The 110,521-nt window shown below is 69.3% G+C and carries 116 protein-coding genes, 2 tRNA genes, 1 other RNA gene and 2 pseudogenes (1 of these 121 cut by a window edge); 62 read left to right on the top strand and 59 right to left on the bottom strand.

The features are described 5' to 3' along the window. From C468_RS03480 to C468_RS03470, 3 genes are all read left to right on the top strand, one after another. Positions 1-221 carry the end of a YeeE/YedE family protein gene (locus tag C468_RS03480; protein WP_008847489.1) on the top strand. 304 nt of this gene lie to the left of the window's left edge, so the window shows 221 of its 525 coding nt (coding positions 305-525); its start codon lies beyond the left edge, outside the window; it ends in the stop codon at positions 219-221. A 17-nt stretch (positions 222-238) separates the two neighbouring features. Next, on the top strand, positions 239-673 hold the full coding sequence (locus tag C468_RS03475) for a YeeE/YedE family protein (RefSeq protein WP_008847488.1): 435 nt from the start codon (positions 239-241) through the stop codon (positions 671-673). A 113-nt stretch (positions 674-786) separates the two neighbouring features. Beyond that, on the top strand, positions 787-2,115 hold the full coding sequence (locus C468_RS03470; RefSeq protein ID WP_008847487.1) for a M20 family metallopeptidase: 1,329 nt from the start codon (positions 787-789) through the stop codon (positions 2,113-2,115). A gap of 107 nt (positions 2,116-2,222) precedes the next feature. Here the strand turns inward: C468_RS03470 and secY are convergent, their stop codons facing one another. From secY to C468_RS03340, 26 genes are all read right to left on the bottom strand, one after another. After that, entirely contained in the window at positions 2,223-3,701 is a 1,479-nt protein-coding gene (gene secY, locus C468_RS03465) for a preprotein translocase subunit SecY (RefSeq protein ID WP_008847486.1), read from the bottom strand. A 3-nt stretch (positions 3,702-3,704) separates the two neighbouring features. Continuing rightward, positions 3,705-4,202: an uL15m family ribosomal protein gene (locus C468_RS03460; RefSeq protein WP_008847485.1), complete on the bottom strand. Its 498-nt coding sequence runs from the start codon at positions 4,200-4,202 to the stop codon at positions 3,705-3,707. Next, entirely contained in the window at positions 4,199-4,663 is a 465-nt protein-coding gene (locus C468_RS03455; RefSeq protein WP_008847484.1) for a 50S ribosomal protein L30, read from the bottom strand. The genes C468_RS03460 and C468_RS03455 overlap by 4 nt, the downstream gene beginning before the upstream one ends. Then, positions 4,663-5,310 (bottom strand): 30S ribosomal protein S5, encoded by a 648-nt coding sequence (locus tag C468_RS03450; RefSeq protein ID WP_008847483.1) that lies wholly within the window; start codon positions 5,308-5,310, stop codon positions 4,663-4,665. Before C468_RS03450 ends, C468_RS03455 begins: the two co-directional genes overlap by 1 nt. After that, positions 5,303-5,860, bottom strand: coding sequence for a 50S ribosomal protein L18 (locus C468_RS03445; RefSeq protein ID WP_008847482.1), 558 nt, complete (start codon positions 5,858-5,860; stop codon positions 5,303-5,305). Before C468_RS03445 ends, C468_RS03450 begins: the two co-directional genes overlap by 8 nt. After that, entirely contained in the window at positions 5,860-6,321 is a 462-nt protein-coding gene (locus tag C468_RS03440; protein ID WP_008847481.1) for a 50S ribosomal protein L19e, read from the bottom strand. Before C468_RS03440 ends, C468_RS03445 begins: the two co-directional genes overlap by 1 nt. Further along, positions 6,314-7,024, bottom strand: coding sequence for a 50S ribosomal protein L32e (locus tag C468_RS03435; RefSeq protein ID WP_008847480.1), 711 nt, complete (start codon positions 7,022-7,024; stop codon positions 6,314-6,316). The genes C468_RS03440 and C468_RS03435 overlap by 8 nt, the downstream gene beginning before the upstream one ends. Positions 7,025-7,027: 3 nt before the next feature. Continuing rightward, positions 7,028-7,561, bottom strand: a complete 534-nt coding sequence (locus tag C468_RS03430; protein ID WP_008847479.1) for a 50S ribosomal protein L6 — start codon at positions 7,559-7,561, stop codon at positions 7,028-7,030. 2 nt (positions 7,562-7,563) lie between these two features. Next, positions 7,564-7,956, bottom strand: a complete 393-nt coding sequence (locus C468_RS03425) for a 30S ribosomal protein S8 (RefSeq protein WP_004047215.1) — start codon at positions 7,954-7,956, stop codon at positions 7,564-7,566. Positions 7,957-7,958: 2 nt separating this feature from the next. Further along, positions 7,959-8,132: a 30S ribosomal protein S14 gene (locus tag C468_RS03420; RefSeq protein WP_004047216.1), complete on the bottom strand. Its 174-nt coding sequence runs from the start codon at positions 8,130-8,132 to the stop codon at positions 7,959-7,961. After that, positions 8,129-8,653: a 50S ribosomal protein L5 gene (locus tag C468_RS03415; RefSeq protein WP_008847478.1), complete on the bottom strand. Its 525-nt coding sequence runs from the start codon at positions 8,651-8,653 to the stop codon at positions 8,129-8,131. The genes C468_RS03420 and C468_RS03415 overlap by 4 nt, the downstream gene beginning before the upstream one ends. Next, a complete protein-coding gene (locus tag C468_RS03410) occupies positions 8,646-9,371 on the bottom strand; it encodes a 30S ribosomal protein S4e (protein ID WP_008847477.1) in 726 nt (241 codons plus the stop codon). The genes C468_RS03415 and C468_RS03410 overlap by 8 nt, the downstream gene beginning before the upstream one ends. Beyond that, a complete protein-coding gene (gene rplX, locus C468_RS03405; protein WP_008847476.1) occupies positions 9,368-9,724 on the bottom strand; it encodes a 50S ribosomal protein L24 in 357 nt (118 codons plus the stop codon). Before rplX ends, C468_RS03410 begins: the two co-directional genes overlap by 4 nt. Positions 9,725-9,726: 2 nt before the next feature. Next, a complete protein-coding gene (locus C468_RS03400; RefSeq protein ID WP_008847475.1) occupies positions 9,727-10,125 on the bottom strand; it encodes a 50S ribosomal protein L14 in 399 nt (132 codons plus the stop codon). After that, positions 10,125-10,469 (bottom strand): 30S ribosomal protein S17, encoded by a 345-nt coding sequence (locus C468_RS03395; protein WP_008001361.1) that lies wholly within the window; start codon positions 10,467-10,469, stop codon positions 10,125-10,127. Before C468_RS03395 ends, C468_RS03400 begins: the two co-directional genes overlap by 1 nt. Next, positions 10,460-10,918 carry a ribonuclease P protein component 1 gene (locus C468_RS03390; protein ID WP_008847474.1) on the bottom strand — a complete coding sequence of 153 codons (459 nt, stop codon included), beginning with the start codon at positions 10,916-10,918 and terminating at the stop codon, positions 10,460-10,462. Before C468_RS03390 ends, C468_RS03395 begins: the two co-directional genes overlap by 10 nt. Position 10,919: 1 nt before the next feature. After that, the gene (gene rpmC / locus C468_RS03385; protein ID WP_008847473.1) at positions 10,920-11,132 is read right to left on the bottom strand and encodes a 50S ribosomal protein L29; all 213 of its coding nucleotides are present in this window, start codon (positions 11,130-11,132) and stop codon (positions 10,920-10,922) included. Further along, positions 11,133-12,071 (bottom strand): 30S ribosomal protein S3, encoded by a 939-nt coding sequence (locus C468_RS03380; RefSeq protein ID WP_008847472.1) that lies wholly within the window; start codon positions 12,069-12,071, stop codon positions 11,133-11,135. Beyond that, positions 12,071-12,535: a 50S ribosomal protein L22 gene (locus C468_RS03375; protein ID WP_004047225.1), complete on the bottom strand. Its 465-nt coding sequence runs from the start codon at positions 12,533-12,535 to the stop codon at positions 12,071-12,073. Before C468_RS03375 ends, C468_RS03380 begins: the two co-directional genes overlap by 1 nt. Positions 12,536-12,538: 3 nt before the next feature. Beyond that, on the bottom strand, positions 12,539-12,964 hold the full coding sequence (locus tag C468_RS03370; protein WP_008847471.1) for a 30S ribosomal protein S19: 426 nt from the start codon (positions 12,962-12,964) through the stop codon (positions 12,539-12,541). Then, a complete protein-coding gene (locus tag C468_RS03365; protein WP_004047227.1) occupies positions 12,961-13,683 on the bottom strand; it encodes a 50S ribosomal protein L2 in 723 nt (240 codons plus the stop codon). The genes C468_RS03370 and C468_RS03365 overlap by 4 nt, the downstream gene beginning before the upstream one ends. 1 nt (position 13,684) lies before the next feature. Then, the gene (locus C468_RS03360; RefSeq protein ID WP_008007910.1) at positions 13,685-13,939 is read right to left on the bottom strand and encodes a 50S ribosomal protein L23; all 255 of its coding nucleotides are present in this window, start codon (positions 13,937-13,939) and stop codon (positions 13,685-13,687) included. Further along, positions 13,936-14,682: a 50S ribosomal protein L4 gene (gene rpl4p, locus C468_RS03355; RefSeq protein ID WP_008847470.1), complete on the bottom strand. Its 747-nt coding sequence runs from the start codon at positions 14,680-14,682 to the stop codon at positions 13,936-13,938. The genes C468_RS03360 and rpl4p overlap by 4 nt, the downstream gene beginning before the upstream one ends. 3 nt (positions 14,683-14,685) lie before the next feature. Continuing rightward, complete coding sequence (locus C468_RS03350) at positions 14,686-15,702, bottom strand: 50S ribosomal protein L3 (RefSeq protein ID WP_008847469.1); 1,017 nt, start codon at positions 15,700-15,702, stop codon at positions 14,686-14,688. Positions 15,703-15,706: 4 nt separating this feature from the next. Beyond that, the gene (locus C468_RS03345; RefSeq protein ID WP_008847468.1) at positions 15,707-16,573 is read right to left on the bottom strand and encodes a putative RNA uridine N3 methyltransferase; all 867 of its coding nucleotides are present in this window, start codon (positions 16,571-16,573) and stop codon (positions 15,707-15,709) included. A 161-nt stretch (positions 16,574-16,734) separates the two neighbouring features. Beyond that, on the bottom strand, positions 16,735-18,012 hold the full coding sequence (locus C468_RS03340; RefSeq protein ID WP_008847467.1) for a PQQ-dependent sugar dehydrogenase: 1,278 nt from the start codon (positions 18,010-18,012) through the stop codon (positions 16,735-16,737). 137 nt (positions 18,013-18,149) lie between these two features. Between C468_RS03340 and C468_RS03335 the strand changes: the two genes are divergently transcribed. Both C468_RS03335 and C468_RS03330 read left to right on the top strand, forming a co-directional pair. Next, a tRNA-Gly gene (locus tag C468_RS03335) sits at positions 18,150-18,220 on the top strand. 100 nt (positions 18,221-18,320) lie between these two features. Beyond that, positions 18,321-19,157, top strand: coding sequence for an aldo/keto reductase (locus tag C468_RS03330; protein ID WP_008847466.1), 837 nt, complete (start codon positions 18,321-18,323; stop codon positions 19,155-19,157). Positions 19,158-19,170: 13 nt separating this feature from the next. On the opposite strand, the gene gfo6 is transcribed toward C468_RS03330, so the two are convergent. Together gfo6 and C468_RS03320 are read right to left on the bottom strand one after the other, a co-directional pair. Continuing rightward, the gene (gfo6, locus tag C468_RS03325; RefSeq protein WP_008847465.1) at positions 19,171-20,271 is read right to left on the bottom strand and encodes a D-xylose 1-dehydrogenase Gfo6; all 1,101 of its coding nucleotides are present in this window, start codon (positions 20,269-20,271) and stop codon (positions 19,171-19,173) included. Positions 20,272-20,355: 84 nt separating this feature from the next. Then, on the bottom strand, positions 20,356-20,883 hold the full coding sequence (locus C468_RS03320; protein WP_008847464.1) for a redoxin domain-containing protein: 528 nt from the start codon (positions 20,881-20,883) through the stop codon (positions 20,356-20,358). A 160-nt stretch (positions 20,884-21,043) separates the two neighbouring features. Between C468_RS03320 and C468_RS03315 the strand changes: the two genes are divergently transcribed. Then, positions 21,044-21,592 (top strand): DedA family protein, encoded by a 549-nt coding sequence (locus C468_RS03315; protein ID WP_008847463.1) that lies wholly within the window; start codon positions 21,044-21,046, stop codon positions 21,590-21,592. A 22-nt stretch (positions 21,593-21,614) separates the two neighbouring features. On the opposite strand, the gene C468_RS03310 is transcribed toward C468_RS03315, so the two are convergent. The 3 genes from C468_RS03310 to C468_RS03300 form a co-directional block, all read right to left on the bottom strand. Beyond that, complete coding sequence (locus tag C468_RS03310) at positions 21,615-23,438, bottom strand: acyl-CoA carboxylase subunit beta (RefSeq protein ID WP_008847462.1); 1,824 nt, start codon at positions 23,436-23,438, stop codon at positions 21,615-21,617. 103 nt (positions 23,439-23,541) lie between these two features. Next, entirely contained in the window at positions 23,542-24,453 is a 912-nt protein-coding gene (locus tag C468_RS03305; protein WP_008847461.1) for a class 1 fructose-bisphosphatase, read from the bottom strand. After that, the gene (locus C468_RS03300; RefSeq protein ID WP_008847460.1) at positions 24,453-25,256 is read right to left on the bottom strand and encodes a class I fructose-bisphosphate aldolase; all 804 of its coding nucleotides are present in this window, start codon (positions 25,254-25,256) and stop codon (positions 24,453-24,455) included. Before C468_RS03300 ends, C468_RS03305 begins: the two co-directional genes overlap by 1 nt. Before the next feature lie 236 nt (positions 25,257-25,492). On the opposite strand from C468_RS03300, the gene C468_RS03295 reads away from it, so the two are divergent. Further along, complete coding sequence (locus C468_RS03295; RefSeq protein ID WP_008847459.1) at positions 25,493-26,350, top strand: 3-hydroxyacyl-CoA dehydrogenase family protein; 858 nt, start codon at positions 25,493-25,495, stop codon at positions 26,348-26,350. Here C468_RS03295 and C468_RS03290 read toward each other — a convergent pair. The 4 genes from C468_RS03290 to C468_RS03275 form a co-directional block, all read right to left on the bottom strand. Beyond that, complete coding sequence (locus C468_RS03290; RefSeq protein ID WP_008847458.1) at positions 26,347-27,024, bottom strand: hypothetical protein; 678 nt, start codon at positions 27,022-27,024, stop codon at positions 26,347-26,349. The two genes, C468_RS03295 and C468_RS03290, sit on opposite strands and share 4 nt — an antisense overlap. A gap of 76 nt (positions 27,025-27,100) precedes the next feature. Then, positions 27,101-27,379, bottom strand: a complete 279-nt coding sequence (locus C468_RS03285; protein ID WP_008847457.1) for a zinc ribbon domain-containing protein — start codon at positions 27,377-27,379, stop codon at positions 27,101-27,103. A gap of 34 nt (positions 27,380-27,413) precedes the next feature. Then, the gene (locus C468_RS03280; protein WP_008847456.1) at positions 27,414-28,727 is read right to left on the bottom strand and encodes an MFS transporter; all 1,314 of its coding nucleotides are present in this window, start codon (positions 28,725-28,727) and stop codon (positions 27,414-27,416) included. Positions 28,728-28,819: 92 nt separating this feature from the next. Then, on the bottom strand, positions 28,820-30,643 hold the full coding sequence (locus C468_RS03275; protein ID WP_008847455.1) for a PAS domain-containing protein: 1,824 nt from the start codon (positions 30,641-30,643) through the stop codon (positions 28,820-28,822). A 171-nt stretch (positions 30,644-30,814) separates the two neighbouring features. Here C468_RS03275 and C468_RS03270 point away from each other — a divergent pair, with 171 nt between their 5' ends. The 3 genes from C468_RS03270 to C468_RS03260 all read left to right on the top strand — a co-directional run bounded on the left by C468_RS03270 (position 30,815) and on the right by C468_RS03260 (position 33,904). Beyond that, on the top strand, positions 30,815-32,227 hold the full coding sequence (locus C468_RS03270; protein ID WP_008847454.1) for a Y-family DNA polymerase: 1,413 nt from the start codon (positions 30,815-30,817) through the stop codon (positions 32,225-32,227). A gap of 79 nt (positions 32,228-32,306) precedes the next feature. Then, positions 32,307-32,864 (top strand): NUDIX hydrolase, encoded by a 558-nt coding sequence (locus tag C468_RS03265; RefSeq protein ID WP_008847453.1) that lies wholly within the window; start codon positions 32,307-32,309, stop codon positions 32,862-32,864. A gap of 104 nt (positions 32,865-32,968) precedes the next feature. Continuing rightward, positions 32,969-33,904, top strand: a complete 936-nt coding sequence (locus C468_RS03260; RefSeq protein WP_008847452.1) for a CPBP family intramembrane glutamic endopeptidase — start codon at positions 32,969-32,971, stop codon at positions 33,902-33,904. A gap of 508 nt (positions 33,905-34,412) precedes the next feature. Here the strand turns inward: C468_RS03260 and rnpB are convergent. Then, positions 34,413-34,725, bottom strand: an RNA gene (gene rnpB, locus C468_RS03780) — RNase P RNA component. Positions 34,726-34,885: 160 nt separating this feature from the next. Between rnpB and C468_RS03255 the strand changes: the two genes are divergently transcribed. Next, entirely contained in the window at positions 34,886-35,488 is a 603-nt protein-coding gene (locus C468_RS03255; protein ID WP_008847451.1) for a TIGR00296 family protein, read from the top strand. A 91-nt stretch (positions 35,489-35,579) separates the two neighbouring features. Here the strand turns inward: C468_RS03255 and C468_RS03250 are convergent, their stop codons facing one another. Continuing rightward, positions 35,580-36,644, bottom strand: coding sequence for a Brp/Blh family beta-carotene 15,15'-dioxygenase (locus tag C468_RS03250; protein WP_008847450.1), 1,065 nt, complete (start codon positions 36,642-36,644; stop codon positions 35,580-35,582). A gap of 103 nt (positions 36,645-36,747) precedes the next feature. Between C468_RS03250 and C468_RS03245 the strand changes: the two genes are divergently transcribed. After that, positions 36,748-38,271 (top strand): phytoene desaturase family protein, encoded by a 1,524-nt coding sequence (locus C468_RS03245; protein WP_008847449.1) that lies wholly within the window; start codon positions 36,748-36,750, stop codon positions 38,269-38,271. Between the two features lie 23 nt (positions 38,272-38,294). Here C468_RS03245 and C468_RS03240 read toward each other — a convergent pair whose 3' ends face one another. Together C468_RS03240 and C468_RS03235 are read right to left on the bottom strand one after the other, a co-directional pair. Continuing rightward, positions 38,295-39,464, bottom strand: coding sequence for a nicotinate phosphoribosyltransferase (locus tag C468_RS03240; protein ID WP_008847448.1), 1,170 nt, complete (start codon positions 39,462-39,464; stop codon positions 38,295-38,297). 76 nt (positions 39,465-39,540) lie between these two features. Further along, on the bottom strand, positions 39,541-41,325 hold the full coding sequence (locus tag C468_RS03235; protein ID WP_008847447.1) for an Hvo_1808 family surface protein: 1,785 nt from the start codon (positions 41,323-41,325) through the stop codon (positions 39,541-39,543). A gap of 233 nt (positions 41,326-41,558) precedes the next feature. On the opposite strand from C468_RS03235, the gene C468_RS03230 reads away from it, so the two are divergent. From C468_RS03230 to C468_RS03180, 12 genes are all read left to right on the top strand, one after another. Then, positions 41,559-42,137 (top strand): cysteine hydrolase family protein, encoded by a 579-nt coding sequence (locus C468_RS03230; RefSeq protein WP_008847446.1) that lies wholly within the window; start codon positions 41,559-41,561, stop codon positions 42,135-42,137. Between the two features lie 96 nt (positions 42,138-42,233). Beyond that, positions 42,234-42,809 (top strand): hypothetical protein, encoded by a 576-nt coding sequence (locus C468_RS03225; protein ID WP_008847445.1) that lies wholly within the window; start codon positions 42,234-42,236, stop codon positions 42,807-42,809. A gap of 174 nt (positions 42,810-42,983) precedes the next feature. Beyond that, positions 42,984-43,073, top strand: coding sequence for an HVO_2523 family zinc finger protein (locus C468_RS19310; RefSeq protein WP_394295468.1), 90 nt, complete (start codon positions 42,984-42,986; stop codon positions 43,071-43,073). A gap of 127 nt (positions 43,074-43,200) precedes the next feature. Beyond that, the gene (locus tag C468_RS03220; RefSeq protein WP_008847443.1) at positions 43,201-44,166 is read left to right on the top strand and encodes a phytoene/squalene synthase family protein; all 966 of its coding nucleotides are present in this window, start codon (positions 43,201-43,203) and stop codon (positions 44,164-44,166) included. A gap of 12 nt (positions 44,167-44,178) precedes the next feature. Continuing rightward, complete coding sequence (locus C468_RS03215; protein WP_008847442.1) at positions 44,179-44,388, top strand: hypothetical protein; 210 nt, start codon at positions 44,179-44,181, stop codon at positions 44,386-44,388. Positions 44,389-45,239: 851 nt separating this feature from the next. Next, entirely contained in the window at positions 45,240-46,517 is a 1,278-nt protein-coding gene (gene hisD, locus C468_RS03210) for a histidinol dehydrogenase (RefSeq protein WP_008847441.1), read from the top strand. A 177-nt stretch (positions 46,518-46,694) separates the two neighbouring features. Beyond that, complete coding sequence (gene phnD / locus C468_RS03205; protein WP_008847440.1) at positions 46,695-47,918, top strand: phosphate/phosphite/phosphonate ABC transporter substrate-binding protein; 1,224 nt, start codon at positions 46,695-46,697, stop codon at positions 47,916-47,918. Positions 47,919-47,920: 2 nt separating this feature from the next. Beyond that, positions 47,921-48,769: a phosphonate ABC transporter ATP-binding protein gene (gene phnC / locus C468_RS03200; protein WP_008847439.1), complete on the top strand. Its 849-nt coding sequence runs from the start codon at positions 47,921-47,923 to the stop codon at positions 48,767-48,769. Between the two features lie 3 nt (positions 48,770-48,772). Then, the gene (gene phnE / locus C468_RS03195) at positions 48,773-49,609 is read left to right on the top strand and encodes a phosphonate ABC transporter, permease protein PhnE (protein WP_008847438.1); all 837 of its coding nucleotides are present in this window, start codon (positions 48,773-48,775) and stop codon (positions 49,607-49,609) included. Beyond that, positions 49,609-50,403 (top strand): phosphonate ABC transporter, permease protein PhnE, encoded by a 795-nt coding sequence (phnE, locus tag C468_RS03190; protein ID WP_008847437.1) that lies wholly within the window; start codon positions 49,609-49,611, stop codon positions 50,401-50,403. Before phnE (C468_RS03195) ends, phnE (C468_RS03190) begins: the two co-directional genes overlap by 1 nt. Before the next feature lie 53 nt (positions 50,404-50,456). After that, a complete protein-coding gene (locus C468_RS03185) occupies positions 50,457-51,167 on the top strand; it encodes an HAD family hydrolase (protein ID WP_049911973.1) in 711 nt (236 codons plus the stop codon). 59 nt (positions 51,168-51,226) lie between these two features. Further along, positions 51,227-52,375, top strand: a complete 1,149-nt coding sequence (locus tag C468_RS03180; protein WP_008847435.1) for a mechanosensitive ion channel family protein — start codon at positions 51,227-51,229, stop codon at positions 52,373-52,375. Between the two features lie 16 nt (positions 52,376-52,391). On the opposite strand, the gene C468_RS03175 is transcribed toward C468_RS03180, so the two are convergent. Next, on the bottom strand, positions 52,392-52,757 hold the full coding sequence (locus C468_RS03175; RefSeq protein ID WP_008847434.1) for a hypothetical protein: 366 nt from the start codon (positions 52,755-52,757) through the stop codon (positions 52,392-52,394). A gap of 1,062 nt (positions 52,758-53,819) precedes the next feature. After that, on the bottom strand, positions 53,820-54,257 hold the full coding sequence (locus tag C468_RS03165; protein ID WP_008847432.1) for a hypothetical protein: 438 nt from the start codon (positions 54,255-54,257) through the stop codon (positions 53,820-53,822). A 200-nt stretch (positions 54,258-54,457) separates the two neighbouring features. Between C468_RS03165 and C468_RS03160 the strand changes: the two genes are divergently transcribed. Genes C468_RS03160 through C468_RS03145 form a run of 4 tightly spaced genes read left to right on the top strand, consistent with a single transcriptional unit; the run spans position 54,458 to position 58,995 of the window. After that, on the top strand, positions 54,458-55,912 hold the full coding sequence (locus C468_RS03160; protein ID WP_080510602.1) for an extracellular solute-binding protein: 1,455 nt from the start codon (positions 54,458-54,460) through the stop codon (positions 55,910-55,912). A 51-nt stretch (positions 55,913-55,963) separates the two neighbouring features. After that, positions 55,964-56,902: a carbohydrate ABC transporter permease gene (locus C468_RS03155; RefSeq protein ID WP_206536736.1), complete on the top strand. Its 939-nt coding sequence runs from the start codon at positions 55,964-55,966 to the stop codon at positions 56,900-56,902. Next, positions 56,899-57,864, top strand: coding sequence for a carbohydrate ABC transporter permease (locus C468_RS03150; RefSeq protein ID WP_008847429.1), 966 nt, complete (start codon positions 56,899-56,901; stop codon positions 57,862-57,864). Before C468_RS03155 ends, C468_RS03150 begins: the two co-directional genes overlap by 4 nt. 3 nt (positions 57,865-57,867) lie before the next feature. Next, the gene (locus C468_RS03145; protein WP_049911960.1) at positions 57,868-58,995 is read left to right on the top strand and encodes an ABC transporter ATP-binding protein; all 1,128 of its coding nucleotides are present in this window, start codon (positions 57,868-57,870) and stop codon (positions 58,993-58,995) included. Between the two features lie 126 nt (positions 58,996-59,121). Here C468_RS03145 and C468_RS03140 read toward each other — a convergent pair whose 3' ends face one another. Next, positions 59,122-60,198 (bottom strand): TrmB family transcriptional regulator, encoded by a 1,077-nt coding sequence (locus C468_RS03140; protein ID WP_008847427.1) that lies wholly within the window; start codon positions 60,196-60,198, stop codon positions 59,122-59,124. A 227-nt stretch (positions 60,199-60,425) separates the two neighbouring features. Between C468_RS03140 and C468_RS03135 the strand changes: the two genes are divergently transcribed. After that, complete coding sequence (locus C468_RS03135) at positions 60,426-61,823, top strand: glycoside hydrolase family 68 protein (RefSeq protein ID WP_008847426.1); 1,398 nt, start codon at positions 60,426-60,428, stop codon at positions 61,821-61,823. A 4-nt stretch (positions 61,824-61,827) separates the two neighbouring features. Here the strand turns inward: C468_RS03135 and C468_RS03130 are convergent, their stop codons facing one another. Continuing rightward, on the bottom strand, positions 61,828-64,158 hold the full coding sequence (locus C468_RS03130; RefSeq protein WP_008847425.1) for a glycoside hydrolase family 32 protein: 2,331 nt from the start codon (positions 64,156-64,158) through the stop codon (positions 61,828-61,830). Between the two features lie 231 nt (positions 64,159-64,389). Here C468_RS03130 and C468_RS03125 point away from each other — a divergent pair, with 231 nt between their 5' ends. From C468_RS03125 to C468_RS03080, 10 genes are all read left to right on the top strand, one after another. Beyond that, a complete protein-coding gene (locus tag C468_RS03125) occupies positions 64,390-64,755 on the top strand; it encodes a HesB/IscA family protein (RefSeq protein ID WP_008847424.1) in 366 nt (121 codons plus the stop codon). Between the two features lie 46 nt (positions 64,756-64,801). After that, positions 64,802-65,047 carry a DUF5816 domain-containing protein gene (locus C468_RS03120; protein WP_008847423.1) on the top strand — a complete coding sequence of 82 codons (246 nt, stop codon included), beginning with the start codon at positions 64,802-64,804 and terminating at the stop codon, positions 65,045-65,047. A gap of 141 nt (positions 65,048-65,188) precedes the next feature. Then, positions 65,189-65,527: a DUF7116 family protein gene (locus tag C468_RS03115; protein ID WP_008847422.1), complete on the top strand. Its 339-nt coding sequence runs from the start codon at positions 65,189-65,191 to the stop codon at positions 65,525-65,527. Between the two features lie 85 nt (positions 65,528-65,612). Beyond that, positions 65,613-67,310, top strand: coding sequence for a glycoside hydrolase family 13 protein (locus C468_RS03110; RefSeq protein ID WP_008847421.1), 1,698 nt, complete (start codon positions 65,613-65,615; stop codon positions 67,308-67,310). 94 nt (positions 67,311-67,404) lie between these two features. Then, positions 67,405-67,602 (top strand): dodecin, encoded by a 198-nt coding sequence (locus C468_RS03105; RefSeq protein ID WP_008847420.1) that lies wholly within the window; start codon positions 67,405-67,407, stop codon positions 67,600-67,602. 186 nt (positions 67,603-67,788) lie between these two features. Continuing rightward, on the top strand, positions 67,789-69,069 hold the full coding sequence (locus tag C468_RS03100; protein WP_008847419.1) for an RNA-guided endonuclease InsQ/TnpB family protein: 1,281 nt from the start codon (positions 67,789-67,791) through the stop codon (positions 69,067-69,069). Positions 69,070-69,532: 463 nt separating this feature from the next. Continuing rightward, positions 69,533-70,825 carry an alanyl-tRNA editing protein gene (locus C468_RS03095; protein WP_008847418.1) on the top strand — a complete coding sequence of 431 codons (1,293 nt, stop codon included), beginning with the start codon at positions 69,533-69,535 and terminating at the stop codon, positions 70,823-70,825. Continuing rightward, positions 70,822-71,844, top strand: coding sequence for an AIR synthase family protein (locus C468_RS03090; RefSeq protein ID WP_008847417.1), 1,023 nt, complete (start codon positions 70,822-70,824; stop codon positions 71,842-71,844). The genes C468_RS03095 and C468_RS03090 overlap by 4 nt, the downstream gene beginning before the upstream one ends. Before the next feature lie 74 nt (positions 71,845-71,918). Continuing rightward, positions 71,919-73,079, top strand: coding sequence for an acyl-CoA dehydrogenase family protein (locus C468_RS03085; RefSeq protein ID WP_008847416.1), 1,161 nt, complete (start codon positions 71,919-71,921; stop codon positions 73,077-73,079). Then, the gene (locus C468_RS03080; RefSeq protein WP_008847415.1) at positions 73,076-73,738 is read left to right on the top strand and encodes an HAD family hydrolase; all 663 of its coding nucleotides are present in this window, start codon (positions 73,076-73,078) and stop codon (positions 73,736-73,738) included. Before C468_RS03085 ends, C468_RS03080 begins: the two co-directional genes overlap by 4 nt. A 79-nt stretch (positions 73,739-73,817) precedes the next feature. Here the strand turns inward: C468_RS03080 and C468_RS03075 are convergent, their stop codons facing one another. Continuing rightward, positions 73,818-74,219: a DUF5822 domain-containing protein gene (locus tag C468_RS03075; RefSeq protein WP_008847414.1), complete on the bottom strand. Its 402-nt coding sequence runs from the start codon at positions 74,217-74,219 to the stop codon at positions 73,818-73,820. A gap of 123 nt (positions 74,220-74,342) precedes the next feature. Between C468_RS03075 and panB the strand changes: the two genes are divergently transcribed. The 3 genes from panB (at position 74,343) to C468_RS03060 (ending at position 78,488) form a co-directional block, all read left to right on the top strand. Beyond that, entirely contained in the window at positions 74,343-75,149 is an 807-nt protein-coding gene (gene panB, locus C468_RS03070; RefSeq protein ID WP_008847413.1) for a 3-methyl-2-oxobutanoate hydroxymethyltransferase, read from the top strand. A 195-nt stretch (positions 75,150-75,344) separates the two neighbouring features. Beyond that, complete coding sequence (locus C468_RS03065; protein WP_008847412.1) at positions 75,345-77,402, top strand: DUF460 domain-containing protein; 2,058 nt, start codon at positions 75,345-75,347, stop codon at positions 77,400-77,402. Between the two features lie 99 nt (positions 77,403-77,501). Further along, complete coding sequence (locus tag C468_RS03060; protein ID WP_008847411.1) at positions 77,502-78,488, top strand: tyrosine--tRNA ligase; 987 nt, start codon at positions 77,502-77,504, stop codon at positions 78,486-78,488. Positions 78,489-78,591: 103 nt separating this feature from the next. Here C468_RS03060 and C468_RS03055 read toward each other — a convergent pair whose 3' ends face one another. Then, positions 78,592-79,344 carry an endonuclease NucS domain-containing protein gene (locus C468_RS03055; RefSeq protein WP_008847410.1) on the bottom strand — a complete coding sequence of 251 codons (753 nt, stop codon included), beginning with the start codon at positions 79,342-79,344 and terminating at the stop codon, positions 78,592-78,594. 128 nt (positions 79,345-79,472) lie between these two features. Here C468_RS03055 and C468_RS03050 point away from each other — a divergent pair, with 128 nt between their 5' ends. Continuing rightward, positions 79,473-80,822: a putative ATP-dependent zinc protease gene (locus tag C468_RS03050; RefSeq protein ID WP_049911953.1), complete on the top strand. Its 1,350-nt coding sequence runs from the start codon at positions 79,473-79,475 to the stop codon at positions 80,820-80,822. Between the two features lie 82 nt (positions 80,823-80,904). On the opposite strand, the gene C468_RS03045 is transcribed toward C468_RS03050, so the two are convergent. Then, positions 80,905-83,247: a DEAD/DEAH box helicase gene (locus C468_RS03045; RefSeq protein WP_008847408.1), complete on the bottom strand. Its 2,343-nt coding sequence runs from the start codon at positions 83,245-83,247 to the stop codon at positions 80,905-80,907. Between the two features lie 165 nt (positions 83,248-83,412). On the opposite strand from C468_RS03045, the gene C468_RS03040 reads away from it, so the two are divergent. From C468_RS03040 to C468_RS03020, 5 genes are all read left to right on the top strand, one after another. Next, a complete protein-coding gene (locus tag C468_RS03040) occupies positions 83,413-83,775 on the top strand; it encodes a TRAM domain-containing protein (protein ID WP_008847407.1) in 363 nt (120 codons plus the stop codon). A 94-nt stretch (positions 83,776-83,869) separates the two neighbouring features. Continuing rightward, positions 83,870-87,925, top strand: coding sequence for an LAGLIDADG family homing endonuclease (locus C468_RS03035; protein WP_008847406.1), 4,056 nt, complete (start codon positions 83,870-83,872; stop codon positions 87,923-87,925). Beyond that, positions 87,926-88,234, top strand: a complete 309-nt coding sequence (locus C468_RS03030; RefSeq protein ID WP_008847405.1) for a DUF7854 family protein — start codon at positions 87,926-87,928, stop codon at positions 88,232-88,234. It begins immediately after the preceding gene. A gap of 51 nt (positions 88,235-88,285) precedes the next feature. Beyond that, positions 88,286-88,624 (top strand): DUF7855 family protein, encoded by a 339-nt coding sequence (locus tag C468_RS03025; RefSeq protein WP_008847404.1) that lies wholly within the window; start codon positions 88,286-88,288, stop codon positions 88,622-88,624. Then, positions 88,621-89,478: a DUF7856 family protein gene (locus C468_RS03020; RefSeq protein WP_008847403.1), complete on the top strand. Its 858-nt coding sequence runs from the start codon at positions 88,621-88,623 to the stop codon at positions 89,476-89,478. Before C468_RS03025 ends, C468_RS03020 begins: the two co-directional genes overlap by 4 nt. Positions 89,479-89,505: 27 nt before the next feature. Here the strand turns inward: C468_RS03020 and C468_RS03015 are convergent, their stop codons facing one another. Then, on the bottom strand, positions 89,506-89,925 hold the full coding sequence (locus C468_RS03015) for a Rieske (2Fe-2S) protein (protein WP_008847402.1): 420 nt from the start codon (positions 89,923-89,925) through the stop codon (positions 89,506-89,508). Positions 89,926-90,046: 121 nt separating this feature from the next. Here C468_RS03015 and C468_RS03010 point away from each other — a divergent pair, with 121 nt between their 5' ends. Further along, the gene (locus tag C468_RS03010; protein ID WP_008847401.1) at positions 90,047-91,027 is read left to right on the top strand and encodes an ArsR/SmtB family transcription factor; all 981 of its coding nucleotides are present in this window, start codon (positions 90,047-90,049) and stop codon (positions 91,025-91,027) included. A 119-nt stretch (positions 91,028-91,146) separates the two neighbouring features. Here C468_RS03010 and sod read toward each other — a convergent pair whose 3' ends face one another. After that, positions 91,147-91,704: a superoxide dismutase gene (gene sod / locus C468_RS03005; protein WP_049911951.1), complete on the bottom strand. Its 558-nt coding sequence runs from the start codon at positions 91,702-91,704 to the stop codon at positions 91,147-91,149. Between the two features lie 70 nt (positions 91,705-91,774). Then, positions 91,775-91,843: pseudogene (locus C468_RS19305) on the bottom strand (superoxide dismutase); the annotation flags it as partial. A gap of 202 nt (positions 91,844-92,045) precedes the next feature. Between C468_RS19305 and C468_RS03000 the strand changes: the two are divergent. Together C468_RS03000 and C468_RS02995 are read left to right on the top strand one after the other, a co-directional pair. Continuing rightward, positions 92,046-92,825, top strand: a complete 780-nt coding sequence (locus C468_RS03000) for a pirin family protein (protein WP_008847399.1) — start codon at positions 92,046-92,048, stop codon at positions 92,823-92,825. A 58-nt stretch (positions 92,826-92,883) separates the two neighbouring features. After that, positions 92,884-93,567 carry a haloacid dehalogenase type II gene (locus C468_RS02995; protein WP_008847398.1) on the top strand — a complete coding sequence of 228 codons (684 nt, stop codon included), beginning with the start codon at positions 92,884-92,886 and terminating at the stop codon, positions 93,565-93,567. 106 nt (positions 93,568-93,673) lie between these two features. On the opposite strand, the gene C468_RS02990 is transcribed toward C468_RS02995, so the two are convergent. Both C468_RS02990 and C468_RS02985 read right to left on the bottom strand, forming a co-directional pair. Then, positions 93,674-94,306 (bottom strand): protein sorting system archaetidylserine decarboxylase, encoded by a 633-nt coding sequence (locus C468_RS02990; RefSeq protein ID WP_008847397.1) that lies wholly within the window; start codon positions 94,304-94,306, stop codon positions 93,674-93,676. Between the two features lie 2 nt (positions 94,307-94,308). Next, entirely contained in the window at positions 94,309-95,358 is a 1,050-nt protein-coding gene (locus C468_RS02985) for an AAA family ATPase (protein WP_008847396.1), read from the bottom strand. 372 nt (positions 95,359-95,730) lie between these two features. Between C468_RS02985 and C468_RS02980 the strand changes: the two genes are divergently transcribed. The 4 genes from C468_RS02980 (at position 95,731) to C468_RS02965 (ending at position 100,146) form a co-directional block, all read left to right on the top strand. Continuing rightward, on the top strand, positions 95,731-96,888 hold the full coding sequence (locus C468_RS02980; protein WP_193788241.1) for an ABC transporter substrate-binding protein: 1,158 nt from the start codon (positions 95,731-95,733) through the stop codon (positions 96,886-96,888). 31 nt (positions 96,889-96,919) lie between these two features. Next, positions 96,920-97,945: a carbohydrate ABC transporter permease gene (locus C468_RS02975; RefSeq protein ID WP_008847394.1), complete on the top strand. Its 1,026-nt coding sequence runs from the start codon at positions 96,920-96,922 to the stop codon at positions 97,943-97,945. After that, positions 97,942-98,883 carry a carbohydrate ABC transporter permease gene (locus tag C468_RS02970; protein ID WP_008847393.1) on the top strand — a complete coding sequence of 314 codons (942 nt, stop codon included), beginning with the start codon at positions 97,942-97,944 and terminating at the stop codon, positions 98,881-98,883. Before C468_RS02975 ends, C468_RS02970 begins: the two co-directional genes overlap by 4 nt. Before the next feature lie 111 nt (positions 98,884-98,994). Continuing rightward, complete coding sequence (locus C468_RS02965) at positions 98,995-100,146, top strand: ABC transporter ATP-binding protein (RefSeq protein WP_008847392.1); 1,152 nt, start codon at positions 98,995-98,997, stop codon at positions 100,144-100,146. Between the two features lie 47 nt (positions 100,147-100,193). Here C468_RS02965 and C468_RS02960 read toward each other — a convergent pair whose 3' ends face one another. From C468_RS02960 to C468_RS02950, 3 genes are all read right to left on the bottom strand, one after another. Next, complete coding sequence (locus C468_RS02960; protein ID WP_008847391.1) at positions 100,194-100,874, bottom strand: hypothetical protein; 681 nt, start codon at positions 100,872-100,874, stop codon at positions 100,194-100,196. A gap of 50 nt (positions 100,875-100,924) precedes the next feature. Further along, the gene (locus C468_RS02955; RefSeq protein ID WP_008847390.1) at positions 100,925-101,344 is read right to left on the bottom strand and encodes an SHOCT domain-containing protein; all 420 of its coding nucleotides are present in this window, start codon (positions 101,342-101,344) and stop codon (positions 100,925-100,927) included. A 168-nt stretch (positions 101,345-101,512) separates the two neighbouring features. Then, the gene (locus C468_RS02950) at positions 101,513-101,986 is read right to left on the bottom strand and encodes a DUF192 domain-containing protein (RefSeq protein ID WP_008847389.1); all 474 of its coding nucleotides are present in this window, start codon (positions 101,984-101,986) and stop codon (positions 101,513-101,515) included. A 61-nt stretch (positions 101,987-102,047) separates the two neighbouring features. Between C468_RS02950 and C468_RS02945 the strand changes: the two genes are divergently transcribed. From C468_RS02945 to C468_RS02930, 4 genes are all read left to right on the top strand, one after another. Then, a tRNA-Val gene (locus C468_RS02945) sits at positions 102,048-102,121 on the top strand. Positions 102,122-102,724: 603 nt separating this feature from the next. Continuing rightward, positions 102,725-103,405: an HVO_2922 family protein gene (locus tag C468_RS02940; RefSeq protein WP_008847388.1), complete on the top strand. Its 681-nt coding sequence runs from the start codon at positions 102,725-102,727 to the stop codon at positions 103,403-103,405. 7 nt (positions 103,406-103,412) lie between these two features. Beyond that, a complete protein-coding gene (locus C468_RS02935; RefSeq protein WP_008847387.1) occupies positions 103,413-103,865 on the top strand; it encodes a DUF5518 domain-containing protein in 453 nt (150 codons plus the stop codon). A 78-nt stretch (positions 103,866-103,943) separates the two neighbouring features. Further along, a complete protein-coding gene (locus C468_RS02930; protein WP_008847386.1) occupies positions 103,944-105,110 on the top strand; it encodes a DNA primase large subunit in 1,167 nt (388 codons plus the stop codon). 5 nt (positions 105,111-105,115) lie between these two features. Here the strand turns inward: C468_RS02930 and C468_RS02925 are convergent, their stop codons facing one another. Continuing rightward, entirely contained in the window at positions 105,116-105,334 is a 219-nt protein-coding gene (locus C468_RS02925; RefSeq protein WP_008847385.1) for a DUF7472 family protein, read from the bottom strand. A gap of 321 nt (positions 105,335-105,655) precedes the next feature. On the opposite strand from C468_RS02925, the gene C468_RS02920 reads away from it, so the two are divergent. After that, complete coding sequence (locus C468_RS02920; protein ID WP_008847384.1) at positions 105,656-106,180, top strand: SWIM zinc finger family protein; 525 nt, start codon at positions 105,656-105,658, stop codon at positions 106,178-106,180. Here the strand turns inward: C468_RS02920 and C468_RS02915 are convergent. The 4 genes from C468_RS02915 to C468_RS02900 form a co-directional block, all read right to left on the bottom strand. Further along, entirely contained in the window at positions 106,161-106,352 is a 192-nt protein-coding gene (locus C468_RS02915) for a hypothetical protein (RefSeq protein WP_008847383.1), read from the bottom strand. The genes C468_RS02920 and C468_RS02915 overlap by 20 nt on opposite strands. A gap of 128 nt (positions 106,353-106,480) precedes the next feature. After that, the gene (gene rpl12p, locus C468_RS02910; protein ID WP_008847382.1) at positions 106,481-106,819 is read right to left on the bottom strand and encodes a 50S ribosomal protein P1; all 339 of its coding nucleotides are present in this window, start codon (positions 106,817-106,819) and stop codon (positions 106,481-106,483) included. Between the two features lie 18 nt (positions 106,820-106,837). Continuing rightward, positions 106,838-107,878: a 50S ribosomal protein L10 gene (locus tag C468_RS02905; RefSeq protein WP_008847381.1), complete on the bottom strand. Its 1,041-nt coding sequence runs from the start codon at positions 107,876-107,878 to the stop codon at positions 106,838-106,840. Continuing rightward, positions 107,875-108,513 carry a 50S ribosomal protein L1 gene (locus tag C468_RS02900; protein WP_008847380.1) on the bottom strand — a complete coding sequence of 213 codons (639 nt, stop codon included), beginning with the start codon at positions 108,511-108,513 and terminating at the stop codon, positions 107,875-107,877. The genes C468_RS02905 and C468_RS02900 overlap by 4 nt, the downstream gene beginning before the upstream one ends. A 271-nt stretch (positions 108,514-108,784) precedes the next feature. On the opposite strand from C468_RS02900, the gene C468_RS02895 reads away from it, so the two are divergent. Both C468_RS02895 and C468_RS18485 read left to right on the top strand, forming a co-directional pair. Continuing rightward, on the top strand, positions 108,785-110,329 hold the full coding sequence (locus C468_RS02895; RefSeq protein ID WP_008847379.1) for an acyl-CoA carboxylase subunit beta: 1,545 nt from the start codon (positions 108,785-108,787) through the stop codon (positions 110,327-110,329). Continuing rightward, positions 110,329-110,521 (top strand): annotated as a pseudogene (locus C468_RS18485) (hypothetical protein); the annotation flags it as partial. The gene C468_RS02895 and the pseudogene C468_RS18485, both read left to right, overlap by 1 nt.

The raw sequence follows: 110,521 nt of genomic DNA, 5'->3' as shown, positions 1-110,521 counted from the left end.
TCGCCGGTAGCGGCTGGACCACCGAGGTGTCCGCGTGGCGCCTGTTCGTCGGCGGGATCCTCGTCGGGATCGGCACCCGCGTCGGGAAGGGGTGTACCTCCGGCCACGGGATCTGCGGCGTCGGCTCGGTGTCCCGCACCTCGCTGGTCGGCGTGGCGACCTTCCTCGTCGTCGCGATCGTGACCGCGAACGCCGTCTCGGCGCTGGGGGTGGGGCTGTGAGCCGACATCCGCTGTTCATGCCGCTGGTGCTCGTCGGCGGACTCGTCTTCGGCTTCGGCCTCGGCTTCAGCCACATGGCCCGCCCGGAGGTCGTTATCGACTTCCTGACGTTCGAGGACTTCGGGCTCTTATTCGTGATGTTCGGCGGCTCGATCGTCGCCGGAATCGCGTTCTGGACCGTCCCGAAGCTGTTCGAGTCCGCACCGCTCACCGGTCGCCCGTACGGCCGTCGACTGAAGTCGTTCGATCGCAACGTCCTGATCGGCGGCTCGGTCTTCGGCGTCGGCTGGGGGCTGTCGGGGATCTGTCCCGGCGCCGCCTACGCCAGCCTCGGCGTCGGGAACTGGCCGATCCTCTACGCGATCGGCGGGATGTTCATCGGCGCCTACGCGCAGGGCGTCTGGCGGAGCCACGACACGGACGAACCCGCGGTGGCCCCCAGCGACGACTAACGAGCGTCCGGACCGCGGACCCACCGCTCCCGACGGACACCAGTTCTCCTACTGAGGCCCATGTTTTCTACTACGACCCGTTCGTCTGCCCGGTACCGGTCGCGTTCCACACCATGACACACGACACAGCAGACACGAACGACCCGACCGACGCGACGGCGGAGGACGCGACGACGGAAGACGACGCTGCCGACGGCGGTCCGTCGATCTCGACCGACCGCGTCGTCGACATCGTGGCCGACCTGCTCGCTATCGACACACAGAATCCGCCGGGCGACGTCCGCGCTGCGATCGATCGCGTCGAGTCGCTGCTCTCGGCCGCCGGCTTCGACACCGAGCGCGTCGCGACCGACCCGGCAAAGCCAAACCTGATCGCCACCCTGCCGGGCGAGGCCGACCGGACCCTGCTGTACAACGGCCACGTGGACACCGTCCCGTTCGACCCCGAGGCGTGGACCCGCGACCCGCTCGGGGAGCTGGACGGTGACCGGGTGTACGGACGCGGTGCGACCGATATGAAGGGGCCGCTCGCCGCGATGCTCGCGGCCGGCGAGGCGCTGGCCGCGGCCGACCGGGACCCACCGGTGGAGGTCGCCTTCGCCGTCGTGAGCGACGAGGAGACCGGCGGCGCCGCCGGCGTCGACACCGTTGTCGAGCGCGGCGCGCTCGAGCGGCTCGCGCCCGACGGGTGCGTCATCGGCGAGACGACCTGTTCGCGCGGGCGACACTCCGTCACCGTGGCGGACCGCGGGAGCATCTGGCTGACGCTCCGAGCGTCGGGCACCGCGGCGCACGGCTCTCGCCCGTCGCTCGGCGACAACGCGATCGACCGGCTCTGGGCGGCGGCCTCGCTGATCCGGTCGCGCCTCTCCGCGCGCGACCTCGACCTCGACGCGACGCTGCGGCCGATTGTCGAGGAGTCCGTCGCGTTCTACGAACCGACGCTCGGGGCGGAGGCCGCCCGCGACCTCTTCGAACACCCGACCGTGAACCTCGGAACGATCGAGGGCGGCGACGCGGTGAACACCGTTCCCGATGCGGCGACGGCCCGTCTCGACGTCCGTCTCACCGCGGGCGTCGACACCGCGGACGTGCTCGCTGACATCCGAGAGTGTCTCGCCGACTTCCCGACAGTTTCCGTCGCCGACGCGAGCTGGTCGGTCGGTAGCTACGAACCGGTCGAGAGTCCGCTCGTCGAGGCCGTGACGCGAACCGCCGAAGCCGTCGTCGACGACCGGATATACCGCCGGAGCGCGACCGGCGGCGGCGACGCGAAGACGTTCCGGCACGCCGGGGTACCGACCGTCGAGTTCGGATTCGGCACCGACACGGTCCACGCCGTCGACGAGTACACGACCGTCGAGGCCCTGCGACGCAACGCGACGGTGTACGCCCGCCTTCCCGCCGCGTGGGACGCACTGTTCTCGGAGCGGAGAGAGTGAACGAAGCGGCGATCGGCCGGACGGTCCGTGAGCCGTAGTCGGGACGCGTCGCTAGGGCGCGTGCGGGTCAGCATAAAAAAACCGCGTCGAGGGAACGGTCGTCGGTCCTACTCGTTTCCGAACATCTGGCGCATCATCGGGTGCATCTCCATCAGCTGCTCCTCGGCGATCTCCTCGTACAGCTTGTACGTGATGGAGACCGCGAGCAGCAGCCCGGTACCGGAGACCTGACCGATGGTGCCGAGCAGGTTCGCCATGACGGCGAGCAGTCCCACGAGGGCGCCACCGATGACGGTCACCTGCGGGATGTACCGCTCCATGACCTTCTCGACGACCTGCGGATTCCGCCGGAACCCGGGGATCTGCATCCCGGAGTTCTGGATCTGTTTCGCCGTCGCCTCCGGACCCATTCCGGTGGTTTCGACCCAGAAGATGGCGAATATCGCACCGCCGACGACCATGAAGGTGAGGTCGATGATCAGTCGAACCGCGATCATCCACGGCTCGACCGACGCCGGGATCTCACCCAAGAACCACATCCAGTCGGTTCGGCGCTGGATTGGGTTCAGGTAGTAGAACAGCCCGGAGATGGGCTGGCCTTGGTCGCTGTAGACGCCGAGCCACCCGGGCATCTCCGCCCACTGCGAGGAGAGGAGCTGTCCGAGGAACTGGATGTTCGCCTGCAGCGCGCGAACGAGGATCATCGGCAGGACGGAGGCGTAGATGAGCTTCACCGGGAAGCGCCCACGGGCCCCTTTCACCCGCGCGTGCGACAGCGGGATCTCGACGCGGACCGACTCCGCGTACACGACGATCCCGAAGATGAACAGCGTGGTGAACAGCGCCAAGATGTTCCCGGGATCGAACAGCAGGTTCTGGAGCCCCTCCGCCGTGAACGGCGACAGCGACACCGGCACGTCGCCGACGATGATGCCGTACCAGCTCGCGAAGAACCCGGACGCGCCGAGCGCCGAGAAGCTGAAGAACCCGCCGACGATCTGCTGGCTCACGGCTGCGATGATGAACAGACCCACGCCGGAGCCGACGCCCCACTTGCTCACGATCTCGTCCATGAACAGAAGGAGGACGCCGCCGATGAAGATCTGTACGAAGATCAGCGCTTCGACGCCGAACGCTCCGATTCCGAGCGCCTGCCCGACTGCCGGGTCTTCGGGGAGGAACTCGCCGGTGAACACCATCGGCGCCGCCGTCAGGGCGGTGACGATGACCACCAGCAGCTTCTGGAGACCCTGGTACAGGACTTGGTCGCGCGGGTCGTCGGTGTCGAGTCCCAGCAGGTTCGCACCGCCCAACAGCTGGAGGACGATGGACGCCGTGACGATCGGTCCGATACCGACCTGTAACAGCGAGCCGGACGAGCCGGCGAGCACCGACCGGAACTGCCCGAAGAAGTCAGACCCCTGACCGGCGGCCAGCCCGAACGGGTTGATGTTGGTCAAGAAGAAGTAGACGACCAAAATGCCGGCCGTCCACATCAGCTTCCGCTTGAACGGAACGTGACCTGTGGGTCGCTCCACGACGGGCATCCGCGTGAGCAACGGTTCAGCGACCTCCTTCCAACTCATTGGTTACGCCTCGTCGTCCTCGTCGTCGGAAGTGTTTTCCGGTTCGTCAGCGGCCTCCTCGGCTCGCTCGGAGAGCGTCGCCTCGCCGCCGGCTTCCTCGATGAGTTCGACCGCACCGGCGGTGAACGCGTCTGCGGTGACGCGGAGCTCACGGCGGACCTGCCCGCCGCCGAGCACCTTCACGACGTCGGCCTCGTGGCCGTCCTCGACGACGTCGCGCGCGTCGACGACGTACGCGTCGCCGTCCTCCTCGGCGAGGTCTTCCGCGGCGTACAGCGCCGCGTCCTCGTCGAGCTTCTGGACTTTCACTTCGAGGACCTCGGTTTGCGTCCCCTCGGGGCGCTTGAAGCCGTACTTACCGAGCGGGCCGTAGTTGTGGAACTCGTGTTTCGCGCGGCCGGCCGCGCCGCGGCCACCGCGGTGACCGGCGCCGCGCCGGTTCTTGTGCGTTCCGCCGCCGTGGGTACGGGACCCGCGCTGTCGACGTTTCTTGCTCGTCATCGCATCGCCTCCAGGAGATTATCGATCTCCTCGGTGGTGTGTTTGCCGAGTTCGCCGCCCTCGATCACCGGGTGCTTGATTCCCTCGTGACCGCCGCGGGGGGCGTGGAGCCGGAGCGTCGGCGAGAGACCCTGCTCGCGCAGCGTCGTCTCCTCGTCGACGAGCGCCTCGGCCAGCGCCTCGAGATCGGCGTAGTCGGTGTTGTCGTCGATCCACTCGTCGTCGATGTCGGCCGAGCCCTCCAGGGGCTCACCGCGTCGCGCGACGGTGGTCGCGACCGTGTCAACGCTCGGTTCCCCGAACGCGACGACGTCGTTCACCTTGGTGATCATGCCGCGGTACGACTCCGTCTCAGGGACGAACGTCGCGTGGTTGACGCGCCCGATGTTCAGCATGTCGAGGGTGTCCTCGACGCCGTACTCCAGGTTCACGTCACCGCGGAGCTGCACGATCGCTTGCATCACTCGCTCACCTCGTCGTAGTGTACCTCACGCGCGTGCTGCGGAGTGCGGGACTGCGCCGCGTTCTCCAGCGCGTTGAACGTCGCCTTCGCGAGGTTCACGGTCGTGCGGGTGTTGCCGTCGGAGTTCGTCCAGGCGTCCTCGACGCCGGCGAGCTCTAGGATGTTCCGTACCGTCTCCGCCGCGGCCAGACCGAGCCCCTGAGGGGCGGGCTGGATCTCGACGGTGACGGAGCCGGCCTTCCCCTCCGCCTTGCGGGTGAGGGAGTTCGTGCCGCCGGGCTGGTCCTCCCAGGACCCGGAGCCGCGGTCAACCTTGATGATGTTCAGCTTCGCGACGTCGATCGCCTTCTGGATCGCGCCGCCGACCTGATCGTCTCGGGCCTGCGCGTAGCCGAGGTAGCCGTCGCGGTTGCCCACGGCGACCACGCAGCGGAACTTCACGCGGCGGCCGGAGTCGGTCATGCGCTGGACCATGTTGATGTCCAGTACTTCGTCTTCCAGCCCCGGGAGGAGCTGGTCGACGATCTCGGCCTCCTTCAGCGGGAGGCCGGAGTCGAGCGCCTGTTCCATCGACGAGATGTCGCCGTTCTGTACCTTGCGGCCGAGTCGCGTCCGCGGTTCCCAGCCGTCGTTGTGTCTACTCATGGTCCTCCTGGATTGTCGCGAGCACGTCGTCGAAGTGCTCGGGTAGGTCGGCCGCGTCGAAATCGCCGCTGTACAGCGGTTCGTCGAGCTGCTCGGCGTACGCGGCGATATGCTCGCCGCGCGTGCGCGACCAGTCGGCCAGCACGTCGTCGCTGTGCGGGATCTCGAGGCCGGCGTCGATCGCTCCTTCCTGTACTGCGAACGTCTTGTTGCCGGGCGTCGCCGTGTTGAGCCCGATGTCGAGGACGGCCTCGTCGAGGCCGGCGTCGACGGCGCGGGCGCCCGCAAGGAACCCGGTCAGGTACGCGCTGGGGAGGTTGCCCGTGGGGGCGTCCCAGCCGTACTCGCCGAGCTCCTCGCTGGAGGCGGCCGCGTGGGTCTCGTCGCCGTCGGATCCGGGGGTCACCAGCTGCGCCCTGACGTGAGCGTTGCTCACCCGGGCGACCAGGCGAGGCTTGCCCGATTTCAGCAGGCGCAACCTCTGATGGTAGTCCGTCCGGACCTCGCGGCGGCGCCGCATCGGCACCTTGTATCGTGGTCCTGTCGCCATTAGTCCGTCACCTCGTAACCGTACTGGGTCTGGATGTACGCCTCCAGCCGCGCGACGTCCTCGAAGTCGCCGCCGCTCGCCTTGTTGTAGAGCGTGCGGTACTCGCTGGCGTCGAGTACGTCCTCCTCGTCTCGAAGCTCCTTCAGGCGGGCGCGCTGTGCGCGGATCCGCGCCTTCCAGTCGTCCTTCGTGTTCTGTCGCGCGCCGGACTTCCCCTTCCGGGTACCGGCGCCCGACTGATGACCGTACGAGCGCTTTTCCGCGCGCTCGCGGGCCCGACCGCGGGAGTTCGTCTTCGCGTCCTTCGCGCGGATGGTGCCCTGTTCGATGAGCTCGCGGACGTCCTCTCGCGTGATGGCGTCCTCGATCTCTTCCTGTGCCTCGGGGTCGAGCCAGACGCGGCCCTTGCCGACGTCGAGCTCGTCCGCTGCGAGCCGTTTCTGCGCCTTCAGGTCACTCATCGTCGACCTCCACTTCGACGTAGGTCGGGTTCAGCACGCGGATCTCGCGCTCCTCCGCCTCGTCTTCGATCAGTTCGCGCTTGCGTCCGCCGACCTTCGAGGCGATGCGCACCGCCTGCGTGTCGCCGTCGACGCCCTCGAGGTCGTCCGTGTTGTGCACGCGGACCTCCTCGAAGCCGCTCGGGTGTAGGTCGCGCGACGCCTTGGGCGACCGGAACCCCGCCTCGACGACAGGGCCCTTCGCCTTCATGCGGCGGCGCTGCTTGGAGAGCCCGCCGCGCGGCTTGCGCCACGACGTCGGGATCCGCTTCTTCTTGTGGTAGTCCTGCCGGTTGAACTGCGGTTTCCCCTCGCGGTGCTTCTGTGCGAGCGCGCGAGCAGTCTCGTCGTCCAGTTCCGGCGTCTTGTCGGCGTGACCGCGGGGGCGAAGCTCCGTCTCGACGTCCTCGTCGGCGTCGGCCTCGTCGGCCTCCTCCTCCTCGTCCGTCTCGTCTTCGATCTCCGCGTCCGCCTCCTCGTCGACCTCCAGCCCGCCAACGTCGGCCTTGATCCGCGCTGCGAGCGCGTTGCCGACGCCGTCGACCTCGGAGAGCTCAGACTGGGAGGCGGCCTTCACGTCCTCGACCGTCTCGTAGCCGGCCTCGCGAAGGGCGTCCGCCTTCGAGGGACCGACACCGCTGATGTCTTCCAGTTCTTCGGCCATTGGTTAGGCACCTCCGGTGGGCTTCTCGACGATGTACACGCCGTCCTGGAAGACGCGCGTGTCCTTGTCGGTCACCTTCGTCAGCTGTTCGATGTCGGCGGCGGTCTGCCCGACGGCCTCCTTGTCGGAGCCCGTAAGCCGTACCGTCTCGCCGTCGATCTGTACGTCCGTGTCCCCGCGGATCGGGGTGCGTCGCTGTGCTCGCTCGCCGAGGAAGTTCTCGATGACGACCTCGTCGCCCTCCACGGTCACCTGCATCGGGAAGTGGGCGTAGTACACTTCCATCGTGTACTCCCATCCGTCGGTGACGCCGTGGATCATGTTGGCGACGTGGCTCTCGAAGGTGCCGACCGTGGCGTTCGTCTTCGCGTCCTCGTTCTCGGAGGCGATCGCGACGACACCGTCCTCGACCGTGACCTCGACGTCGGGGTACCAGAGGCGTCGCGTAACGCTCCCGTTGGGACCCTCGACGGTGAGTTCGAGGTGGTCGGTCTCGGCGGAGACGTCGTCCGGAATGTCGATTTCGACTCTGTTCATTGTTAGTAGACGTATGCGATCACTTGGCCGCCGATGCCCTCTTCGCGGGCCTCGTAGTGGCTCATGACGCCGTGGCTCGTCGTGACGATGAGCGTCCCGTAGTCACGGGCGGGGAGGTATCGCTTCTCCCACTTCTCGAACTCGTCAGCGCCCGCGGAGTAGCGGGGCTTGACGGCGCCACACTCGTTGATGGCACCTTTCAGTTCGACCTCGAACTTCCCGGCTTTCCCGTCGTCGACGTACTCGAAGCCGTCGACGTACCCGCGGTCGTAGAGGACCTCGAGGACGGAGCCGATGATGTTGGAGGCGGGCTCAACCGTGTACGACAGGTGGCCAACGCTCTCGGCGTTGTCCATGCCGGCCAGCGCGTTGGTGAATGGATCGTTTCCCGTCATGATCAGCTGTACTTCTCGAATCCCATGTCTCGGGCGACCTCGCGGAAACACTGCCGGCAGAGGTTGATGTCGTACTTGCCGACGAGCCCCTGCTCGCGGTCGCACCGCCGGCACGTGTGCCGGGAGTCGGTGCGTTTCGACGCGTGCTCGCCCGTGTCGTTGTTCGCTTCGCTCATTCCGTTACCTCAACGTCGAAGTTCGTTTCGAGGAACGCGGCCGCGTCCTCGGCGGTCATCCGGTGTTTTTCCGGGATCGAGGCGGTGGCCTTGTCCCGCTTCGACACGCGGTAGCCGGGACGGACGATCGTCGTCGTCACGTCGAGGCCGTAGATACCGATGTTCGGGTCGTACTCCTGGCTCGGGAAGTCGGTGTGGTCCTCGACCCCGAAGCTCAGGTTCCCCGTGTCGTCGAACTGGCTCTTGGAGACGTCGGCCAGTTCCAGGGCGGTCTCGAGGAACGCGTGCGCGTCCTCGTTCCGCAGCGTCACCTTGACGCCGATCGGGTCGCCCTTGCGGATCCCGAACTCGGCGATGGTGCGCTTCGAAGTGGTCCGGACCGACTGCTGGCCCGTGATCTCCTCGATGATCTCCTCGGCGTCGGCGAGCGGCTCACCGCCCTGTCCGACGCCCATGTGGACGACGACCTTCTCCAGGTACGGTTCGCGCATCTCGTGGGACGCGCTCTCGGATTCACTCATCCGAATCACCCGTCTCGTCCGCGTCGTCGGCGGTGAAGTTCTCGTCGATGACGACGAGGTACTCCTCGACCGTCTCGTAGCCGTCCTCGTCGTCGCCGACGAAGACCGTGTTCGAGCCGGAGCCGAGCGTCACGTCGATGTCGGCCACCTCGCCGATTCGACCGGCGTGCTGGCCGGCGACGGCGGTGACGAGGGCGCCCTCTTCGTACTCGAAGTGGGCGACGACCTCCTTCGACTCGTTGTCGACGACGATCGAGTCCTTCGTGTCGTACTCGGCGTCGGCGTCAACGAGGACGTTCGTCCCGTCGTGGAGCGTCAGCTGGACGTCTCCGCCGGGGACGACGGACTTGTTCGTGATCTTCCCGAGCCGGCTGCCCGCGGCCTCCTCGTCGACGGGGGTCAGCGCGAGCCGACCGCCCTCGTCGGGGAAGACGCGGAAGAACTCCCCGCGCTCGGGGAACGCCAGGATGTCGAACATCCCGATCGGACGCTGCTCGTCCGAAATTGCGTCCCCGTTGACGAGGACCGAGTCGTTGTTCAGCGCGTAGCGCGCCTCCTTCGTCGAGTCGACGTAACCGAGCACGTCCCGCAGCAGGACGACGAGCGGAACGCCCGCCTCACCGTGCGGGCCGGCGCCGGCCTTAACGGTGAACGTGTCGGTCTTTCGCTCGACCGGCCAGGAGTTCGGTACTGCCAGTCGCTTCTGATGTCGCGTCATTCGTTATCCTCCTGGAGCCGCGCCTCCCGGCGCTCGTCTTCCAGGTCCAGTTCGGTCACCCGGACGTTGCTCGCCGGGATGGGACGGGGAACCTCCTCCCCGTCCGCCTTCGCGACGGTGACGTCCTCGACGGTGATCCGTTCCGCGGACAGGTCGACCGAGATGACCTCGGCCTCCGTGCCGGCCGCGTCGCCGCGAAGCACCTCGACGGTGTCGCCGGCGTTGACGCGGACGTTCCGCTGTCCGTACTCCTCGCGGAGATCCTCCGTGAGGGTGGCTCGGACCTGGTTCTGCCGCTCGTGGAGCGGCGCGGTCTCCGACCGTTTTCGCTGTTTGCGTGGCTGTTTCGTCATGATTAGACGATCATCGTCGCGGTGGAGGCGATGCTCCCGAAGCGCTCGGCGACCTCGCGGGCGACGGGGCCTTTGATCTCCGTGCCCCGCGGCTCCTCGAGGTCGTCGATGATGACGGCCGCGTTGTCCTCGAACTTCACGCGCGTGCCGTTCGGACGGCGGATCGGCTTGCGCTGGCGGACGACGACCGCCTCCAGCACCTGCCGCCGCATCTCCGGGGTCCCTTTGGTGACCGAGACGGTCACCTTGTCACCGATACCTGCCTTCGGGTGGCGGTTCTTGGTGCCGGAGTAGCCGGCCACCGAGATCACCTTCAGCTCACGGGCGCCGGTGTTGTCGGCGCACGTGATGAGCGAGCCCTTCGAGAGCCCCTGCGTGACGTCGGCCTTGAGCGCCTCCATCACTGATCACCCGACAGGTTCTCGACGACGACGTGGGACTTCGTCTTCGAGAGCGGTCGCGTCTCCGCGATTTTCACTTCGTCACCGACTTCGAGCGAGTCGAGCACGCCCGGCACGTGGGCCGGGATGCGCGACCGACGCTTCATGTACCGGTCGTATTTCGGTACGAACACGTCGTATTCTCGCTCGACGATGACGGTCTTTTCCATATCCGTCGACACGACCGTTCCCTCACGGGTCTGGCCGCGGACGGAGAGCTGCCCGTAGAACGGGCACTTCTCGTAGTCGTAATCCTCCGGGTTGTCTGGCTCCGGAGGCGTGGGTACGTCGATTCCTATCGCCATTGTGTGACACCTTGTTCGGTGCGTTCGGCGGGTCGATACCGCAGCCGATCGCCATCCACCGTTACGTAGACCGCGTCTTTGCACTCGCCGTGTTGGCTCGCCGGATCCGCGTCGTCACCGGTGACGACGCTTGCGGACCCGGACGGGCCAGACTGACGGGGGCGGACCCCCGTAGTATCCGACCCGAGTTGGGACGCGGACCCCGACGACTGGCCGTCGTCGGCGGCTTCATCTGTGCGAACGGTCGGGACATCGACGACCGCGAACTCCAACGTCGCGCCCGACTTGGGCACGCGTTTGTCCCCCGACTCGGTCCGGACCACGAGGGTGCCGAACGTCTCGGACAGCACGCGACCGGCGATGCCCACGTGGGCGTCGCTGTCGGCGTCGACCACCCGAACCGGGAGGCCGACGAGTTCGTGCCGAACGATGGTGTCGGGGGAGATCATCTTATTCGTCGTCGAAGTCGCCTTCTTCCGCCTGTATCGTCTTGATCCGCGCGATCGTCTTCTTCAGCTCCTTCACGCGACCGGGGCTCTCCGGCATGCCGCCGGCGGCCCGCTGCGCCTTCGAGTTGAGCAGCTCGGTCTCGAGCTCCTCGAGTTCGACCTGTCGCTCGGCCGCGGTCATGTCGCGGATCTCGTCGGTGTAGAGGATTGCCATTTATTCGTCCTCCTCGTCTTCGTCCGCAGCCTCCATCTCCGCGACGAGGTCTGCGGCCTCCTCTTCGATCTCCTCGTCGAGCTCGTCGACGTCGTCCGCGTCGGCGTCGCCGACCGGCTCCTCGGCGGCGACGTCGGTCGCCTCCGTGGCCGTGTCCTGGGTCTCCTCGACGACCTCTTCGACGACCTCCTCGTCGATGAGGTCTGCCGGGTCCTCGTCGGGGACCTCGACGTCCTCGTCGCCGCCGACGTCGGGCACGTCCTCGGGCTCCTCCTCGAGGAGCGACTCGACGCCCTCGTCGGCGTCGGCGCCGACGGCCGCCTGCTCGACCTCCGGGACCTCGGCGTCCTCGCGGATGTCGAAGTCGTCCGGGAGTTTCGCGCCCGGCGGGATGATCTTCACGTTGACGCCGATCGTCCCGAGCTTCATCACCGCGACGCCCTGACCGTGGTCGACGACCTCCTCCGCGGGCTCGCCGTTGTGCTTGATGTAGCCGCGGTTGAACTTCTCGACGCGCGAGCGCGCGCCGGTGACCTTCCCGCTCAGGACGATCTCGGCGCCAAGCGCGCCCGCGTCCATGATCCGGTCGATCGTCGTGTGACCGGCCTTCCGGAAGTACCAGCCGCGCTCTAAGGCGTTCGCGAGACGGTCCGCGACGATCTGCGCGTTCAGGTCGGGCTCGTCGACCTCCTGAACGTCGATCTGCGGGTCGTCCATGTCGAAGCGGTCCTCGAGCTCGGTGGTGATCTTGCGGATGTTCTTCCCGCCCTTCCCGATCACCATGCCGGGCTTTTCGGCCTTCAGGACGATCTGCGTCCCCATCGGCGTCTGAGCGACGTCCATACCGCCGTAGCCGGCGCGGCCGAGCTCGTCTGCGAAGAACTCGTTGATCTGTGAACGGCGCAGGCCGTCCTCGATGAATTGGTGTTCGTCAGCCATTATTCGTCAGCCTCCGGGTCCTCGATGATGAGTTCGACGTCGGCGAGGGTGGTGTTCCACCCGGTGGCGCCCGCGGCTCGCGGGTTCCGCCCCGGTCGTTCGCCGACCTTGTGGGGGGCGACGTGTTTGATGACCATCTCGTCGCCGTCGAACCCCTGTTCGTCCGCGTTGTTCTTGACGTTCTCCAGGAGCTTCAGGAAGTCCTTGGCGGCCTTCTCGGGGTACCGTCCCGCGTCCCAGCCGTCGATGTCGGAGCGGTGGCCCGCGCCGGCGTTGTGCTGGCGCATCGGCACCGAGGTCTCCTCGTCGATGACTTCCTGGAGGAACTCCTCGGCGTCGGCGACCGTCTCGCCTTTGATCTCCCGGGAGATCTCCTTGCTGTCCTTCACGCTGATGGGCCGGTCGCGGAGCATCCCCTTGGCGGTGGTCTCCGGGTCGGCCTCGACGCTGTAGTTGATTCCCATGGGTTACTTGAGGGGCACGAACTTCGAGGACCGGGTCGCGCCGATGCCGGCCTGACCGTGTTCGACGGTGCTTCGAGTCAGGTGGAACTCGCCGAGGAAGTGACCGATCATCTCGGGTTCGACCTGCACGCGCTCGAAGCTGTGTCCGTTGTACACGGAGAAGGTGACGCCGACGAACTCCGGAAGAACCGGCATGTCGCGCAGGTGCGTCCGGATCGGGTCGTCCGCCGTCGTCTCCTTGTCGCGGCTTCGGACCGTCTCCAGCAGCTTCTGCTGTTCGGTTCCGAGTCCGCGAACGATGCTTCGCCGCTGGCGTGCGGGGAGCAGTTCCGCGACTTCGTCTACGTCCATCTCCTGCAGCTCGTCGAGCGAGTGACCGCGGTAGGCGAACTCCTTGCCCTCGCGGCCGGTGCGGTAGTCAGAACTCATTTGTTGCCACCTCGTCCGGTGCGCTTGGATGCGATGTCACCGACCTTGCGTCCCGGCGGGGCGTCCCGCGAGACGGACTTCGGCTGGCCGGGGTGTTGGCGACCGCCCCCGCCGAAGGGGTGGTCGACGGCGTTCATCGCGACGCCGCGTACGCGCGGATACTTGGTCCCGCGCGCTTTCATCTTGTGGTGTTTGTTACCGGCCTTGACGAAGGGCTTCTCCGTCCGACCGCCGCCGGCGACCACGCCGATCGTGGCGCGGCACTGCGGGTCGAGCCGCTTCACTTCACCGCTGGGGAGCTGGACGACCGCGACGTCGCGGTCGTGGGTGAGAAGCGTCGCGGACACGCCGGAGGCGCGCGCGAACTTCCCGCCGTCCCCGCGGTTGCTCTCGACGTTACAGACCGGGACGCCCTCGGGGATCTCCGCCAGCGGGAGCGTGTTCCCGGGCTTGATCTCCGCGGAGACGCCGACCTGAATCGTCTCGCCCACGCGCACGCCTTCCGGCGCGAGCACGAGCCGACGGTCGTCGTCCTCGAACTCGATCTCCGCGAGCGGAGCCGAGCGGGCGGGGTCGTGTTCGATCCCGACGATCTCGCCGGTGATCGTGTCCACGTCTTCGAGCTTCTTGTGCGACAGTTCCGCCTTGTAGCGGTGGGACGGGGCCCGGAACGTCGGGCCGCCGCGTCCACGCCGCTGTCCTTGGATTCGTCGTCCCATCTCAGAACACCCCGATGCGCGATGCGATCTCGGTCGCGTCGTCGTCCTCGGAGAGCGTGACGGTGGCCTTCTTCGCGCCCTGCGGGGTCACCTGCGTGTTCACGTCCACGACGGAGACGTCGTACCGGTCCTGCACTTCCTCGCGGACCTCGGGCTTGGTCGCGTCGACGTCGACGAGGAACAGCAGCTTGTTCTTGAAGTCCATCTCGTTCATCGCCTGCTCGGTGACGATCGGATGCTCGATGATGGAGTTCATCGGTCGGCCACCTCCTCGACGGCGCTCTCGGTCCACAGCGTGAGTCGGCCCGGGTGCGCGCCCGGCGCGAGGTCTTCCGCGTTGACCTCTCGCGCGGTCGCGACGTCGACGCCCGAAAGGTTGCGGGCGGCGCGGGACGGCTCCTCGCTGGTGACGACGAGGACGGACTTCGGTTGGCTGTACTTGCGACCGCGGGTCTTCCCGCGGCCGGCTCGGACCGAGCGGCCCTCCTCGGCGCGCTCGATGTCGGCGTCGACGCCGACGGATTCGAGCACGCCCAGGGCCTCCTGAGTCTTCTCGAGGTCCTCGAACTCGTCGCTCACGATGAGCGGGAGGTCGAGGTCCTCGTCGAACGCGTGACCGCGCTCGGCGACCAGCTCGGCGTCGGCGGTGGCCGCGATGGCCGACCGGATGGCGAGCTGTCGCTCCTTGTCGTTCAGGCTCTTCGTCTGGTCTTTCTCGGCCTTCGGCGGGTGCGCGGCGCGGCCCGACACGGCGTGCGGGACGCGGCGGGCGACGTTCTCGGAGCGCGGGACGTGTGCGAGCCCGCGACCGGAGCCGAACGACTCCGCCGGGGTTCGCAGCCCGGCGAACTCGTCGGCACCGTAGGCCTGTTTCCGGTTAGCCTGTGCGGCGGAGACCGCCCGACCGATGAGGTCCGGTCGGAACGCGGTCTCGAAGATCGCCGGCAGCTCGACGCTGCCCGCGTCCCCGCCGTCCAGGTCGTGTACTGTTGCGTTCATGGATTATCCCTGGTTGGATGCGGTGGATACGTACCGGACCTCGGGGTCGAGGCGCGGCTGGTCGTTCGGCCGGATGGCCGGGCGGAACCGAAGCAGGCGCTTGTCCGGACCGGGCAGCGAGCCCTTGATGAGCGCGTAGTCGCCGTCGACCTCGCCGTAGTTGACGAAGCCGCCGTCGACGGAGGCGTCGTCGCCCTCGCCGAAGTCGATGAGGCGCTTGTTGAGCTCGGTGCGCTGGTGGTAGCCGGTCTGCCCCTGCTGGGGAACGGTGGAGCGAACGCGGGAGGGGTTCCACGGACCGAGGTTGCCGATCCGGCGCCGCCATCCCTGGCGGGCGTGTTTGCCCTTCCGCTTCTGGACGCCCCAACGCTTGACGGGACCCTGTGTCCCCTTCCCCTTCGTGATGCCCGACACGTCGGTGTACTGCCCCGCGCGGAAGACGTCGCCGAACTCGTGGGCGCCGCCCTCCGCGACGAGGTCGAGCCCGAAGTCGACGCGCTCCTCGAGGGAGCCGCCGCCGACTCGGGTCTCCATGACGTCGGGCTTCTTCTTGGGCACGTTCGCGAGCTCCGAGGGGACGGTGTGGGTGATGACGCGGACGTCGTCGACCGCGCCCTCGTCGAGCAGCGCGCGCAGCTCGTCGGCATCCTCCTCGAAGGTGTCCTCCGCCGGGAGGTCGAGCGCGCGGTCGAGCTCCTCGTGGAACTCGGTCGCCCAGACCTCTTCGACCGGCTTCTTTCCGTACGGCGTCTGTTCGTAGGCGCGCAGGGCCACCGCGTACATCGGCGGCGTCTCGACGACGGTGACGGGAACGGACGTTTCCATCCCTTCACGCGGCGAGTTGGCCTCGTCGTTGACCATAACGACGTGCGTCATTCCGGCCTTGTAACCGGCGAACCCCTGCAGTGCGGGGGCTCCATCGTCGTCGGGCCACGAGCGAATGCGCGGGACCTCGCGGTCTGCGCGGGTACGCGGGCCGTAGCCCAGCGAGCCTTTTCGTGGTCGGCTTGGTTGTGGCATGTGTTTACTCCGTGAGTGTGAGCGAGCCGAGAGTCACGAACAGAGCCTCCTCCGTCCGGACGACCTCGCTCGCCTGTGCCGGGATCGTGTTCAGCCAGAGGTCGAACCCCGGATCGGGTTCGACCGAGCGGCCGTCGGCAACGGCCGCCCGAATGCCGTCGGGCGAAAGCCCGAGCATCTCCGGAAGCCCTCGCTCGGGCGAGCCGAAGGCGACGGTGTACCCGCCGGCCTCCCGCGCGTCCGAGACGATGGTGCCGAGCCGCGAGACGGAGAGTTCCTCCCCGTGTCGCGACGTCGCGACGGCCAAACCGTCGCCGGCGAGCGCTTCCGACAGGTCCGCTTCCACGACCTGGAAGCCGTCCTCCGGCTTCCCGGTGATGCGGGCGCGGACCGGTTCTCTCGAAGAGACCCTGATGGTGACGCGCTCCCCCTGCTCGACCTCCATTCCGGAGGGAACGAGCAGGGAGATCGGGTGTTCCCGCAGCGGGGAATTGACCCGGACGCGGCCTTCAGGTCCGACCTCGGTCACGAGTCCCTGTGTTTTCGACTCTCCCCCGCTAGGGGTCGAGCCGGTCCGCCACGGCACGCGGAGCGGCGGGAGCACGCCGGCGTACCGGAGCTCGTCGCGCTCCCCCCAGAGGTCCTTGCGGAGCCCCGGAGGGGTCGCGGCGTACCCCAGCACGGTCCGAACGTACTCGCCGCCCCGTCGCCGCTCGCCTTCCCTGTCGGGGAAGACGACCAGTCGATCCGCCCGGAACACCGCCGCCGCGCGGGCGACGTAGCCGAGTTTGCGAGTCGCCTCGCGATCGTCTTCGGCCTCCCGGACGACCGAAGACGGAACGCAGATCGTGAGTCCGTCTTCGGTACGCATCGTGGCGAGACTGTACCCCTCGATTTCGGACGGCACCGTAAAAGGATAGCGGTCCCGTTTCCGGGCTGTGGAGCGTTCACACGGGGTCTGGCGGGGGATTCGGTCACAGAATCGAGAGAGTCTATCACACGGTCGGCGGAGGAGATCCGACCGGGACCGGATCAGGTCGGGACGATCCGCGCGATCGGCGCGTCGGCGTCGTCGACCGCGAGGTAGAGGTGGCCCGTGGCGGGTTCGACCGCGAGCGTCCGGACGCGCCAGTCGCGGTCGGCGAGCAGTGGGTTGCGCTCGGTGACGTCGGCGCCGTCGGCACCTGCGCCCTCGACCGTGAACCGCCCGAGGTACCGGCCGGCGAGCGTCCCCGCGAACAGGTCGCCGCGCCACGCGGGGAACGCGTCGCCCTGATAAAAGACCGCCCCGCTCGGCGGGAACCCGCCGGAGCCGCACGGCCAGTAGTGGACCGGAGCGACCACGTCGCCGCGCTCGCGGTGGCTCGGCGCGACGCGCTCGTCGGTGCCGTACCGGCACGCCTCGCTCGCCACCGGCCAGCCGTAGTTGCCGCCGCGCTCAACGACGTTGATCTCGTCGCCGTCGCGTTCGCCGTGCTCGCACTGCCAGAGCGCGCCCGTCTCGGGGCGGACCGCCATCGCCTGCGGATTCCGGTGGCCGTAGCTGTATATCGCGTCGGCCGCCTCCGGCTCGTCGACGAACGGGTTGTCGGGGTGCGCGTCGCCGTCGGGCGTCAACCGGAGGGTCGATCCGAGCTCGTTCGAGCGGTCCTGCGAGACGTGGTCGGGCCCGAAGTCGGTGTCGCGACGGTCCCCGACGGTGACGAACAGCGCGCCGTCCGGGCCGAACGTCGCTCGGGAGCCGAAGTGGAGGTCGGAGTCGACGAACGGCCCCGCGACGCGGATCGCCTCGAAGCCGTCGAGCGCGGGCGAGTCGCCGTCGGAACCGGAGAGCCGCCCGCTGCCGACGTGCGTCGTCGACTCGCCGGCGTCGTTCGTCGCGGCGTAGGTGAGGTACACGCGCGCGTCGCCCGGGAACTCCGGGTGGACCGCGACGTCGAGGAGCCCGCCCTGTTCAGCGGCGTGGACGCCCGGGACGCCGTCGACCGTCGCGCGCGTCCCGTCCGCGGGGTCGACGAGCGAGAGCCGCCCCGGGCGCTCCGTGACCAGCAGCCGTCCGTCGTCCGGGAGGAAGGCGAGCCCCCACGGATTCTCGAACCCCTCCGCGACGCGCTCGACCGCGTACTCGACGTCGGCGCCGTCGTCGGGCGGGACGCCGGCGTCGTCGTCCCCGTCCCCGCCCGCGCCGGTCGCTCCGTCGTTGGTTTCGCCCTCACCGAGACACCCCGCGACCGAGATAGCGGCGAGGCCGCCGGTCGCTCGGAGGACGCTACGTCTGTCGGGGGCGAGGTGCGTGGATCGGCGCGTCATAGCGGTGGTCTCGTCTCCGTCTTGGTCGGCAGCCCGATGACGCTTCCGGCGCTCCGCGTCGAGCCGGATCCGGTCCCGCCGGCCGTCGTTCGGAACCCTTATATCTCCGACTCGGGCTATGTGCAGATGCGAAGCACGCACCGGTAGTGTAGTGGTATCACGCAACCTTGCCATGGTTGCAACCCGAGTTCAAATCTCGGCCGGTGCATTTTCTAACTGACTGCTTCAGTTAGCGTTCGCTTCAGTTGCTCGCCCGCGACGTTCCCCGACCGGTAGTTTCAATCGGCGATCCGCTGAACCCGTGACGTATGACCGTTCCGACGAAGACGCTCCCGAGCGGCGCCGAGCTACCGGGGCTCGGGCTGGGCACGTACGACCTCGACGACGACCAGACGGCCGAGAGCGTCCGCGCGGCGCTCGACGCCGGCTACGCGCACGTCGACACCGCCGAGGGGTATCGCAACGAGGAGGTCATCGGCGAGGCGCTCGCGGCGTACGACCACGACGACGTGTTCCTCACCTCGAAGGTGCTCGCGAAGAACCTCAACTACGAGTCGGTGATCGAGTCGTGCGAGGCATCGCTCGATCGACTCGGAACCGACTACCTCGATTTATACCTGATTCACTGGCCGAACCCCGCGATCTCGCTGCGCGAGACGCTCCGAGCGATGGCGGAGCTCCGCGAGCGGGGGCTCGTGCGCGACGTCGGCGTGTCGAACTTCAGCGCCTACCAGCTGAGCTGCGCGCACCACATTTCGGACGTGCCGATCGCGGTCAACCAGATCGAGTTCCACCCGTGGCTCCAGCGCCCCGACCTCGTCGACTACTGCCGCGAGTCCGACACCGTGATCGAGGCGGCGGCGCCGCTCGCGCGGACGGGCGTGTTCGGCGACGAGGTCGTCGCCGAGCTCGCGGAGGCGTACGACAGGAGTCCCGCGCAGGTCGTGCTCCGGTGGGCGGTGGATCGCGACGTGGTCCCGCTGCCGCGGTCGTCGACTCCGGCCCACGTCCGGGCCAACGCCGACCTCGACTGGGAGCTCGACGCGGCCGACCGGCGGCGGCTCGACGAGCGCGACCGCGGCGAGCCGGTGTACGACACCCCGGCCCGCGACTGGACGAGCGACGTGTACGGGATCGAGCGGTGACGACGTCCCGGCCTCAGGCCGCGTCCTCGTCGAGCGTCACCGACCGGCCGGTCTCGGCGGACCGGTAGATTCCGTCGAGCGCGCGCATGTCGGCGAGGGCGTGCTCGCCGTCCGGATGGAACGGCTCGTCCGCCAACAGCTGGTGGCCGAAGTACGCGAACTCCTCTTCGATCTGGTGGACCTGGTCGAAGTCGACGTCGACGCGGGTGCCGTCGCGGACGACGGCGAACCCGCGGTCCTCCCGCTCGTAGAACGCCGGGTCTGAGATCAGTCTCGCCTCCGTCCCGGTGACTTCCAGCCGGCTCGCGTGCTGGGCGTTCTGGCTCACCGTACACAGCGCGTCGACGCCGTCGGGGAACGCCAGCCGGAACGAGGCGTGCTCGTCGACGTCGGCGAACGCCTCGTGGCGCGTGCGGGTCCGGCCGGAGACGCGGACCGGGTCCTCGTCAAGCACGAACCGGGTCGTGTTGAGCGGGTACACGCCGAGATCCATGAGCGCGCAGCCGCCAGACAGCTCCGGGTCGAGCCGCCACTGGTCGGTGTCGCCGCCGAGCTCGCCGAGCATCGTCTGCGACATCGTCGCGTGGACGTGGACCACGTCGCCGGCGACGCCCGCGCGGAGGAGGTCTCGGAGCCGGCGGACGGCGGGGTCGGTCTGCATCCGGTAGCCGACCATCAGGCGGACGTCGGCGTCTCGACACGCGGCCACGAGCCGACGGGCGCGGTCCAGCGTCGCCTCCAGCGGCTTCTCGCAGAGGACCGCCTTCCCCTGCGCCGCGGCGGCCCGAACGTAGTCGAGGTGGGCCGCGTTCGGCGTCGCGACGTACGCCGCGTCGTAGGCGTCGGCGGCGGCGCCCGAGCGGAACTCCTCGGGGGTGACGCCGGTCACGTCGCGCTCGGCCGCGACCGTCTCCACCGCGTCCGGGTCGACGTCGGTTACGACGGTCGCCTCGGTGTACGCCGACCGCGCGATCCCCGGCAGGGCCCACTCGCGGGCGAACCAACCGAGGCCGACGACCGCGACTCGAACGGGGTCGGCGACGGCCTCCGGATCGAGCGTCTCCCAGTCCCGGCGCGTGAACTCGTCGAGGTAGTCCGCGAAGGCGGTCTCCATGCCGGGGACTCCGCGCGGAGGCGTGAAATAACTCCGGCGGCGACGCGGCCTGCCCGACCGGTCGGGTTGCCGGCGACGGCGCCCTCACCACGGGCCGTCGTAGTTCACCCGCGGCCGATCGACGTCGACGCCGAGGTCGCGGAGCGCCGTGGTGGCGTTCTGGACCGGCGACGGCGCCGGGCGGTCGAGCGCGTCCGTCGTCGCCTCGGCGAACCGGACCGTCCAGTCCCCGCCGATCACGACCGTCGCGCGGCGCGGGATCTGAGAGTGTCCCTCCCACGACTCTGCGACCAGGTCGTACGAGTCGGCGACGCCCCCGTGGAAGTCGGAGACGAGGGGGAACGGGAGGTCGAACTGGTCGGCGTACGCGAACCCGGCGTACAGCGAGTCGCCGGTGAGCGCGACGACGGCGAGGTCGTCGCGGTCGTGCCAGCCCGCGTCCCGCACGGCGGCGAACGCGGCGGTGCAGGTCGGGACGAAGTCCGCGGGAGCGAAACAGAGCGCGACGGCCTCGTGGCCGTCGACGAGCCGGAACAGTTCCAGCTTCACCGCCGCCCCGCCCGCGACCGCAGGGGCGATGAAGTCGGGGGCCTTGACGCCGACGTCTATCATGGATGACATCTGTGCGTGCGGCGGATAAATACCCACCTCCGGCGACTCGGTCCCGGCCGGAGGTGCTGAGAACCAAAGTTATCGGAGTAAACACAGCTATGACACCTGCGAGCAGCGCTCACGGTGTAAGAGCTTTAGGTGTGGCCGGCCGAAGGGAGGCGTGTTTGGCCTCGACGCCGCGACCGCGCTCGCCCTCGTCGACAGCTACGGCGCCGTCGCGGTCTTCGTCGTGTTCGCGCTTGAAGGCGCCCTCGTCGGGAAGGTGCTCCCGGCGCGGACGCTGTTCGTCGCCGCGGTCGTCGCGGTCGGCGTCGAGGCGATCGCGGTCCTGCCGGTGTTCGCCGCGGCCGTGATCGGCGCGACGCTCGGGCAGGCGGTCGTCTTCACGGTCGTCCGTCGGTTCGACGCGGATCCGACCTCCCTTCCCCTCGTTCCGGTCGGTGAGAGCCGGCTCGACGGCGCCGGTCGCTGGTTCGACCGGTGGGGGCTCCCGGCGGTGGCGGCCTCGAACGCGGTCCCCGGCACCCGCGGCTGGCTCGCCGTCCCGACCGCGAACGCCTCGTCCGTCTCCGCGCCGCGGTTCGCCGCCGCGTCGCTGGTCGGGTCCGCCGCGTACGTCGGCGCGCTGCTGGCGGTCGGCGTCGCCGTGGCGCTCGGGTTCGGGAGCGCGGCCGAACTGCTCGGTGCCGAGTGGGTCACGGCTTTATAACTGCGACCGTCGGCGAGCCCGCTTACAGAACTGTCCCGTGCTTTTTGTCAGGCAGGTCCTTCTCCACGTCCTCGTAGAACGCGAACCGCGCCGCGAGCTCCTCGCGGAGCGTCGAGGGCGGGACGATCTCGTCGATGACGACCTCGCTCGCCATCCGGTGGACGTCGATGTCCTCGCGGTACTCCTCGCGCAGTTGCGCCTCGGTCTCGGCGCGCTCCTCGGGGGCGTCGATGCCGGCGAGCTTCCGGGCGTACACGGCGTTGATCGCGGCCTCCGGCCCCATGATCCCGATCTCGCCGGAGGGGAGCCCGATCACGCTCTCCGGGTCGTAGGCAGGCCCGCCCATCGCGTAGATCCCCGCGCCGTACGCCTTCCGGGTGACGACGGTCTGTTTCGGGACCGTCGCCGAGGAAGTGGCGTAGATCATCTTCTTCCCCTTCTCCAGGATGGCGTCCTTCTCGACCTGCGAGCCGGCCATGAACCCCGGCGTATCACAGAGGTACAGGAGGGGGACCTCGTAGGCGTCGCAGGTCCAGATGAACTCGGCCGCCTTCTCGGCGGCGTCCGGGAAGATGGCGCCCGACCGCTCCGTCGGCTGGTTGGCGACGACGCCGACAGGGCGCCCGTCGATCCGGCAGAACGCCGTGACGATCTCCGGGCCGTACCCCTCCTTCAGCTCGAAGACGGACTCCGCGTCGGCGATCCGGTCGAGCAGGTCGCGGACGTCGTACGGGCGGTTCGGCGACTCCGGGATCAGCTCGTCGATCCCCTCCGGGGAGAGTTTGGGAGGCTTCGTCTCGCGTTTCGGTGGTTTCTCGCCCGCTCTGTCGGGGAGGTAGCCGATCAGGTCGGCGACGAGCTCGCGGGCGTGCTCCTCGTCGCGGGCGACCAGGTCCGCCGACCCGGACTCCTCGGCGTGGACGCGCGGGCCGCCCAGGTCCGCCATCTCGATCTCCTCGCCGGTGACCATCTTCACCATCCGCGGCGAGGCGATCGCCATCGCGGACATCCCCTCGACCATCACGGTGAAGTCGGCGAAGACGGGAGTGTAGGCGGCACCGGCGATACAGGGGCCGTACAGCACGCAGATCTGCGGGACCGCGCCCGACAGCATCGAGTGGTTGTAGTAGTACTTCCCGATCCCCTCTCGGTTGGCGAAGAAACCGCTCTGCTGGTCGATTCGCCCCCCGGAGGAGTCCATCAGGTAGAGCACGGGCCGGCCGGTCTTCAGGGCGCGCTGCTGCATCCGGAGGAACTTCTCGACGCCCTTCGCCGCCATCGACCCCGCCTTCACCGTGAAGTCGTTGGCCATGAAGTGGACGTCGCGCCCCTCGAACTCGGCCGCGCCGGTGAGCAGGCCGTCGCCGGGGAGGCGGTCGCCGCTGGCATCGTCGGCTTCACCGCCCTCGCCGTCGGCGTCGCGGTTCGGCGCGTTCGGGTGCCAGTCGTCGAACGCGGCGAACTTCCCGTCTTCGAAGTGGAGCCCCGCCGGATCGCCGTCGGTCGCGCTCGCGTCGCCCGCGCCGCGCGTCCCGCCCTCGCCGCCGAACCAGAGGTCGAGCCGGTCGCGGACGAACAGCTTCCCCTGCTCGGGGAGCCGCTCGCGGTACTTCTCCGGCCCGCCCTCGAGGATGTCGTCTATCTCGGCCCGGAGGTCGCGCTCGCGGTCCGTGGGGCCGAGGTCGTCGTCGAGGGGGTACTCGACCGCGGGCGGCGACGCGCTCGCCGCGGGCTCGCCGCTCTCCCCAACGTGGACGTCGACGTCGACGCCGAGGTGCTCCGCGAGCGACTTCGCTATCGCCTCGGCCTCCTCCGGCGTCGCCGCCGCGCCGACGTGGACTTTCATGGGCGCAAGATTTGCGGTGGATCCTAAACAGTTTTCCATGCGGGTTTACCATGCTGGTTTTCCGCGTCCCGCGGGTCGATATTTAAAAGACCGAACCGCCCGGTCAGTCCAGCGCCGCCTTCAGCCGCTCGACCAGCTCCTCGTTGCCGACGTACAGCGGGACGCGGTCATGGACGCCCTCGGGCTCGACGTCGAGGATGTCGACCTCGCCGTCGGTCGCGGCGCCGCCCGCGCGCTCGACGATGTAGGCGATCGGGTTCGCCTCGAAGGAGAGCCGGAGCTTCCCGTCCGGCGCGTCGACGAGCGCGGGGTACGCGAAGATCCCGCCGTAGGTGAGCACCTGGTTCACGTCGCCGACCATGGCGCCGCCGTACCGGAGCTTCAGCTCGTCTTCGATCTCGCGGGCGTAGGCGGTGAACTCGTCGGTCCAGTCCGGGACGCGCCCGCCGAACCCGTAGACGAGCGGGTCGTCGGGGAGGCGCAGGTTGTCCTCGACGACCGACCGGGAGACCGACCCGTCGGCGCCCGCTTCGACGACCTCCTCGCGGACGCCGTCGTCGTCGGCGACGACCATCGTCGTGATCGGCCCGTAGAGCACGTACCCGGCGGCGACGAGGTCGCGCCCGGTGGCGGGGAGCGGGGCGTCGTACACCCCGACGACGGTGCCCATCGCGTTGTTCGACCGGAGGTTCGAGGAGCCGTCGAGGGGGTCGATCGCGACCGCGTACGCGCCCTCGCCGACCGCACCGCCGGCGTCGACGGCGGCCTCGCGCTCCTCGCTGACGAACGAGCCGACGCCGTCGACCGCGGTGATCGCGTCGCCGAGCAGCTCGTCGGCGTACAGGTCGCCGGCCATCACGCTCTCGCCCGAGGCGTTCTCCGTCCCGCTCTTGACGCGGCGACCGGGGAGCGCGGCGCGGATCTCGGGGGCCGTCTCGGCGACCGCGTCGAAGACCGCCTCGACGACCGAACCCGCGTCGGCGGGGTCGCCACCGTCCGCGTCGGGAGCGGTCATCAGTCGTCGCTCTCGGCGATCGCCAGCGCCTCGTCGGGCTCGACCTCCTGGAAGATCACGGCCTCCAGCGCGTCGAGGATGCGCTCGGGCTCTTCGCGCTGGAAGACGTTCCGCCCGACGGCGATGCCGGTCGCGCCCGCGTCGATGGCGTTCGAGACGTTCCGGAGGAACGCCTTGTCGTCGCGCATCGTCCCGCCGGACATCACGACGTCGGCGGGCCCGGCCATCTCGACCGCGTGGCCCATCGCCTCGGCGGAGCCGGGGTACTTCACCTTCACCACGTCGGCGCCGAGCTCCAGGCCGAGCCGCGCACCGTACGAGATCACGTCCGGGCTCCCGTCGTTTCGAAGCCCCTGTCCCCGCGGGTACGACCACATGACGACGGCCATGTCGTGCTCGCGGGCGCCCTCCTGCGCTCTCCGGAACTCCTCGGCCATCTCCACCTCGTGGTTCGAGCCGCCGTAGACGGTGAACCCGATCGCGTCGGCGCCCAGCCCGGCGGCGTACTCGGCCGTGCAGTTGACCGCGCTGTTGGGCTCGCCCATCCAGAGGTTCGAGGTCCCGTTGAGCTTCAACAGGAGGTTCACATCGTCCTCGTAGTCCGGGTAGTACGCCTCGGCGAGCCCCTTCTGGACGGCCAACGAGGTGACCGCCTCGTGGGCGGCGAGCTCGAATATCCGCTCGGGGTCCGCCGTGTCGGGGTTCGGCTCGAAGTCGACCGGTCCGTGTTCGAGTCCGTGGTCGTACGCCAAAATGAGCGACTTACCGTCCCGCTCGATGTTGTCGGCGGCGTGAGGAAGCATCAGTTCATACTCCCGTTACATCGGTAAAAAACACTATGGTCGAATCGATGGACGTAAAGAATTGAATTCGGCCGTATCCGCGCGTATTGCCGGGGTCTAACACACGCCCTCGGTGAATATACTTACTACTCAAATAGTTAATTATCAAGCGAACAGAACGAGCTGCCCGTCCGGGCGCGGCCGCGTCGGTCGGGGGAGTCGCAATACTTACCATCGCCGCCGCGACAGCGTCCCGCATGCGGGAGCTATCCGACATCGACGTCGTCGGCGTGGTCGGGGCCGGGACGATGGGCAACGGGATCGCGCAGGTCGCGGCGGCCGCCGGCTACGAGGTCGTGATGCGCGACCTCGAGCCGGAGTACGTCGAGCGCGGCCTCGAGGGGATCGACGACAGCCTCGCCCGGCTCGACGAGAGAGACCGACTCGACGAGGACCCGGAGGCGATCCGCGACCGGATCGAGGGGACCACCGACCTCGACGCCCTCGCGGCCGCGGACGTGGTCGTCGAGGCCGCCGTCGAGAACCTCGACGTGAAACGGGAGGTCTTCGCCGACCTCGACGCGGTGACCGACGACGACGTGGTCCTCGCGACGAACACCTCGACGCTGTCGATCACGACCATCGCGAGCGCCACGGACCGCGCGAGCGACGTGATCGGCCTCCACTTCATGAACCCGGTGCCGATCATGGACGGCGTAGAGGTCGTCGTCGGGGAGCGCACCGCGGACGCCGTCGTCGACTTCGCGCACGCGTTCGCCGAGGCCCTCGGCAAGGAGACGTGGGAGGCCGACGACAAGCCCGGCTTCGTCACGAATCGCATCCTGATGCCGTGGATCAACGAGGGCGTCCGCGCCTTCGACGAGGGCGTCGCGGACAAAGCGGACATCGACCGCGGGATGACGCTCGGGACCAACGTCCCAATGGGGCCGCTCGAACTCGCCGATCACATCGGGCTCGATGTAGTGTTAGACGCCAGCGAGACGCTCCACGCCGAGCTCGGCGACCGCTACAAGCCGGCGTACCTCGTCAAGCGCAAGGTGGAGGCCGGAGACCTCGGGAAGAAGACGGGGAAGGGGTTCTACGAGTACGATTAGCTGCTTTTGGCGCCGTCCGCGTCGTTGCTCGCCGTCCACCGACGCGCGCCGGGGAGGAGCCCGACGAGCTTCGTCACGTAGCCGAACTTGAAGAGGCCGAGCTGGGAGAGCGCGCCGAGGGCGAAGACGGCGAGGAACGCGGGCGCGGTCACGTCGAACAGCAGGGGCTCGACCGACGTCTGCGCGGTCGCCGCGTCCAGCGTCGCCGGCGTGATCGACCGCGACGCGAACGCCGCGCCGATGAACGCCGTCGAGACGACGAGCGTCGTCCGACTCAGCACGAACCCGAACAGCGCGCCGACCGCGACGCCGGCCAGCGTGGCGCCGACGAGGAGGAGGGTGCCCTCCGCGCCGGCCGCGTCGGCCGCGTACATCGGTCCGACAGCGAACCGCCCGGCGAAGCCCCCGACGAGCCCCCCGATGCCGACGACCGCGAAGGAGAGCCCCGCGTACGCGAGGAAGCCGCCGACCGCGGCGCCGAGCGCGACCCCCCCGCCGGTGAGGACCAGCCCGTCGACCGCGATCAGCCCGGCGAGGTTCGGCGCGGCGACGTAGCCCGCGCCGGCCCCGACGAGGACGCCGGTCAGCGTGACCGCGTAGACGGAGACCGCGGCCCCGACGAACGCGAGGAGCAGTCCCGCGACGACGAGTCCGGCCGAGAGTGGCGTGATCATGGCGTCACGTGGACGCCGGGTCGACTTAAAAGGTCCCGAGACGAGAATGTCAGCCGATCGAAGCGGTCCGCCGCCCTCACCGCCCTCGACGCCCGGCCTGGCGGTCGATGTACCGGGTGTAGCCGCCGACGGCGAGGCCGAACCCAACCGCGATCAGTCCGAGGCCGAGCACGCGGGTCGCCCCTAGCGTCATCAGCGCGAGGACCGCGCCGAAGACGAACGCGAACACCCCGGCGACGACGACGCCGACGTCGAGGAGCGGCGACGGCTGGACCGTCTCGCAGTGGGGGCAGATCCGGGCGTCGCTCGGGATCGGCTCCCGGCAGTCGACGCAGTGGACGCGGTCGCGGGACACGGCCGCCGCTTCGGTTGCCGGGGACTTATACCGATCAGTCCGCCGCGGCCGCGTCCCCGGCGTCGTCCGTCTCGAGCGTCTCCTCGACCTGCGTCACGACGGCCGCGAGCGCGACGACGGCGAGCCCGGCGCCGACGACGAAGGGGACGACGAACCCGAAGGCGTAGAGCCACCCGGACGCCAGCGGCCCGACCGCGACCCCGAAGCCGAACCCCATCGTGAGCACCGACAGCGTCGTGCCGGACTCGCCCTCCCGCGCGAGGTCGCCGGCGAGCGCCAGGGAGGGGGCGAACACGCACGCGACGGCGACGCCCTGCGCCAGCCGGACGAGCGTCATCACCACCGACTGAGTGACGATCCCCTGCAGGAGCGTCGTGGGGACGAGCAGGGCGAACCCGGCGAGCAGGAACGGGCGGCGCCCGATCCGGTCGCTGGCCTGCCCGACGGGCACCTGGAACAGGACGTTCGCGATGGTGACCGCCGCGAACTGGAGGCCGAACCACACCGGGGGCTGGTCGAGCCGGGCGTTCACCTGGGCCTGAAGCGTCGCGAACAGCGCGATGCAGATCCCCATCACGACCGTCGCCAGCCCGAGCGCGAACACTGGGTCGAGCAGGCGCCCCTCGCCGCGGACGCGGATCGAGAGGTCGTCGCTCGCCTCGCTCGACTCCGCGGCGTCGCGCACGAGGAAGAAGACGAGGATGAAGCTGAGGTACGCCCCGGCGCAGGCCGCCGCGAACGCCGCGTCGAACCCGTCGACCACCGGGAGGCCGACCGCGGAGAGGTCGTACGGGCCGCGCTGGACGACGGCGCCGGCGAGGACCGGGCCGAACCCGAACCCGATCAGCCGGAAGGTGTTGTACACGCCGAAGTTGCCGCCGCGGTCGGCGTCGCTCGCGGCGTACTCGTTGACCAGCGCGACCGTCGCCGGGATGATGAGCGCCGCGCCGAACCCCTGCGCCGCGCGGAGCGCGATCAGCTGCCAGTAGGCGTCCGCGACCGTGTAGAGCCCGCTCGCGGTCCCCAGAAGGAGGATCCCGGCCAACACGAAGGGACGGCGCACGCCCATCCGGTCGGAGAGCCGTCCCGTCAGGGGCTGTGAGAAGCTGTTGAGAAACCCGAACAGCGAGAGGACGAGCCCGATGAGCAGCGGCTCGGTCAGCGTCACCGACGCCGCGCCGACGCCGACCGAGGTCTCGAGGAGCGACTCGATGTCGACCAGGTCGCTCGCGATGTACAGCGGCAGGACGACAATGAGAAAGGAGTTGCCGGCGGCGCCGACCATCCGGGCGAGCGCGAGCACGATCACTCGGCGGTCGGTGTCGGCGACGCCCGAGAGCAACCCCATCGGACGCGATTTCGCCCGCGAGCCCAAAGGCGTTTGCGAACGGGGGGGATCGATCCGGTTCCGGCCCGGGGCGGCGGGTTCCGGGGCGAGCGCTACTCCGCCGGCGACGGGCGAGCGACCCCGCGGACCTCGAACCGCGCGCCTCCGTCGGCCGCGTCGAGCGCCTCGACGGTCCACCCGTGGGCGGTGGCGATCTCCTGGACGATCGCCAGCCCGAAGCCGGTGTTCCCGTCGACCGCGCTCCGGCCGGGTTCGAAGAGGTCGTCGCGGACCGCCTCCGGGATCCCGGGCCCGTCGTCCTCGAGGTAGAACCCGTCGGGGAGGTCGCCGACGCGGATCCGGACGCCGTCGCCGGCGCGCTCCACGCCGTCGCCGGGCTCCGCCCGACTGCCGGTGGAACCGTGTTCCACGCTGTTCCGGACGAGGTTCTCGAACAGGTTGCGGAGCCGGTCCGGATCGGCGAGGATCTCGCGGTCCGACTCGACCGACAGCGAGGCCGAGGCGGTGTCGACCGTCTCCCAGCTGTCGGCGGCGACCGCGGCGACGGAGACCGGCTCCGGGTCGCCGACGGTCTCCCCCTCGCGGGCGAGCGTGAGGGTGTGCTCGACGATCGACTCGATCCGGTCGAGGGCGTCGGCCGCGGCGTCGAGGTGCTCCGGGTCGTCCGCCAGCCCCCGCGCCAGATCGACGCGCCCCTGCGCGACGTTGAGCGGGTTCCGGAGGTCGTGCGAGACGATGCCCGCGAACGAGTCGAGTCGCTCGTTCTGGCGTTCGAGCGCCGCCTCACGCCGCTTGAACGCCGTGATGTCCTCTTGGAAGCCGACCCACTCGGAGACCGACCCGTCCTCGCAGATCGGCGCGACGCTGACGCGGTTCCAGAACGGCGCGCCGTCCTTCCGGTAGTTCAACAGCTCGACGCTTGCCGGCTCCTCGGCGTCGATCGCCTCCCGGAGCCGGTCGACTGTCTCCGGGTCGGTGTCCTCCCCCTGCAGGAACCGGCAGTTGACGCCGACGGCGTCCTCGCGGTCGTAGCCGGTCATCTCGACGAACCGGTCGTTGACGTACACCATCGGGTTGTCCGGCAGGCTCGGGTCGGTGATCGTGATACCGACGGGCGCCTCGTCGAGCGCCCGCGTCTTCGTCTGTAACTCCTCGCGCCGCTGGACCTCGTCTGAGACGTCGCGCAGGATGCCGACGCTCCCGTCGAAGGACTCGCCCTCGTACGGCAGCGCCGCCATGTGGTCCCGACACGGGACCGGATCGCCCTCCTTCGGCTCGATATCGACGCGAAACCGTTGGATGTCCGGACCGGTGCTGGAGAGGATGGTACCGAGCCGGTCTTCGGACTCGCTGACCGCGTCGTCGCCCTTTATCAGCCCCGGCTTGCTCCCGACTATCTCCTCGACGTCGTAGCCGGTCAGCGCCGCGAACGACTCGTTGACGAACTCGAACGTCCCCGTCTCGTCGACGACGTACACGGGGTACCCGAGCGCGTCGATGACCGTCGAGTACCGGTCGGCGATCTCGCGGGTCCGGCGCTCGTCGACCGCCTGCTCGACCCGGTTCGCGAGCCGGCGGAGCTGCTCGGGACCGCCCTTCTGGAAGTAGCCGGTGACGCCCGCGTTGAGCGCCCGGCTGGCGATCTCCTCTGACCCCTTGCCGGTGTAGAGGATGAACGGCAGCCGGGGGCGGTCGGCGCTGACGGACTCGAAGAGCTCCAGCCCGTCCGTGCCGGGCATGTCGTAGTCGCTGACCACGCAGTCGAACGCCCCTTCGTCGAGCGCGTCGAGCGCGGCCGACGGCTCCGCGACGCTCGTCACCGAGACGGACCCCAGCTCGCGTTCGAGGTACGCCTCCGCGAGGTCCAGCACGGACGGGTCGTCGTCGACGTGCAACACGTCGATCCGGTCGGGCATGGCGCGCTCTTCGGGCTCTCCCGATAAACGAATGTCGGCTCGGGTATCAGTTCTGAGTATCGCTCGGGGGTGGCGGCCGCAGTCGCCGACGTTTTGGCACCGACGCGTCGGATTTCCACTACCGCCGCGCGTGGCTGATTCTTAAGGCCGCGCGGCGCGGAGCCCCGGGCGATGGCGGGCGGAACGCTCCCCGGGACCGACGCGGACGACGACGCGGAGAGCGACCGCGTCGTGTTCCACGTCGACATGGACTGCTTTTACGCCTCCTGCGAGCGCCTGCGGCGGCCCGAGCTCGACGGTGAGCCCCTCGTCGTCGGGATGGGGTACGAGGCGGGCGAGACGATCGGCGCGGTCGCGACCGCGAGCTACGAGGCCCGCGCGTTCGGCGTCGAGAGCGCGATGCCGATCTCGGAGGCGCTGGAGCTGCTGCCCCGGCGGGCGAACGCCGACCCCGACGACCCGGACGCGCCAGACCCCGGCGAGGCGGGTCGGTACCTCCCCGTCGACCTCGACTTTTATAAAGAGGTCGCGGGCGACGTGAAGGCCGTCCTCCGCGACTGCGCCGACGTGCTTCGCGAGGTGAGCGTCGACGAGGCGTACCTCGACGTCACCGACCGCACGGCGTGGGACGCCGCGGCCGGGGAGAGCGCCGCGGCCGGCCCCGCCGAGGTCCGAACGCTGGCGGAGGGGTACGCCCGGCACGTCAAGGAGCGCATCGAGCGCGAGGCCGGCGTGCCCGCGAGCGTCGGCGTCGCGCCGAACATGTCGACCGCGAAGGTCGCCAGCGACGCCGACAAGCCGGACGGGCTCGTCGTCGTGCCGCCGGGCGAGGTCGAGCCCTTCCTCGCGCCGCTACCGACCGCGGACATCCACGGCGTCGGCCCGGTGACGGAGCGGACGCTGGCGGAGCTGGGGATCGAGACCGCGGGCGACCTCGCCGCCGCCGACCCCGACCGGCTCGCCGACGAGCTGGGCGACCGCGGCCGGGAGCTGTACCGGCGGGCGCGCGGCGAGGACGACCGAGAGGTCACGCCCACGGGGCTGCCCAAGAGCCTCTCGCGGGAGTCGTCGCTGTCGGCGACGGCCGACGAGGAGCGGAAGCGGGAGACGGTGCGCGCGCTGGCCGCCGACGTGGCCCGCCGCGCCCGCGAGCGAGGGTGTCTGTACCGCACTATCGGGATCAAGGCGGTCGAGCCCCCTTACGAGGTGAACACCCGCGCCCGGAGTCTCCCCGGCCCGGTCGACGACCCCGACCTCGTGGAGTCGGTGGCGCTGGACCTCCTCGACGAGTTCGACGGCGACCGGGTCCGCAAGCTCGGAGTGCGCGTCTCGAAGCTCGACTTCGCCGAGAGCGACCAGGCGACGCTCGGCGGGTTCGACGCTGGCGGCGGGAGCGGCGACGCCGGGGACGAGCCCGGCGGCCGCGACCGCGGGACCGAGCCGCGCTCGGCCGCCACCGACGGCGACGGCGGAAAGCTAACCGACTGGGTCGACGGGGAGCCGGACGGCGCCGACGCGGACGGCGAAACGGAGACCGACCGGCGCACCGGCGACGGGCAGGCGTCGCTCGGCGACTGGTCGTGAACGCCCGTCCGGTGCCGGGTCCGGCGCCGACCCGCCGCCGAGTGAGGGGATTTAGGTGCCCGAGCACCGACCCCGACCCATGGACGACTCCGCCGCCGAGCTCGCGTGGGAGACGCTCGACACCGACATCGACTACCGCTGTCCCGGCTTCGACGTGCGCCGCGACGAGGTGCGCTTCCCGAACGGCGACACCGACGGGTACCACTACGTCGACGAGGCGCCGGCGGTCGTGGTGCTCCCCCTGACGCCCGACGGCGACGTCGTCGTCATCGACGAGTGGCGACAGGCGGTCGGTCGGATCAACCGCGGGATCCCCGCGGGGTCGGTGGAGCCGGAGGACGCCGACGACCTCGAACGCGCCGCCGCCCGCGAACTCGCCGAGGAGACCGGGTACGAGGCCGACGACTTCGAGCGCCTGACCTCGGTCGAGCCGACGAACGGGGTCGCAGACTCGGTCCACCACCACTTCCTCGCGACCGGCTGTGAGCCGACCGCCGATCGGGATCTCGACCACAACGAGTCGATCGCGGTCGAGACGGTCCCGTACGACGACCTGCTCGAGGCCGTCGTCGACGAGGGGCTCCGGGACGGCCGGGCCGTGACCGCCGTGCTGTGGTACGAGCTCCTCCACCGGTAAGGGGGAGCCGGGCCCCGGTGTCGAGGTCGTCGACGGGCCATCGAAATCCGACACTCGTGGGAGCGACGGACAGGCCTTTGACCGGTCGGTTCGTACCGGGGGTAATGAGCGATCCCTCCGAGTTCGACGCCGAGTCTGGCGACAGCGGTCAAGAGCGTGACGACCCGGCAGACCCCGCGGCCAGCGACGGGGGTGAACCCGGCGACGCCCGCACGGCGGTCGACGCCGTAGGCCCGTCCGACGAGAAGTACGGAGGCTCCGCGCTCCGAACGGTCGGCGTCGCCTTCGGACTGGGAATCGCGGGCATCCTCGGCCTCCTCGCCGTCACCACGATCGTCGGGGGCGTCGTCTTCGTCGCCGCGACGGTCACCGGGCGGCAACCGTCGCTTCTCGGCTCGTTCGTCCTGCCGTTCGTCGTCGGGCAGGTCGTCGCGTTCGTCGGGGTCAGCCTCGGCTACCTCCGATGGCGAGGGCTGAACCGCGAGGAGATCGCGGCGTACCTCGGGATCCGGCGGCCGAGCATCGTCGAGTCCGTGATCGCCCTGATCGGCCCGATACTCGTGATCGTCACGGTGCTCGTCGTTAGCTCGGTCGTATTACTGGTCGGACCGGAGCCCGCCCAGAACCAGGGCGCTCAGACGACCTTGGAGAACCCGTCGATCATTCCGGTCATGATCGTCGCCATGCTGCTCGTCGTGGGGCCGTGCGAGGAGCTCCTGTTCCGCGGCGTCATCCAGAGCCGCGCGCGGGAAACGCTCTCCGCGGTTCCGGCCATCCTCCTCGCCGCCTCCGTGTTCGCGCCCGCTCACGTCGTCTCGCTGACCGGCGGCGTGAGTGCGATGCTGACGACGATCAGCCTTCTGTTCGTCCCGAGCCTGATCTTCGGCGCGGTGTACGAGTACACGGAGAACCTCGCCGTCGTCGCCGTGATGCACGGGCTGTACAACAGCCTCCTCCTGACGATCGGCTATATCGTCATCACGTACGGCCCCGAGATGGAGGGCGCGGGACAGGCGGGCGCGGCGCTCCTCGGGCTATAGGCGGACGACGGCGGAGGAAACAGACCACAGAAGGTGACGCTGCGATCGGCCTCTACTCTACGTGACTCACGTTATGGACCGGTGAACGAGGCGGTGGCGCGTGCCTCCGAGCACCCGAAGGGTGCGAGGAGCACGCGCGAGGGAGTCGCTGGCGCCGGCGGCGCCAGCGACGAGGTTGGGGAGGCATGAGGCTGTGCGGTGCGGGCGGGACTCAAAGGGGCAGCCGCGAGGACGAAGACGGGCGACGCAAGGACCACAGGAGCGAACGAAGTGAGCGACGAGGACCGCAGCGAGCCCATCGAGTCCTCGCGGCTGGGGCTTTGGTGGTCTTCGCCGTCGGGCAACTGTTCGCGTAGTACCGAGCGGCTGGGGCTTTGGTGGTCTTCGCCGTCGGGCAACTGTTCGCGTAGTACCGAGCGGCTGGGGCTTTGGAGGCCTGCACCGCCGTTCCACGGTTAATCACGTATGAATACCCGATCGAAACACCGCTCGCTAACGAGTAGCGGCGGACTGAGGGGAGTAAGCCCCCTTCGGTTCGTCCCGACATTCGGCTGAGCGTCCGCGCCGTGGCCGGACTACCTTGTGGCGCGGACTTGCACCGGCGAGGATTCGCCGTTCCATCCGTTCCCGTCCGTCGGCTCTCACCGGGTTAACTCCCTTCCCTTGCGGGTCGGTTCGCTCGGATCATCGATCGGGGCGGGGGGTGTCGTTGCTGTTCCAGAGCCAGCCGTCTCCGACTCCGGGCGTGTGCCCGGTCGCCTGTCCGGCCGGTGGGGGGACTTTCCTCATGCCAGAGGCACGGGAGTCGGGCTCCCTCTGTCCATTCGCGTCTAGCCGACGCCCGCGAATAAGGGGTTCGGTCGCCGAGGGTACGGTCGGCCTAAGGATCCGATCACCCCCCAGATCACCCCGTCGAGCGGGGCCGAGCGGCCCGGGTTCGCAAGGGAAGCGTTCAAGTCGTCAGCAACGTAAGGGACTATCATGTCCGAGGCTCAGACCGTTCAGCTGTCGTACGACGACGGTGCACGAGCGGTCGAACTCGCGCGGGAGGCGGTCGAGTCGTTTGTTCGACACGGACAACGTGAACAACCGGGAAGCATGCGTGAGGCGTTCTACGCCCGTACCGGGGCGTTCGTCCGGCTTGAATCCACGAGAGGGCGAGGGCGACTCCGCGGCTGCGCGGGCGCCTGGGAGACGTCCGACCAGCTCGGTCACGCCATCGTCGAGGCCGCCATCAAGGCCGCCTCCGGCGACTCCTGCGGCTCCGAGGTCGAGCCCAAGGAGCTCGACAACATCACCGTCTCCGTGTTTGTCGTCTCGAACACGGTGCTCACCAACGACCCCCTCGCCGACCTCGAGGTCGGCACCCACGGCGTCGCCGTCGACGGCGGCAACTCGCACGGTTGGCTCTACCCGACGGTCCCCGTCGAGAACGGCTGGTCCGGCGCCGAGTTCCTCTCGCGCGCCTGCCGGAAGGCAAAGCTCGCGCCGAACGCGTGGGAGGACGAGGAGACGATGGTGACGCTCATCGAGGGACAGGTGTTCCGAGAGCGCGCCGACGGCGGCGCGGTCGAAGAGCTGTAGCGGGCCGGACTCGCCGGTCGACGACCCTTCTTCCGTATCGAAGAGCCTTCTTCCGTATCGACGAGTCGAACCGACGAGCCTCGCCGCCACGTCACGGGACGTACCAGATCCCCCGGTCACGGTCCAGTAGGTCGCCGATAACGACGTGCGGGAGCGCGATGATGCTGATCGAGACGCTCCAGAACGCCACCGCGCCGGGGAGCAGCCCCGACCCCGCGAACGGGTTCGGGAACGCCCAGTAGAGCGCGGCGACGACGACGAACGTGGCGAGCGCGCCGACCGCCATCAATCCCCACGCCCGCAGCGCGGCCTCGGACACGGAGTCGCCGCCCACGAGGTCCCACTCGTCGTCGCCGGCGGGCTCGGCGTCGACCGTCGCCGTCCGAGCGACCTGTCTGGCGGAGTACCAGAAGGGGAAGTAGAGCCCGACGGCCACGAGCACCGGGACGACCGCGAAGTACGCGGCGAGGAGGACGCTCTCGGCGGCGTCGACGAGCCACGACCGCCCGCCGCCGCGGACGTACCCCAGCGCGATGTGCGCGACGAGCGCGGCGCCGTAGCCGACGATGATCGCCGTTCGGACCGCATCGATTCGGCCCCCGGCGCCGCCGAGCGCCCCGCCGTCCACGAGCCCGACCATGAGCGTGCTGAACGCGTAGAACGTGTCGGTGTGGAACGCCATCGGGACCAGCATGACGGCCCCGCCGCGGACGGCGGCGGCGAGCGCCCGCTGCGGCCGCGTCCGGAGGTGCTCGCTCCCGACGGTCGCGTCGAGGACGCGGACCCCGCCGATCCCGCCCTTCGCCATCGCGACGACGAGCGCGAGTCCGAGCCCGACGACCGGCGCGAGCAGGAACAGCCCGACGAAGCCGGCGATCGCGGCCACGTAGGCGGCGACGTAGCGCCACCGGAACGACGGGCGTCGCCGCCGGAGGTTCTCGAAGTGCTCGTACCCACCGTGAGGGAGGTTCAACGCGATCATCCCCACGAGATAGACGATCATCTGTGCCTCGATCGGGACGGTGAACTCGGCGAGCGCGAGCGCGCCGAACCCGACGATGAGCACCGCGAGCGCCGCCCGCGAGAGCCCGATCGAGGGGTGGACGCTCGCCCCGCCGACCGACCGCCACACGCGCTTCCGAACGGTCAGAGACATCTCACGGGACGTACGGACCCCATGAAAAAACCGACCCGGGGGCGATCCCACACACCGGGAACGGTACCGCTTGACAAGGTTCGGGAGACCATACCGATCGGACATGGCGGACCAGCGACGCGGCGACCAGACTATCACCGTCGTCGGCGGGGGGTTCGGCGGCCTCGCGGCGGCCGCGTACCTCGCCGACGCCGGGGGGGAGGTGGAGCTGCTCGAACGCCACGACCGGGTCGGGGGGCACGCGGGCGTCATCGAACGAGACGGGTTCCGGTTCGACTCCGGCCCGTCGTGGTACCTGATGCCCGACGTGTTCGAGCGCTTCTTCGGGCACTTCGACCGAGAGCCGGAGGACTACTTCGAGCTGGAGCGGCTCGACCCGCAGTACCGGGTGTTCTGGAAAGACGGCGACCGCGCGACGATCGCGCCGAATCGGGAGAACGTCCACGAGGTGTTCGAGTCGTACGAGGTGGGCGCCGGCGACGCCCTCGCGGAGTACCTCGACCGCGCCGAGCGCAACTACGAGCTGGCGATGGACCGCGTGGTGTACGAGGGGCGCGACCGACTGCGCGACTACGTCGACACCGACCTGCTGCCGCTGGCCCCGCGCTACCGCCTGTTCGGGAACATGGACGACTACGTGGGGCGGTACGTCGACCACCCGAAGCTCAAACAGCTGTTGGAGTACACGCTCGTGTTCCTCGGCGGGTCGCCGTACAACACGCCGGCGCTGTACAGCATCATGAGCCACGTCGACCTGAACAACAACGTCTTCTACCCCGAAGGCGGCATCGCCGGAGTCGTCGACGGGCTGACCGAACTCGCCCGCGAGCGGGGGGTCACGATCGAGACCGGCGTCGAAGTGGAGTCGATCGACGGCCGGGCCGGGGCGTTCGAGCTCGCGACCGACGAGGGGACGCGGCGGACGGACCTCGTGGTCAGCAACGCGAACCCGGCGTACGTCGAGCGGGAGCTCCTCGACCCGAGCGACCGCGACCACGACCCGAGCTACTGGAGCGATCGGACGTACGCCCCGTCCGCGTACATGCTGTACCTCGGCGTCGAGGGCGACGTGGACCCCCTCGCGCACCACTCGCTCGTCCTGCCGACCGACTGGTCCGACCACTTCGAGGCCATCTTCGAGGAGCCGCGCTGGCCGGACGACCCCGCGTACTACCTCTCCGTCACCTCCAAGACCGACGACGCGGTCGCGCCGGACGGCCACCACGCCGTCGTCGCGCTGGTGCCCATCGCGCCCGGGCTCGACGACGGGCCCGAAGTACGCGAGCGCTACCGGGAGAAGGTGTTGCGCGACCTCGCCGACCACGCCGGAGTCGACCTCCGGGGGCGGATCGTCTCGGAGACGACCGCCTGCGTCAGCGACTTCGCCGAGCGCTACGGCGACCCCCACGGCACGGCGCTGGGGCTCGCGCACACCCTCTTCCAGACGGGCCCGCTCCGCCCCGGCCACCGCGCGGGTCTCGACGGGCTGTACTACGTCGGCTCGTTCACGGGACCGGGGATCGGGATGCCGATGTGTCTCATCAGCGGCGAACACGTCGCGACGGCCCTCGAGGAGGACTACCCCGACGCCCTCGGCGGCCAGCGGAGAACGACGCCGGACCCCTAACTCGCCCTCCGATCCGTCCAGCGCTACCGCCCGTCCCGGTCCGCGCCGTAACCCACCGCCTCGGCGTCCGCGAGCGCGCGCTCCGCTGCCGCGTCGAGGTCGAACGCGTCGCCGGCGACGACCTCGCCGTCGCGGATCACCGGCTCCATGAGCGACTCGGCCCCGTCGGGGCCCGAGCGGTCCGATAGCCCGACCGCGTGCGCCCCGTCCGCGGTGCGGTACACGTCCTTCGCGCCGGAGAGCTTGCCGCGTTTGGCGGCCGGCGCCCCCTCGACGGCCACCAAGTCGAGCGCGAAGTCGACCGGGTCGGCGTTCGAGACGTAGCCGCCGACGCCGAAGCCGTCGACCGCGTCGCGCAGCTCGCGCAGGTCGGCGGGACCGAGCCCGCCGGAGACGTACACGTCGACGTCGTCGCGGCCGCGGACGTCTAACTCCCACTGCACCTCTCGGACGATGTGTCTGAAGTCGCCGCGCCGCGAGCCGGTGGTGTCGAGCCGCACGCCGTCGAGCCGGTCGCCGAGCGCCGCCGCCGCGCGCAACACCTCGTCGACCTCGTCGGAGTAGGTGTCACACAGGGCGATCCGCGGGACCGACTCGTCGACGGCCTCGTCGAAGGCGCGCCACGCCGCCTCCTGCTCGCCGCGACCGAAGCAGATGGCGAGCGCGTGCGGCATCGTCCCGGACGCCTCTCGGCCGATCAGGTCGCCGGCGGCGACGTGCGAGAACCCGTCGAGCCCGGCCACGAGCGCCGAGCGCTCGACCGCCGCGGTCATCGACGGGTGGACGTGGCGCGCGCCGAAGGAGAGCAGCTGCGAGTCCGGCGCCGCGACCCGGCAGTCGAGCCCCGCGGTCGCGATCCCGGAGGCGTGCGAGAGGAAGCCCAGAAGCGAGGTCTCCAGCCGCGCGAACGCGAGGTACGGCCCCTCGATCCGCATCACCGGGCCGCCGTCGAACAGGCGCCCCTCCGGGATCGCGTCGACGTCGACGTCGCGGTCCTCCAAGAGCGCGACCGCGTCCTTCAGCCCGGCGAACAGCTCGAAGTCGCCGTCGGGGAACTGGTCGGCGGTGACCTCGGCGACGACGCGGGGGTTCCGCCCCGCGTGCTCCAAGGCCGCTTCGGTCCGCTCGAAGTACGCGTCGGTCGCCCGGCCGTCGCGGATCGCGGCCGCGTCGACGATGTCGAACTCTGTCATACCCGTCGGTTCGGCCGCGGGGGAGGAAAAGCCACCCGGGTCGAGCGGGCGCGGGGCGCCGGCCGGTTCCGACCGGTCAGCGCCGGACGCGGCCCGCCAAAAGCGTCATCGCCGCGAGCAGGCCGACGACCGCGGCGAGCGGACCGAACCCGGGCACCCCGTCGTCGGTGGCGGCGTCGGGGCCGGCGGAGCCGTCGGAGTCTGTTCCGCTCTCCCCGTCGGAGTCGTTCCCGTCGCCGGACCCGTCCGCGTCGTCGGAGCCGTTCCCGTCGGTCCCGTCGTCGCCGTCAGTCCCGTTCGCGTCGTCGCCGGCGTCGGCCGAGGGGAGGTCGAGGTCGGCGTCGGGCCGGAGTTCGAGCACGTCGACGGGCTCCGGTCCGTGCGCGATCGTCACCGTGGTCCCGTCCCGCTCGACGCCGTAGGCTCCGCGGAAGTCGCCGTCTTCGACCTCGTACACCTCGCCGGCGGCGTAGTCGTCGCCGCCGTGGGCGGTCAGCATCCGCAGGTACGTCTCGCGGAACTCGGTCGCGTCCGCGGTCGTCTGCCACTCGGTCACCCAGACGTAACCGTCCTCGACCTCGGTCGCGTCGTCGCCGTCTCCGGCCGTGTCGTTCCCGTCCGCGGTGTCGTTCCCGTCGTTCCGGTACGGGTACAGCTCGTCGCCCGCCCAGCCGTCGGTCGACTCGTGGGCGTAGTTGTAGTTCGGACGAGTCCGGAGCTCCTCGTCCGGCTGCGTGTGGATTTGGACGTTCTCCCGGACCGTCGCGTCCGGGTCCAACACGGCGTGGCGGTACTCGTAGCTCTGGTACCAGAACATCACGAACATCGACGCCTCGCCGGCGGTGTCGGCGCCGTCGACGCCCTGGTCCGGGTACGTCTCCCAGCCGTCGGTCGCCGTGTCCTCGAAGGCGACCTCACTCGTCTCGTAGTCGGGGTCGCGGTGGATCACCTCCGAGGTCGCGGTCGGCGGGTCGTTCATCGTCTCGTTGACGGCGCTCCACCCCCCTTCGTCGACGAGCTCCTCGGCGTAGAGCGCGCCGTCGGAGTAGGGCTGAAGCACGGTCTGGAGGATCCCGAAGTTGTAGTCCGGGGCCGACCCGCCGCCGCCGGAGTCGGGCGGGCCGAGGCAGCTCCAGTTGGCTGCGCAGCGCGCGTCGTACCGCTCCTCGACGTGGACCGCCTCTCCTTCGATGATCCCGTCGACCGCCAGGTCGGCGTCCTGCGTGGCGCCGACGTACCGGGGGCTCGTGAGGTCGTGATACTGGTCTTGCATCGCGTGCGTCAGCTCGTGTGCCAGCGTCGACGGGTCGATCTGCGGGTCCTCACCCTCCGGGACGACGAGGACGATCTGTCCCTCGTTCGGCGAGTAGAACCCGGTGACTGCGCCGCCGAAGACGCCGTCGATCGCGTCGGACGCGTTCTCGTCCTCGCCGACGACGAACAGCGCCTTCCACACCTGATCGTTCCAGCGCTGGTACTCCGCGTCCGAGCCGCCCGCGCCCCCGCCCGCGGACCCGTTCGTGAACTCTGAGCGCGTGACGGTCTCGACCGGCACGTCCTCGCGGAAGGGACGCTCCCGGACGTGCTCGACCCGGGCCATCGTCAGGTGGGTCAGCGCTTCCAGCTCCGACTCGGTCAGCCCGTCCGTCTGGTTGAACGGGAGCTCGTCCTCGTAGTGGGTCCCGTTCCAGCAGCCGACGATGTCGGTCCCGGCGCCGGCGTCGCACTCGGCGGCGGTGGCGCTGGCCGGTGCGTCTCCCGGGATCGCGGCCATCGGCCCGACGGCGACGGCTCCGCCGACGCCGATCGACAGGAGAGCGATCGCGGCCGCGACGAACGAGAGGGTGAGAACCCGTCGCATAGGTTCGATTACGGCCGACCCGATAAGTAGTTTGTCGGTGGGTGCTCGGACGGCACGACGACGGTGGTCTGTGCGGACGGCGGAACGACGGTGGTCTGTGCGGACGGCGGAACGACGGTGGTCTGTGCGGACGGCGGAACGACGGTGGTCTGTGCGGACGGCGCGACGACGGCGGCCGGCGCGGCCGCGAGAACCGCCGGTGGTTTTTGAGCCCGCGCGTCCAACGCTCGCGCATGCCGTACGACCCGACCGAGACCGCGGTGATCGTCGTCGACATGCAGAACGGGTTCTGTCACCCCGACGGGAGCCTCTACGCCGAGCCGAGCGAGGCGGCCGTCGAGCCCGTGACGGCGCTGGTCGACCGCGCCCGGGACGCCGGCGCGAGCGTCGTGTACACCCGGGACGTCCACCCGCCGGAGCAGTTCGACGGAGCGCACTACTACGACGAGTTCGACCGGTGGGGCGAACACGTCGTCGAGGGGTCGTGGGACGCCGAGCTCGTCGGCGAGCTCGACGTGCGCGACGAGGACCACGTCGTCGAGAAGCACACGTACGACGCCTTCTATCAGACCGACCTGGAGGGCCACCTCGACGCGCACGGGGTCCGCGACCTCCTGATCTGCGGGACGCTCGCGAACGTCTGCGTGCTCCACACCGCCGGCAGCGCCGGCCTCCGCGACTACCGCCCTGTCGTCGTCGAGGACGCGCTCGGGTACATCACCGAGGAGCACCGCGAGTACGCGGTCGAGCACGCCGACTGGCTGTTCGGCGAGACGGCGACTCGCGAGTCGATCGCGTTCGGAGGCGCGTGAGGGGGGACCGGGAGGCGAGTCGACCTCGCCCGGTGCCGTTATCAACCGCGTGAATCGGCGTGTAACCCTTTTTACCACCGACGGAGACCGTCGCGTATGGAACTCTCTCGACGCGGCATGCTCGGCGGGGTCGGGGCCGCGCTCGCGGTCGGGGGCGTCGGGTTCGTCGGCGCCGCCTCGGTGACCGACGACGACGCCGTCGACGGCGGAGCCGATCCCGACGAGGGCGCGCTCGGCGGGGACGCGCTCGGCGGAGACGCGGCCGGCGATGACGAAGACGATCAGACCGGGTCCGTCCCGGTCGACCCGGACGCCCCGTTCGAGGCGCGGCTGCTCCGCGACGGTGACGACGACCGCAGGCTCTTCGGCGCCGGCGATCTCGACCGCGTGCAGGGCGTGATCGCCGAGGAGGGCGAGCACCTCGTGTACGTGTCGCTCGGCGACGCCGGGATCGACGCGTTACAGACGGGGCTGGCGGACGCCGGCGCGGCGGACGACCCGGAGGGGTTCGCGGTGTCGATGACGCTCGACGGGAGCGAGGTCAGGCGAGTCGAACTGGACGAAGCGACGGTGTCGGCGCTGACCGACGAGGAGTGGGGCGGCGTGTTGACGCTCCCGTTCGGCGAGGCACCGGTCGCGGAGTCGGTGTACGACTCGCTGGCCGACGCCTGATCGACGGGCCGACGCCTGATCGACGGGCGGGACAGCACCGTGTCGCCCGCAGTGGCACAGAGGACAGCGGTTATGACGGTCGGGTCCGTTCGAGCCGGTATGAGCGACGCCGAGGAGGGCGGAGACGGGGTCGAGGGGGAGCCGACGAGCGACCCCGGCGGGCGGCCCTGTCCCCTGTGTGAGACGCCCATGTACCACCGCCACTGCAAGTACGTCTGCCCGGCGCACGGAGTCGTCTACGACTGCTCGGACACCTTCTACTGACGCCTCGGCGCCTCGATCCCCGAACACCGAACCACGCTGTGCGAACTGTTATGTTCTTGTGGTGCGATCTGTATGTTATGATCGGCGACCCGCTCTCGATCCTCCCTGCCGACTACCAGAGGTCAGCATGGTAGAGCAGACGCAGGTTGCCCAGGGGAAGCGGATCCAGCGCCGGACCGGGAAGACGTTCCACGTCGCGACCCGGCTGCTTCCGGAGCGGATCCGGCACCCGACCTACGTGCTGTACGGCTTCTTCCGAATCGCGGACGAGGTCGTCGACGCCGAGGACACCGCGCCCCCCGACGAACAGCGGGCGGAGCTCGACCGGCTCCGCCGGGCCGCGCTGGGCGAGGAGGAGACCGACGACCCGGTGTTGGAGGCGTTCGCCGCGGTGCGCGAGGAACACGGCATCCCGGACGAGGACGTGCACGCGTTCGTCGACGCGATGGCGTCCGACATCGACACGGACCGCTACGAGACCTACGAGGAGCTGGAGACGTACATGGACGGCTCCGCAGCCGCCGTCGGCCGGATGATGACCGCGATCATGGAGCTCGACGGGGAGGCCGAGGCGAAGGCGCTCCCCCACGCGACGAAGCTCGGCGAGGCGTTCCAGATGACGAACTTCATCCGGGACGTGCGCGAGGACGTGGTCGAGCGCGGCCGGGTGTACCTCCCGCTGGAGACGCTCCGGCGACACGGCGTGAGCGAGGAGCAGATCCTGGAGCTGGAGTTCGACGACGACGTGGCGGCAGCGGTCCGCGAGGAGCTCGCCCGGACCGAGCGCCTCTACGAGGAGGGCGTCGCGGGGATCAAGTACCTCCCCGAGGACTGCCAGCTCGCGGTGTTGCTCGCGGCGGTGCTGTACGCGGACCACCACCGGCTGATCCGGGATCTGGGGTACGACACGGTGTCGACGACGCCGGAGCTGTCGTTCGTCCGCAAGATCTCGCTGCTCGTCCGGACCCGCTGGAAGTGGCAGTGGAACAGGGACCCCGAGACGGTGTTCTACGAGATGTGCGGCGGCTTCGACTCCGCGCACGAACACCGCGAGCGCGGACCGCACGGGCCGGGCGTCGCCCAGTCGGACTGACCCGGAGGCGCCGTGAACAGGTCCCGGTTCGTCGGCCTCGCGCTCGCCGCGTTCGGGCTCGTCTTCCTCTCGTTCGTCGTCCGCGGGACGACCCGGCTGATCGCGCCCTACGAGGTCGCCGTGGCGCTGTCGGCGCCGATCCTCTTCGTCGCCGCCGCACTGTTGGTCGGGCTGGTCGCGCTCGCGACGCTGGACGTGACCGGGATCCGATCGCTGGAGTGAGGTGGTCGCAACCACTGCGGGATCAGCGGCGGTCGATCACGGGAGCCGGCATGCCGGGACGACTGATCGGCTGTTTATAACTGATCGAGTGGTGTTACTGTCGGCTGTTTATCCGTGACTCGGCTGAGGATGGGGGGCGTTTGACCGCCCCACAAGACACCCACGCCGATGCTGAAACCCAGCAAGGGACGCGTGGAACGAATGCGTCTTGAAACCGCAGGGCCGCTCTCGGCCTGAAATCCCGTGGTGGGATTCCCGCGTCTTCAGGCGCGGGAGGAGGTCAATGCTGGCCCTGCGGAGAACGGCTCCAAAGCCCCAGTCGCTCGGTACTACGCGAACAGTGACCCGACGGAGAACGGCTCCAAAGCCCCGGTCGCTCGGTACTACGCGAACGGTGACCCGACGGTGAACGGCTCCAAAGCCCCAGTCGCTCGGTACTACGCGAACAGTGACCCGACGGTGAACGGCTCCAAAGCCCCAGTCGCGACGGCTCGCGCGCTTTGCTGCGCTCCTCACTCGATCGCTAGCGCTCCCTCGCTGCGGTGCTTGCTGCAGCGTGCTTCGCCCTCGCGACTGCCCCTTCGAGTCCCACCCCGCACGGCACCGCAGCCTCACACCTCCCCAGCCTCGCGGCTCACGGCTCGCGGCTTCGCCGCTCGCGTTCGCCGCGTCCCTCGCACCGTCGGTGAGCGGCCGAGCGGCCGCTCACCGGGGCGCGCCACCGCGTCGTTTTTTTATAAGCGATCGTCGCGCTCGCTCGAACGTATTTAAATACCGTCTCTGAGGCGATCGGAGCCGACCGCCGGAGTGAGAGTCGGAACGCCCTTTTGACCGCGGCTCCGATGGCGGGTATGGACGTACGAACCGTCGCCGACCTCTCGCCGGCCGAGCGCCGCTCCTTCTTCGAGCGCGACGCGGGCGTCGACGCGGTCCGCGACGACGTGAGCGAGATCGTCGACCGGGTGCGCGAGGAGGGGGACGTGGCGCTGCGGGAGTTCTCCGAGGAGTTCGACGGCGTGGCCGTCGGCAACATCGACATCACCGACGACGCGGAGCGCGCGCACGCCGAGCTCGACGACGCGGGCGACCCGGTCCTCGATGCGATCCGCGAGGCGGCCGCGAACGTCCGCGAGTTCCACGAGCGACAGCGCCCTGAGGACTGGCGCGACGAGTTCGGCGACCGCGAGCTGGGCCGGCGGTTCCGCCCCATCGACCGAGCGGGGGTGTACGTGCCCGGCGGCGCGGCGGCGTACCCCTCCAGCGCGCTGATGGGCGTGATCCCGGCGACCGTGGCGGGCGTCGGCCACGTCGCGGTCGCGACGCCGCCGGCCGAGGACCTGAATCCGGTCACGCTCGCCGCGATCCACGAGGCCGGCGCCGACGCGGTGTACCAGGTCGGCGGCGCGCAGGCGATCGCCGCGCTCGCGTACGGCACGGAGACCGTGACGAACGCGCAGAAGATCGTGGGGCCAGGTAACAAGTGGGTCACCGCCGCGAAGGCGGTCGTGCAGGGCGACGCGGAGATCGACTTCCTCGCGGGGCCGAGCGAGGTGCTCGTGCTCGCCGACGAGACCGCGGACCCAGACTTGGTCGCCGCGGACCTCGTCGCGCAGGCCGAACACGACCCGAACGCCTCCGTGGTCGCCGTCACCGCCGACGCCGACCTCGCCGCGGCGGTCGCGGATGCGGTCGACGAGCAGGCCGCGAACCGCGAGCGCGAGGAGACGATCCGGGCCGCGCTCGACAACGAGGCCTCCGGGGTCCTCCGCGCCAGGTCGATGCCCGAGGCGGTGCTGTTCGCCGAGGAATACGCGGCCGAACACCTCTCGATCGTCGCCGCCGACGACGAGGCCCTCCTCAACCGGATCTCCAACGCCGGCTCGGTGTTCCTCGGGCCGTACTCGCCGGTCGCCGCCGGCGACTACGCGACGGGGACGAACCACGTGTTACCGACGAACGGCGGCGCGAAGCGCTACGGCGGGCTCTCCGTCGACACATTCCTCCGGTCGTCGACGGTCCAGCGGCTCGACCGCGACGCGCTCGACGGCCTCTCCGACACGATCACGACACTCGCAGAGGCCGAGGGGCTGGAGGCGCACGCCGAGAGCGTCCGGAAGCGATTTAAATAGGGCACTTCGGTGCGGCTCGCTTCCCGCGAGCGGTACGGACCGGTTCGGAGCGGTATATATCGATCCGGAACGCGGCGGAGCGGTCCCTCCCTCACCGTACCAGTGTGGAGACGTTGAGACGGCCATATACGAGTCATAGCAGGCTTCTTACACCGAAAATAGGCACGTACAACTGGAATGGTGAAAGACACCGGCGGACGGAGGGAGACGAGTTCCAGACGGAAGTTCATCCTGGCCGGCGGCGCGGTCGGAATCGCCGGGTTGGCGGGCTGTACCGGCGGGAGCGACGGGGGCGGCGAGGCCGGGGCGGGCCTCGATTCGGGCGGCGACGGCGATGACGGCGGCGACGGCGGCGACGGCGGCGACAGCGGATCGAGCGACCCGATGCTCACGGACGCCTCGGAGTTCGATCCCGCCGAGCCCAACTGGGAGGAGAACAACTACCTGATGACGGCGGTCTCGGAGAACGACTACTTCCAGGGGAGCCAGACGGACCTGGAGAACATGCGGAACCAGGACGTCGAGGAGATAGCTCACGGCAGCCCGCCACGGGAGCTGCCCGACGACGAGAGCGAGTGGGTCGACCCCGACCCGCTCATTTTCGTGGACAAGCCCGGCGAGTCCGGCCAGACGCAGTACCAGGATACCATCCAGCCGCTGCTGGACCGGCTTGAGGAGACGACGGGCCGGACGGTCGAGTGGCAGCCCGTCGACTCCAACGCGGCGACGGTCGAGTCGTTCCGGGCGGGGCGCGGACATCTTGGCGATATCTCGACCGGAACGTCCGCCTTCGGGGTCAACCTCGGCGGCGTCGTTCCGTTCGCGGTCCCGATAAGTCCCTCCGGACAGTTCGGCTACCGGCTGCTGGCGATCACCCGCGACGACGAGCACGACATCCAGTCCGTCAACGACTTCGCGCGTGACGATGTCACAGTCACGCACTCCGAGCCGGCGTCGAACTCCGGTAACCAGGCGCCGTCGGCGCTTTTCGACCAGTCCTTCGACGTGACGGCCGGAGAGGACTACGAGAGGGAGTTCTCGGGCGGCCACGACCAGACCGCCCGCGGCATCGCGGCCGGCGACTACGACGCCGGACCGATCTGTAGCACCTGCGTCGACGACCTCGTCCAGTCGACAGAGGACATCGAATACGACGACTTCAAGCTGGTCTGGGCGAGCAACCCGTTCCCGCCGGGTCCGATGGTTCACCGATACGACCTCCACCCGGACATCGTCGAAGGGATCAAGGAGGCGACCATCGGGACCGACTGGACGGACACCGAGTACGCCGAAAACACCGGTGAGGCCGAGTACGTCGAAATCGACTACAAGAACGTCTTCAACGACATCCTGATCATCCAGCGGTACAACGGCGTCGAGTACGAGAGCGGGAACCTGTAACAATGCTCGAAACGGAGAACCTCGGAAAAACGTACCCGACCGGCGACGAGGCGCTTCGCGACGTGTCTGTGCGGATTGACGGCCGCGAGGTCGTCGCGATGATCGGTCCGAGCGGGGCCGGCAAAAGCACGTTTGTCCGGTGTATCAACCGGCTAGTCGAGCCAACGACAGGGAGCATTCGCCTCGACGACACGGAGCTGACCGCGCTGGACGACGACGAGCTGCGGGACGCACGGCGGAACATCGGGATGGTGTTCCAGGAGTACAACCTCGTCGAGCGGCTCACCGTGATGGAGAACGTGCTCTCGGGGCGGCTCGGCTACGTCTCGAACTGGGCCGCGCTCCGGCGGAACTTTCCGCCGGAGGACGTCGAGCGTGCCTACGAGCTACTGGAGCTCGTCGGCCTCAACGGCATGGAGGACAAACGGGTCGACGAACTCTCGGGCGGGCAGCGCCAGCGGGTCGGCATCGCAAGGGCGGTCGTTCAGGAGCCGAAGATCCTGTTGGCCGACGAACCGACCTCCAGCCTCGACCCCGAGACCTCCCGCGACGTGATGGAGCTGCTCACTGACATCGCCGACGACCGAGACGTGCCCGTGCTGATCAACATCCACGAAGTCGACCTCGCGGAGGCGTACGCGGACCGAATCCTCGGGCTCCACGCCGGCGAGCTCGTCTTCGACGGGTCGGCGAGCAACCTCACCGACGAGTCGAAGGGCGTCATCTACCGCGGCGAGGAGCCGCCGGAGTCGACCGCGACGGACCCGGACTGGCTGTCGGGTCCGGACGACGAGTCGAGCGCGCGGAACGGGCAGGACGCCGGTTCCGACCGCCTGCCCGCGGAGGACTGACCCGTGGCGACCGAGTCATCCTCGCCGACGGGGTCGACGGGCGCGGCCGACCGGCGGACGTGGCGGCGCCCGACAGCGTTCCGGAACCGGTACACGAAGTGGGCGGTGTACGGGGCCGTCCTCGCGCTGATCGCGTGGTCGGTCGCGAGCCTCCGGATCACGCCCGGCCGCTTCCTCTCCGGAATCGGGTACGGCTACGAGCTGATCGACTCGATGCTGCCACCCGAGACCGGCAGCGAATACACGCTCAGGCTGTTTGACCGCATGATCGAGACGATCGCGATGGCGATGGTCGCGACCGTCGCCGGGATCGCGATCAGCCTCCCGGTGGCGTTCGGGGCGGCCGAGAACATCTCGCCGAAGCCGACCTACTACCTCAGTCGCGGTACCATCAGCGCCACGCGCGCCATCGACGGACTGATCGTCGCGATCATCGCCGTCATCGCGCTCGGGTTCGGCCCGCTCGCGGGGATCGTCGCGATCAGTTTCAAAACGATTGGCTTCTTTTCGAAGCTGTTCGCCGAGGACTTGGAGGACATCGACATGGGAGGTGTCGAGGCAGTCCGGGCGACCGGCGCCTCTCGGTTCCAGAGCCTCGTCTACGGGGTCGTCCCGCAGGTCGTTCCGCGCTTCGCCGGACTCGCCGTGTACCGCTGGGACATCAACATCCGGTCGTCGACGATCGTCGGGATCGTCGGCGCCGGTGGGATCGGCGTCCTCCTCCAGCGAGCCTACCAACGGTACGAGTACGACTACGTGGCGGCGATCCTCGTCGCGATCATCGCCGTGGTCTTGGTCGCCGAGTTCGTGAGCGCCGTCGTCAGACGGAGGGTCCAGTGATGGCGGGCGCCACGCGCGAGTGGAGCCGGTTCGACGCGCGAGAGCGGCTCTTCCGGATCGGCGGTGTCCTCGTCGCCGTCGCCGTCGTGGTCGGCTCGTGGGAGTGGCTCGACATGAGCCTCCAGTACGTGACCACCGCGCCGGCGCAGGTCGGCGACCTCTTCGGGCGGATGGTCCCGCCGGACTGGGGGTACCTGCCGAACGCGGTCGGCCCGCTCGCCGAGACGATACAGATCGCCGTCGTCGGGACGATCGCGGCGGTGGCGATGGCGGCCCCGGTCGCGTACATCACCGCCGAGAACACGACGCCGAACCGCGCGACGTACGCGCTCGGGAAGTTCATCGTCACCGTCTCGCGGTCGGTCCACACCATCGTCTGGGCGCTGCTGTTCGTCGTGATGTTCGGGCCGGGCGCGCTCGCGGGCACCGTCGCGACCGCGGTCCGGTCGATCGGGTTCCTCGCGAAGCTCCTCGGCGAGGAGATCGAGGAGATCGACTTCGGGCAGGTGGAGGGGGTCCGGGCGACCGGTGCGAGCCCCGCCCAGCTGCTCGTCTACGGGATCGTCCCTCAGATCAAGCCCGCCTTGGTCGGGCTCAGCGTGTACCGCTGGGACATCAACGTCCGCGCGGCAACGATCCTCGGGTTCGTCGGCGCCGGCGGGATCGGCGTCCAGCTGTTCGAGGCGATCGACTCGTTCGCGTGGCGGACGGTGTCGGCGCTGCTGATCGCCATCCTCGGCGTCGTGCTGGTGAGCGAAGGAGTGTCGGCGTACGCCCGACGGAAAGTGCGCTGATGCCGACCGCGAGGCGGATCGACCCGCGAACCGACGACAAAACGGAACCACACATGACAGCGATTCACGATACAGACGACCGGACCGACCGAGCGACCGATGGAGTCGTCCTCTTCGACATGGACGGCGTGGTCCTCGACGGCTGGGGGACCGACGACGCCGTTCACAGTCGCGCGCTCGACGACGTGCTCGAGGAACGGGACCTGCGGGTGACCGGCGACCTCCGGCGCCCGCTGGAGACGTACGAGTACGACGACGACTTCCGAGGCGCCTGTGAGGAGCTCGGCGTCGATCCCAGGACCCTGTTCCGGGCCCGCGAGGAGCGCAGCGCGAAGCGCTCCGTCGCCCGGCTCGCGGCCGGGACGAGACGGCTCTGTCCGGACGTCGACGCGATCGGCGAGCTCGCGGAACGCGTCCCCGTCGGGCTCGTGAGCAACAATTACCACCCGACCGTTGAGTTCGTCGTCGACCACTTCCGGCTCGACGCGTTCTCGTTCGTCCGCGGCCGCGACCTCGGCCCGGACGGGTTCCGCCGCCGCAAGCCGGACCCGCACTACCTGAACGAGGCGCTCGACGCGCTCGACGCGACCACCGGGCTCTACGTCGGCGACCGCGCCACCGACGTGATCGCCGCCGAACGGGCCGGACTCGACGGCGTGTTCCTCAGGCGTGAGCACAACGCCGCTCTCGATCTCGACGTCGACCCGACCATCGAGATCGACACCCTCCACGACCTCGTCGGCCTCGTCGAGACGACACCGTGACCCGGTGAGCAACGCGTCCCCGCAGAAACGGTTATCTCACACAGCGGCGTCTCGAAGGCATGATACCGGCGCTGTCCGCGTTGTTCGAGGGGTTCTCGGCGGTCGAGGCGACCGTCGCCGTCCTCGCGGTCTCGATCGTCGCCGCCGTGGGGATGGAGTTCGTCGTCCTGCGGGTGGCCCGCCGGGTCGTCTCGACCACCGACTCCGCGTACGACGACATCGTCATCTCCTCGCTGCGCGCCCCGCTCGTCGTCACCGCCGCGCTCGCCGGCGTGTTCGTGCTCACGCAGGTCCCGGCGATCCGGTCGGCCGTCCTCGTGGACCCGCAGCTGCTCGACGACATCTTCGGCCGGCCGTCGCTGTCCGTGATCGTCCTCGTGTGGGCGTACGCCGCGAACAGCGTCGTGAACCGGCTCGTCGCGGCCGTCAACGAGGAGGGCGGCCGGTTCGACTTCGCGCCCGTCTTCTCGAACGTCTGGACGCTCGCGGTGCTCGTCGGTAGCGTCGGGACCCTGCTGTGGCTGTGGGGCATCGAGATCACCCCCCTTCTGGGCGCCGCGGGGGTCGCCGGCATCGCGGTCGGGTTCGCCGCGAAGGACACGGTCGCGAACTTCTTCGGCGGCATCGCGCTGTACTTCGACGACACCTACAAGATCGGCGACTTCATCGTCCTCGACGACGGCACCGCGGGGACCGTGATCAAGGTGGGCGTGCGCTCGACGACGCTGCTCACCCGCGACGAGGTGCTCGTGACGGTCCCCAACGCGGCGCTCAACGCCGCGAAGGTGACGAACGAGTCCGCGCCGCAGCGCCGCCGCCGCGTCCGGGTGCCGATCGGCGTCGCCTACGGGACCGACATCGACGCGTTCGAGGCGCTCGCGATCGAGGTCCTGCTCTCGGAGCCGCTGGTCCTCGACTCGCCGAAGCCGCGGGCCCGGCTCCGGTCGTTCGGGGACTCGGCGCTCCAGTACGAGCTGCTCTGCTGGGTCAACGGACCGACGCGTCGCCGGCGCGCGCAGCACAAGCTCAACCGCGCGCTGTACAAGGCGCTGTCAGACGCGGACATCGAGATCCCGTACCCGAAACGCGACCTGACGGTCACTGCGACCGGCGACGCGGAGTTCGGACCGACGACGGAACGGTCGTCGCCCCGACCCGCCGGCGACGCGGAGACCGCGGACGGACCCGTTGCCGACCGGACGGCGTGAACGGGGAGGGTCACCCTCACCGTCGGCGCCCGACGGACGGGTTCTCGGCGTCGGTCGGCGCGGTCCCGCCGTCGGCCCGACCCGTCCCGTCGTCGGGATCGCGGTGGCAGCTTCGACAGCGCGTCTCGCCGGCGATGAGGCGGGTCCCGCAGGCCGGACAGCGGCGGCCGTCGAGGCCGGCGGTCGCCGACGCGAGGACGTCGGCCGGCGCCGGACGGGGCGCCTCGACCGCGCCGCGGGCCGCGAGGCGGTCGACGAGCGCGTCGTCTCGCAGCCAGGCGAGGAACCGCCAGAGCCCGAGGTAGAGGACGGTCGGGCCGACGATCGCGACTGCCGCGACCCCGAACCGGAAGGCGAGCTCGACCGTGCTACCGACACCCATACGATCTGTTCGGACCGGAAGCGATTGTAGCTGTCGGCGATCCCGCGAGACGTCACGGGCGCGAGCGGCGATCCCGGCGGGGGAGGCGCGGAAGCGAACGGCGGCGTGTCCCCTCAGGAGAGGTCGGCGAAGACGACGGCGTCGCAGTCGGCGCAGGCCCGGACGGGGCGCTCGGGGTTGCCGCTGACGCCGCCGGGGCCCCCGCAGCAGTTCCGCAGGGTCGTGTCGGTGACGTCGCCGCCGCAGACCGGGCAGGTGCGGACGAAGGTGCGAAGCGGCTCGGCCGCCTGCACCCGCAGCTCGTGTGAGAGGTCTCGGTCCGCCAGCGTCTCGATGGCGGCGGTCTCGGCGATCGCGACCGCCCGGCTCAGCCACGCGTCTCGGTCCCCGGCCAACAGCACCCGCTCGCCGTGGAACTCGCNGGCGATCGCGACCGCCCGGCTCAGCCACGCGTCTCGGTCCCCGGCCAACAGCACCCGCTCGCCGTGGAACTCGCCCTCGACCGAGTCGTGTGAGGCCGCCGCCGTGCGAGCGGCGAGCTCCCGGCCCGAGAGCGCCCGGAGCTCGGCCATCCGGTCCTCCCAGGCCGCCCGGAACGCGTCGTCGAGGTACAGCTGGTCGCCGTCGGGCGCGATGACGTCCGCGTCGACGAGCGCCGCCATCATGGCTTCGGGGTCGCGGTCGTCTGCGAGGGAGTCCGACTCGACGTCCGCGGTCGACCCCGACTCGACGCCCGCGGCCGGTCCGTGACCGAACGCCACGGGAAGCGGGTCGACGAGCGCGGGCGCGAACCGCGGCGTCCCCGGGACGACGTAGCCGCGGAGCGAGATGAGCGCGGCGCCGGCGGCGAGCGCGAGGACGCCGAGCGGACGGTTTCGGCGAGAGAGCGCAAACGCGGCGACGCCGACGATAGCGGCGTTGAGAGCGGTACACGGGAGACAGCGGTTTTCGCCGGTGTGCTCCGGTCGGCGGAGGCGGTCGGCGGTCCGACGGAGCGACTCGAATCCGGTCATCGCTCTGAACGCGGAGGCGCGGCGGGATAAATCTCCGGACCGAGCGAGCTCAGGCGCGGAGCGCGCTGTCACCGAGCGGCTCGCCGTAAACGAGGTGGTACGCGGTCGGGAACGCCGCGAGCCCACCCACCTGGACGACCGCGCCGAGCAGTGTGAGCCACCAGTTGCCGACGGCGGTAACGAGCGCGGCGACGCCCATCGATGATACGAGAAAGAGGAGGCTGAAGTACCCGACACGAAGCGGGAGCGAGGTCAGCTCGCTCCGTCGCGGCCACGCGCCGACGTCGACGGTGCGGTTCCGGAACTCAGCGACCGCGAGGCTCCCGGTGCCGATGGCGAGCAGCCCCGCCAGCGCCACCGCGTCGGGATACAGGTCCTGAAAGACCACCACGAGGGCGAACCCCGGCGACGAGAGGAAGGAGAGCTCCATCCCGCCGAAGAAGATCCCCTCCAACCAGTCGAAGAACCGCGTGTGCCACGCACTCATCGTTAGTCCGCGTGGATTTCGACCCCAGAAATATAAGTCGTTCGACGGCTCCGACGCTCGCTTTTCTCAATAATCGCATGAAACCCCTCGTGGAGGGCCAACGGGCGGGTGTTCGGATTCACTGCCGGTTATAATATATTTACTACAACACGGGTTGTTCCCATTAGCTATATTAATGATGAGGATTAACCACGACCGTAATGGTTCATCAAGATCCAGACGCGGGTGAAAGCGGAGTTTCGAGACGGAAGTTCCTCGGTGCGGCGGGCGCGACGGGCGCCGCGATGGGCGTCGCCGGCTGTCTCGGCGGCGGCGACGGCGGCGACGGCGGCGATCAGCCCATCCAGATGTCGATGGACGGGGAGTGGGCCGACGCGCAGGAGCCGGTCGTCGAGGCGCTGTACGAGGCCGGGCTCAGCGAGGACATCGACGTCGAGTTCCTCCCCGGCGACTTCGAGACGGGCGCGCGGCAGACGGACTTCACGTCGGCGCTGGACGCCGGGCGGTCGAGTCCGGACATCTTCATGATGGACTCCGGGTGGACGATCCCGTTCATCGTCCGCGAACAGCTGGTCAACCTCAGCGAGGAGCTGTCCTCGGACACGCTGGACTTCGTCCAGAACGACTACCTCTCCGCGGCGGTCAGCACCGCCAGTCACCCCGAGTCGGGCGACCTGTACGGGCTGCCGGTGTTCCCCGACTACCCGGTGATGCACTACCGAAAGGACCTCGTCGAGGACGCCGGCTACGACACGTCCGACTGGAGCACGGAGCCGATGACGTGGACCGAGTTCGCCGAGGTCGCCGCCGACGTCCTCGAGCAGAACCCCGACCTCGACTACGGGTACACCACCCAGGGAGGCGACTACGAGGGCACCTCCTGTTGTACGTTCAACGAGATGATGACCTCGATGGGCGGCGCGTACTTCGGCGACCACGAGAACCTGTTCGGGCCGGTCGGCGACCGGCCGATCACGGTCGACGAGGAGCCCCTCTACGAGACCATCAGGATGATGCGCTCGTTCATGTACGGGCCCGAGGAGGAGAACACCAACCCGGACATCCCGCAGATCAGCAACAGCGACCTCGTGGAGTTCACCGAGGAGCCTTCGCGTGAGCCGTTCACTGGCGGCGACGCCGCGTTCATGCGCAACTGGCCGTACGCGATCAACATCAACCTCGACGAGGGGTTCACGGCGGGCGAGGACTACGACGTGATGCCGATGCCGTACGGCGTCGAGGAGGGCGAGGGGAACTACGAGGGAACCGGCGGGACGAGCCACGCGCTCGGCGGGTGGCACCTCACCGTCAACCCGAACAGCCAGCGCCTCGACGACGCGATCGCGGTGCTTGAGGCGTTCGCCAACGAGGACGTGATGCTGACCGTCTTCGAGGAGCTTGGCAACCTGCCGCCGGTCGCCTCCGTCACGCAGGAGGCCACGGAGGAGCAGGTCGGCGACCTGGCGAACTTCCTCGACACGTTCGCCGTCGCCGCCGACAACACGGTGCCGCGGCCGGTGACGACGGCGTGGCCCGACGAGTCACCGCTCATCTCGGGCGAGGTCAGCGACGCGTACCGCGGCGAGAAGTCGCCGGAGGACGCCATGGCCGACCTCGAAGAAGAGCTCGCCAGCATCGAGAACGAAGGACAGTAACGACCGGAGGCACCCGTGACAACGAAACAAGACACCGACACGCGGCTGCTCATGCGACCGCTGAACTGGCTCGAAACCCAGAGCGAGGCGACGTTCGCCTACGTCCTGCTGGCGCCGGCGTTTCTGCTCTTGGCAGTCATCGCCTTTTACCCGCTGTTGCGGACGTTCTCGTTCTCGCTGCTCGCCGACCAGACGGCGGCGCCGACCCCGTTCGGCGAGTTCATCGGGTTCGACAACTACGTCGCCCTGCTGACGGGCGAGGCGCTGCTGCCGCAGCAGTTCCTCGACCCGTCGTTCGCGACGCCGATACTCCAGCAGGCGCTCTTCGTGACGCTCGCGTTCGCGATCCTCAGCGTGCTGTTCGAGACGCTGATCGGCTTCGGACAGGCGATCGTTCTCGACCAGGACTTCTACGGACGGCGTTGGGTCCGCGTCGCGATCATCATCCCGTACGCCATCCCCATCGTCATCCAGGCGATGATCTTCTACCTCATGTTCAACCCGACCGTCGGCTTCGCGGCGGACTTCATGCAGTCCATCGGCGTGTTCGGGAGCAACCCGCTGACGAACGCCACCGACTCGTTCATCATCGTGCTGGTGGCCGACATCTGGAAGACGTCGGCGTTCATGGCGCTGCTCATCCTCGCCGGGCTCCAGAGCATCGACCGCGGGCTCTACGACGTCGCTCGCGTCTCCGGGGCCTCGCCGTGGCAGCAGTTCAAGTACATCACGCTCCCGCTCATCGCGCCGGCGCTGCTCGTCGCGATGCTGTTCCGGACGATGGACGCGATGCGCATCTACGGCCTTATCGACGCGACGGCCGGCTGTCAGACGGTGCCGTCGATGAGCTGTCTGGTCATCACCGCGCTGCAGAACACCCGACGCTGGGCGACCGCGTCCGCGGTCGCGTTCCTGACGGCCGTCGTCATCGGCGTCCTGGTCCTGCTGTACCTGATTAGCCTGCGCGATACGGAGGCCGGTGTGACATGAGCGAGAAAGACCAAGCCGACCTGGCGGCGATGGAAAAAACCGACGAGCCCGACCTCGACCGCGGGATGGTGGAGGCGTGGGCCGCGAAGATGATATCGAACCCCGACCGGGCGTACAGAGCGACGTTCTACGTCGCGACCATCTTCTTCCTGGTCACTACGCTGTTCCCGTTCTACTGGCTGCTGATGGTGGCGCTGACGCCGCGGAACAGGCTCAGCAGCGTCGGCGTCCTCACGCCCGGCGGGTTCAACCCGGGGGCGTTCGTCGAGATCTTCACCACGCTCCCGTTCCACCGGTACATTTTCAACAGCTTCCTGATCGCGGTCGTGGCGACCGTCATCGTGTTGTTCGTCGCGAGCCTCGCCGGGTACGTCTTCGGCCGGCTCCGGTTCCGCGCGAAGAACGTGCTGTTGCTCAGCGTGCTCGTCACGTCCTTCTTCCCGCCCGCGGCCTTCTTCGTGCCGCTGAACCGGCTGTTCAATCGGAACATCGACATCCTGCGGCCGCTGATGCAGGACGGGTCGCTGTACAACACGCCGTACGCGATCTTCATCCCGCTGTCGGCGCTGTACCTCCCCCTGTCGATATTCATCCTGATGACGTTCTACTCGCAGATCCCCGACGGACTCGAGGATGCCGCCCGCGTCGAAGGGACGACGCGTCTCGGCGCGCTCTTCCGGATCATCGTGCCGCTGTCGGCACCGGGCGTGGCGACCGCCGGCGTGTTGACGTTCATCACCGTCTACAACGAGTACTTCTTCTCCTCGTTGATGACGGACGGGCGGCCACAGAGCTGGGCCCCGATGTTGGAGGGGATCTTACGCTTCCAAGGCGAGTTCGAGGTGCTGTTTAACCTCATGGCGGCAGCCAGTATCGTGGCGGTGTTGCCGGTCGCGATCCTCGTCATCGTCGCACAGGAGAAGATCGTCAGCGGACTGACCGCGGGGGCGGTCAAGGAGTAAACCATGGCATCCGTAACACTGCAAGATATCACGAAACAGTACGAGGACGTAACAGCCGTCGACGACATGAACCTCGAGATCCGCGACGGTGAGTTCATCACCTTCGTCGGACCCTCGGGGTGCGGGAAGTCGACAACGATGGAAACGATCGCCGGTCTCACCCTCCCGACCGAGGGGAGCATCAGCATCGGCGAGCGGGACGTCACGGACCTGCCCCCGAAAGACCGGGGCATCTCCATGGTGTTCCAGAACATCGCGCTGTTCCCGCACATGGACGTCTACGAGAACGTCTCCTTCGGGCTCCGGCTCCGGAAGTACGACCAGGAGGAGATCGACCGGCGCGTCGACCAGGCGGCCGACATCGTCCAGTTGGAGGGGATGATGGACCGGATGCCGAAGGAGATGTCTGGCGGACAGCGGCAGCGCGTCGCCATCGCTCGCGCGATCGTGCGCGAGCCGGACGTGTTCCTGATGGACGAGCCGCTGGCGAACCTCGACGCGGAGCTTCGCGTCCACATGCGCACGCAGCTCCAGCGGCTCCATCGCGAGCTCGACACGACGATCATCTACGTCACGCACGACCAGGCGCAGGCGATGACGATGTCCGACCGCATCGTCGTCATCAACGGCGGCGTGCTCCAGCAGGTGGCGCCGCCGCTGGAGTGTTACAACGAGCCGGCGAACCGATTCGTCGCCGGCTTCATCGGCTCGCCAGCGATGAACTTCCTCGAGGGCGAAGTCGTCGACGGCGGCTTCGAATCCGAGTACACGAACATCGACTTCGACCCCGGGACCCACGGCGTCTCGCCGGGACAGGAGATCACGGTCGGCGTCCGCCCCGAGGACGTGTTCCTCGAGGAGGATTCGCACAAGGCGGCCTCGCCGACGAAGGCGTTCGACGCCGTCGTCGACGTCCTCGAGCCGATGGGCAAGGAGATGAACGCCTACCTGCTGTTCGACCGCGAGGTGGAGGCGAGCGCAGAGGGGCGCGGCAAGGGACAGCTGCTCATCAACCTCGTGCCCGACACGGACATCGAGGAGGGAGACGACATCCGGATCGTGATGGACCGCGAGAACATCCACCTCTTCGACCGAGCGAGCGGCGACGCGATCACGCACTCGCTGGAGTGAGCGACGCGGCCGTCCGGCCGCTCCACCGGGCGCCGCGACCGACCGCACCGCGGATCCCTCTTTCAGTCACGCGACGACGGGAGCGTCGCCGCGGGGCAGGCGACGGCGCGCGTCACGGTTCCGAACTCAGACGATCGATTCGACCGTGATCCGGTGCGCCTCGACGGCCTCGACCATCGCCCCCCAGCCGCCGACCTCCACGGGGCCGTCGTCGGTCTCGACGACGAGTCCGACCTGCCCGCCGTAGCTCGCGATCGTCTCCGCGCCCACGTCGGCGTCGCCGGTGACCACGACGTCCGAGAGGACGCCCTCGACGACGCGGTCCGTGCCGGTGTCGGTGTCGGTCCCCTCGATCCGGACCCGGACCGTGTCGCCGTTCCGGAGGAGGGGAGCGAGGTCCCGGACGCAGTATCTGATGTCGATGTAGTCGATCGGCGGCTCGTCGTCGAGGGACGTGTAGATCGCCTCCCACGTGTCCCACTGGGTCGTCAGGAAGTACCAGTGGAACACGTACGTGTGGGTTCGGTCGTCGACGAGGACACCGTACTCGTTGGTCGAGCCCGCGTGCGGCGCGAAGCAGGTCCGCGTCCGGTCGACGATCACCACGAACGGGGAGGGGAGCCGACGGTGGCGCGCCTCCGAGCAAACGTCGACCAGGTCCTCGGGGTCGGGGAGGGCCTCGGTGTCGCCGTCCGGCGTGTGGATGGAGAGGTTGACCCGGACGCCGTTCTCGGTCGCGGCTCGCAGGGCGGGGCGGAGCCGCTCGAAGTGCTCGGCGCCGAGCGAGACGTTCACCTGCGTCTCGGCGTCGCGGATGAACTCGTCGGCGTTCTTGATCACCGTCTCGAAGCGGGTGACGATGCTGACGGTGGACTGCTCGACGGACGGCTCGTTCCAGCGGCGCTCGATCTCCTCGGTCGCCGCCGTGAACCGGTTCGCTCGCGTGCGGAGCTCGTCGGTGATCTCGTCGAGGCTGTTCGCGCGGGCGTACAGCGACTCCTGCTCGTATGTCTCGATGTAGCCCGCGCTCTCCAAGTCGCGCAACACGTCGTAGATCCGAGGGTCGGGCACCCCGCTGGCGTCGGCGACACGGGTGACGGGCGCGGCGCCGAGTTCGAGGACGGTCACGTAGGCGTCCGCCTGATACGGAGAGAGCCCGGCGTCTTTCAGCGTGTCGGTGAGTTCTGCGCGGTCCACGTTCATCCTCCGCACGCGGTCTCGGGGCGGGTCCCGCCGTCCGCGCGGTCGCGTCCCCCCGTCGCGCCCCGGCCGTCGGCGCGTTTTCGTCGGTGTCGCCCGATGTGTGATTCGGCCATGGTTTAGAGTACCACGGCCGTGATAAAACGTTTTATTTCCGCGACGGGAGGATCGGTGATCGACCGCCGTTCAGACTGCGAAGGCTTTATCCGGTCGATGTCGGAGGTGCCCGTATGCACGAGACGACGAGGAGCGACGGCGGTCGACCGCGGGCGCGGTGGACGAGAGAGCAGGCCGCGTCCATCGAGCGCCGCCGCGGGAACGTCGCGCCGGTGGCCGGCGCCCCCGAGACCGATCCCTTCCCCGAACTCCACGTCTGGGACACGTGGCTGCTCCGCGATCGACACGGCGAGCTCGCCGACGTCGACGGGTACCGGCTGGCGTTCTCGCTGAGCGCCCCGGCCGACTTCCTCCCGGGGAAGCGGCACGACGTGGCCGCGATCCGGTGTTTCTACTCGTCGGACGGGGAGCGGTGGCACGACGCCGGACCGGTCTTCGACGGCGGTGCGCTCGGCCAGCGGCAGTGGGCCGGCTCCGCGCTGTACGACGACGGCGACCTGTACCTCTACTACACCGCCGCCGGCGACGAGAGCGCCGACGAGATGACGTACACGCAGCGGATCGCGGTCGCGCACGGCGGCCAGGTGAGCGCCGGTGCCGACGGGATCGAACTCGCCGGCCCGTGGACCCACGAGACGCTGCTGACGCCCGACGGCGACTGGTACGAGACCGAAGCGCAGTCGCGCGGGATGATCTACACCTTCCGAGACCCGTGGTTCTTCGAGGACCCGGCGACCGGCGACACTCACCTCCTGTTCGAGGCGAACGCGCCCGCGCCGGAGCGACCGGGCGACGATCCGGAGACGACCTATCGCCGGGAGTTCAACGGCTGCGTCGGGATCGCGACGTCGCCGTCGGGCGACCCGCTCTCGTGGGAGCTCCGCCCGCCGCTACTCGACGCGGTCGGGGTGAACCAGGAGCTTGAGCGCCCGCACGTCGTCGTCGCCGACGGGCGCTACTACCTGTTCGTCTGCAGCCACGTCCACACGTTCGCGCCCGGCGTGACCGGCCCCGACGGGCTCTACGGCTTCGTTGCCGACGCGCTCGACGGCGAGTACCGCCCCCTGAACGGCTCCGGGCTGGTCGCCACGAACCCGCCGGCGGCGCCGTTTCAGGCGTACTCGTGGATGGCGTTCGCGCACGACGAGGAGGTGCTCGTGCAGAGCTTCCGCAACTACTACGACTTCGCGGGCGACTCGCTCGACGCGATCGCCGACCTCCCGGAGGCCGAGCAGCGCGAGCGGTTCGGCGGGACGCTCGCGCCGACGCTCCGGCTCGCGCTCGAGGGCGACCGGACCCGGCTCCTCGGCGTCCTCGGCGCGTGGCGGATCCCGGCCCCGGACGAGCCGCTCCCGCCCGCCGACGGGTCCGTCCTCCCGAGCGGCGACGCGCTGCGCGGAGAGATCCCCGAGGGAGGGACGGTCGGCGGCTACGCCGCGTCGGTCGGCGGGAGCGGAGGCGCTCTCGACGGCGACGGAAGAGACACGCGCGACGGCGGGGAGACGAACTGACCCGTTAGTCCGAGTCGTCGGTCGGTATCGCCTCGCCCATCGCCCACGCCGAGAGCGACGAGATCGACGCGCGGCCCCCCTCGGCGACGGCCGAGACCCCCACGGCGTCCTCGCGGGTCGGGTACACCCGGCTGGTCAGGCAGTGGCGGCCGTTCGCGTAGAGCTCGATCACGGACCGGTCGAGGAACACCCGCAGCGAGAGCGGCTCGTCGTACGGCGGGACCGCCATCGACTGCGCGTCGGCGAACGCGTGGCCGTCGCCGCTCGACGGCGCGCGGTCGACCGAGAGCGTGCCGTCGCGCTCGTAGCGGATGGGCGTGTGTTCGGCCCGGTCCGGCGTCTCGAACACCGACAGCTCGACCGCCTCGGCGTCGTCGAGCGCGATCGCCGCCTCGATCTCGATCGCCGCGCCCGAGACGTCGAGCCGTCGGCGCTCGTCCGGCGCGAGCGCGACCGTTTCGTCCGCGACGAGCCGCTCGGTCCGGAGGTCGGCCACCTCGTCGGCGGGACGCTGGCGGAGGTCGCCGTCGGGACCGGTCTCGATCACCCGGGGGAGCGAGAGCGCGCCCGACCAGCCGGCGTCCCACTGCGCGTCCACGTCGCGGGCCTCGGGGAGCCAGCCCCACGTGAGCGAGCGGTCGCCGTCGTCGAGCGACTGCGGCGCGTAGAAGTCGCCGTGGTCGAGCAGGCCCTCGGACTCGACGACGAACTCGTCGTCCTCGACGGTTCCGAGGAAGTAGACGACGTTCTCGTAGTCGGAGACGTGGAGGAGCCGCCGGTCGCCCAGATCGAGCAGTTCGGGGCACTCCCACACCGCGCCGGTGTCGGGTCCGCCGGCGAGCAGGGGGCCCTCGTAGGTCCAGTCGGTGAGCGTCTCGGAGGTGTACAGCAGGGCGGCGCCGCCGCCGTCCGCGAGACCGGTGCCAACGAGGTGGTGCCAGCGCCCGCCCTCGCGCCAGACGTTGTGGTCGCGGAACTCGGCGCGCCAGTGCTCCGTCTCGAGCACGTCGAGGTCGGCCGGGGGCGACTCGATGACGGGGTTGCCCCCGTACTTCTCCCACGTCCGGAGTCCCGGGTCGTCGGTCGTCGCGAGACACGGGAGCTGGTCGCGGCCGTTTCCGCCCGTGTACAGCAGCGTCGGGGTGCCGTCGTCGTCGACGGCGCAGCCCGACCAGCAGCCGTCGCGATCGGGGCCGTCGGGCGACGGCGAGAGCGCGACCGGCTCGTCGCGCCACGTCGCGAGGTCGTCGCTGACGGCGTGGCCCCAGTGGATCGTGTTGTGGAACGGGCCGGCTGGGTTGTACTGGTAGAACACGTGATACCGCCCGTCCCACCGGATCAGCCCGTTCGGGTCGTTCAGCCAGTTCGCGGGCGGCGTGAGGTGGTACTTCGGCCGCCCACCGGGGCCGTCCTCGCCGGCGTCGGCGACGCGCTCGCGGAGGCGGCGCATGTCGACCGCGTCGGTCGGCCGGCCGGGCGTCCCGTCGTCGACGGCGAGGCTCCGGAGGCAGCCGGCGACGAGCCGGTCGCGCGTCTCGGCGAGCCGATCGGTCGCCGGGTCGTCGCCCGCCGCCGGCGGCTCGGCGAACAGGACCGGCGCGCCGAGTCCGATGACCGCGCCATCGCCGGCGCTCCACGAGACCGCAGTCATCTGGTCCGGGAGCTCCGCGTCGCCGCGGACGGTCGAAGCGAGCACCTCGCCGCGCTCGGGGAGCACCCGCTCGTAGCGGACCGCGGGGACCGTGCCGCGGGCGCGGAGCGGGTGGCGGAGCCCCTCCAGCGACGCCAGCGCCGGGTGGTCGGCGTACGCCGACCGCCACAGGACCCCGGTCGGCTCGGCGAGGGACTCGTCGCCGACGCGGTCGGGCGGAACCGACTCGACCGAGAGCCGGTCGACCGAGGCCATCGCGGCGAGCGTCAGGAGGAGGCCGCCGCCGTCGGCGAGGAAGCCGTCGATCGCCGCCGCCGCGTCGTCGAGCGGGTCCGCGTCGGGGTACGGCGCCGCGCGGTGCCACCAGAGGACGTCGAACCGCCGGATCGGGTCGTCGCGGTCACCGACGCCGGGGCCCGGGTACGAGCCGCCGAGCGATTCCCTGGCGTCCGGGTCGGCGGCCGGCGAGTCGGCCGTCGGCGGCTCGACAGAGAGGGGATCGCCCGCGTCGGGATCCGTGGCGGTCGCCCGGCCGGCACCGACCGCGGCCGCCGCGACCGCGTCGAACCGGACGACCTCGGCGGCGACCCCCTCCCGGGCGTCGAGCCACTCGAACGCGGCGCGCTGCTCGTCGGAGAGGCCCCCAGCGGCGAGCACGCCGACACGGAACGGCGACTCAGTCATAAGCGTACTCACTCGATAGCGAGTCAAAACCGTGTCGCCCCGGCGGCCGTCGCGGATCGATCCGACGGGGAAGTCCCCGTAATCGGGGGGAGCGGTCGGGGAACGCGGCGAGACGGCGCAACCGCAGGCGGGCCCGTTCCACCGGAGGCGGCGCGTGATGTAACCGTTAGCGACAACGACCGGCGGCGATTCGCCGGCAGGGTTTTTACCGTGCGAACGGAAGACGTTCGCATGAGTACCGAAACGGTCGACACTGGGGGCGACCCGGCGATCGAGGTGACTGCGGACGCCGCGGACGAGGCGCTCTCGCTACTGGAGGGTGAGGGCCTCGACACGGAGGTGGCCGGGCTCCGACTGTTCGTTCAGCAGGGCGGCTGCGCGGGCCTCTCGTACGGGATGCGGTTCGACACGGAACCGGAAGACGACGACCTCGTGGTCGAGCACCACGGGCTTCGCGTGTTCGTCGATCCAGCGAGCCGGAACTACATCGGCGGGAGCAAGCTCGACTACGAGCACGGCCTGCAGGCCGCCGGCTTCGAGGTCGAGAACCCGAACGTCGTCTCCGAGTGCGGCTGCGGCGAGTCCTTCCGGACGTAGGCGGTCGAGTCACGCTTTTAAGCGGTTCCGACCGGTACGGACTGGCATGAGTCTCAACGCGGCGACGACGGGCGACGGAGAGCGGGTGTACACCGACCGGACACAGGTCGAGCGTGGGTCCGAGGGGCCGTTCTACGTCGTGTTCGCAGACGCCGACGGGGCCTCGCGGTGGGGGTTCCGCTGTGGCAACTGCGGCTCGTTCGACACCGCGATGGACACGATGGGCCGGATCCAGTGTACGGAGTGCAGCAACTTCCGGAAGCCGGACGAGTGGGACGCCGCCCACGAGTAGCGAGGCGAGCCACGAGTGGCGTGGGGAGAAGCGACAGCCCGCGATCCCCGAGTGGCGGGGCTCGGTGCCCGAGCGACCGGGATCGCGGGTGGTCGAAATCGTGAGAAAGTTTATCACGGAAGCCGGCCAATATCGGGGTAGATGGCCACTGCGAGCATCCCACCGACGACGGAGGCCAGAGACGTCTTTCGTGAACTCGGGTACACCGTCTCCGATGGCGGACAGGAGTTCGTCGCGGAGCGGAAATGGCGGCGCGTGCTCGTGACCGTGTTGTGTATGGAGGACGACAATCTCGACCCGTATCTGGCCGACGGCGGCGACGCCCCGCGGCTCCGCTGTTTCGTCACGTGGCTCGATCGGGCGGGTGACCTGCGGGACCGACTCGTTTCGAAGAAGCCCCCGTACGACTGGGCGGTCATCGGCATCGAGGCCGACGGCAAGGACTTCGCGGTGATGGAAGGCGCGCCCGGCAGCCCCTGAATCCGGCCGACTCACCGCCCTCCCGCGGTCTCGCGTCGCACCGCGATCCCCAACGGTTTTGCGTCGCTCCGAAGTGGGTCCGTGCATGGTCGAGGGAACAATCCTTCCGGGCGACGCGAGCCGGGAGTGGTGGCGGGAGGCTGTCGTCTACGAGATCTATCCGCAGAGCTTCAACGACAGCGACGGCGACGGGATCGGCGACCTGCAGGGGATCGCGGAGAAGGTCGAGTACCTCGACGAGCTCGGGGTCGACGCCGTGTGGCTGACGCCGATATACGACTCCCCGCACGCCGACAACGGCTACGACGTCCGCGACTACCGGTCGGTCCTCGAGGAGTTCGGAACGATGGCCGACTTCGAGGCGCTGCTGGAGTCGCTCCACGAGCGGGACATCAAAGTGGTCCTCGACATCGTCCTCAACCACACCTCCGACGAACACGAGTGGTTCCAGCGGTCGCGACGGGAGGAGGACGGCTACGAGTCGTTCTACCACTGGGTCGACGGCGACCCGGACGAGCCGCCGAACAACTGGACGACCGGGTTCGGGGGCTCGGCGTGGACCTACGACGAGGTGCGGGGCGCGTGGTACCTCCACCTCTTCGACGAGAAGCAGCCGGACCTCAACTGGCGGACCCCCGCGGTCCGCGACGCGATGCACGACGCCGTCCGCTTCTGGCTCGAGAAGGGGGTCGACGGCTTCCGGCTGGACGTGTTCAACGTCATGTCCAAGCCCGAGGGGTACCCCGACGGCGACCCGGACGAGGACTGGGTCGGGATCGAGCAGTTCGCCAACGGGCCGCGGATCCACGAGTACCTCCGCGGCCTGTCCGAGGACGTCCTCTCGGAGTACGACGCCATGACGGTCGGAGAGGGGATGGACCTCTCGCCGCGGGACGCGAAGCGGTACTGCGGCCCGTCCGGCGACGGGCTCAGCATGACGTATCACTACGGTCACACCTCGCTGGACGTCGGCGAGGGCGGCTGGTGGGACGTCGTCGACTGGGAGGTCTCGGAGGTGCGGTCCGTCCTCAGCGACTGGGCCCGGGCGCTGGAGCTGACCGACGCGTGGAACACGGTGTACCTCGGGACCCACGACACCCCGCGGATCGTCTCCCGGTTCGGCAACGACGACCGCTACCGCTACGAGTCGGCAACGCTCCTGGCGACGCTCCTGTTGACGATGCCGGCGACGCCGTTCCTCTTCCAGGGCGACGAGATCGGCATGACGAACTACCCGTGGTCCGCCCGCAGCGAGATGCGCGACGCCGACGCGACCAGCCGCGTTGACGCCGCCCTCGAGTCGGGCGCGATCGACTCGTTCGGGGCGGCCGAGGACGTGGTCCGCTACCGCTCGCGCGACAACGCCCGCACGCCGGTGCAGTGGAGCGACGGCGAGCACGCCGGCTTCACCGACGGGGAGCCGTGGATTCCGGTCAATCCGGACCGCGACCGCGTCAACGTCGCGGCCGACCGCGACCGCGACGACTCGATATTCGGATTTTACAGCAACCTGATCGACGTCCGCGGCGATTCGGAGCCGCTCCGGTACGGCGTCTACGACCTCCTGACCGAGGACCACCCGCGCGTGTGGTCGTACACCCGTCGGACCGACGACGAGGCGGTCTTGGTCGCGGTGAACTGGGCCGGTCGGACGTCGCGGGTCGACCTCGGCTCCGCGGGGGCGGTCGAATCGGTGCTGGCGTGCAACTACGACGATCCTGGAACGGACCTCGGTTCGGTCGCCCTGCGGCCGTACGAGGCGCGGGTGTACCGGCTGGCGTAGCCGCCCCGGACCGAACGTATATTACCTCACAGAGTGACGATATATCCGCCGGGCGTGTGAGGCTGTGCGCCGGGTCTAAACACGGTGATAACACATGGTTTTCAAGAAAGTCACGCTGATCGGAACGAGCGACGAGAGCTTCGACGCGGCGGCCGACGACGCGATCGATCGCGCCGAAGACACGCTGGAGAACGTGTACTGGGCGGAGGTAGAGGAGTTCGGCGTCGAACTGAAGGACGCGGAGCGAGAGTATCAGGCAGAGGTCGAAGTCGCGTTCGAACTCGAGAACTGAGACCGGTTCGCGTCTCGGCACGCGGCAGGGCCGACTTTTTACGGAGAATCGAGGAGAAAGCCTCGTGCTTTAGCGCGGGGATGAATCCGACACTACCCTTCACAGTCCACTGTTCGATGGCACGGCTGGATATTCCACGCAGCTCCAATACACACCTTCAAGTAGGTTTGTCTACATAGATTACGTATGGCGAAACGGGTCGTCACACGCACCTACACTGCTTCCATACGGAACCAGTCTCGGGTGCAAGACGACCTTGATTCGCTCGGGTTCGCAGCCAGTAAGCTCTGGAACGTCGGCCGGTGGACATGCAGCCGAATCTGGGATGAAATCGGTCACATCCCAAACCACAATGAACTCACCACGTACCTGAAGTCACACGAACGCTATGATGACTTGCATTCGCAGTCAAGTCAGCGAGTCCTTCAAGAACTCGCTGAGGCGTTCAACGGTTGGTACGGCAAACGGCAAAACGGAGATGCAAAAGCGAACCCGCCCGGCTACCGCAAACACGGCGACGAACACCCCCGTTCGACGGTAACGTTCAAAACCGCTGGCTTCAAACTCGACACCCAGTACAACCGAGTTCGACTCTCAAAAGGATCGAACCTGAAAGAGTACTGGTCGGATTTTGTCCTGTGTAAGTACCAAACTCGCCCCGACGTTGACCTCTCCGCCGTGGAGAACGTCCAACAAGCCAAGATTGTGTGGACGGGCGACGAATGGGAACTACACTTCGTCTGTAAGGTCGAGGTCGACGTGGCTGACGCCCCCGGTGAGAAGACGGTGGGTGTTGATCTCGGTATCAACAACTTTGCCGCACTCGCGTATGAAGACGGTCACAGCGAGCTGTACCCACTGAACTGCTTGAAACAAGACGACTACTACTTCAGCAAGCGAATCGCTCGGTGTAACGACTCGGACTCCGAGCAGGCCACTCGGCTGAACCAGAAGAAGTCGGCTCGCCGCACCCACTACTTCCACACCCTCTCGAAACACATCGTCCAGCGGTGTGTTGAGGAAGGTGTTGGAACTATCGTGGTGGGCGATCTCTCCGGCGTCCGTGAGAATGAGGAGAACGGCAAGTCAACGGACTGGGGGAAACACGGCAATCTTGACCTACACTCGTGGGCGTTCGACCGGTTCACCGACCTCCTCGACTACAAAGCCGAGATGGAAGGTATAGCGGTTGAGCAAGTATCTGAGCGGGATACCTCAAAGTCGTGTTCCTGCTGTGGCCGGAAGCGTGATGCGAACCGTGTTGAACGTGGACTGTATGTCTGCGATGAGTGCGGTACAGTGGCGAACGCAGATGTGAACGGCGCTGAGAACATTCGACAGAAAGTATCTCCGAGTTCACCGAATCTGTCGGTGAATAGGAGTAACGGCTGGTTGGCACAGCCATCGACGTTCCTGTTTGACAAGGAAGCTGGCGCATTCGCGCCTCAAGAACAGGTTACGTCGTAAACCACAATATCCCAACCCAGCGGTGCGGTGCCGTGGGAATCCTCGCGCTTCAGCGCGGGGAGGATGTCAACTATTGATCGGGAGTGTGAGAGTCTCAGGAGTTCGTTTATAGGTAGTTGACGACAGATCGATAGTGACGGCCCCAAAAGCCCCAACCGCTCGGCAATACGTGATCAGTGACTCCCCGGTGACGGCCCCCAAAGCCCCAGCCGATCGGTTATAGATCGTTGACAGCGGATCAATGGTGAGGGCCTCCAAAGCCCCAGCCTCATCGCCGGCGGCTCCGCCGCCGGCTTCCAGAGGCGCTTCGCGCCTCGCTGCCGCTCGCTTCGCTCGCGGCGTCCCTCGCGCGTGCTGACTCCGGGCCGATGGCCCGCTCGCAGGCACGCGCCGGCCGCACAGTCATTTATAAATAATTTCCGAGGCGCCCACCTATTTATCCGACCGCCACCACGGACCGCCAATGACTGCGTCACGCGCGCCGACGGAGCCCGACGTTCGGGAGTTCGAGGCGACGGTCGAATCGGTCGATGGCCGCGGAGTCGTCCTCGACGAGACGTACTTCTACGCCGAGTCCGGCGGACAGCCGGCTGATCGAGGAACGATCGACGGGGCCCTCGTCGCCGACGTGACCGAGCGCGACGGCCGAGTGGTCCACGTCCTCGACGACGCCGAGACGGTTCCCGAGGCCGGCGAGACGGTGTCGGCGATCGTCGACGACGCGTTCAGGACCTACTGCACCCGCGCGCACACGGCCTCGCACGTCCTCTACGGCGCGGCGCGCCGCACCTGCGAGGACCTCGGCTACGCCGGCTTCGACATCTCCGAGACGAAGGTTCGGGTCGACCTGACGACCGCGGAGCCGCTCGACGACGCGGACCTCGTCGAGCTGGAGCGGCTCGCGAACCGCGCCGTCTGGGACTCCCTGCCGGTGTCGTGGGAGACGCTCCCCGAGGACGAGGCGCGGGCGCTCGACGGGATCGCGTTCAACACGAAGACCGAGGAGGGCGCAATGAGCGGGAGCGAGGCGGTCCGCGTCGTGACGGTGGGCGAGCGCGGCGGGGCGCGCGACGAGGAGGGCGCGCCGACGTGGGACGTGGCCGCCTGCGGCGGGACCCACGTCCGGAACACCAGCGAGATCGGTCCGATCTCCGTGCTCGACCGGTCGAACCCCGGCGAGGGCGTGACTCGAGTGGAGTTCGCGGTGGGGCCGACCGCGATCGACCACGAGGCCGCGGTCCACGCGGCGGCGCTCGACGCCGCCGCGGCGCTCGACGCGCGGATCGGCGACCTGCCGGACGCGGTCGACCGACTCCGCGACCAGGCCGACCGGCTCGAAGCCGACCTCCAAGCCGCCACAGTCGACCTGCTCACCGCGCGCCTGCGCGAGTTCCCGGTCGGCGAGGCCGACGCGGACGGCGCGACGTGGGCGGTCGGGACGGTGGGTGACGCCGACCCGAACGACCTGCGCGAGCCGGCGCAGCGCGTCCTCGCCGCGGCGGACGCCCCCGACGCGATCGCGGCGGTCGGGACGGGCGACGCGCCGTTCGTGGTCGCCGCGGTCGCGGACGAGGCGGTCGGCGGGGCCGGCGACGATGACGGCGAAGAGGACGACGACGCCCCCGACGCCGGCGATGTCGTGGCCGCCGTCACCGACGAGTTCGGCGGCGGGGGCGGCGGCGGCCCGACGTTCGCGCAGGGCGGCGGGCTCGACGCCGACCCGGAGAGCGTCGTCGCGTGGCTCCGCGACCGATGACCGGGAAGCTCGGTCCGGAGGCGCTCGCGGAGGTGCTCGCGGCGACCGGCGCCGACGACGCCGCTGTCGACGTGGGAGCCGCCTACGGCGAGGACGCGGCGGCGATCGACCTCGCGGGCGCGGCGTCGACCCTCGTCGTCGCCGCCGACCCGCTGTCGCTGGCGGCGGACGCGGTCGGAGAGCTGGCGGTCCACGTCGCCTGCAACGACGTGGCCGCGAGCGGCGCGGACCCGCGGTGGCTCACGCACACGCTCTTTCTCCCCGACGACGACCCCGCCCGGCGGCGGACCGTCACGGAGCAGGTCGACGGGACCGCCCGCGACCTTGGCGTCGCGATCGTCGGCGGCCACACCGAGGTGTTGCCGTCGCTGGAGCGCCCGCTCTGTTCGATGACCGCGCTCGGCACCACGGACCGGTTCGTGTCGAGCGGCGGTGCCGAGCCGGGCGACCGGCTCCTGCTCACGAAGGGCGCCGGCATCGAGGCGACCGCGATCCTCGCGACCGACTTCCGCGAGGAGTGCGCCGAGGCCGGGGTCCCGGAGGAGACGCTCGACGCGGCCGCCGGCTTCCTCGGCGACGTGAGCGTCGTCCCCGACGGGGCCGCCGCGCGCGACGCCGCGACCGCCATGCACGACCCGACCGAGGGCGGCCTGTTGACCGCCCTCGTCGAGACCGCGAACGCGAGCGGGACCGTCCTGTCGGTGGAGCGCGACCGGGTCCCGGTTCGACCCGAAACGCGGGCCTGCTGCGGCGCGCTCGGCGTCGACCCGCTGGCGACGTTCGGCTCCGGCGCGCTACTGGCGGCGGTCCCCCCTGAGCGCGTCGACGAGGCGACCGACGCGCTGGCGGCCGCCGGGATCGACGCCGACGAGATTGGCGAGGTGCGGGCCACCGACGACGAGGGCGACGGCGACGGCGCCCCGGCTGACGGCGACGGACCCGGCGCCGGGGCCGTCCTCCTCGACGGCGACCGGATCGACGAGGCGCCGCGCGACGAGCTGTACCCCCTGTGGGAGTAGGAGAGACGAGACCGACGTGACCGGACCCACCCCCGATCGCTCACCTTTTTCAGTGTGAGATCGAAGCGAACGGTATGACTGGCGCACGCGTCGGCTCGGCGCTCACCGACGAACAGGAGGCGATCCGCGAGCTCGTCCGCGAGTTCGCGGCCGAGGAGGTCCGACCCGGGGCCGCAGAGGCCGACGAGACCGAGTCGTTCCCGGAGGACGTGTGGGACGGGCTCGCCGAGCTCGGGCTGACGGGGCTCACTGTGCCCGAGGAGTACGGCGGCTTCGGCGCCGACGAGACGACCTACGCGGTCGTCAACGAGGAGCTCGCGCACGGCCACCTGGCGGTCGCGACAGCGCTCTCCGTCCACTGCCTCGCGACCTCCTGTATCGCCGAGTTCGGCAGCGAGGCCCAGCGGGAGCGCTGGCTCCCGGAGATGGCGGCCGAGGGCCGCCCGGTCGGGATGTTCTGCCTCTCCGAGCCCCACGCGGGGTCGAACCCGGCGGAGATGTCGACGACCGCGGAGTACGACGCCGAGACGGACGAGTACGTCCTGAACGGCGAGAAGCAGTGGATCACGAACGGGAAGCGCGGCGGGGTCGCGATCGTCTTCGCGAAGGCCGACGGTGACGACAGGGGGTCGATCACTCAGTTCCTCGTCCCGGCCGACGCCGAGGGGTTCGAGGTCGGGAAGAAGGAGGAGAAGCTCGGCCTCCGCGCCTCGGACACGACCGGGATCAGCTTCGACGACTGTCGGGTCCCCGCCGAGAACCGGCTCACCGAGGAGGGGGAGGGGCTCTCGGCCGCCTTCCGGACGCTCACCGGCGGCCGGATCGGGATCGCGTCGCAGGCGGTCGGGGTCGCGCAGGCCGCCTTCGACGAGGCGAAGGCGTACGCGGCGGAGCGCGAGCAGTTCGGCGGGCCGATCGACGACATCCAGACGGTTCGACACAAGTTCGCGGAGATGGCGACCGACATCTCGGCGGCCCGGCTGCTGGTCCGCGAGGCGTGCCGGCAGGCCGAGGCCGGAGAGGACAACCGCGTGGCGGCCTCGGAGGCGAAGTACCGCGCCAGCGAGGCGGCGATGTCGGTGACGAACGAGGCCGTCCAGATCCACGGCGGCTACGGGTACACGACCGAGTTCGACGTCGAGCGGCTCTACCGCGACGCGAAGATCACGGAGATCTACGAGGGGACGACCGAGATTCAAAAGACGATCATCGCCCGGGGGGTGTTAGGCGAGTGACGGGTGACGGCGAACGAGGGGTCGAGACGGACGGGGACGCCTCCAAAAGCGCCGCCGGCGCCGTCCCGAGCGTCGGCCGCCCGATCGACCTCGCCGCGTACGACGCCGTCGTCTACGACCTCGACGGCACCCTCGTCGAACTGGCGGTCGACTGGGGCGCCGTCGCGGAGTCGGTCCTCGACGTGTACGCCGCGCACGCGATGATACCTCCGACCGACGAGCTGTGGGGCCTGCTCGAAGCCGCCGAGGAGTACGGCCTCCGGGATCCGGTCGAGGAGGCCATCTCCGCCCACGAGCGATCCGGCGCGCGCGACTCTGCGCTCCTCCCGCTCGGAGGGGGGCTGATCGAGGGCGGTGAGGTCGTCGGGGACGGCCGGCGCGGCCCGCCGGCGGGCGTCTGCTCGCTCAACTGCGAGGAGGCCTGTCGGGTCGCGGTGGAGACGCACGGCCTCGGCGACGCGCTCGACCCCGACGCGATCGTCGGACGCGACACGGTCGACACGCACAAACCGGAGCCGGAGTCGCTGCTCGCGGCGGTCGACCGGCTCGGCGCCGACCCGTCGCACGCGCTGTTCGTCGGTGACTCGCGGCGCGACGCCGTGGCGGCGGAGCGTGCCGGCGTCCCCTTCGCGTGGGCGGCGGACCTCCTGGACCGGTGATCGGGCCCACTGGGCCAGTGATCGGCCCTCTTGCACCGGTTATCGGCCCTCTTGGACCGGTTGTCGGCCGGTTAGCGGTTCAGGCGCCGGCGGAGCCGTCTTCGTCGACCGTCTCAGCGCCTTCAGAATCGGCTTTGATATCAGCTTCAGAGTTGCCTTCAGAATCCTCGCCCGCGTCGTTATCCGCGTCGTCGTCTCCGTCCTCGGTGGCGTCGTCGATAGTTTCGTCCGTCTCCGCCGCCCCGCCGTCGCCCGCGTCGGTGCGCCGCGCGTAGACCGCGACGGCGACGGCGGTGACGAACCATATCGGCGCGCCGACGCGGACGGCGAAGGCCGCGCGGGCCCCCCACGAGTCGAGGGTGACGAACGCGGAGAGGACCGCGACGATCGGTGCGCCGACGAGGATGGTGACGACGAACGTCGTCTGCATCACCCAGCCGTAGTCGACGCCCTCGTACTCGGCCCGCTCGACAGGTTGCACGTCGGATGTTCCGTGGCGGACGTGCAAATCGGTGACGGTCCGCGTCCGGAGCGGGCGGTCTGGGGGAGCGCCGGGTTTCCGGATCCCGGCAATTTTACCCGGTCGCACGGGTGAGTTCGGGGTATGACAACGACGCGGGGACTCCGGGAGGGCGACGAGCCGATCACGATGCTGACCGCCTACGACGCCCCGACGGCGGCGGTCGTCGACGAGGCCGGAATCGACGTGATCCTCGTCGGCGACAGCATGGGCAACGCCGTCCTCGGCTACGACTCCACGCTCCCCGTGACCTTCGAGGAGGTGGCGAGCCGGACCGCGGCGGTCGCCCGCGCGACCGAGGACACGCTCGTCGTCGCCGATATGCCGTTCCTCTCCTTCGGCGTCGACGAGTCCGAGTCGGTGCGCAACGCCGGACGGCTCCTGAAGGAGGCGAGCGCCGACGCGGTGAAGATCGAGAGCGGCCCCCACACCGTCGAGATGACCCGGCGGATGACCGACATCGGGATCCCGGTGATGGCGCACCTCGGCTTGACGCCCCAGCACGTCAACCGGCTCGGCGGGTACACCCGGCAGGGGACCGATCAGGACGCCGCCGAGGAGATCGTCGAGCTCGCTGGCGCGCACGCCGAGGCGGGCGCGTTCGCGCTCGTCTTGGAACACGTCCCCGCGAACCTCGCGGGCGCCGTCACCGAGGCGCTCGACATCCCCACAATCGGCATCGGCGCGGGCCCCGACTGCGACGGGCAGGTGCTCGTGATCAACGACGCGATCGGGCTCGGCGAGTGGTCGCCCCCGTTCTCCCGGCAGTTCGGCGACGTCCGCGGCGAGATGTCCGACGCGGTCGAGGCGTACCGAGAGGCCGTCGTGAGCGGCGAGTTCCCGGCAGACGAGCACTCGCACGTCGAGTCGGAGCTCGAGGACTTGTACTGAGTCGGATATTTATTAGCGAACGGGGGCGCTCTCGCGTGCGACTCGCGCCCGATAGGCGCTCGCGGAGTCATTCCGTCGTATCGCGGCCGAGGAACTGGAACACCCGTTCCAGTCGTCGATCGCTGAACCGGATCCAGCCTCGAAACCGCCACACCCGGCGTGGGGTATATACGCGCCAACGGCCTACGTGAACCCGTGACAACCCGGACCATCCGCGCCCGCGACCGGCCGGTGTTCGGCGTCGACGTGCACAGCGGCGACGTCCGCGGCGACGACCCCTCCTACGCCCTCGTCATCTTAGACCCCGTCGACGAGGACGACCCGGACGCGCCCGACGTGGACGGCCCGATGGCGCGGGTGACCCGCGACGTGGTGTCGTTCCGGAAGCTCTGCCGGCTGATCGACGACCGCGAGCCGCTGTACGTCGCCACCGACAACGCCTACGAGCTGGCGGCGGACAAAGGGGAGCTCGTGGGGTTCCTCCGGTCGCTGCCCGACGGCACCCGGCTGGTGCAGGTGACCGGCGCGGAGCGCCCGGAGCCGCTCTCGCGGGTCGCCTCTCGCCACGGGATCCCGTACGGGAAGGAGCCGATGAAGGAGGCGGAGGCGGCGGCCCGGCTGGCCGCGGCGAACGTCGGCCACGAGGTGACCGCCTTCACCGACGAGACGAGGGTGAAGGTGTCCCGCGGGCGCTCGACCGGGAAGGGCGGGTGGAGTCAGGACCGCTACACCCGGCGGATCCACGGCAACGTCCGGAAGCGAACCCGACAGGTGCAGTCGAAGCTGAAGGAGGCGAACCTCTCGTTCGAGCGCGACGTGACCGAGAAGTACGGGGGCTACGCGAACGCGACGTTCGCGGTCGAAGCGCGCCCGGAGGACATCCCGGTGTCGAACTCCCGGGCCGGCGACGTGCGCGTCGAGGTCGAGCGCGAGCGACGGGACGGGATCGAGTACGAGCCGCTCGTGCAGCGGCGCGACCGGGTGATCGTCGGGATCGACCCCGGGACGACGACAGCGGCCGCCGTCATCGGGCTCGACGGCACCGTCCACGCGCTCTACTCCTCGCGGACGGCCGATACGGCCGACGTGACCGAGTGGATCATCGAGCAGGGCCGGCCGATCATCGTCGCCGCCGACGTGGAGCCGATGCCGGAGACCGTCGAGAAGTTCCGGCGATCGTTCGACGCCGCGGGCTGGCGGCCGACGACGGACCTGCCCGTCGACGAGAAGCTCCACCGGACGCGCGAGGCGGGCTACGACAACGACCACGAGCGCGACGCGCTGGCGGCGGCGCTGTACGCCTACGACGACCACGAGGACCAGTTCGAGCGCATCGCGGCGAAGACCCCGCCCCGGCTCGACCGCGAGGCGGTGATCGCGGGCGTCGTCGCAGACGGGTCCTCCGTCGAGGCCGTCGTCGAGGACCTGAGCGAGGACGACGGAAGCGGGGGCGGCGGCGGGAGCGGCGACGCCGGCGCGGACGAGTCGGACCCCACCGAGCCCGAGCGTACCGAGGAGGAGGAGACGATCCGCCGGCTCCGCGAGCGCGTCGACCGGCTGGAGTCGCACGCCGAGTCGCTGGAAGCGGACCTCGCCGAGCGCGACGAGCGGGTCGCGGAGCTGGAGAGCGAGCTGGAGGAGGCGAAACGCGAGGAGCGCATCGAGGCGCGAAGCCGGCGCGCGGTGTCGCGGCTCGAACGCGAGACGGACCGGCTGGAACGCGAGCGCGACGAGGCGCGCGAGCGGGTCGCGGAGCTGGAGGGGAAAGTGGAGACGCTGAAGGAGCTGTGGCGGCTCGATCACTCGAACTTCGACGACGTGGCGGCGGGTCAGGGACTCGCCAGCGTGAAAGTCGTCGAGCAGTTCACCCTTGACGCGATCCAGGCCGCCGACGACGAGTACGGCCTCGTCGCCGGCGACGTGGTCTACCTCCGGGACTCCTCCGGCGCAGGTCGTCGGACCGCCGAGCGGCTGGCCGAAACGGAACCCCGCGCCGTGATCCGCGACGGGAACCTCTCGGACGTGGCCGACCAGGTGCTGTTCGACCACGAGGTCCCGGTCCTCCCGGGCGACGCGGTCCCGGTCCGCGAGGTCGACGAGCTGGCGGTCGCGAGCGAGGAGGCCGTGGCGGCCGCACTCGACGACTGGGAACGGCGGGCCGAGCGCCGGCGGAAGGCCGAGAAACAGGAGCACCTCGACCGGATCATCTCGGAGCACCGGGCCGGGCGGACGCTGCCCGAGACCGAGGAGTAGCGTCGACGGGGGCAAGGCGGGCGTTCCGCAGAGACGCCCCTCGCCACCCGTCCGCACGCATCCAGAAGTCATATGACCGACAACCGCGCAGTCGGGTGTATGGACGCTTACGAGCGGATCACCCGGAACGCGGCCGAGGTGGTCACCGAGGAGGAGATCGAGGCGCTGGCCGACGACCCCGACGGGAAGCGGGCGTACGTCGGCTACGAGCCCTCGGGCGTCCTCCACATCGGGCACATGCTCACCGCGAACAAGCTCATCGACCTCCAGCAGGCCGGGTTCGAGGTGACGGTGCTGCTCGCCGACGTGCACGCCTACCTCAACGACAAGGGGTCGTTCGAGGAGATCCGCCACACCGCGGAGCGCATGCGCGACCAGTTCATCGCGTACGGGCTCGACGAGTCGAACACGCAGTTCGTGCTCGGCTCCGACTTCCAGCTCGACGACGACTACACGCTCGACCTCCACTCGCTGGAGCTCGAGACGACGCTCGCGCGGGCCGAGCGCGCGATGTCCGAGATTACCTCGGGCGACTCCGTGAAGGTGTCGCAGGCGGTGTACCCCCTGATGCAGGCGCTCGACATCCCGTACCTCGGCGTCGACCTCGCGGTCGGCGGCATGGAGCAGCGCAAGGTCCACATGCTCGCGCGCGACGTGCTGCCGAGCATCGACCGCGAGCCGCCGACGAGCCTCCACACCCCGCTGATCGCCGATCTGGGCACCGGCCGCGGGAAGATGTCCTCCAGCGAGGGCGTCACCATCTCGATGGAGGACTCCCGAGACGACATCGAGTCGAAGGTGAACGGCGCGTACTGCCCGCCGACGGCCGACCCCGAGCCGACCGACGACGGCGAGGCGCGGGAGAACCCCGTCCTGCAGGTGTTCGAGTACCACGTGTTCCCGCGGTTTGACACCGTCGTCGTCGAGCGGCCGGCGGAGTACGGCGGCGACCTGGAGTACGACGCGTACGACGCGTTAGAGGCGGAGCTGGAGTCGGGCGAGCTTCACCCGGCGGACGCGAAGGGCGCGCTCGCGGAGTACCTCGACCGGCTCATCGCGCCGGGGCGCGAGCAGCTCGCGGAGTAGGTCGCGAGGAAGCGGTCTGGGTCGGTTTCGTCGACGTTCCCTCTCGTCGCTTCTACCGGCCGTTTTATCCGCCGGTTTTATCGGCTGTGTTAATCCGCCGTTGCTACCCGCTCGCCGCGTGCCCCTCGCGCTCGCAGCTCCCGTCCAGACAGCCGCGGCCGGCGGCCGTCTCGAAGACCGGGAGCCCGCAGTCGCACTCGTCGACGACGACGCCGGAGGGGATCGAAAAGGTGGTCTCGCACGCCGGCCGGTTCTCGCAGGCGAGGTAGACGCGGCCGGGCGCGGACTGGACGGTGAGGTCGCCCTCGCAGTCCGGACAGCCCCAGACGCGGTCGAACCGGTCGCTGACGGCATCCTCCATCGGGTCGCAGGTGGGGTCCAGACAGAGGTGGAACGGCTCCCCGCGCTCGATGCGGATCTTCGGGAGCCCGCAGTCGTCACAGACCCCGTCGGTGACGCTCGCGCCGGCCGGGAGTCCCCAGCGGCTCTCGCAGTCGAGGCACGCCACGTCGCCCCGCGAGCGGACGAGCACGCCGCCGTCGTCCGGACAGGTACCGACCGGGAGCCCGGCCTCGGTGACCGGGAGCGCGCGGCCGGCGGTCGCCTCCTCGGCGACGACTCGAAGCCGGCGAGCGCCGTCGCGAGCGGTGATCGAGAAGCCGTCGCCGTCGCCCTCGACCACCACCGAGTCGGGACGGGTGAGCCACGCGACGGGCTGGTAGCCGTCGGCGTCGTGGACGAGGGTGGTGTCGTCGGGCTTTATCAGGACGACGACGCGCCCGCGGTGGGTGCGGGAGCGGTCGCCGCGTTCGGTCACTCGACAGTCGCCTGCGAACACGCGGAGCCGTTCGGGCATGCCCCGGGGTTGCCCCGGTTTCCGACTTAAGCAGTGGGCGGTGAGACCGGCCGCGCCCGGGCCGGGCAGGCTCCGCGGCCGGAAAATTGTGTGATTAACTTAACAAGATAGTTTCCGTAAGACTACATATGGGCGAGGCCTCTGGCGCAGAGCCGTCGAGAACAGCGGACTCAGCGCCCTCCGTTCGAGTCGGGGTGTTGAGTTTCCACAACAGCAAAGAGACCAAGGCGATCTGCAACGCCGTTCGCGCGTTGGGTCACGAGCCGGTCTGGCTCCGCGAGGAAAACGCCCGCTCGTGGATCGAGGGCGGGGCCCTTCGGTTCGACCCCGACGTGGACGTCGTCGCGAACCGACTGCTGACGACGAAGGCCGCCCAGCCGCTCGACGACCTCGGCGTCGCGACGAGCTACGCCGCTACGCATCCGGTGTTGAACCCGCCGGCCGTCGTCGTCCGAGCCATGCACAAGTACGGCGCCGCGGCGACGCTCACCGCGGCAGGGATCCCCGTTCCTGACGCCTACATGGCGTTCACGCACCGGACGATCAACGAGGGCAGCCGCCTCACGGACGAGAAAGCGGTCCACAAGTCCGCGATCGGGACGAACGGGGACCGAATGGCGGTCGTCGGTGCGGGCGACGCCGTCTCCCCGTTTATCGCCCGGCGGCGGGCGTTCCTCCAGGAGTTCATCGACACCGGCACGGAGCGGCCGTTCGACGTCCGCACGTACGTCGTCGGCGGTCGGGTCGTCGCCGCGATGAAGCGGTACGCGCCCTCGAACGAGTGGCGCACGAACGTCGCCGTCGGCGGGAACGTGGAGGACTTCACCGCGGACCTCCCCGAGGAGGCGGCGCGGCTCTCGCGGGAGGCGGCCGACGCGCTCGACCTCGACTACGCCGGCGTGGACCTGCTGTCTCGCGGCGGCGAGTGGTACGTTCTGGAGGTGAACGTGACGGCGGGGTTTAAGGGGCTCTTCGAGGCGACGGGGATCAGCCCCGCGCCGTACATCGCCGCCCTCGCGATCGAGCGGGCGGGCGGCCGCGTCGACGCGGACCGCGTCGCCGACCTCGCGGCGGAACTAGACGACTCGGTCCCGGAGTGTAAGCCGTCGATCGACCCGGAACCGGAGGGGTCGACGACGATCGGCTACACCGAGCGTGTCACCGTGAGCGCGGGCCGGCAGGCGGTCGACGTGACCGCCAAGTCGGACACCGGCGCCCGGCGAACGAGCATCGACTTCGACGTCGCCGCGGAGGTCGGCGCCGGCCCGATCGTCGACACCGTCCACGTGAAATCCGGATCGCGGACCGGGCGACAGAAGCGTCCGCTCGTCGAGATCGACGTGAAGATCGGGGACCGCTGGCGGACCGTGACCGCGAGCATCGAGAATCGGAACCACATGACCTACCCCGTGCTCCTCGGTCGAGACGTCCTCGACGGCTACCACGTGGACGTCACGAGACGGGAACGCGAGGAGTGATCTACGTCAATGAAACGCGAGGAGTGATCTACGTCAATGAAACGCGAGGAGCGATCTACGTCAATGAAACGCGAGGAGCGACCTACTCCACCCGAACCGTCCGCGTGGCCCGAACCGGCATCAGCGGGAGGTCCGGGAAGACGACCTCGACGACGAACTCCAGTTCGGCCGCGTCCGGCGGACCGAACACCCCGACCGGGACCGTCGCCTCCCCATCGAGGTACGTCGTCGTCGCGGTCATCTCGACGTCGTTGACCGTGACCCGGATCCCCGCACGAGCGCTCCCGGAGACGGCGGTCACGGCGACCTCGCACAGCTCGTTCTCGCCGACCGCGATGGCGTCCGGGAAGTCGCCCCAGTCGACGTCGACCCGGGGACAGTCCCGCGCGGCGTCGACGATTCGCTCGGCGACGGAGCCGCTCATGCCGGCGTTTTCGAGTTCCGTCGCGCCGGCGTCGACGACGGCGGTCGGTGAGGTGAGCCCGGCGTCGGCGAGCCGCTCGGCGCGGCCGGAGCCGACCCCGTCGACGGCGGTGAGCGCGACCGCCTCGCGGGAGACGCCGTGCTCGACGCGCGCCTCGACGCGGCACGCGAGGTTGGCGGCGCGGGGGCCGGCGAACCGGTCGAGGAACTCCGCGAGCGCGGCCAGCAGGCGGAGCGCGTTCTGTCGGATCACCCACGCGTCCGAGCGCAGGTCCGAGGGGATGGAGTCGGCCATCCCGGCGAGCAGGATGGCGAACACCTTGCGGTGGCCGTCCTCCAGGTCGGTGTCGCGGCCGTCGAGGATCCGGTCGATCGCGTCCGACTCGGCAGAGCGTGCCGAGACGGAGTCGAACTCGCCGGCCGACGCCACCGTCTCTAACACCGAGTCGACCGTCAGGGTCTCGCGGTCGGCGAGCCGCCGGAAGCGGCGGGCCGTGTCGAGCCGGAGGTAGTACTTTGAGGCGAGGCGCCCCAGCGCCGTCGGCTCGATCGCGAGGTCGTCGTCGGCCGCGACGAACCCGTCGTCCACGAGCGATTCGAGGGTGTCGCGGACGCGGTCACGGAGGGTGGCGAACTCGTACTCGTCGGGTTTCGACTCGGCGCGAACGTAGTAGAACGTGGTCTCTAACCACTCCATCACGTCCTCCAGCCCCCGAATCGTCCCCATCGCGATCTCGGCGTTGAGGTGCGACTCGAGCTCGGCGGCGAGCCGCGACTCGATCTCTTTGCCCTCCTTCAGCAGCTCGCGGTACTTGTCGGCGTCCGCGCGGTCGCAGACGACCCAGCCGTACCCCACGTCGTCGTAGCCGGGGCGACCCGCCCGCCCGAGCATCTGGAGCACGTCAAGCGGCGAGATGTCGGTCTCGCCCTCCAGCGGGTCGTGGTACTTCGTGTCGCGGATGACGACGCAGCGCGCCGGGAGGTTCACGCCCCACGCGAGCGTCGACGTCGAGAAGAGCAGCTTGATCTTCCCCTGTTTGAACCACTCCTCGACGCGGTCGCGGTCCTCCTTCCCGAGGCCCGCGTGATGGAAGCCGACGCCGTCGGTGACCGACTGGCGGAGGGTGTCGTTGGTGAGCTCTTTCGCCTCGTTGTGGAAGTCGTAGTCGCCCCGCGAGTCGATCGGGATGTCCCGGTCGGTGATCTCGTCGCGCGCCTTCTTGGCCGCCTGCACCGTGTCCTGTCGCGAGGAGACGAACACGAGCGCCTGCCCGTCCTCGCGCACGTGCGGCTCGGCCAGGTCGAGCGCGCGGTAGAGCCGTCGGTACTTGTCGGCGAAGGCGTTCGAGCCGTGGGAGTACGTCTTGACGCCGGTCTCCAGATCGACCGGCCGGTACGCGTCGCCGAACTCGTAGGTGGTCTGCACGGGCGCGTCGAGCCACTCGGCCACGTCCGCGATGTTCGGCATCGTCGCCGAGAGCGCGACGACGCGGGGGTCCTGTAACCGGCGGAGCCGGGAGACGGTGACTTCGAGCACCGCGCCGCGCTTCTCCGAGTCGAGCAGGTGGACCTCGTCGATGACGACGCAGTCCACGTCGGTGATAAAGGAGTAGCGCCCGGAATCGTGCTTCCGCGTGGCGCTGTCGGCCTTCTCGGGGGTCGTCACGAGCACGTCCGCGCGCTCGGCACGGCGGGGGTTCAGGTCGCGCTCGCCGGAGACGACGTAGACGGAGTAGCCGAGCTCCTCGAACCGCTCCCACTCGCTCTCCTTCTCGTTGGTGAGCGCGCGCAGCGGCGCGACGAAGAGTGCAGTCCCGCCCTCCGAGAGGGTCTTGCAGATCGCGAGCTCGGCGAGCGCGGTCTTGCCGGAGGCCGTCGGCGCCGACGCGACCACGTTGTGGTCGGTCTCTAAGATCCCCGGCAGCGCCTCGCGCTGCATCCGGTTGAACTCCTCGAACCCGAAGGCGTCGGCGAACTCCGGCACCGCGTCTGCGACCTTCACGCCGCACCACGCCCGTGGGCGACTCGACGGCGACCGAGAGTCGTTCGCATCACGTCGAACCGGGGGCTTCGAGAGCAAAGGCGTTTCTCATGCGGCCGGCCCGACCGAGGCGCTCGGCAGCCGCCGACCCCGAGCGTTTACGTGACAGCGGATCGACCGCCCGGTATGTTACCGTCGTCGCCGGTCGTCATCGGTGCCGTCGCCGTAATCGTCCTGCTCGTCCTGCTGGTCGGCGTCCGCCGCCTGCGCGCCCCCTCGTCGGAGGCGCGCGAGTCGAAGCGCGCCCACGACGCGGCCCAAGAGCGCGAGCCGCCGGTCGCGATCGGCGAGACGTACGAGTTCGGGGTCACCGAACTCACCGACCACCACTCGGGCGAGGAGGTCGCCGTGGGCAAGGTCGAGGGGTTCGTCGTCTTCACCGAGGACATCCCCGGCGGCGTGTCGAAGGGCGACGTGATCCGCGCGAAGGTGCTCTCCTTCAACGAGGGGCGCACCTCGGCGGACGCGACGTACCTGGGGAAGGCGTAGGGCGATCGCGTTTCGGACGCTGACGGACCGTCACCGGGACCACCTCCGCCCCGAGCATGAGGTTCATACGTGGTGGCGACGAAGGGGTTTCGTAATGGCTCAGGCCGGGAATCAGGACCTCACGGAGCGGTTCATTCAGTTCTACCGCAACTACTACCGCGAGGAGATCGGCACCCTCGCGCAGCGATACCCCAACGAACAGCGCTCGCTGTACGTCGAGTACGACGACCTCTACCAGTTCGACCGCGACCTCGCCGAGGACTTCCGCACGAAGCCGGAGCAGATGCGCGAGTATGCCGAGGAGGCGCTCCGGCTCTACGACCTCCCCGCGGACGTCAGTCTCGGACGCGCGCACGTCCGGATCGAGAACCTCCCCGAGAGCATCGACATCCGCGGCATCCGCGTCCACGACGACCACATCGGCAAGCTCGTCTCGATCAAGGGGATCGTCCGCAAGGCGACCGACGTCCGTCCGAAGGTGACGGAGGCCGCCTTCGAGTGCCAGCGCTGCGGCACGATGACGTACATCCCCCAGAGCGACGGCGGCTTTCAGGAGCCCCACGAGTGTCAGGGGTGTGAGCGACAGGGCCCCTTCCGCGTCAACTTCGACCAGTCGGAGTTCATCGACTCCCAGAAGCTCCGCATTCAGGAGTCGCCCGAAGGCCTCCGCGGCGGGGAGACCCCCCAGAACATCGACGTTGACATCGTCGACGACATCACCGGGAAGGTGAGCCCCGGCGACCACGTCACCTGCGTCGGCGTCCTCCACATCGAGCAGGTCGAGCAGGGCAACGAGAAGTCCGCCATCTTCGACCTGTACATGGACGGCGTCTCCATCGCCATCGAGGACGAGGAGTTCGAGGACATGGACATCACCGAGGCGGACAAACGCGAGATCATCGAGCTCTCCGAGCGCGAGGACATCTACGACGCGATGGTCGAGTCCATCGCCCCCGCCATCTACGGCTACGAGGAGGAGAAGCTCGCGATGATCCTCCAGCTGTTCTCCGGCGTCACCAAACACCTCCCCGACGGCTCGCGGATCCGTGGCGACCTGCATATGCTCCTGATCGGGGACCCGGGTACTGGAAAGAGTCAGATGATCAGTTATGTCGAGAATATTGCTCCGAGATCAGTTTATACGTCCGGGAAAGGATCATCCGCTGCAGGACTTACGGCCGCAGCTGTACGCGACGACTTCGGCGACGGCCAGCAGTGGTCGCTCGAGGCCGGCGCGCTCGTCTTAGCTGATAAAGGGATCGCGGCGGTCGACGAGCTCGACAAGATGGACTGCGTCACCGGCGACACGCTGGTGTCGCTCGCGGACGGGCGCGTCGAGCGCATCGACGAGCTGGCGCGAGAGGCCGCCGCAGACGGCGACATCGAAGAGCTCTCGAACGGTCGCCACATTCGCGACGTCGATCTCGACGTCTGGACGATGGACGAGAACGGGCGTCTGGTCGAGCGCCCCGTCTCCGCGGTCCACGAGTACGACGCGCCGTCGGAACTGACCCGCGTGACGATGGAGACCGGCGAGTCGCTGACCGCGACGGCCGACCACCCGTTCTTCGTCCTCGACGACGGGGAGCGCGTCGAGCGTGAGGCGGCCGCGCTCAACGACGGCGACTGGGTGTACGTCCCCCAAGAGATTCCGACGAAAGCCACCGACGGCGCCGGGGCAGCGGCAGTGTCGGGTGGCGCCGGAAGTGTCGAACCGTTCGACGACGAATCCGTCAACGGCGACGGAATCGATGCCGCGATGGCGAGCGTCCTCGGATACCTCTCCGGCGACGGGAACGTCTACTACGACCGCGACGAGGGCGTCTACGGCGTCCGGTTCACCAACACGGACGACGAACTCTTAGATGACTTCGAACGCGCGGCGCGCGAGGCGTTCGATGCCGAGCCGACGCGGCCGCCGAGCGAGAAACGCGACGGCGGCGTCGAGACGATCCGCGTCACGGGGAAAGAGCGCGCCGACGCCGTTCTCGACGCGGGCATGAACCTCGGTCGATACGACGAGAAGTGCTTCCCGACCCCTGTTTCGACCGGAAACCGCACGGCGAAGGCCGCGTTCGTTCGCGCGCTGGCCGACAGCGAGGGACACGTCGACGAGTCGGCGGGCAACGTTCGGATAGCGTCGGCGAGCCGGGACGTACTGGACGGGGCACGAAACCTCCTCTTACAGTTCGGCGTGTCGAGTCAACTCCAACGCCGCGAGCGAGACGAGGGCCGCGACGTGTACTACCTCACGGTGACCGACGCGGGTTCGCTGACGGCGTACCGGCGGTATATCGGGTTCACGGCCACCCGGAAGGCGGATGCGCTCGATCGCGTCGTCAACGCCGCCGACGGCGACCGCACGATTGTCGACGTGGTCCCGGAGATCGACGACGTGTTGGCGCGGTCTCGCGAGTCGCTCCGACTTCACCAAAGCGAGTGCGGACTCGACGCGGTCACGTATCACGACTTCGAGAACGGGAACGCGAACGCGTCGCTCCATCGGGCTGGCCGGATACTCACGGCGTTCGAGGACAGACTGGAGACGGCCGCCGAGGACCGGCGTCGGCTCGACGAGACGGCGACGTGGGAGACGCTCGCGGAGCTGCAAGACCGGTACCACGTCTCGCAGTCCGAGTTGGCCGAGGGGACGGCGCTGTCACAGCAGCAGATCTCTCGCGAGTGGGGCGAGAGCGACGGAGTCCGTCGGCTGGTGACCGATCGACTCCGGGAAGTCCTCACCGAAGTCGTGGAAACCGATCTCGGCGACCTCCGCGAGTTCGTCCGGGGTGACGTGAAGTGGCGCCGCGTCGAGTCGGTCGAAACCGTGCCGCCGGAGTCGACCGAACACCGTGGCGAGGTCCTCCGACAGCGGCTTGCGGACGTTCTCGGTGGCCCCGTCGAGACCGCCGAGGAACGTGCCCGTGATCTGCTCAAACGCGATCTGGTCGGCGAAACCCGAGAGGAACTATCGGCGGCGCTCGAAGCATACGGGGTCAGCCAGGCCGATGTCGCGTCGTCGCTCGACGTGGATCAGGCGACCGTCTCGCGGTGGTTGTCCGGGACCGTCGAAACGGACCGACTCGGAGAGCTCCGAGAGGCGGTCGTGAGCGAAGTCGACGCCGTCAGAGACGGGCTGCGCTCGCTCTTGGAGCGGATCGAGGGCGGGGAGCGACCGAAGGTGTACGACCTGACCGTCGAGGAGACGCACAACTTCGTCGCGAACGGGCTCGTCGTGCACAACTCTTCTGACCGCTCCGCGATGCACGAGGGGCTCGAACAGCAGAAGATCTCCGTCTCGAAGGCGGGGATCAACGCCACCCTCAAGGCGCGGTGTTCGTTGCTCGGCGCCGCGAACCCCAAGTACGGCCGGTTCGACCAGTACGAGCCGATCGGCGAGCAGATCGACCTCGAACCCGCGCTCATCTCGCGGTTCGACCTGATCTTCACGGTGACCGACAGCCCGGACCCGGAACACGACTCCCGGCTGGCGAAACACATCATCAAGACGAACTACGCCGGCGAGCTCAACACCCAGCGCGAGGAGCTGGCGAGCTCGGAGTTCACGCCGGAGCAGGTCGCGGAGGTGACCCAAGAGGTCGCGCCGGAGATCGACGCCGAGCTGCTCCGGAAGTACATCGCCCACGCGAAGCGGTCCTGTTACCCGACGATGACCGAGGAGGCGAAGGGGCTGATCGAGGAGTTCTACGTCGACCTGCGCTCGAAGGGCGCCGACGAGGACGCCCCGGTGCCGGTCACCGCGCGGAAGCTGGAGGCGATGGTGCGGCTCTCGGAGGCGAGCGCGCGGGTGCGGCTCTCGGACACCGTCGAGCGCGAGGACGCGGACCGCGCGACCGACATCGTCGAGTCGTGTCTCAAGGACATCGGCGTCGACCCCGAGACGGGCCAGTTCGACGCCGACGTGGTGGAGACGGGAACCTCCAAGAGCCAGCGCGACCGCATTAAGAACATCAAGGGCCTCATCGCGGATATCGAGGAAGAGTTCGAGGAGGGCGCCCCCGTCGAGGAGGTGCTCGACCGCGCCGGCGAGATCGGGATGGACCCGGGGAAGGCCGAACAGGAGATCGAGAAGCTTCGCACGAAGGGCGAAGTGTACGAACCGAAGCAGGGGCACCTCCGGACGACGTAGATGGACCGGATCTCCGCGATACGGAACGTCGAGGACGCGCTCCGCGCGTTCGAGAACGGCGACGCCGACCTCGCCGACACCGAGCAGCGCGTGGCGGCTGTCCTCCGGACGTACGCCACCGAGTTCGACGGCGACGACGACGTGTTCCGTGCGGTCGGCGAGGAGCCGGTCGACGGGACGATCGTGGTCGCGCCCTCGGCGCCAGCGGCTCGGGAACGCGTGATCGCGCTCTCTGCGTCCGATCGTTTAGAGGATGTGATACACATGGAAGGCGGCGATGTCCCCGAATTCGACGTGGAACGGGTGTGATCGTCGTACCGGTCCGGAACCGATAAGTTTCGGAGCCGATCAGGCGCGTTCGTGCTGCTGGTCGTGACGTATTCGGCGGCGGCCCGGACCGGGCTCCGGAACCTGTGTCGCCGCCACGAGGGAGTCGTCGTACGGCGGTTCGGTCGAGCGGCGCTGTTCGACGGGACGGTGTACGCCGCGTTCCTCGCGCTCCGGCTGCGAGAGTCGTACGACGGGGACGTACAGATCGAGCGGACAGAGCCGTTTAACGAGTTCGTCGCACTCGACGAGCGGGTCCGCGAGGCGGCGAGCGCGTACGCGCGCCGCGACGCGAAGTCGACGCCGTACGCCGCGTTCGCCGCCGGGACCGACCACCCGGATCCGGACTCGATGCGAGGCGACGAGCTGTGAGCGGTATAAACGGGCAAAGCGACCGCGAGAGCCCCGGGGAAACGCCCGAGAGCGAAGAGCCGGCGGGCGGACTCGAGAGAGGACCCGCCGGAAGCGACGACCACGGTGCCGCTCTCGGACCGGCGGTTCCCGAGTCGACCGCGGTGATCGGTCGCCTCCCGACGGGGGCGAGCCTCCGTCGCGAACTCGCGGCGGCGGCCCGGACGCTCGGGCGGGCGTCGTCGGTCGAGGGCGAGCTCGTCGAGATCCGCGACGCGATCGCGGCGGTAGAGGTCGAGCCGGTCGACCTCGACGCGGCCAGGCGCCGGGTCGCGGCCGCGAGCGGCGAGGAGGAACGGCTGAAGGAGCGCGTCGCCGCTCTTCGCGGACGCGTGCAGGCCCGTCGGGCGGTCGAAGCGGAGACCGACGAGGCCCTCGGCGAGTTGGAGTCGGCGGCCGCGGAGCTGTCGGCGGCACAGAGCGAACGGATCGCGGCCGAGCAGGCGCTTCGACGGGCCCGCGAGCGGGCCGCCGACGCCCGTGACGCCCGCGAACGACGCCTCGAACTCCGGGATCGCCTCCGGAATCGGCGGCGAGACGCCCGCCGAGAGCTTGCCCGGGAGACCTACCCGGCGTTCCGCGAGGCGCTGGCGGCCGTTCCGGGCGCCGATCCCGCCGACGCCGGCGAGGATCCCGGAGCGTACGACGGACCGCCGCTCGCGGCGTCGCTGGCTGCGGTCAGGCTCGCGGACCTCGAGCGACCGATCGTGCTCGGCACGGAGGCGGCCCGGTGGGTCGCCGGTCGCGGCGAGACGACGCCGGAGTCGGTGCTCGACGCACCGGTGGTCCGGCCGTGCGGGCGGCCGGGGCTCTGACGGGTCGCGATCGGATCGGGTGACGGTTCAAAACGAGAGGTGCGAGGTCGACCCCGGCCCGTCGTCGCCGTCGTTTACGCCCCCGTCGTGCAGGTAGTCGTAGCGGTCGTCGGTGAGGAGGACGGTGTCGTCCTCGATCTCGATATCGACGCCGGGGAGCGCGGTTCCCGATGCCTCTCCGTTGTCGCACTCGCCCGAGCAGGCGTCGAACATCGACCCGTGTCGAGGACAGATGATCTCGCCGTCGCGGATCGCCGCGCCGCGGCCCGCGTCGAAGCGCTGGTCCTCGTGCGTGCAGTTGTTGACCCACGCCCTGACGCCGGGTGACTCCTCGCACAGGACGAGGATGACCTCCGTTTCGTTTCCGAAGGCGTCCTCGGCGGTGAAGCGGTACGAGCCGCCCGCAGGGACCGCGGACCGGTCGGCGATCTCGGTGGCGTCCGCCATGGCGTCGCCGTAGGAGCGTCCGATCGAAAAGCCTGCCGGGCGACGCGCTCGTCGAGCGGTTGCGGTGGAGCGCGTCGTCCCCTTCGATGGGTTTTATCCGGCCATACCGCGTGAAACCGGTGTGAGCCAGTTCGATCGGACCGCCGGCGCAGAGGCGGGTGCGGAAGCCGACGCGGGAGCGGAGACCGACGTGGGAGCGGAGGCGGGTGCGGAGGCCGACGGTGACCTGACGCCCGCCCTCCGGACGGAGTCCCGGGTGCTCCCCGCGGAGGTGTTCGCCACCCTCGGCAACGACACCCGAGTCGACATCCTTCGCGCCCTCCTCGAACTCGGCGCCGACGAGGCCGCGGTGAGCTTCACCGACCTCTTCGAGCGGGTCGACGTCGACGACAGCGCCAACTTCAACTACCACCTCCGGCAGCTCACCGGCCACTTCGTCAAGCGGAGCGACGACGGCTACGAGTTCCGGTACCCCGGCCGGAAGGTCGTCAGCGCCATCTTCACCGGGACCCTCACCGAGCGCGCGCAGGTGGGGTTCTTCCCGGTCGAGGGCGCGTGTTACGACTGCGACGGTGACCTCCACGGCTGGTACGTCGACGACACGCTCACCGTGGGCTGTGCCGACTGCGGCACGATTCAGGTGAGCTACCCCTTTCCCTCCGGCGGGCTCGACGACCGCACGACCGGCGAGCTGTTGCAGGCGTTCCACCACTACGTCCGCCACCACTACTGTCTGGCCGCGGACGGTGTCTGTCCCGAGTGCACCGGGACCGTCGAGACGACGCTCGTCCGCGACCCCGAGGAAGCGGACCTCGACGTCGCCGTCGAACACGTCTGCGGGCGGTGTAACTACCGACTGCGGTCGACGGTCGGCGTCACGCTGCTGGACCACGCGGAGACGCTGCTGTTCTTCTCCGAGCGCGGCGTCGACCTGAACACCGAACCGTTCTGGGGGTTCGACTGGTGCGTGAGCGACGAGCGGACGACGGTCGTCGCCGAGGACCCGCTTCGGGTCCGACTTTCGCTCCCGTGCGACGGCGACGAACTGCGCGTGGTCGTCGACGGATCGGTGGACGTGGTGGAGACGGCGCTGGTGAAGTAAACCGAGAGACCGGTCGCTCGCGGAACGAAAGCGCCCATCGGGCGGGCCGAACGACCCGACGGGCGACGGTAGAATACCTCGGTCGGATCGGCCGAGTCCGGACCGCTCGATCGACTTCGTTACTCGAAGAGCTCGACGGCCTGCTCGTAGCGAGCCGCAGGCTCGCTCCAGTCGACGACTTCGAAGAAGTTGTCCATGAACTCGCCGCGAGCCGGGCCGTAGTCGTGGTAGTACGAGTGCTCCCACACGTCCAGCGCCAGGATCGGGTGACCGCCCCAGATCGCGCCCTGGTCGTGCTTGTCAACCACGACGTTGCGGAGCTGGTTCGAGAACGTGTCGTAGACGAGCAGCGCCCAGCCGGAGGCGTTGCCGCCGGCCGCCTTGAACTCGCCCTTCCACGCCTCGTAGGAGCCGAAGTCCTCCTCGATGCGGTCGGCGAGGGCACCCGAGGGCTCGTCGCCGCCCTCGGGGGACATGTTCTGCCAGAACAGGTCGTGGAGGATGTGGCCCGACGAGTTGTGGGTCACGTTCCGAATCGCGCCCGCGGACGACGAGAAGTCGTGCTCCTCGCGGTTCGCCTCGAGCGTCTCCTCGGCCGCGTTCCAGCCGTTCACGTACCCCTGATGGTGGGTGTCGTGATGCCATTCGAGCACCTGCTCGGAGATGTGCGGTTCCAGCGCGTCGTAGTCGTACGGNGTTCCAGCCGTTCACGTACCCCTGATGGTGGGTGTCGTGATGCCATTCGAGCACCTGCTCGGAGATGTGCGGTTCCAGCGCGTCGTAGTCGTACGGCAGCGGATCGAGTTCGTAGCTCATGTCTACATTCCAGTCCACGCACGGGACGGGGAAGAACGTTCTCTGTAGCGTTTTTCAGTAAGAATGCTGTATAGTTTATAAATACAGCAGCACGCTTCAGAGCAGGTTTCAATCGCAATTTTCGATATTACCATACGAAAGTTGTTACTTCACGACTACCGCCGACGCGGAGCTTATCAGTGCCGGACTCATCAGATCGGTTATGACACCAGACGAGGCCGCCGCGGGCGGCGTCGAGCCGCTCGCCGGCGAAGCGGTCCGGCACGGGACGGGCGTGAACTCCGACCGGGCGTTCCCGACGAACGGCCACCCCGACAGCCTCGACCCGTTCGTGCTGTTCGAGCGGTTCTCCATCGACCCGGACAAGGGGTTCCCGATGCACCCGCACAAGGGGTTCGAGATTGTCTCGTACATGATCGAGGGCGGGATGGACCACGCGGACTCGCTCGGCGTCGAACACACCGCACGCGAGAACGAGGCGATGCGGATCACGACCGGAAGCGGGATCCGACACTCCGAGTTCCCCGCCGACGGAAGAGCGTGCAACGGGCTCCAGCTCTGGGTGAATCTGCCCCGCGAGGAGAAGGAGGCGGACCCGGACTACGTCGACGCGAGCGTCGACGAGCTCCCTGCGACCGACCTCGACGGGGCGACCGTCACGACCGTCGTCGGCGAGGGGTCGCCGATCGAGCTGTACACCCCGACGGAGTACCTCGATGTCCGCGTCGCCGACGCGTGGACGTGGGAGGTCCCCGAGGAGTGGGCCGGGTTCCTCTACGGGGTCGAGGGGAGCGGGACCGTCCGAGAAGGCGGTGCCGGCGCCGACGCCGCCCGCGAGTTCGGCGCGGGCGACGTACTCCCGAACGCGGACGCGCGGGACGTGACGGTCGAGAGCGACGGCGGCGGGCGGCTCCGGTTCGTCGCCGTCTCCGGCCGCCCGCACGGGGAGCCGATCCGTCAGCAGGGGCCGTTCGTCTTATAAGATCGGTCGGAGTCGGAGAACGAGGGATGATACCGCGGGGCACCGAAGCGACGATCGAATGCCACTCGACCCGGACCGGGTTCGGACCGTGACGTTCGACTCGTACAGCACCCTCGTCGACGTGGAGGCGGCCGAGGCGGCGCTCGCCGACCGCGTCCCCGAACCGGAACCGGTGTCGCGGCTCTGGCGCTCGCGCTCGCTGGCGTACACGTTCGTCGCGAACGCGGTGGACGCCTACCATCCCTTCTACGAGATGAACCGCGACGCGTTGACGTACGCCCTGGCGGCCAACGGCGTCGAGCTGTCGGCCGCCGAGCGCGACGAGATCCTCGCGGTGTACCACGAGCTGGAGGTGTTCGACGACGTGCGGTCGGGGATCGAGCGCCTGTGCGACGGCGGCTACGAGCCGTACGTGCTCTCGAACGGGAACCCGGAGATGCTCGACTCGATGGTCGAACACGCGGGGATCGGGGACCTCGTCGAGGACACGATAAGCGCCGACGAGGTGAAGACGTTCAAGCCGGCGGCCGAGCTGTACCGCCACGGCGCGGCCCGAACCGGGACGCCGATCGAGGAGATCGTCCACGTCACCGCAGGGTGGTTCGACGTGCTGGGCGCGTCGCACGCGGGGATGCAGGCGGTCCGTCTCGACCGGAAAGGGACGCCGTGGGAGCCGTTCGCGGGCGCCCCGGACCAGACGGTCGAGTCGATTCACGACGTGGCCGACGCGCTCGGGGTTTAGCGGCCGACGCGCTCGGGGTTTAGCGGCTGACGAGCTCGGGGTTTAGCGGCTGACGAGCTCGCAGTCTCGCGGCCGGCCCGAAGTCGGCGTCGATGCCGCCGCGGGCTCAGTCCCGCTCGGCGATGATCGTCTCGCCGGCGCGCACCGCGTCCCCCTCGGTCACGAGGAGGTCGCCCTCGTCGACGTCCGCGGGGAGGATCACGTCCGCTCGCGAGCCGAACGAGACGTGGCCCACGCGGTCGCCGCGGTCGACCGCGTCGCCGGGCTCGACCGCGGGATGGATCCGCCGAGCGAACCAGCCGGCGATGACCAACAGCTCGTACTCGCCGAAGTCGATCGCGACCTGCTCGTTGCGGTCGGACTCCTTGTCGAAGGCGGGCCGGTTCGCGCCGGGGCGATGCCGCACCTCGCGGACCTCGCCGGCGAGCGGCGCGCGGTTCACGTGCACGTCGGTGACGTTCATGAACACGCCGACGCGGAGGCGCTCGCCCTCCTCGCGCACGACGCTCACGGTACCGTCGGCCGGGGCGACGACGACGCCCTCGGCTTCCGCCGTCGATCGCTCGGGGTCGCGGTGGAACCAGAGGACGCCGAGCGCGAGCGCGAAGAGGCCGATTCCGACCGGCGGCAGGAACGGGAGCGTCACTGCGGCGGCGAGCGCGGGCGCGAGCGCGAGCCGCCACGCCTCGTCGACGACGTCGAACGGGAGGACCGCCGCGAGCGGGGGGTTCCGGGCCATCGTCAGGCCCCCGCCGGGTCACGGAGGTCTGGTCGAAGCTCGGTGCGGCCCGCGGCCCACGCCGCGAGCAGGTGGACGAGGTGGGTCCGGTCGTCGAGCCCGTCGACGAGGTCGAGGTCGGCCTCGCCGGCGAGGACGTGGAGCCGCGCGAGGTCGTCGCCGCCGTACTCCGACCCGGCCCGGGCGACCCGCAGTGCCTCCCGGAGGAGCTCTTCGCCGTCGTACCCGCCCTCGTCGAGCAGGTCGTCGAGGGTCGAGCGCGCGTCCTTCAGGTCACCGGCGCGGGCGTCGGCGAGCGCCTCTCGGATCGCGTCGTCGTCGCCGACCTCGCCGAGCGCCTCGTAGGCGGTGGACATGGTGATCTCGCCGCCCTCGACCGCGGTCGCCTGCGCCGAGAGGATCGCCTCCCGGAGGTCGCCGCCGGCCGCGCTGGCGACGAACTCCAGCCCGTCGTCGTCGCGGTCGACGCCCTCGCGCTCGCAGATCGTCTCGAGCACGTCGATCGTCTCGTCGGTGGTCGGCGCGCGCACGCGGACCGGGAAACACCGCGAGCGGATCGGCGCGATGAGCTTCGACGGCTGTCGGGTGGCGATCACGAACTGCGTGGTGCGGTGGTGCTGTTCCATCACGCGCCGGAGCGCCTGCTGGAAGTCCTCGCGGATCGCTTCGGCGTTGTCCAGAAGCACCGTCTTGTACTCGCCGGACATCGGCGCGTACGAGGCCGACTCCTTCAACACGCGGTTGATCATGTCGCGTTTCGCCATCCGACTGCGTCCCTGCAGGAACCCCTCGAAGCGGGGGTCGGTCCGGATCTCCTTTTTCGTCCGGCCGAAGAAGTCGGCGACGTTGATCTCGATCAGGTCGGCGTCCGGGTTCTCGTGGGCGGCCCGCGTCAGCGCCCGGGTCGCCGCCGTCTTCCCGACGCCGGGCGGCCCCTGCACGACGAGGTTCATCGGCTCGTCGACCGCGCGCTCCAAGCGCTCGCGGGCCTCGTCCTGACGGATCTCGTCGAGCGCCGGGGCGTGCGCGTCGATCCACAGCGGTCCCTCCATGTCGCGTCTTCCGAGCCACGTGGTCAAGAATCGGTCGGTCCGATGGCCGGTTCGGACCGCCGCCGGCGTGGACGCCCGCCGTACAGTCGTCTCTCGCGAAGCGCGTCGGCCGTCCGCCCGGTCGCAGGCCGGCTCGTCGACATTATTAATAATCGAAGTAAATAAACATCAACCATTAAGTACCGGGGGCAAATATCATTATCGTACATGTCACACGACAGCCGATCCGATGACAGCGACCGCCTCACACGCCGCCACTACGTGGCCGGCGCCGGAACGCTCGCAACCGTGGGGATCGCCGGTTGTTCCGGCGGTGGCGACGGAGGCGACGGCTCCGACGGAAGCGACGGCGGCTCCGGCGATCCGGTCGAAGTGCTTCACGGCTGGACCGGCGGCGACGGCGCCGCGGCGGCCGAGGCGCTCGAGGAGGCGTTTAACGAGGCGAACTCCGAGACGAGCCTCAACATGAACGCCATCGGCGGCGGCGGCAACCAGAACCTCGACGCCGTCGTCGCGAACCGACTCCAGAGCGACGACCCGCCGGGGGCGTTCGCTAACTGGCCCGGCCCGAACCTCGAACGCTACCAGGGCGTCCTCGGTAGCGTCGACGACGTCTGGGAGGAGAACGGCTTCGAGGACGCGATGGTCGAGGAGGCCGTCGACCTCCACCAGCAGGGCGGCAGTTACCGGGCCGTGCCGCTCGGCTCCCACCGGCTGAACTGCCTCTTCTACAACGTCTCCGTCGTCGAGGACGCGGGCATCGACGTCGACTCGCTGAACAGCCCCTCGGCGCTCATCGACGCGTTCGAGACGGTCGCCAGCGAGACGGACGCGATCCCGATGACGCACGGGATGTCCGGCACGTGGACGACGACCCAGCTGTGGGGCGCCGTGATGCTCGGCGAGAACGGCTACCAGCCGTACATGGACTTCCTCAACGGTGAAGGCGACGAGGCGGCAGTCCGCGCCGCGTTCGAGCGGACCGCAGAGATGCTGGAGAACCACATCAGCGACGACGCGTCCTCCATCGGCCTGACCGAGTCCAACCAGAACATCATCAACGGCGACGCAGCCTTCATCCACCAGGGCAACTGGGCGGCGGGCGCGTTCCGCAACGCGGAGGACTTCAGCTACGAGGACGACTGGGGCTTCAAGACGTTCCCCGGCACGGAGGGGATGTACACGCTCCACTTCGACTCGTTCCTCTACCCGGCTGAGAACCCGACGCCCGAGGCGTCGAAGACCTGGGAGGCGTTCGTCGGCAGCCCCGAGGCGCAGATCGCGTTCAACCAGTTCAAGGGGTCGATCCCGACCCGCACCGACGTGAGCATGGAGGAGTTCGGTCCGTACCTCCAGGAGACGGCCGAGGACTTCGCGAACGCGGAGTACCGGCCGCCGAACCTCCAGCACGGACTCGGCGTCCCCTCCGAGACGATGACGGCGCTCAACGACGTCATCTCCTCGGAGTTCACCGGCCCGTACAACGTCGACGCGGCGACGACGGGCTTCCTGGACGCGGTATCCAACTGAGCACTCCCAGATGCCCGATTTTTTCCGTCGATTGCACCGGACGATCAGCCCCTCCTCGGGGGACGACGAGAGCGAGGTCCGCGCCGACGGCGGCGTCGTGAGCGACGGCCCCACCGCCGACGCGCCGACGGAGCCGGACCGGGACGCGACGGCGCGTCTCAAGGCGGCCCTAGACCGGCGGTTCGGGAGCGACTTCATGGAGTCGTCGATCTTCTGGCTCCCGCCGTTCCTGCTGATGGGCCTGTTCGTTTACGGTGCGGTCATCTGGAACCTCCTCATCTCGCTGACCGACTACCAGCGCTTCGAGAACGCCCCGGACTACTCCGACCTCGACTTCGAGATGTACACCCGGGCGCTCGCGGACTCCGGGTTCATCGACGCCGCGGTCAACACGCTCATCCTGCTACTCCTGTTCACGGCGGGAACGCTCATGGTCGGCCTCCTGTTGGCTATCCTGATCGACAGGGGCATCCGGTTCGAGAACTCGTTCCGGACGATCTACCTCCTGCCGATGAGCCTCTCGTTCGTGGTCACCGCCCAGTTCTGGCTGTGGATCTACAACTACAACAACGGGATCGCCAACAGCGTCATCGGGACGTTCGGCCTCGGGCCGGTGAGCTGGCTCGGCAACCAGGACATCGTCCTCTACGCGATCATCTTCGCGCTGATGTGGCAGTTCTCGGGGTACGCGATGGTCGTCTACCTCGCCGGCCTGCGCGCGATTCCGAGGGAGCACTACGAGGCGGCCAAGGTCGACGGCGCGTCGACGCTGAAGATGTACTGGCGCGTGATCATTCCCCAGCTGAAGGGCGCGACGATCAGTGCCGCGGTCGTGCTGATGGTGTTCGGCATGAAGGCGTTCGACTTCCTCTACTCCCTGACGGGGGGGTACCGGCCGCCGAACGGCGCCGACATCCTCGCGACGAAGATGGTGCGCGAGGCGTACGCGAACCTCAACTGGGCGTACGGGGCGGCGATCGCGATCGTCCTGTTCGGGATGGCGCTCGGCGTCATCGGCCCGTACCTCGTCTACGAATACCGGAGGGATAACCTATGAGCGACACGAAACCTCGAACCGACGGCGGCGCGACGACGACGGCGCGGCTGCGCCGGACCCTCGACCGGATGACGGTCGAGGACGCCGGCCTGTACGTCGTCTTGCTCTTCGCGGCGCTCTTCTACATCGTCCCGATCGAGTCCGGGCTGGTGACGTCGTTCAAGACCGGAACCGCGATCATCGAGACGGCGCCGTTCGCGCCGCCGGGACCGTCCGGGTTCACCTTCGAGAAGTGGCAGACGGCGATCGACGCCCTGCTTCGCGGGATGGGGAACAGCCTGCTGTACGCCGTGCCCGCAACGGTCATCTCGGCGATCGTCGGAAGCATCACGGCGTACGGGCTGACGATCCCGACCTGGAAGAAGTCGTACAAGGCGGTGGTGTTGATGCTGATCATCGCCGGGATCTTCATCCCGTATCAGGCCGTGCTGGTGCCGCTGACCCAGTTCTGGTCGCAGTGGGCCCAGCTCGACCAGGTGTTGTCGTTCGTCTGGGCGCTCGGCGTCTCGAACGACTACGCCGGCATCGTCGAACTGGTGATCACTCACGTCGCGTACGGGATCCCGATCTGTACGCTCCTGTTCCGGACGTACTACAAGACGATGAGCGAGGAGATGATCGAGTCGGCCCGCCTCGACGGGGCGACGCTCCGTCGGGTGTACCGCCGGATCGTCCTCCCGCTGTCGGGGCCGATGTTCGCCGTCGTCCTCATCTATCAGTTCACCCAGATCTGGAACGACCTCCTGTTCACGCTGGTGCTCGTCTCGACGGAGTCGAGCCCCGCGGCGCCCGTCGTGTTAATCTTAGCGGGCCTCGGGACCTCGCTGGAGGGGCAGGACTTCGCGCTTCGGATGGCCGGAGCGTTCTTCGCGGCGCTGCCGACACTGGCGGTGTACATCTTCTTCGGCGAGGAGTTCGCCGAGGGGGTGGCGGCGTGACACTGCCGCCGACATCGTCCGGCGGCGGCCGTCGGCCGGGACGCCGGCGGCCGGACTGCGAGGCGGGGCGGCGCGCGAACGACCACACGACACCGACCACAACACAAAGACATGGCAACGCTTGAACTCGACTCGATAACGAAGACGTTCCAGGACGGAGACGAGGAGATCGTCGCGGTCGACGACGTCTCGATGTCGATCGACGACGGCGAGTTCCTCGTCGTCGTCGGTCCGTCCGGCTGCGGGAAGTCGACGACGCTCCGGATGGTCGCCGGCCTGGAGACGATCACCGCCGGCACGCTCAGCATCGACGACCGCGTCGTCAACGACGTGAAATCGCAGGACCGGGACATCGCGATGGTGTTCCAGTCGTACGCGCTATACCCCCACATGAGCGTCCGACAGAACATGTCGTTCGGGCTCGAGGAGTCGACGGACCTCCCGGACGAGGAGATCAACCGGCTGGTCTCGGAGACGGGCGAGATGCTCGGCATCTCGAACCTGCTCGACCGGAGGCCGAGCGACCTCTCCGGCGGCCAACAGCAGCGCGTCGCGCTCGGCCGCGCCATCGTCCGCGACCCCGAGGTGTTCCTGATGGACGAGCCGCTGAGCAACCTCGACGCGAAGCTCCGCGCGGAGATGCGGACCGAGCTCCAGCGGCTCCAGAACGACCTCGGCGTGACGACGGTGTACGTCACCCACGACCAGACCGAAGCGATGACGATGGGTGACCGGATCGCCATCCTCGACGGCGGGGAGCTACAGCAGATCGCGTCGCCGCTGAAGTGCTACCACGAGCCGGCCAACCAGTTCGTCGCGAGCTTCCTCGGCGAGCCCTCGATGAACTTCTTCGACGTAACGCTCGACGGTAACCGGCTGGTCGGTGACGTCTTCGACTACCCCGTCGCCGACGAGGTGCGGGCGAACCTCGGGCAGACGACCGACCTCGTGTTGGGGATCCGTCCCGAGGCGATCGAACTCGTCGAGCGGAAGAGCGACGCACACGAGTTCGAGATGACCGTTGACGTGGTCGAACCGATGGGCGACGAGAACACGGTGTACCTGCACTTCGATCCCGACGCGGACCCCGACGTCGCCGAGACGCTCGTCGCGACGATCGACGGCTTCACGCGCGTCAGCGAGGGCGACTCGGTAGTCGCGCGGATTCCTGAGGACGCGATCCACGTCTTCGATCGGTTAACGGGAGAGGCGCTTCACAACCGGTCGATGGAAGACGCCGCCGACCAGGTCGACCTCGTCTGACCGGCCCGCGCACCGCCTCGTTTTTCTGCCGTTTCCGCGAGTCGCCGTCACCAGTAGGCGGTCCGATCGACGCCCTCGGCGAGGAGCGCCGCGGCGGCGACGTGGGCGTAGGCACACCACCCGAGCGCCAGGAGCGCGGCGATGCTCCGCGCGGCCGTCGCCGCGAGCAGGCTCCACGCGACGACGACGAGCACGGTTGCGCCGACCCACGCGAGGAAGTACGTGCTCGACGCCGTGCCGCTGAGGGCGTCTCGTCGAAGCCCCGCAGGGAGCCCGTCTCGGACGCTCACGACGGCCGCCGCCGGGAAGAGGTACCCGCAGACGACCGTGACGAGCAGCGCGAGGGTCGCGAGGGTCGCGAGCGTCACACCGCTCAGCGCGTCAGGGACCGACCCGCTCGCGACGACGTAGCCGGCGGCGGCCACGGTGAGGCCCGCGGGGAGGAGATAGACCGCAGCGACGCCGAGGAGGCGTCCGCCGAGCCGTGCCGTGACGGTCGTCGCCAGCGGCAGAAACCCGTCGCCGGCGAGGACGCCACCGAGAAGACCGAGCCACGCGAGGAGGGGGACGACGGCGAGCAGCAGCGGCGCCACCAGCGACCAGTCTGGCCAGAGGCGCGCCGCGAACCGAACCAGCGTCCCGCAAAGCAGGAGGGACGCCAGGCTCTTCGCGGTGCCGTCCAGCCGCGTTCGATCTGCGAACGGGTACCGGAGCGCGTCGAGGAACACGTCAGAAGGTCTCGCCAGCGCCGCGCAAAACGATGACGGTCACGCGTCGGTCACTCCCGGACCCGCTCGACTTCGCGCCGCAGGCCGTCGCGGACGCGCTCGGCGATGTCCTCGGCGTCGCCGCGGTCGGCGGTCTCGGCGTCTTCGGTCTCCAGCAGTCGGTCGAGCCTGCGCTCGAACTCGCGCTCGTCGACCTCGCCGCGGGCGTAGCGCTCGCGGAGCGCGCGGAGGGCCGGGTCGTCGGGGCCATCGGCGTCGTTCCCGTCGCCGTCGTCCTCGGGGATGGGCTTCGCCAGCGTGTGGAGGACCGGTAAGGCGACGAACAAGCCGAAGAACCAGACGAGCGGCAGCGACCACCAGAGCCCGGTGACGAGCGGGGCGGCGACGCCGGCGCCGACGACGAGGACCGCGAAGATCCGCCGCCAGCGGTGACGGAGGTTCCACGCGATCCGGCGGGGAAGACCGGTCATAGCTTGCTTGACGCCCGCGAGGGGCAAATCGGTTTCGTCGCGCGAGGGCGGTCGGTTTGTCGCGGAGGGCGGTCAGTTTGTCGCGGAGGGCGGTCAATTTGTCGCGGAGGGCGGTCAATTTGTCGCGGAGGGCGGTCAGTTTGTCGCGGAGGGCGGTCCCGTCCCGGCTCACCCCAGTTCGAAGACGAGCCGGTCGCCGGGCGCGACGCCGTTGCGGTCGCTCCACCCGCGTGGCACTTCGAGGACGTACCGGCCGGTGCCGCGGTACCGGGCGTCGGAGTCGGGCGCCGCCTCGTGGATCTCGGTGACGGTGCCGTCGGGGGCGACGAAGACGATGTCGAGCCCGAACGACATCCCCCGCATCACGTAGGCGCGTTCGCCCGGCTCGTCGTGGACGAACAGCATCCCCTCGTCGTCGTCGAGCTCGTCGGTCTCGGAGAGGCCGACGTACTGCTTCGCGAGGCCGTCGGCGACGCGCACCTCGACGGTCGCGAGCGACTCGCCGGTCTCGCCGTCGACCGCCTCGACGGTCGTCGTCTCGTAGCCCGCGATCAGGAGGGCCGGGTTCGCCGCGATCGCGGCGGCGAAGAGGAGGGCGACGGCGGCGAGAATCCCAGCGACCGCGAGGAGGCGGCGGTTCACGGTCGATCCTCGCGCCGCAGAAAGAAACCGTTTTCCGCTCCCGGCGGGTTTGAAACGCTGAGGGCTCGTGGTCTAGCTGGTCATGACGCGGCCTTTACAAGGCTGAGGTCGGCGGTTCGAACCCGCCCGAGCCCACTTATCGGCGCCGCGAACAACTCGTGAGCGGCGCCGTTGTGACTGTTTGAGGNGAACGGAGCGAGCGAAGCGAGCGAAGTGAGTGAGGTTCGAACCCGCCCGAGCCCACTTATCGGCGCCGCGAACAACTCGTGAGCGGCGCCGTTGTGACTGTTTGAGGGCGGGTTCGAAGCAGGGAACGGAGCGAGCGAAGCGAGCGAAGTGAGTGAGGTTCGAACCCGCCCGAGCCCACTTATCGGCGCCGCGAACAACTCGTGAGCGGCGCNGAGCGAGCGAAGCGAGCGAAGTGAGTGAGGTTCGAACCCGCCCGAGCCCACTTATCGGCGCCGCGAACAACTCGTTGATCGCGACTCGGCGTGAGCGGCGCGTCCGCGGTGAACACCGCCAACGCCCCAGCCGCTCGTTTATAAGCAGTTCGCGGTAGATCGACGGTGAAGACTTCCAACCCGCCACCTGCCACGGCTCGTGCACCTCGCTGCGGTGTCGCCGCCGGCGATACTGCCGGGTGCCCGTGGCGCTACGCGCCACGTCTCTTTATGCGGACATTCTGAGTGGCCGAGATCGGCCATAGCGTTTTGTGCGCTCGCCGTGACCGGGCCATGTATGCCCGAAGACCCCGTTCACGAGTCCCGACAGTCGCGGAGCCGACAGTCGCTCGCCACCTACTTCCGACGCATCGCGCGGGCGCTCGGCCGCGGGGAGCCGGTCCCCGTCGACGACGCCGGCACGGTGACGGTCGATCCGCCCGCGGAACAGGAGGTCGAGATCGAACTCGAGCGCGAGGACGGGATGGTGCACTTCGAGGTCGAGATGGAGTGGCCGGAGGCGGAGGGCGAGGTCGACGAGGACGCGGCCGCGAGCAAGGCCGCCTTCGAGCTGTACGCGGACACAGCCGGCGAGTGGCGCTGGCGGCTCGTCCACGACAACGGGAACATCATCGCCGACGGCGGCGAGGGGTACTCCGACAAGCGCGACGCCGAGTCCGGGATCGAGAGCGTCCGGCGAAACGCGCCCGGCTCACACGTTATCGACGTCTCCCGCGACGAGACGGCGCCCGACGACGGCGGGAGCGACGCGACCTTCGAACTGTTCCGCGACAAGGCGGACGAGTACCGCTGGCGGCTCCGGCACGACAACGACAACGTCATCGCCGACAGCGGACAGGGGTACGCCTCCAAGCAGAAGGCCAAACAGGGCCTCAACAGCGTGAAGTCGAACGCGCCCGGCGCCGCCGTCGAGGAGTTAGGTGACGACGAGACCGACGGCGAGGACACGGAGGAGTAGCCGACCGATGGTCCCCGACGACTCCCCCTCCGCCGACGAGTCGACCACGAGCGTCCCGCCCACAGACCCACGCGTCAGCGGCTCGAACGGCTTCTTCACGGCGGGAGACGGCTCCCCCGCGGACCTGAGTGACGTGCTCGTCTACGGGCTCCTCGGCGGCGTCGCCGGTTCGGTGCTGTCGTTCGTCCCCTTCGCCACCGTGCTGGGCGGCGCGGTCGCCGGCTACCTCTGTGGCGGCCGGTCGAGCGACGCCCTCAAGACGGGCACGGTCGCCGGCGTCGTGATGACGCTGCCGTTCGCGGCGGTCGTGTTCTTCCTGCTGTTCTTCCTCGGGTTCGCCGGAGCGCCCGCGGAGTTCGGAGCGGTCGCGCTGTTTGTGGTCGGCCTCTCTGCCGCGTACACCCTCGGATCCGGGATCCTCGGCGGGCTCCTCGGACACTACCTCCGGGGGGAGCTCTGAGGCCGCCGGCCGCCGACCCGCCCGCCTCGGCGCGGACCGCACCGCTTATTCGCCGCCCGTTGCTACCTCGGCCCGCACATGGACGCGCTCGACGCTAAGTACCCGTTCTTCGCGACCGCCCGCGAGGCCGTCGCCGACGCCGCGGTGTCGCTGCCGGAGCTCGTCGCGGCCGACGCGCCGGCGGTCGAGCGCGCCCGCGAGCGCGTGGAGCGCGCCCTGCTGGACGGGACGGTCGCGTCCGAGAGCGGCGCCTTCCCCGCCGAGTCGGCCTACGACGCGCAGGCCGAGCTGCTCTCGTACCCGATCGCGCGGATCCTCGTCTCGCTCCTGGACTCCGACCCGGCGATCGAGAAGTACGCCGCCGCGGAGGCCGCGACGGCGATCGACCGGATCCGCGAGGACCTCGCGACCGACGACGAGCTACGGTCGATGTCGACCCCGACCCTCGCGCTGGAGGACGTGCTCGCCGAGTTCGACCTCGCCGACGCGATACGGGCCGAGTCACCTCGACCGAGCGGGGCCGGCGCTGCGACTGCGACGGGGGCCGGCGGCGCGCCCGGCCGCGACCCGGAGCACTACTGGATCGCCGTCGGGCCGTACCTCCGGCTCACGTCGCCCTCGTGGGGCGAGTCGTGGCGCCTCGTCAACCGCGCGCTGGCCGACGGCGAGGTGCGCGTCTCCCGCGAGGAGCTGCTGGACGCGCTCGAAGCCGCCGTCGAAGACCGGGTCCGAGAGGGACTCCCGTTCGAACTCGCCGCGGGGGAGGGGATCGCCGCCGAACTCGAGTCGGGCGTCGCGGACCTCAAGCGGCTGCTCTCCGAGCGCACCTACGCCGGCCCGGTCGACGTGGTCGCCCCAGAGCTGTTCCCGCCCTGCATGCGGAACCTGATCGACAAGGCCGATCGAGGGACCGACCTCTCTCCGCCCGAGTCGTTCGCGCTGATGGCGTTCCTCGTCGGAATCGGGATGACGCCCGACGAGGTGGTCGCGTTCTGCGCGGACACGAGCCTCGACGCCGAGGGGATCCGGTACCAGACCGAGTACCTGAGCGACGACCGAGGCACCCAGTACCCGCCGCCGACCTGCGAGACGCTGGCGAACTACGGGATCTGCCACAACGAAGAGGACCACATGCAGGTCGCCGCCGACCCGCTCGCGTACTACGAGCAGCGCGTGGCCGACGCCGAGGAGATCACCGACTGGCGGGAGCGGAACGCGAACGCGGGAGAAGTCGAGGGCGAGTAGTCGCGCTACTCGCTGTCGTCGCCCGCGCGGATGAGGTACGCGCCGACGAGCGCCATCAGCAGCACGAACGCGGCGAGCAGCGCGACGAGGGCGATCGCACCGGTCTCCGGCAGTCCGTCGGGACCGCCGAACGCGACCCCGATTCCGACCAGTCCGGCGACGAAGACCGCGGCCGCCGACAGCGAGACCGCGATCTGCCGACGAAGCTCCGCGTCGATTTCCATGCCCGCGGCTTCCCGTCGCCGCTAAAAAAGCACTTCGATGAGGGCGGCAGCGTCGAGGCGGCTCGGTCGGTCGTCGCGCTCTGACACAGATATCGCCCGTTCGACCCCGTTTTGGCGGCGAATTTATCTGTTTACGTCCCCTATGTTAACCTGAAACGAGGGTCCCCCTCGTGGTCACCGATGACGCACACTCGAAACGCAGCCGCGTCAACAGCCCTTGAACCGACACCGTCGGAAGAGCCGTCCTCGACGCCGCCGTCCGGGTCTCCGACGCCGCCGAGCGACCGCGACGGTCGGTCCGCCCGCGCCGCCACAGAAGAGATGACGGTCCGTCCGCTCCGCGATCGGCGGTACGTTGTCGAGACCGAGGGCGGGACCTACGTGGTCGGGCTCGACGCCGGCACCTGCACCTGCCCGGACCACGCGATCCGCGGCTCTCGCTGTAAGCACCTCCGCCGCGTCGCGATGGAGGTGACCGCGGGGACCGTCCCCGCGCCCGACGAGCGCGTCGGCGCCTGCGCGGTCTGCGGCGCGGAGACGTTCGTCCCGTTCGACGCCCGCGGCGCACACCTCTGTGACCGACACGCGTTCGAACCGGGCGCGGTCGTCCGCGACCGAGAGACGGGGAAGCGGCTCGTCGTCGTCGCGGTCACGACCGAGCGGGCCGACGCCTACCGGACCGACGCGGGTCGCGCCGTCAGCGAGTACGCGACGAACGCCGACTACGGCGCCCACGAGCCCGTCGTCGAGGCTGTCTACGCGGAGTCGCTCCGCCCGGGGCGAAGCCTCGGGGACTGCGACCGGTACGGGTTCCCGGCCTCGCGGCTCACCCGGCGAGGTGGCTGATGTCCCGGCGGAGCGTGTACCCCTTGGGAACGCCGACGGCGCCCAGGCACTCCTCGCACAGCACCCGCTCGTAGTCGCGGTTCGTCTCCTTCTCGAGCAGCGAGACGTCTCCGATCGGAAACACCGACTCGCACCGATCGCACTCGGCTTTGTCGCCGTCGACAATCTTCATCACCTCTCCGTTTCCGAGATCGATATATAAATTCGCGGACGGCGTTATCACTCCGGATAGCGGGTACCATAAAAATCGGGTGTCGAAGCGTCGGTCGACGCGGTCGAGGTCTCTGCGGTCGTCCGGCGTTAGCCGAAGAGCTCGCCGAGGCCCTCGCCGCCGTCGCCCTCGTCCTCGTCGTCGTCGTCGGCCGCTTCCTCGGCGGCCTCCTCCTCGTCCTCTTCCTCGTCGGCCTCGTCGGCCTCAGCGGCGTCCGCGGAGCCGCCCGCGGCGGCGCCGGCGGCGGGGGCCGCGGCGGCCGTCTCGACGGCCTCCTCGATGTCGACGTCCTCCAGCGCGGCGACGAGCGCCTTGACGCGGGATTCCTCGACGTCGACGCCGGCGGCGTCCAGCACGCCGGTGATGTTCTCCTCGTTGATCTCTTCGCCAGTCTCGTTCAGGATGAGCGCAGCGTAAACGTATTCCATTGGTGTGTCCTCGTAGTGTTAGCCGAACATCGCGCCGAGACCCTCGCCGCCGTCGTCGCCGTCGTCATCGTCGGCGTCGTCGTCGGCCGCCTCAGCGTCGTCCGTGTCGTCTTCTTCCTCCGCCTGTTCCTCCTCGTCGGCGTCGTCCGTCTCGGGAGCCGGGGCGGCTTCGACGCCCTGCAGCTCCTCGGGGAGCGCCTCGTCGTCGTCGATCTGCGCCGCGAGCGCGCGGAGCTGGGCGTCGGCCTTCCCGATGAGGTCGGGCACGACGTCCGGGCTCTCGATCTCTGCGAACAGCCCGACGGACTTCGCCTCGCCGGACGCCTTCGCGAGAAGGCTGCCGACCGTGGCGGCCGTGGGGTACTCGGCGTTGATCGAGAGGTTACGCGCGGCGGCGGCGGCGGACCGGATGTCCGCCTCGTACTCGTCGACGTCGATTTCGAGCTCGTCCGGCTCGAACAGGACGCCCTCGGAGTAGACGCCCTTGAGATCGAGTCCGACCTCCTTCGGCTCGATGCCGAGTTCGGTCAGGACGTTCGCGAGGTCGTCGTCGACGACCTCGCCCTCTTCGAGGACCTTCGAGTCCTCGGTGACCATGATCGAGCCGTCCTGGATGCGCGCGGCCGCGCCGACGGTCTGAAGCTCGCCGACGAACGGTCCCGGGTCGACGCCCGTGTCACCCTCGGGGATGACGACGTCGTTCGGGGCGACCTCGCCCGCGTTGATCGGGGCGGGGGTCTTCGAGGCTTCCAGCTGCTTGAAGAGGCCGAACGGATTGTCGTTCGTGCCGATGAGCGCGACCTGACCCGCGACGTACTGGGTCAGCTCTTCGACGCCGTCGTTCACCTCTTCGAGCGCGCGGACGGTGAGCGTGTTGCGGCTCATCCGGACGTCCGCGGAGCCGTGCAGCTCGCGGCGCATGGCCTGAAGCTGACGGCTCGGGATGCCGGCGACGCCGACGATCCCGACGGAGTTGAACGACTCGATGAAGTCGACGAGCTCGTCGACCTCCTCCTGTTTCCACTGCGGGATCGTCTCGGTCTTGCGGACCGAGCTCATACGGGCACCTCCTTGGCGGGACCCATCGTGGTCTTCACGTAGATCCCGTCGATGTTGAGCGGGCCCTTCTCGAGGCTCGCTTCGAGTCGCCGGATGATGACGTCGATGTTGTCCGAGATCGCGTCGGGGCCCATGTCCTCGGCGCCGACACGGGTGTGGAACGTGCGCCGGTCGCGAGACCGGAGCTGCACCGTGTTCTTCATCCGGTTGACTGTGTCGACGATGTCGTCGTCCGGCTGCAGTGGGGTAGGCATCTTCCCGCGCGGACCGAGGACGGTACCGAGGTACCGACCGATGTCCTGCATCAGGTTGGCCTCCGCGACGAAGAAGTCGGTTTCGCCGGCCAGGTCCTTTGCGCGGTCGTCGTCGTCTCCTAAGTCCTCGAGGTCGTCGCTGTCAAGCACTTGATCAGCAACTTCCTGAGCGCGGACGGCGGTTTCGCCCTCCGCGAAGACGACGATCTGTGTCTCCTGCCCCGTTCCAGCCGGCAGCACGACGGACTCGTCGATGCGGTTCGACGGATCGTTGAGGTCGAGGTCTCGCAGGTTGATCGCGATGTCCACGGTCTCGCGGAAGTTCCGCTCGGGCGCATCGTCGAGTGCGAGGGTTACGGCCTCTTGTATTGTGTCTGCCATTTTCACCTCCGTAGTACGCAGGTCGCTCCTACGGGTCAGTGAAACAGGCGAAGCCTGTCTCACCGGAGAGTGGTCCATCGGAGGTTTAAAAGCGTCGAACCGCCTGTCCGGGTGAGAACCGGCGACAGGGTCCGTGCGGGCGGCTCTCACCGACGCGACCTCTCGACGCGCCTTTCGACGACCGTCGAAGGCGAAAACGTCGCATAGGGGAACCCTTTTGATGCCGCTCTTCGACCCACGAGGTAATGACTCAGGGTGGTCCGGCGTGACGATGGACGACCGTATCGAGGATCTCCGCGAGCGACGGGAGCGGGCGGCGCTCGGCGGCGGCGAAGACCGGATCGAGTCCCAACACGAGCGAGGCAAGATGACCGCGCGCGAGCGCATCGACTACTTCCTCGACGACGGGACGTTCCACGAGTTCGACCGGTTCCGCACCCACCGCAACCACAAGTTCGGCACCGAGGAACAACAGATCCCGGGCGACGGCGTTGTCACGGGGTACGGCGAGGTGAACGGCCGGAAGACGTTCGTCTTCGCGCACGACTTCACCGTCTTCGGCGGGTCCCTCGGCGAGGTGTTCGCCGAGAAGATCTGCAAGGTGATGGACAAGGCGATGGACGTCGGCGCGCCCGTCGTCGGGCTCAACGACTCCGCCGGCGCTCGCATCCAGGAGGGCGTCGCCTCGCTCGGCGGCTTCGCGGAGATCTTCCGGCGCAACACGGAGGCGTCCGGCGTGATCCCCCAGATCTCGGCGATCATGGGCCCCTGTGCCGGCGGGGCGGTGTACTCCCCCGCGATCACGGACTTCACGTTCATGGTCAAGGACACCTCGCACATGTTCATCACCGGCCCGGACGTCATCGAGACGGTCACGGGCGAGGAGGTGAGCTTCGAGGAGCTCGGCGGCGCGGTCACCCACTCGTCGACCTCCGGCGTGGCCCACTTCGCCGAGGAGAGCGAGGAGAACGCCTTGGACGACATCGCGCGGCTGCTCTCGTATCTCCCCGCCAACAACGTGGAGGACCCGCCGCGCGTCGAGCCGTGGGACGACCCCGAGCGCGCCGACGAGGAGCTGGGCGACATCGTCCCCGACGCCCCCCGGAAGCCGTACGACATGAAGGACGTGATCGGCAGCGTCGTCGACGAGGGGTCCTTCTTCGAGGTGCAGGAGAACTTCGCGAAGAACATCGTCGTCGGGTTCGGCCGGCTCGACGGGCACTCGGTCGGGATCGTCGCCAACAACCCCCGCGTGAACGCCGGCACGCTCGACATCGAGTCGAGCCAGAAGGGCGCCCGGTTCGTCCGGTTCTGTGACGCGTTCAACATCCCCATCCTCACCTTCGAGGACGTGCCCGGGTTCATGCCCGGCACGGATCAGGAGCACAACGGGATCATCCGCCACGGCGCGAAGCTGCTGTACGCCTTCTCGGAGGCGACCGTCCCCCTCCTCACCGTGATCACTCGAAAGGCGTACGGCGGCGCCTACTGCGTGATGTCCTCGAAGCACATCGGCGGCGACGTGAACTACGCGTGGCCGACCGCCGAGATCGCGGTGATGGGCCCGAAGGGCGCCGTCAACGTGCTCTACCGCGAGGAGCTGGCCGAGGCCGACGACCCCGACGCGCGGAGGCAGGAGCTCATCGACGAGTACCGCGAAGAGTTCGCGAACCCCTACACCGCCGCCGACCGCGGGTTCGTCGACGACGTGATCGAGCCCTCGGAGACCCGCGCGCGGCTGATCGACGACCTGACGATGCTGAAGGGGAAGCGCTCGGACGCGCCCGACAAGAAGCACGGCAACATCCCGATCTGATGGCGACCAACGCATCCGAACGGGAGGAGGCCGCGTCCGAATCGGGCGACACCTCGCCCGCCGGCGCCGCCGCCGTCGCCCTCGACGGGCTGTCGATTCCGGACGACGCCGGCGACGCGGAGGCTGCTGCCATCGCCGCCGCGGTCGCGGCCCACGTCCGAGACGGCGAGCGCGCCGCGGTCGCGGCGGCGG

It is taken from the genome of Halorubrum kocurii JCM 14978, assembly GCF_000337355.1.
GTDB lineage: Archaea > Halobacteriota > Halobacteria > Halobacteriales > Haloferacaceae > Halorubrum > Halorubrum kocurii.
This window is presented reverse-complemented; position numbering and strand designations above follow the sequence as displayed.

Bases quoted from the DNA above. Each gene is read 5' to 3' on its own strand.
- C468_RS03030 (WP_008847405.1), top strand. From the start codon at position 87,926: ATGGACCGGATCTCCGCGATACGGAACGTCGAGGACGCGCTCCGCGCG.
- C468_RS03470 (WP_008847487.1), top strand. From the start codon at position 787: ATGACACACGACACAGCAGACACGAACGACCCGACCGACGCGACGGCG.
- panB (WP_008847413.1), top strand. From the start codon at position 74,343: ATGACAACGACGCGGGGACTCCGGGAGGGCGACGAGCCGATCACGATG.
- C468_RS03310 (WP_008847462.1), bottom strand. From the start codon at position 23,438: ATGAAAGTCCACGTCGGCGCGGCGGCGACGCCGGAGGAGGCCGAGGCG.
- C468_RS03115 (WP_008847422.1), top strand. From the start codon at position 65,189: ATGGCCACTGCGAGCATCCCACCGACGACGGAGGCCAGAGACGTCTTT.
- C468_RS03240 (WP_008847448.1), bottom strand. From the start codon at position 39,464: ATGACAGAGTTCGACATCGTCGACGCGGCCGCGATCCGCGACGGCCGG.
- C468_RS03380 (WP_008847472.1), bottom strand. From the start codon at position 12,071: ATGGCTGACGAACACCAATTCATCGAGGACGGCCTGCGCCGTTCACAG.
- C468_RS02905 (WP_008847381.1), bottom strand. From the start codon at position 107,878: ATGAGCTCGGTCCGCAAGACCGAGACGATCCCGCAGTGGAAACAGGAG.
- C468_RS02955 (WP_008847390.1), bottom strand. From the start codon at position 101,344: ATGACCGGTCTTCCCCGCCGGATCGCGTGGAACCTCCGTCACCGCTGG.
- C468_RS03095 (WP_008847418.1), top strand. From the start codon at position 69,533: ATGACTGCGTCACGCGCGCCGACGGAGCCCGACGTTCGGGAGTTCGAG.
- phnE (WP_008847437.1), top strand. From the start codon at position 49,609: ATGGCGGGCGCCACGCGCGAGTGGAGCCGGTTCGACGCGCGAGAGCGG.
- C468_RS02920 (WP_008847384.1), top strand. From the start codon at position 105,656: ATGACGGTCCGTCCGCTCCGCGATCGGCGGTACGTTGTCGAGACCGAG.
- C468_RS03390 (WP_008847474.1), bottom strand. From the start codon at position 10,918: ATGATCTCCCCCGACACCATCGTTCGGCACGAACTCGTCGGCCTCCCG.
- C468_RS03375 (WP_004047225.1), bottom strand. From the start codon at position 12,535: ATGGGAATCAACTACAGCGTCGAGGCCGACCCGGAGACCACCGCCAAG.
- C468_RS03430 (WP_008847479.1), bottom strand. From the start codon at position 7,561: ATGAACAGAGTCGAAATCGACATTCCGGACGACGTCTCCGCCGAGACC.
- C468_RS02965 (WP_008847392.1), top strand. From the start codon at position 98,995: ATGGCAACGCTTGAACTCGACTCGATAACGAAGACGTTCCAGGACGGA.
- C468_RS03125 (WP_008847424.1), top strand. From the start codon at position 64,390: ATGAGTACCGAAACGGTCGACACTGGGGGCGACCCGGCGATCGAGGTG.
- rpl12p (WP_008847382.1), bottom strand. From the start codon at position 106,819: ATGGAATACGTTTACGCTGCGCTCATCCTGAACGAGACTGGCGAAGAG.
- C468_RS03090 (WP_008847417.1), top strand. From the start codon at position 70,822: ATGACCGGGAAGCTCGGTCCGGAGGCGCTCGCGGAGGTGCTCGCGGCG.
- C468_RS03035 (WP_008847406.1), top strand. From the start codon at position 83,870: ATGGCTCAGGCCGGGAATCAGGACCTCACGGAGCGGTTCATTCAGTTC.
- C468_RS03055 (WP_008847410.1), bottom strand. From the start codon at position 79,344: ATGCCCGAACGGCTCCGCGTGTTCGCAGGCGACTGTCGAGTGACCGAA.
- C468_RS03320 (WP_008847464.1), bottom strand. From the start codon at position 20,883: ATGATAGACGTCGGCGTCAAGGCCCCCGACTTCATCGCCCCTGCGGTC.
- C468_RS03255 (WP_008847451.1), top strand. From the start codon at position 34,886: ATGTCCGAGGCTCAGACCGTTCAGCTGTCGTACGACGACGGTGCACGA.
- C468_RS03145 (WP_049911960.1), top strand. From the start codon at position 57,868: ATGGCATCCGTAACACTGCAAGATATCACGAAACAGTACGAGGACGTA.
- C468_RS03040 (WP_008847407.1), top strand. From the start codon at position 83,413: ATGTTACCGTCGTCGCCGGTCGTCATCGGTGCCGTCGCCGTAATCGTC.
- C468_RS03135 (WP_008847426.1), top strand. From the start codon at position 60,426: ATGCACGAGACGACGAGGAGCGACGGCGGTCGACCGCGGGCGCGGTGG.
- C468_RS03345 (WP_008847468.1), bottom strand. From the start codon at position 16,573: ATGCGTACCGAAGACGGACTCACGATCTGCGTTCCGTCTTCGGTCGTC.
- C468_RS02990 (WP_008847397.1), bottom strand. From the start codon at position 94,306: ATGGCCCGGAACCCCCCGCTCGCGGCGGTCCTCCCGTTCGACGTCGTC.
- C468_RS03160 (WP_080510602.1), top strand. From the start codon at position 54,458: ATGGTTCATCAAGATCCAGACGCGGGTGAAAGCGGAGTTTCGAGACGG.
- C468_RS03290 (WP_008847458.1), bottom strand. From the start codon at position 27,024: ATGATCACGCCACTCTCGGCCGGACTCGTCGTCGCGGGACTGCTCCTC.
- C468_RS03245 (WP_008847449.1), top strand. From the start codon at position 36,748: ATGGCGGACCAGCGACGCGGCGACCAGACTATCACCGTCGTCGGCGGG.
- C468_RS03460 (WP_008847485.1), bottom strand. From the start codon at position 4,202: ATGACGAGCAAGAAACGTCGACAGCGCGGGTCCCGTACCCACGGCGGC.
- C468_RS03140 (WP_008847427.1), bottom strand. From the start codon at position 60,198: ATGAACGTGGACCGCGCAGAACTCACCGACACGCTGAAAGACGCCGGG.
- C468_RS03370 (WP_008847471.1), bottom strand. From the start codon at position 12,964: ATGAGTTCTGACTACCGCACCGGCCGCGAGGGCAAGGAGTTCGCCTAC.
- C468_RS03305 (WP_008847461.1), bottom strand. From the start codon at position 24,453: ATGACCGCTCCCGACGCGGACGGTGGCGACCCCGCCGACGCGGGTTCG.
- C468_RS03360 (WP_008007910.1), bottom strand. From the start codon at position 13,939: ATGAACTCCATCATCGAGCATCCGATCGTCACCGAGCAGGCGATGAAC.
- C468_RS03230 (WP_008847446.1), top strand. From the start codon at position 41,559: ATGCCGTACGACCCGACCGAGACCGCGGTGATCGTCGTCGACATGCAG.
- C468_RS03365 (WP_004047227.1), bottom strand. From the start codon at position 13,683: ATGGGACGACGAATCCAAGGACAGCGGCGTGGACGCGGCGGCCCGACG.
- phnD (WP_008847440.1), top strand. From the start codon at position 46,695: ATGGTGAAAGACACCGGCGGACGGAGGGAGACGAGTTCCAGACGGAAG.
- C468_RS03105 (WP_008847420.1), top strand. From the start codon at position 67,405: ATGGTTTTCAAGAAAGTCACGCTGATCGGAACGAGCGACGAGAGCTTC.
- C468_RS03265 (WP_008847453.1), top strand. From the start codon at position 32,307: ATGGACGACTCCGCCGCCGAGCTCGCGTGGGAGACGCTCGACACCGAC.
- C468_RS03410 (WP_008847477.1), bottom strand. From the start codon at position 9,371: ATGACGCGACATCAGAAGCGACTGGCAGTACCGAACTCCTGGCCGGTC.
- C468_RS03000 (WP_008847399.1), top strand. From the start codon at position 92,046: ATGACACCAGACGAGGCCGCCGCGGGCGGCGTCGAGCCGCTCGCCGGC.
- C468_RS03400 (WP_008847475.1), bottom strand. From the start codon at position 10,125: ATGGAGGCGCTCAAGGCCGACGTCACGCAGGGGCTCTCGAAGGGCTCG.
- C468_RS03050 (WP_049911953.1), top strand. From the start codon at position 79,473: ATGGGCGAGGCCTCTGGCGCAGAGCCGTCGAGAACAGCGGACTCAGCG.
- C468_RS03425 (WP_004047215.1), bottom strand. From the start codon at position 7,956: ATGACGGGAAACGATCCATTCACCAACGCGCTGGCCGGCATGGACAAC.
- C468_RS03100 (WP_008847419.1), top strand. From the start codon at position 67,789: ATGGCGAAACGGGTCGTCACACGCACCTACACTGCTTCCATACGGAAC.
- C468_RS03260 (WP_008847452.1), top strand. From the start codon at position 32,969: ATGAGCGATCCCTCCGAGTTCGACGCCGAGTCTGGCGACAGCGGTCAA.
- C468_RS03120 (WP_008847423.1), top strand. From the start codon at position 64,802: ATGAGTCTCAACGCGGCGACGACGGGCGACGGAGAGCGGGTGTACACC.
- C468_RS03395 (WP_008001361.1), bottom strand. From the start codon at position 10,469: ATGGCGATAGGAATCGACGTACCCACGCCTCCGGAGCCAGACAACCCG.
- C468_RS03150 (WP_008847429.1), top strand. From the start codon at position 56,899: ATGAGCGAGAAAGACCAAGCCGACCTGGCGGCGATGGAAAAAACCGAC.
- C468_RS03175 (WP_008847434.1), bottom strand. From the start codon at position 52,757: ATGGGTGTCGGTAGCACGGTCGAGCTCGCCTTCCGGTTCGGGGTCGCG.
- C468_RS03415 (WP_008847478.1), bottom strand. From the start codon at position 8,653: ATGAGTGAATCCGAGAGCGCGTCCCACGAGATGCGCGAACCGTACCTG.
- C468_RS03280 (WP_008847456.1), bottom strand. From the start codon at position 28,727: ATGGGGTTGCTCTCGGGCGTCGCCGACACCGACCGCCGAGTGATCGTG.
- secY (WP_008847486.1), bottom strand. From the start codon at position 3,701: ATGAGTTGGAAGGAGGTCGCTGAACCGTTGCTCACGCGGATGCCCGTC.
- rpmC (WP_008847473.1), bottom strand. From the start codon at position 11,132: ATGGCAATCCTCTACACCGACGAGATCCGCGACATGACCGCGGCCGAG.
- gfo6 (WP_008847465.1), bottom strand. From the start codon at position 20,271: ATGGAGACCGCCTTCGCGGACTACCTCGACGAGTTCACGCGCCGGGAC.
- C468_RS03435 (WP_008847480.1), bottom strand. From the start codon at position 7,024: ATGGCCGAAGAACTGGAAGACATCAGCGGTGTCGGTCCCTCGAAGGCG.
- C468_RS02940 (WP_008847388.1), top strand. From the start codon at position 102,725: ATGCCCGAAGACCCCGTTCACGAGTCCCGACAGTCGCGGAGCCGACAG.
- C468_RS03275 (WP_008847455.1), bottom strand. From the start codon at position 30,643: ATGCCCGACCGGATCGACGTGTTGCACGTCGACGACGACCCGTCCGTG.
- C468_RS03455 (WP_008847484.1), bottom strand. From the start codon at position 4,663: ATGCAAGCGATCGTGCAGCTCCGCGGTGACGTGAACCTGGAGTACGGC.
- C468_RS03420 (WP_004047216.1), bottom strand. From the start codon at position 8,132: ATGAGCGAAGCGAACAACGACACGGGCGAGCACGCGTCGAAACGCACC.
- C468_RS03300 (WP_008847460.1), bottom strand. From the start codon at position 25,256: ATGCTTCCTCACGCCGCCGACAACATCGAGCGGGACGGTAAGTCGCTC.
- C468_RS03060 (WP_008847411.1), top strand. From the start codon at position 77,502: ATGGACGCTTACGAGCGGATCACCCGGAACGCGGCCGAGGTGGTCACC.
- C468_RS03450 (WP_008847483.1), bottom strand. From the start codon at position 5,310: ATGAGTAGACACAACGACGGCTGGGAACCGCGGACGCGACTCGGCCGC.
- hisD (WP_008847441.1), top strand. From the start codon at position 45,240: ATGGACGTACGAACCGTCGCCGACCTCTCGCCGGCCGAGCGCCGCTCC.
- C468_RS03130 (WP_008847425.1), bottom strand. From the start codon at position 64,158: ATGACTGAGTCGCCGTTCCGTGTCGGCGTGCTCGCCGCTGGGGGCCTC.
- C468_RS02900 (WP_008847380.1), bottom strand. From the start codon at position 108,513: ATGGCAGACACAATACAAGAGGCCGTAACCCTCGCACTCGACGATGCG.
- rplX (WP_008847476.1), bottom strand. From the start codon at position 9,724: ATGACGAAACAGCCACGCAAACAGCGAAAACGGTCGGAGACCGCGCCG.
- C468_RS03330 (WP_008847466.1), top strand. From the start codon at position 18,321: ATGACCGTTCCGACGAAGACGCTCCCGAGCGGCGCCGAGCTACCGGGG.
- rpl4p (WP_008847470.1), bottom strand. From the start codon at position 14,682: ATGAACGCAACAGTACACGACCTGGACGGCGGGGACGCGGGCAGCGTC.
- C468_RS03475 (WP_008847488.1), top strand. From the start codon at position 239: ATGCCGCTGGTGCTCGTCGGCGGACTCGTCTTCGGCTTCGGCCTCGGC.
- C468_RS03295 (WP_008847459.1), top strand. From the start codon at position 25,493: ATGCGGGAGCTATCCGACATCGACGTCGTCGGCGTGGTCGGGGCCGGG.
- C468_RS03165 (WP_008847432.1), bottom strand. From the start codon at position 54,257: ATGAGTGCGTGGCACACGCGGTTCTTCGACTGGTTGGAGGGGATCTTC.
- C468_RS02895 (WP_008847379.1), top strand. From the start codon at position 108,785: ATGGACGACCGTATCGAGGATCTCCGCGAGCGACGGGAGCGGGCGGCG.
- C468_RS02915 (WP_008847383.1), bottom strand. From the start codon at position 106,352: ATGAAGATTGTCGACGGCGACAAAGCCGAGTGCGATCGGTGCGAGTCG.
- C468_RS03235 (WP_008847447.1), bottom strand. From the start codon at position 41,325: ATGCGACGGGTTCTCACCCTCTCGTTCGTCGCGGCCGCGATCGCTCTC.
- C468_RS03110 (WP_008847421.1), top strand. From the start codon at position 65,613: ATGGTCGAGGGAACAATCCTTCCGGGCGACGCGAGCCGGGAGTGGTGG.
- C468_RS03220 (WP_008847443.1), top strand. From the start codon at position 43,201: ATGGTAGAGCAGACGCAGGTTGCCCAGGGGAAGCGGATCCAGCGCCGG.
- C468_RS03440 (WP_008847481.1), bottom strand. From the start codon at position 6,321: ATGAGTGACCTGAAGGCGCAGAAACGGCTCGCAGCGGACGAGCTCGAC.
- phnC (WP_008847439.1), top strand. From the start codon at position 47,921: ATGCTCGAAACGGAGAACCTCGGAAAAACGTACCCGACCGGCGACGAG.
- C468_RS03340 (WP_008847467.1), bottom strand. From the start codon at position 18,012: ATGACGCGCCGATCCACGCACCTCGCCCCCGACAGACGTAGCGTCCTC.
- C468_RS03445 (WP_008847482.1), bottom strand. From the start codon at position 5,860: ATGGCGACAGGACCACGATACAAGGTGCCGATGCGGCGCCGCCGCGAG.
- C468_RS02985 (WP_008847396.1), bottom strand. From the start codon at position 95,358: ATGGAGGGACCGCTGTGGATCGACGCGCACGCCCCGGCGCTCGACGAG.
- C468_RS02995 (WP_008847398.1), top strand. From the start codon at position 92,884: ATGCCACTCGACCCGGACCGGGTTCGGACCGTGACGTTCGACTCGTAC.
- C468_RS03180 (WP_008847435.1), top strand. From the start codon at position 51,227: ATGATACCGGCGCTGTCCGCGTTGTTCGAGGGGTTCTCGGCGGTCGAG.
- C468_RS02970 (WP_008847393.1), top strand. From the start codon at position 97,942: ATGAGCGACACGAAACCTCGAACCGACGGCGGCGCGACGACGACGGCG.
- C468_RS03225 (WP_008847445.1), top strand. From the start codon at position 42,234: ATGGAACTCTCTCGACGCGGCATGCTCGGCGGGGTCGGGGCCGCGCTC.
- C468_RS03185 (WP_049911973.1), top strand. From the start codon at position 50,457: ATGACAGCGATTCACGATACAGACGACCGGACCGACCGAGCGACCGAT.
- C468_RS02935 (WP_008847387.1), top strand. From the start codon at position 103,413: ATGGTCCCCGACGACTCCCCCTCCGCCGACGAGTCGACCACGAGCGTC.
- C468_RS03270 (WP_008847454.1), top strand. From the start codon at position 30,815: ATGGCGGGCGGAACGCTCCCCGGGACCGACGCGGACGACGACGCGGAG.
- C468_RS03155 (WP_206536736.1), top strand. From the start codon at position 55,964: ATGCGACCGCTGAACTGGCTCGAAACCCAGAGCGAGGCGACGTTCGCC.
- C468_RS03085 (WP_008847416.1), top strand. From the start codon at position 71,919: ATGACTGGCGCACGCGTCGGCTCGGCGCTCACCGACGAACAGGAGGCG.
- C468_RS03250 (WP_008847450.1), bottom strand. From the start codon at position 36,644: ATGTCTCTGACCGTTCGGAAGCGCGTGTGGCGGTCGGTCGGCGGGGCG.
- C468_RS03015 (WP_008847402.1), bottom strand. From the start codon at position 89,925: ATGGCGGACGCCACCGAGATCGCCGACCGGTCCGCGGTCCCTGCGGGC.
- C468_RS03350 (WP_008847469.1), bottom strand. From the start codon at position 15,702: ATGCCACAACCAAGCCGACCACGAAAAGGCTCGCTGGGCTACGGCCCG.
- C468_RS02925 (WP_008847385.1), bottom strand. From the start codon at position 105,334: ATGGAAATCGACGCGGAGCTTCGTCGGCAGATCGCGGTCTCGCTGTCG.
- C468_RS02930 (WP_008847386.1), top strand. From the start codon at position 103,944: ATGGACGCGCTCGACGCTAAGTACCCGTTCTTCGCGACCGCCCGCGAG.